The following is a 115,343-nucleotide window of genomic DNA, read 5'->3' on the forward strand; positions in this document are numbered from 1 at the left end:
GAAGGCCGCTGAGGTTAAATCAAAGGGCTTCGGCGAGGCAGCCGCAGGGGTGTTATGCATGTTTTATAATTAGCGAGTAGCAGAGAGGGGCGGAGTGTACGCCGTCAGCTAAAAAAAAACAGTGGGCGCGGTCAATGATGCCACGAAAAATCAAAATGGCATTTCATCTTACAACCACATCGGCTGACCTTAGCTGAAACTGACTTGCTGAATTTCAGCAAAATTCAGCTGAACGAAGAAGAAATGTGCTGTATCTCTAAATTCTGACATCAGAAAGACGAGTTTACTTGCAAGGTATTGCAGAAAGCGCAAGACTTTTTGAAACGTTTCAGCGCTATCTTGTTTAAACAAACGGAGCAGGCTAGCGCATTTTTTCTCATTAAAGCTGAAACGATTCAATTTCAGCAGGAGTGGAGAACCATGTTCCAGTTATCTGTTCAGGATATCCACCCGGGCGCTCAGGCCGGGGATAAAGAAGAGGCTATTCGCCAGGTTGCCGCTGCGCTTGTGCAGGCGGGTAACGTCGCGGACGGCTATGTCAACGGCATGCTGGCCCGCGAGCAGCAGACCTCAACCTTCCTCGGCAATGGCATTGCCATTCCGCACGGCACAACCGACACCCGCGATCAGGTGTTGAAAACCGGCGTTAAGGTTTATCAGTTCCCGCAGGGCGTGCTTTGGGGCGACGGTCAGGTGGCCTATGTGGCTATCGGTATCGCGGCCAGCAGCGATGAACACTTAGGTCTGCTGCGTCAGCTGACGCATGTCCTGAGTGATGACGCGGTGGCTGAACAGCTTAAGTCCGCCACCACAGCGGAAGAGCTGCGCGCCTTGCTGATGGGCGAAAAACAGAGCGAAGCGCTGAAACTGGATAATGAAACGCTGACGCTGGACGTGGTTGCTTCCGATCTGGTGACGCTGCAGGCGCTGAACGCCGGTCGTCTGAAAGAAGCCGGCGCGGCGGATGCCACCTTTGTGACGCGCGTGATTAACGATAAGCCGTTGAATCTGGGTCAGGGTATCTGGCTGAACGACAGTGCTGAAGGCAACCTGCGCAGCGCTATCGCCGTGAGCCGCGCGGCCAACGCGTTTGACGTAGAAGGCGAGCGCGCGGCCATGCTGGTGACCGTGGCGATGGCTGATGAACAGCCGGTTTCCGTGCTGAAGCGTCTGGGCGACCTGTTGCTGAACAACAAAGCTGAAAAACTGCTGAACGCTGATGCCTCCACCGTGCTGGCACTGCTGACCAGTGATGATGTGCTGACGGATGACGTGCAAACTGCGGAGTTCGTGGTGCGTAACGAACACGGCCTGCATGCCCGTCCGGGTACCATGCTGGTGAATACCATTAAACAATTCGAGAGTGAGATCACCGTGGCGAATCTTGACGGCACGGGCAAACCGGCCAACGGCCGTAGTCTGATGAAAGTTGTCGCGCTGGGCGTGAAGAAAGGTCACCGTCTGCGTTTCACCGCGCAGGGTGCTGATGCTGAACAGGCGCTGAAAGCGATTGGCGACGCCATCGCGGCGGGTCTGGGGGAGGGCGCATAATGAGCAGACGTGTTGCGACTATTACGCTGAACCCGGCTTATGACCTGGTAGGATTTTGCCCGGAAATTGAGCGCGGCGAAGTCAACCTCGTGCGTACCACTGGCCTGCATGCTGCGGGCAAAGGGATTAACGTCGCGAAAGTGCTCAAGGATCTCGGTATCGACGTCACCGTGGGGGGATTCCTCGGTAAAGATAACCAGGACGGTTTCCAGCAGCTGTTCAGCGAGCTGGGCATTGCCAACCGTTTTCAGGTTGTTCAGGGCCGTACCCGTATCAACGTTAAGCTGACTGAGAAAGACGGTGAAGTGACCGATCTGAACTTCTCTGGCTTCGAAGTGACGCCGTCAGACTGGGAGCGTTTTGTTAACGATTCTCTGACCTGGCTGGGTCAGTTTGACATGGTCTGCGTCAGCGGTAGCCTGCCGTCCGGCGTGAGCCCTGAAGCGTTTACCGACTGGATGACGCGCCTTCGCAGCCAGTGCCCGTGCATTATTTTTGACAGCAGCCGCGACGCGCTGGTCGCGGGTCTCAAAGCCTCGCCGTGGCTGGTGAAGCCGAATCGCCGCGAGCTGGAAATCTGGGCGGGTCGTAAGCTGCCAGAACTAAAAGATGTGATTGACGCTGCCCATGCGCTGCGCGAGCAAGGTATCGCTCACGTGGTTATCTCGCTTGGTGCAGAAGGCGCGTTGTGGGTTAACGCGTCTGGCGAATGGATCGCCAAACCGCCGTCAATGGAAGTTGTGAGTACCGTTGGCGCAGGGGATTCAATGGTTGGCGGCCTGATTTACGGCCTGCTGATGCGTGAATCCAGTGAACATACTTTACGTCTTGCCACTGCCGTTGCTGCCCTGGCCGTAAGCCAGAGCAATGTCGGTATTACCGATCGTACCCAGTTAGCCGCGATGATGGCGCGCGTTGACTTAAAACCTTTTAACTAACAGCAGGAGAGGAATAATGAAAACGCTGCTGATCATTGACTCCGGTCTCGGACAGGCTCGCGCCTATATGGCGAAGACCTTGCTGGGAGCGGCGGCGAACAAAGCACATCTCGAGATGACTGATAACCCTGGCGATGCCGAACTGGCCATTGTCCTGGGCGACAAAATCCCGGCTGACAGTGCGCTGAACGGCAAAAAAGTGTGGCTGGGCGATATAAATCGCGCGGTGGCTCATCCGGAACTGTTCCTGAGCGAAGCGAAAGGTCACGCGTCTGTTTACAGCGCGCCCGTCGCGACGGCACCGGCTGCGGCCACGGGCCCGAAACGCATTGTTGCGGTGACGGCCTGTCCGACGGGCGTGGCTCACACCTTTATGGCAGCTGAAGCCATTGAAACCGAAGCGAAAAAACGCGGCTGGTGGGTTAAAGTTGAAACGCGCGGCTCCGTCGGTGCTGGCAACGCTATCACCCCTGAAGAAGTGGCTGAAGCCGATCTGGTGATTGTGGCGGCGGATATCGAAGTGGACCTGGCGAAATTTGCCGGTAAGCCAATGTACCGCACGTCTACCGGCCTGGCGCTGAAAAAGACTGCGCAGGAGTTTGATAAAGCGCTGGTGGAAGCGAAGCCGTATCAGGCAACTGGCGCGCGTCAAACCGCGACGGAAGGTAAGAAAGAGTCCGCAGGCGCCTATCGTCACCTGCTGACCGGCGTGTCTTACATGCTGCCGATGGTGGTTGCGGGTGGTCTGTGTATCGCGCTCTCGTTCGCATTTGGTATTACCGCGTTTAAAGAGCAAGGCACGCTGGCCGCTGCGTTAATGCAGATTGGTGGCGGTTCCGCATTTGCATTGATGGTACCCGTTCTGGCAGGCTTTATTGCTTTCTCCATCGCCGATCGTCCTGGCCTCACGCCGGGTCTTATCGGCGGTATGCTGGCCGTAAGCACCGGTTCCGGCTTTATCGGCGGTATTATCGCGGGCTTCCTGGCCGGTTACGTCGCGAAGCTCATCAGCTCGAAGCTCAAGCTGCCGCAGAGTATGGAAGCGCTGAAGCCGATTCTGATCATCCCGCTGATTTCCAGCCTGGTGGTCGGTCTGGCGATGATTTACCTGATTGGTAAGCCGGTTGCAGGCATCCTGGCGGGTCTGACCCACTGGCTGCAAACCATGGGTACCGCGAACGCGGTTCTGCTGGGGGCAATTCTCGGCGGCATGATGTGTACCGACATGGGTGGTCCGGTAAACAAAGCGGCGTACGCCTTTGGTGTTGGCCTGCTGAGTACCCAGACCTACGCGCCAATGGCAGCGATCATGGCGGCAGGTATGGTGCCACCTCTGGCGCTCGGCCTGGCGACGATTATTGCCCGTCGTAAGTTCGATAAAGCGCAGCAGGAAGGCGGTAAAGCTGCGCTGGTGCTGGGTCTGTGCTTCATCACCGAAGGCGCGATTCCGTTCGCGGCCCGTGACCCAATGCGTGTACTGCCGTGCTGTATCGCGGGTGGTGCAGTGACCGGGGCGATCTCCATGGCGATTGGCGCGAAGCTGATGGCACCACACGGCGGTCTGTTTGTTCTGCTGATCCCTGGCGCCATCACGCCGGTACTGGGCTACCTGCTGGCCATCGTCGCCGGTACGCTGGTGGCGGGTCTCTCTTACGCGGTGCTGAAACGTCCGGAAGCGGAAGTTGTGGCAAAAGCAGCGTAAGCGATAAATAATAAAAAAGCCGGGTCGCATTATGCACCCGGCTTTTTTTATGCCGCCTGTTCAGCAGTTTGCTGAGCCTTCAGCCAGGCAATCTCTTCTGCCCAGATATCCGGATTAATGGTTTCAAGCACCATCGGAATACCGTCGAAGCGGGCGTCCTGCATGATAAAGCGAAACGCATCGTGGCCAATGTTGCCTTCGCCCAGGCTGTGGTGGCGGTCAACGCGGCTGCCAAAGGCGCTTTTCGCATCGTTGAGGTGCATTCCGCGCAGGTACTTAAAGCCAACAATGCGCTCGAACTCATCAAACGTGTTTTTCGTTGCCTCGGTGGTGCGCAGGTCATAGCCGGCGGCAAACGCGTGGCAGGTATCAATGCACACGCCAACGCGGGATTTATCCTCCACGCAGTCGATAATCGCCGCCAGATGTTCGAACTTAAAGCCGAGGTTGCTGCCCTGACCGGCGGTATTCTCAATCACCGCGGTGACGCCTTTGGTCTTGTCCAAGGTGATGTTGATGGATTCGGCAATGCGCGCCAGGCAGGCATCTTCATCGATCTGCATAAGATGGCTGCCAGGATGGAAGTTCAGCAGCGTCAGCCCAAGCTGCTCACAGCGCTGAACTTCATCAAGAAACGCCTCGCGGGATTTTTCCAGCGCCTCTTCAACCGGGTGCCCGAGGTTAATAAGATAGCTGTCGTGAGGGAGGATCTGACCTGGCCCGTAGTGGTACTTCTCACAGGCAGCTTTGAAATCGTCAATCACCTCGGCGGTGAGCGGGGCGGCGCGCCACTGGCGCTGATTTTTGGTGAACAGGGCGAAAGCGGTCGCCTCAATTTCGGCGGCACGAATGGCGGCATTCGCAAGGCCACCTGCAGCGCTGACGTGCGCTCCAACATATTTCATAAAGGGACTCCTGTTAACCCGAAATGCCTATGATAGCGGGTTAACAGGAGAAGGATGTAGTGGTTTATGCCATCAGGCTATGGACCGCGAGGTTAATCGCGCCGCCGCCGACAATCAGCCAGATGAAGAGTACCAGCGCCATCAGCAGCGGTTTCGCACCGGCTTTTTTCAGCGCGCTGACGTGTGTGGTCACCCCCAGGGCCGCCATGGCCATCGCCAGCAGTACGGTATCCAGCGTCACCAGCATATCCACTACCGATTTGGGCAGCAGGTGGAAGGAGTTAAAGATAGCGACCACGATAAACAGGATCGCAAACCATGGAATGGTGATTTTACTTTTCTGATTACTGTCCGCCGGTGCCAGCTGTTTAACCCGTGCTGCAAGGAAAATCAGGAACGGCGCCAGCATCATCACGCGCAGCATTTTGGCAATCACAGCCGCGTTTTCGGCTTCAGGGTTAATAGCATGTCCTGCCGCCACCACCTGGGCCACTTCGTGCATGGTCGAACCGATATAGATGCCGTAGGTTTCCGGGCTAAACCAGTGGGCAACCAGCGGATACATGGCCGGGTAGAGGAAAATCGCCAGCGTACCGAAGATCACCACCGTCGCTACCGCCACCGTCACCTTGCTGGCTTCGGCTTTAACGACGGGTTCCGTTGCCAGCACCGCCGCGGCCCCACAGATACTGCTCCCGGCACCGATCAGCCAGCTGGTTTGTCTGTCCAGGCCAAAGACTTTCTGCCCGATAAAGCAGGCCAGTAAAAAGGTGCTGGTCAGGGTCAGGACGTCGATGGCGATCCCGCTCACGCCCACATCCGCAATCTGCGAAAAGGTGAGACGGAAGCCGTAAAGAATGATCCCAAGACGCAGCAGATGCTGCTTGGCAAAGATCACGCCGCCGTCGCAGGATTTCCAGATATGCGGGTAAATGGTATTACCCACGACCATGCCCAGCAGAATGGCCAGCGTCAGCGCGCTGAAACCTGCGCCTGCGATGGCCGGGATGCTGCCGCCCCATAGCGCGACGGCGGTTACTGCGGCGCTGAGCGCTAGACCCGGCACGAAGTGCCACACTGTACGATGATGTTGTAAGGTGATTTCTGACATAACCTTCTCCTTTGTCTGGCTAAAGGTTACGGCGCCCTGGCTTAAAAATAAAATTGATTATATACTTATAATCAATCTGTATAAGTGGTAAGCAACCATGCACATTACTCTGCGTCAGCTGGAAGTATTTGCCGAGGTGCTGAAAAGCGGCTCGACGACCCAGGCGTCACAAATGCTGGCGCTCTCGCAGTCTGCGGTCAGCGCGGCGTTGACCGATCTTGAAGGACAGCTGGGCGTTCAGCTTTTTGACAGGGTAGGGAAGCGTCTGGTGGTCAACGAGCACGGTCGTCTTCTTTATCCACGCGCGCTGGCGCTGCTGGAGCAGGCTATCGAAATCGAGCAGCTGTTCCGCGAAGATAACGGTGCGATCCGCGTCTACGCCAGCAGCACCATCGGGAACTACATCCTGCCGGAAGTGATTGCCCGCTACCGCCGGGATTTCCCGACCCTGCCGCTGGAGATGAGCGTGGGGAACAGCCAGGACGTCATCAACGCGGTGATCGACTTCCGCGTGGATATCGGCCTCATCGAAGGACCCTGCCATAACGTCGATATTATTGCCGAGCCCTGGCTGGAAGATGAGCTGGTGGTGTTTGCCTCCCCGGCCTCGTCGTTATTGCAGGGCGAGGTGACGCTGGAGCGCCTGGCGCAGGCGCAGTGGATCCTGCGCGAGCAGGGCTCCGGCACGCGTGAAATTGTCGATTATCTGCTGCTTTCTCATCTGCCGCATTTCCAGTTAGGGATGGAGCTTGGGAACTCTGAGGCCATCAAGCACGCGGTGCGCCACGGGCTCGGCATCAGCTGTCTTTCCCGGCGCGTTATTGCCGAACAGCTGGAGACCGGATCGCTGGTTGAAATCCCCATCCCGCTCCCGAAACTGGTGCGCACGCTGTGGTGCATTCATCATCGTCAGAAACACCTTTCCAGTTCTTTGCAGCGTTTTCTGCGGTATTGCGAGATGTAATCTTCCCCTCACCCCAAAGGGGAGAGGGAAAAATTATGCTTTACTTATAATCCTGGCCGAGTCATGAAGCTCTCTTATAACTGAGTATTTCTGCCGGAAGGAACGCGGATCGTCTGCTACAATCGCGCCTCATTTATTAAATGGACAGCATTTTCATATGGTTTCAGAAATTAAAACCACAGAAGCGCCCACGCTACGTCGTGAACTCAAGGCGCGTCACCTGACGATGATCGCCATTGGCGGCTCCATCGGTACAGGTCTTTTCGTTGCCTCTGGCGCAACGATTTCGGCAGCAGGCCCGGGTGGGGCACTTTTCTCTTATATCCTGATTGGCCTGATGGTGTACTTCCTGATGACCAGTCTTGGCGAACTGGCCGCGTACATGCCGGTATCCGGTTCGTTCTCGACCTACGGTCAAAAATACGTTGAAGAAGGCTTTGGCTTCGCGCTGGGCTGGAACTACTGGTACAACTGGGCGGTCACTATCGCCGTTGACCTCGTTGCCGCACAGCTGGTGATGAACTGGTGGTTCCCGGATACGCCGGGCTGGATCTGGAGCGCCCTGTTCCTGGCCGTTATTTTCCTGCTGAACTACATCTCCGTGCGCGGTTTCGGCGAAGCGGAATACTGGTTCTCTTTGATCAAAGTGGCAACCGTCATCATCTTTATCGTCGTCGGTGTGGCGATGATCGTTGGTATTTTCAAAGGCGCAGAACCTGCGGGCTGGAGTAACTGGACAACAGGCGATGCGCCGTTTGCCGGTGGACTGTCGGCAATGATTGGCGTGGCGATGATTGTCGGCTTCTCCTTCCAGGGGACCGAGCTGATTGGTATCGCTGCCGGTGAGTCAGAGAACCCGGAGAAGAATATTCCGCGCGCGGTTCGTCAGGTCTTCTGGCGTATCCTGCTGTTCTATGTGTTCGCGATCCTGATTATCAGCCTGATCATTCCGTACACCGATCCAAGCCTGCTGCGTAATGACGTTAAAGACATTAGCGTCAGTCCGTTCACGCTGGTCTTCCAGCACGCCGGTCTGCTTTCAGCCGCGGCAGTGATGAACGCCGTTATCCTGACCGCTGTGCTTTCAGCCGGTAACTCCGGGATGTACGCGTCCACCCGTATGCTCTACACGCTGGCATGCGACGGTAAAGCGCCGCGTATTTTCGCGAAGCTGTCCCGTGGCGGCGTACCGCGTAACGCGCTGTACGCCACTACGGTGATCGCCGGTCTGTGCTTCCTGACCTCTATGTTTGGCAACCAGACGGTGTACCTGTGGCTGCTTAACACCTCCGGGATGACGGGCTTTATTGCCTGGCTGGGGATTGCCATTAGCCACTATCGTTTCCGCCGTGGCTACGTCAAACAGGGTTATGACGTTAACCAGCTGCCGTATCGCTCAGGGTTCTTCCCGCTGGGTCCCATTTTCGCCTTCATTCTGTGCCTGATCATTACCCTGGGACAGAACTATGAAGCGTTCCTGGCGGACACCATTGACTGGGGCGCCGTCACGGCGACCTACATTGGTATTCCGCTGTTCCTCGTTATCTGGTTTGGCTACAAGCTGACGAAAGGAACAAAATTCGTTCGCTACAGTGAAATGGAATTCCCGGAACGATTTAAACAATAACCGCACTTCCTCTCTTTTAACCCGCTCATTCGAGCGGGTTTTTTTATTCCCGTATCCTGAAACAAAGATATATTTCTTAACAATTTAATTGATAATAATTATCGTTTGCTTTATTGTTATCACAAATAAGCGTGTCACCGACCCACCGCAGATGTGGGCGGCAGGGAAGACGCTGTGAGCAATGATGATTTGATTTAGTTGTATTTACCTCATGGAGATATGGAATGTTTAGGTTGAATCCCTTCGTCAGGGGAGGACTTTGTGCGTCCGCAATGTCCCTGGCCCTGCCTGTTATCGCAGCGGAATCCGGCGACACAATGGTTGTCACGGCCTCCGCGACCGAGCAAAACCTGAAAGACGCACCGGCAAGCATCAGCGTGATTACCCAGGAAGATTTGCAGCGCAAACCCGTTCAGAACCTGAAAGATGTGTTACGGGAGGTGCCGGGCGTTCAGCTCACGAGCGAAGGGGACAACCGTAAAGGGGTAAGTATCCGTGGACTGGACAGCAGCTACACGCTGATCCTGATCGACGGCAAGCGCGTCAATTCCCGTAACGCGGTGTTCCGCCATAATGATTTCGACCTCAACTGGGTGCCGGTTGACGCCATCGAACGAATCGAAGTGGTGCGCGGACCGATGTCTTCTCTGTACGGTTCCGATGCGCTGGGCGGCGTGGTGAACATTATCACCAAAAAAATCGGCCAGAAATGGACGGGCACCCTGAGCGCCGATTCCACAATTCAGGAACATCGCGACCGTGGCGACACGTATAACGGTCAGTTCTATACCAGCGGTCCGCTGGTGGACGGTCTGCTGGGGCTGAAAGCCTACGGTAGCCTCGCGAAGCGTGAGAAAGACGGTCAGCAGAAGTCCTCTACCACGGCGAGCGGTGAAACGCCGCGCATTGAGGGCTTCACCAGCCGCGATGCGAATGTGGAGTTCGCCTGGACACCGTCTGAAAACCACGACTTTACGGCGGGCTACGGCTTCGACCGTCAGGATCGTGACTCGGATTCCCTCGACAAAAACCGCCTTGAGCGGCAGAACTACTCGCTCAGCCACAACGGCCGCTGGGGCGTCGGCAACAGCGAGCTGAAGGTTTACGGCGAAAAGGTAGATAACAAGAACCCGGGCAACAGCAATCCGATCACCTCCGAGAGCAACGCGGTGGACGGGAAATACGTGCTGCCGCTGGGCGAAATCAACCAGCTGCTGACCTTCGGCGGCGAATGGCGTCACGATAAGCTGAAGGATCCTGTCAACCTGACGGGCGGTTCCAGCAGCAGTACGTCGACAAGCCAGTATGCCCTGTTCCTTGAAGATGAGTGGCGTATCTTTGAACCTCTGGCGCTGACCACCGGCATCCGTATGGATGACCATGATACCTACGGCGACCACTGGAGCCCGCGCGCCTATCTGGTCTACAACGCGACCGATACCGTAACGGTGAAAGGGGGCTGGGCGACCGCGTTTAAAGCGCCGTCACTGCTGCAGCTGAGCCCGGACTGGGTCACCGGCTCGTGCCGCGGTGCCTGTGAGATTGTTGGTAACCCCGACCTGAAACCGGAAACCAGCGAGAGCTTCGAATTCGGTCTCTACTACAGCGGGGAAGAGGGCTGGTTAGAGGGCGTGCAGGCCAGCGTCACCACCTTCCAGAATAACGTCGATGACCGCATCAGCATCAGCCGTACGGCCAATGCGAAACAGGCCCAGGGCTACCCTAACTACGTTGGCCTGAATGCGGACGGTGAACCGATTTTCCGCTACTACAACGTTAACAAGGCGCGCATCCGCGGGGTGGAAACAGAGGTTAAGTTCCCGGTTGCTGAAGACTGGAAGGTGACGCTGAACTACACCTACAACGACGGTCGTGATATCAGCAACGGCGGCAACAAGCCGCTGTCCGATCTGCCGTTCCACACCGCCAACGGGACCGTTGACTGGAAGGCAACGCAGGACTGGTCGTTCTATGTTCAGGGTAACTACACCGGTGAGAAACGCGCGCTGACCAGCAGCGCTCCAACGCCGGGTGGCTATGTCATCTGGAATACCGGCGCCGCGTGGCAGGCGACGAAAAGCGTGAAGCTGCGTGCGGGCGTGCAGAACCTGCTGGACAAAGATCTGAGCCGCGACGATTACAGCTACACGGAAGATGGCCGTCGCTACTTTGTCGGCGTGGATTATAAGTTCTGATGTAGCCTGGATGCCCGGTGGCGCCTCGCTTACCGGGCCTACAAAATCCACGAATGTAGGCCGGGTAAGGCGAGGCCGCCACCCGGCAATCGGCTGCACTTAGCCGAATAAATGCTCCGCATGGAAGCGGAGATGATCCTCAATAAAGGACGCGATAAAATAATAGCTGTGGTCGTATCCCGGCTGGATGCGCAGCGTCAGCGGCCAGTCCTTCTGACGTGCCGCTTCTGCCAGCACCGCAGGCTGCAGCTGTCCGGCGAGGAACTGATCCGCATCGCCCTGATCGATAAGCATCGGAATCGCATTTACTGAGTTACTGGCCAGCATCAGCGCACTGCTATCCCATTCCAGCCATTTCGCTTCATCTTCACCCAGATAGTTCGTGAAGGCTTTCTGCCCCCACGGCACCTGCGTTGGGTTCACAATTGGCGCAAATGCCGACGCGCTGACGTATTTTCCCGGATTTTTCAGCGCCATGATGAGCGCCCCGTGTCCGCCCATGGAGTGGCCGCTGATCGCGCAGCGCTCGCCAACCGCAAACTGCGACTGCACCAGCGCAGGAAGTTCATCGCGAATGTAATCATACATGCGGTAATGGCGCGCCCAGGGCTGCTCGGTCGCATTGACATAAAACCCGGCGCCTTTGCCCAGATCGTATCCCGCATCGTCGGCCACATCATCGCCGCGCGGGCTGGTGTCAGGCATCACCAGCGCAATACCCAGCTCGGCAGCAATACGCTGCGCCCCCGCTTTGGTGGTGAAGTTTTCGTCATTGCAGGTCAAGCCTGAAAGCCAGAACAGAACCGGCGGATTTTCCGTCAGCGGCAGGAAAATGCTGAACGTCATCGCACAGTTCAGGACGGTGGAGTCATGCCGCCAGCGCTGCTGTCGACCTTCAAAACAACGGTGCTCTTCGAGCAGTTCCATGCAGGGCTCCTTAATGAGAATGCGTATTCATAAAAACCATAATACAGCCTTTTCATTGACCTGTGAGCAACTTTCACTTTCGCCTGACGGCCAGATGCTGCATCATAAATTTACTTTTCTTTAACAATTGGAGCGGTCATGGCGCTGCGTATTGCGCTCAGTGGGTTTGTCGTTCTGGTGGTGGCGATGGGGATAGGGCGCTTTGCCTTTACGCCTCAGGTGCCGCTGATGATTGCTGCCGGGCAGCTTACGCTGACCAGCGCGGGTCTGGTCGCGGCGATGAACTATCTGGGCTATCTGGTGGGCGCATGGGATGCCATGCGCGCGCACCGCTTTGTGGAAACGCGCCTCTGGCTTGGCATCACCGGAGCGGTGGCGCTGACGCTGCTCTCCGCGGCGGCGGATAACGCCGTCGTACACGGCCTGCTGCGTTTTGTGATTGGCTGCATGAGCGGCTGGTCGATGGTACTGATTGCCGCCTGGACTAACGAACGGCTTGGGCAGTTGGGTAAACCGGGCCTGAGCGCTGCCGTATTTGCCGGACCGGGGGCGGGCATTGCCCTGAGCGGGCTGCTCGCCGTCTACATCCAGGCGAAATCCCTTTCGGCCGGGGCGGCATGGCAAATCTACGGCGTGCTGGCGCTGGTGCTGATTGCGCTGGTGGCGCGCTACCTGCCGCGATCCGGGCAGCTCCATCGACCGGGCACCGCACCAGAGCCGCTGGTGCTGACGGCGGATTTAAAGCGCCTGGTCTGGAGCTACAGCCTGGCCGGGTTTGGCTATATCCTCCCGGCGACATTCCTGTCGCAAATGGCGGCGGTGCGTTTTCCCGGCAGCCTGTTTGCGCAGTTCGTCTGGCCGATTTTTGGTATCGCCGCCGTGGTGGGGATAGCGCTCAGTATTCTTTTACGCCATACCTCAACGGCTAACCGCAGGCTGGCTATCGTACTGTGGTTACAGGGGGCGGGCGTGCTGGCGGCCTGGCTGCTGCCGGGGATTGGCGGGCTGCTGACGGGCGGGCTGCTGGTGGGCGGCGGCTTTTTGTGTGCCGTGCAGCTCTCTCTTTTATACGGCCGCGAGCTGGCACCAAACCACACGCGCTATATGGCAGGCCTGCTCACCACCGGGTATGCAATTGGTCAGTTGATTGGGCCGGTCACCTCGGCGTTATCAACCTGGCTTACCCACCGGCTGGAGCCGGCGCTGGGGCTGGCGGGCATGGCGCTGTTCGTTGGAGGAGCCCTGGTCTGGAATCGTCACGCTGAAAGGCAACAGCAATTGCAATAATTATCGTCGTGAATACTGGATTATGTGCGTCGCCTCACGCACAATGAGCGCATACTTTTGCCACAACGAGGGCAAAAGACGCCACACCTGCAGGAGAACAAAATGTCATCACTCAGTAAAGAAGCTGCCCTGGTCCACGAAGCCCTGGTTGCGCGCGGTCTTGAAACGCCACTGCGTCCGCCCGTACAGGATTTGGACAATGAAACCCGCAAGCGTCTGATTGCCGGTCATATGACCGAAATCATGGAGCTGCTGAATCTCGATCTGAGTGACGACAGTCTGATGGAGACGCCGCACCGCATCGCGAAAATGTACGTCGACGAAATTTTCTCCGGCCTGGATTACGCCAACTTCCCGAAAATCACCGTCATTGAAAACAAGATGAAAGTGGATGAGATGGTGACGGTGCGCGATATCACGCTGACCAGCACCTGCGAACACCATTTTGTGACCATCGACGGTAAAGCGACCGTGGCGTATATCCCCAAAGATACGGTGATTGGCCTGTCGAAGATCAACCGCATCGTGCAGTTCTTTGCCCAGCGTCCGCAGGTGCAGGAGCGTCTGACGCAGCAGATCCTGACCGCGCTGCAAACGCTGCTGGGCACCAATAACGTGGCCGTCTCTATCGACGCGGTTCACTACTGCGTGAAGGCGCGCGGCGTGCGTGATGCGACCAGTGCAACGACCACCACCTCGCTGGGCGGCCTGTTTAAGTCAAGCCAGAATACCCGCCAGGAGTTCCTGCGCGCCGTACGTCATCACAACTAAGTCTTACAGGGCAGGGACCATGGAGCGAAACGTCACGCTCGATTTTGTTCGCGGCGTCGCCATTCTCGGTATCCTGCTGCTTAATATCGCCGCCTTCGGTTTGCCGAAGGCGGCTTATCTCAATCCTGCGTGGTATGGCGACATCACGCGCAGCGATGCCTGGACGTGGGCGATCCTCGATCTCTTTGCGCAGGTCAAATTCCTCACGCTCTTTGCCCTGCTGTTTGGCGCAGGCCTGCAGCTTCTCCTCAAGCGCGGTACGCGCTGGATCCAGTCGCGCCTGACGCTGCTGGTTCTCCTCGGCTTTATCCACGGCCTGTTCTTCTGGGACGGCGATATTCTTCTCGCGTATGGGTTAGTCGGGCTCATCTGCTGGCGTCTCATTCGCGATGCGCACAGCGTAAAAAGCCTGTTTAACACCGGCGTGATGCTGTATGTGATGGGGCTTGGCGTCCTGCTATTGCTGGGGATGATCTCCGGCGAGGCGACAAACCGTTCATGGATCCCGGATGCCGCTAACCTGCAGTACGAACAGTTCTGGAAGCTGAAAGGTGGTACGGAAGCGATAAGCAACCGTGCGGATATGCTGGGGGACAACCTCCTTGCGCTGGGCGCGCAATACGGCTGGCAGCTGGCGGGCATGATGCTGATGGGCGCGTCATTGATGCGCACCGGCTGGCTGAAAGGAGAATTCAGCCTGCGTCACTATCGTCGTACCGGCGCCGGTCTGGTGCTGCTCGGCGTGCTGATTAACCTCCCGGCGGTGATTGTGCAGTGGCATATTCACTGGGATTACCGCTGGTGCGCGTTTCTGCTCCAGGTGCCGCGTGAACTGAGCGCGCCGTTCCAGACCATCGGCTACGCGGCGCTGATCTATGGCTTCTGGCCAACGCTTTCCCGCCTGTGGATTGTCAGCGCTATCGCCTGCGTGGGCCGAATGGCGTTGAGCAATTATCTCCTGCAAACGCTCATATGCACCACGCTTTTCTATCGCTTTGGCCTGTTTATGAAATTCGACCGCCTTACGCTGCTGGCGTTTGTTATTCCGGTCTGGGTGGTAAACCTGGCGTTTTCTGTTCTCTGGCTACGCTATTTCCGCCAGGGACCGCTGGAGTGGGTGTGGCGTCAGTTAACCGCATATGCTTCAGGGGTATCATTGAAAAACACATCCAGATAACGATCTGGATCACAATCATTAACAAAACGGATGTAAGCGTTTTCATGACTGTGAGCTTCTTCACGTAGTCCCCTTTCTCTCGCTGCCAAAATAGCCACCTTGCTAAACACAGGGGGTGTCTGTGAGTTGCTGCAATCCTTTGAAGGATGGTGAATATGATCACCATTCGTGACGTCGCCCGTCAGGCGGGCGTTTCTGTGGCTACCGTCTCACGCGTGCTCAACAATAGCGCGCTGGTCAGCCCTGAAACCCGAGAAACCGTAATGAAAGCCGTGACCCAGCTCGGGTACCGGCCAAATGCCAATGCCCAGGCGCTTGCGACGCAGGTCAGCGACACCATCGGCGTGGTGGTGATGGATGTCTCGGATGCCTTTTTCGGCGCGCTGGTGAAAGCGGTCGACATGGTGGCACAGCAGCATCAGAAATATGTCCTGATCGGTAATAGCTATCATGAGGCGGAAAAAGAGCGCCATGCCATCGAAGTGCTGATCCGCCAGCGCTGTAACGCCCTGATTGTCCATTCAAAAGCCTTGAGCGATGAAGAGCTAACCGGATTGATGGAGCAGATCCCGGGCATGGTGCTGATCAACCGCATTGTCCCCGGCTATGCCCACCGCTGCGTCGGGCTGGATAACGTCAGCGGCGCCATGATGGCCACGAAAATGCTCATCAACAACGGGCATCAGCGGATCGGTTATCTGGCCTCCAGCCATCAAATTGAAGATGACGAACTGCGGCGCGAGGGGTGGCAAAATGCCCTGAAAGAGCACGGCATTACGCCATCCGAGAGCTGGGTGGGGACCGGCACGCCGGACATGCAGGGCGGTGAGGCGGCAATGGTGGAGCTGCTGGGCCGCAATCTGCAGCTGTCTGCGGTGTTTGCCTATAACGACAGCATGGCGGCTGGCGCCCTGACGGCGCTGAAGGATAACGGCATTGCGGTGCCACAGCATTTATCACTCATTGGTTTTGATGATATCCCGATTGCCCGTTACACCGACCCGCAGCTGACAACGGTGCGCTACCCCATTGCCTCTATGGCGAAACTGGCGACTGAGCTGGCATTACAGGGAGCGGCAGGGCTGCTGGATCCGGGCGCAACGCACTGTTTCATGCCGACTTTAGTACGTCGCCACTCCGTCGCGGCCCGGCAAATTGTGGTTCCGATCACTAACTGATTAGATCAGGTGATGTAACCGTTTTCAATCTGTGAGTAAATTCACAGTATCTTAACAAGGCGCTGACTATGATGTCAGCGTTTTAGGGGCTGAAACGCTATGTAACAGTGATTATTCACTTTCACTATAGCCAATGTGCCGCAAACAACGAATAAAACGCATTTCTGGAGCGTTACCGAACACGGAAGAGAGAAATTTTATAAGTGAACTTCGGCTGTCAGTAACGTTTTATTAACACCTGCCCGCCGATCGTTATTCACAAGAACTACCCTGCATAAAAAAACCGGAGATACCATGAATAAGAAGGTGTTGACCCTGTCTGCTGTAATGGCAAGCATGCTTTTTGGTGCAGCAGCGCACGCTGCGGATACCCGTATTGGTGTGACCATATATAAATACGACGACAACTTCATGTCTGTTGTGCGTAAAGCGATTGAGAAAGATGCGAAAGCAGCGCCAGACGTTCAGCTGCTGATGAACGACTCCCAGAATGACCAGTCCAAACAGAACGACCAGATCGACGTTCTGCTGGCGAAAGGCGTGAAAGCCCTGGCCATCAACCTGGTTGACCCGGCTGCAGCAGGCACGGTCATTGAAAAAGCGCGCGGTCAGAACGTGCCGATCGTCTTCTTCAACAAAGAACCTTCCCGTAAGGCGCTGGATAGCTACGACAAAGCGTATTACGTCGGTACTGACTCCAAAGAGTCAGGTATTATTCAGGGCGATTTGATCGCGAAACACTGGGCGGCGAACCCGAACTGGGACCTGAATAAAGACGGTCAGATTCAGTTCGTGCTCCTGAAAGGCGAGCCAGGCCACCCGGATGCTGAAGCGCGTACTACCTACGTTATCAAAGAGCTGAACGACAAGGGCCTGAAAACCCAGCAGCTGGCGTTAGATACCGCGATGTGGGATACCGCTCAGGCGAAAGATAAGATGGACGCATGGCTGTCCGGCCCTAATGCCAACAAAATCGAAGTCGTTATCGCCAACAACGATGCGATGGCAATGGGTGCGGTAGAAGCGCTGAAAGCACACAACAAATCCTCAATCCCGGTATTCGGCGTGGATGCACTGCCAGAAGCGCTGGCGCTGGTTAAATCCGGTGCGATGGCCGGTACCGTGCTGAACGATGCCAACAACCAGGCGAAAGCCACCTTCGATCTGGCGAAAAACCTCGCCGATGGCAAAGGCGCGGCAGATGGCACCAACTGGAAAATTGACAACAAAATCGTTCGCGTACCTTACGTGGGCGTAGACCAGTCCAACCTGGCTGAGTTTATCGGTAAATAAGTTAGCGGTACTGTCTCCACTGGGCGCAATTCGTTGCGCCCTTTTATAACGCGATATGCGAGGCCAACAAGGTATAATTATGGTCAGCACAACAACTCAGTCATCCGGTGAATACCTGTTGGAAATGAGCGGTATCAACAAGTCATTTCCCGGCGTTAAGGCACTCGATAATGTTAATTTAAAAGTTCGTCCTCACTCTATTCATGCCTTAATGGGGGAGAACGGTGCGGGTAAATCAACATTATTAAAATGTCTTTTTGGGATCTATCAAAAAGATTCTGGCAGCATTCTTTTTCAGGGGAAAGAGATCGATTTCCATTCAGCGAAAGAAGCACTGGAAAACGGTATCTCGATGGTTCACCAGGAATTAAACCTGGTGCTGCAGCGTTCAGTTATGGATAACATGTGGTTGGGACGTTATCCAACCAAAGGTGTCTTTGTCGATCAGGACAAAATGTATCGCGACACCAAAGCGATTTTCGACGAGCTGGATATTGATATCGATCCGCGCGCCCGCGTGGGAACATTATCCGTCTCCCAGATGCAGATGATCGAAATCGCCAAAGCGTTCTCCTATGATGCGAAAATCGTCATCATGGACGAACCGACATCGTCATTAACGGAAAAAGAGGTTAACCACCTTTTTACCATTATTCGTAAGCTAAAAGATCGCGGCTGCGGCATTGTGTACATCTCCCACAAAATGGAAGAGATCTTCCAGCTGTGCGATGAGATCACCATCCTGCGCGACGGTCAGTGGATTGCCACGCAGCCGCTGGAAGGGCTGGACATGGACAAGATCATCGCCATGATGGTCGGCCGTTCCCTGAACCAGCGCTTCCCTGACAAAGAAAACAAGCCGGGTGAAGTGATTCTGGAAGTGCGCAACCTGACCTCGTTACGTCAGCCGTCTATACGCGATGTCTCCTTCGACCTGCATAAAGGTGAAATCCTGGGGATTGCCGGCCTGGTCGGGGCAAAACGTACCGATATCGTGGAAACCCTGTTCGGTATCCGTGAGAAAGCCGAAGGCACTATTACGCTGCACGGTAAGAAAATTAACAACCACAACGCCAACGAAGCTATTAATAATGGTTTCGCGCTGGTGACGGAAGAGCGTCGTTCGACCGGTATTTATGCTTATCTGGATATTAACTTTAACTCGTTAATTTCTAACATTCGCAATTACAAAAACAAAGTCGGGCTGCTGGATAACTCCCGCATGAAAAGCGATACCCAATGGGTGATTGACTCCATGCGCGTGAAAACGCCAGGCCATCGCACCCAAATTGGTTCGCTGTCAGGCGGTAACCAGCAGAAAGTGATTATCGGCCGTTGGTTATTAACCCAGCCAGAAATTCTGATGCTGGATGAACCTACCCGCGGTATTGACGTCGGCGCGAAGTTTGAAATTTATCAGCTGATTGCCGAGCTGGCGAAAAAGAATAAAGGGATCATTATTATTTCTTCCGAAATGCCGGAATTGTTAGGGATCACGGATCGTATTCTGGTTATGAGCAATGGTCTCGTCGCCGGTATTGTTGACACCAAAACGACAACGCAAAACGAAATTTTGCGTCTTGCGTCTTTGCACCTTTAAGATCAGGGGCTCCTCATGAGTGCGTTAAATAAAAAAAGTTTTCTCACTTACCTGAAAGAAGGCGGTATTTACGTTGTTCTTTTAGTCTTGCTGGCAATCATCATTTTCCAGGACCCTACGTTCTTAAGCCTGCTGAACCTGAGTAACATTCTGACCCAGTCCTCCGTGCGTATTATCATTGCGCTGGGCGTGGCGGGCCTGATCGTGACCCAGGGGACGGACCTTTCTGCCGGTCGCCAGGTGGGTCTGGCGGCGGTTATCGCGGCAACTCTGCTGCAGTCGATGGAAAACGCTAACAAGGTCTTCCCGGAAATGGCCACCATGCCGATTTTCGTGGTGATCCTGATTGTCTGCGCCATCGGTGCGGTGATTGGTCTGATCAACGGAATTATCATCGCCTACCTGAACGTGACGCCGTTTATCACCACCCTGGGTACGATGATCATCGTTTACGGTATCAACTCCCTGTACTACGACTTCGTCGGCGCTTCGCCAATCTCAGGCTTTGACAGCGGCTTCTCGACCTTTACGCAAGGGTTTATTGCGCTTGGCAGCTTCCGCCTGTCGTACATCACCTTCTATGCGCTGATTGCGGTGGCCTTCGTCTGGATCCTGTGGAACAAAACGCGCTTCGGCAAAAACATCTTCGCCATCGGCGGTAACCCGGAAGCGGCGAAAGTCTCCGGCGTTAACGTAGCTCTGAACCTGCTCATCATCTATGCCCTTTCCGGCGTGTTCTACGCCTTCGGTGGGATGCTGGAAGCGGGCCGTATCGGCTCTGCAACCAACAACCTCGGCTTCATGTATGAGCTGGATGCGATCGCAGCCTGCGTGGTGGGCGGCGTCTCCTTCAGCGGCGGTGTGGGTACGGTACTGGGCGTGGTGACCGGTGTGATCATTTTCACCGTCATCAACTACGGGTTGACCTATATCGGCGTGAACCCGTACTGGCAGTACATCATCAAGGGCGCCATCATTATCTTCGCGGTTGCGCTGGATTCACTGAAGTACGCCCGTAAGAAGTAATCGTCTCTCTCCATATCCGGCCCGCTCACCGAGCGGGCTTTTTTTATGCTCTATGCCAGATGGGACTCCTCTCTGGTCACAATGCGCTCAAACCAGTCGAGTTCAGAGAGCTTGCAGGCGACCCACTGTTCGGAAAAGGCATCGCCCAGGCTGTCGGTGAGATACTGACAGCGGGCAAAGGCCTCAATCGCCTCCTGCTGGAACAGCGGCAGTTCCGGTTGGTCGTGCTGCGGTTCAGGGAGATCCCCCTCGTCGATATGTTCCAGCCCGTACAGCATGCCGGTCAGGATAGTGGCCGCCACCAGATACGGATTCGCATCGGCCCCGGCCAGCCGGTACTCGATACGACGGTTACTCTCATCCGAGCAGGGAATACGCAGGGCGGCGGAGCGGGTGTTATAGCCCCAGGAGTTAAAGACGGGTTCCGTCAGGCTTTTACGCAGGCGACGAAACGCGTTGACGCCTGGCGCAAGAATGGCGACGGAGGCGGGCATCAGCGCCAGCTGGCCCGCGACGCACAAACGTATCATGCTGTTAAGCGCGTTCACCGGGGAAGCAAAGACGTTTTCGCCGTGACGATTGTTCAGGCTGAAATGGAAGTGCAAACCGCTGCCGGCCAGCTGGCTGAAAGGCTTAGCCATAAAGTTGGCCTGCAGACCGTGCTTTTCAGCAACGTAACGGGTCAGGCGACGAAGCGCCAGCACGTTATCGCAGACCTCAACGACGCGATGGCTGTGCTTCAGGTTTAATTCGTACTGTCCGGACTCGGCTTCCGCCACGACCCCTGACAGCGGGATGCGCTGCAGGTGGGCCAGCTGTTCCAGCTCGTCAAACAGCGCCGCATGCGCCGACGAGGTATCCATGTGAAAACAGCCCTGATTTTGCGGATCGCGTTCGCTCTGTCCCGTCAGATAGAACTCGATTTCCGGGGCAATGACCGGGAAAAGGCCGTGCTGGTGGAAGCGGGCCACGACGTTCTGCAGTATCGCGCGCGGCTCAAGCGGGCAGGGGTTATCGTCGCTGTCCTTCATCGTCAGCATGATCTGCGCGGTGTGCTCCGGATCCTGCGGACAGGGGCGCAGGGAGCCGGCGACCGGGACGCACAGCCGGTCGGGTTCATCATGAAGCGGCGCGGCAATTTTTCCTTTCTGATCCATCGAGTAAACGGAAAGGGGAAAATAACAGCCTTTTTCCAGATTCAGCATGCTCTCTACCGAGAGGCGCTTGCCGCGCATCGTGCCGTTGATATCGTTCAGATAAACGTCAACATGTTTCGTTTGCGGGTAACGTTCCAGATAATCGGCCACTTCCACGGCAACGTTGTGCTGCAGGGCGTCTATTTTTTCATCCAGCCAGAGACCAGAAGTAAGTGCGCCAGGGAGTGATAAACCGGGAAAGTTAAAGTAGGGGCGGAGACTTTTGAGGAAAAACGCATTCATTATCGAGTTCATAGTCATTCTTCAATGAAGCCGTAGCGGCAATGAACTCAGCTTAAAAGAGCAGACGTAAAGGGGAGATAAAAAGCGTCAGGCCGGCCGTAAAGAAAGTATAAAGGCGGCCCTGCTATTTCTCTTTTTTCTGCATATCCAGCAGCTGCTCAGGCGTGACGGCCGGGTAACCCTGCGCGTCTTCCGGCACTTCGTGCATCGCCGGAATCGGCACCAGAGGGCCTAAAAAGCGCGGTTCGCGTTTGAAGATATACAGATCGGCCAGGGCACCAAAGCGGGCGCCGAACTCGCGCACGCGCACGCTCAGCATATCTTTTGGCGAAGGCACCGCGTAGCACTGCGCCTGAATGCCCATATGCAGGGCGATAAACAGCGCGCGCTCGCAGTGGAAGCGCTGGGTGATGATGATGAAGTCGTTGGTGTCGAAGACTTTGCGCGTGCGCACGATGGAGTCCAGGGTGCGGAACCCGGCGTAGTCGAGCACGATATCGGCAGGGTCCACGCCCGCCGCAATCAGGTCCTTACGCATCGTCACCGGTTCATTGTAGCTTTGCAGGGCGTTATCGCCGCTCAGCAGCAGGTAGTTCACCTTGCCGCTGTTGTAGGCGTTCAGCGCGCCCTGAATGCGGTAACGGTAATACTGATTGATTACGCCGGTGCGGTAATACTTGGCGGTGCCAAGCACCACGCCAACCTGACGATACGGCAGGTCCTGCAGGTCATCAAAGATGTAAGGGGCGGTTTTCCAGCTCATCCAGCGGTCAAGACCCAGCACGATCAACAGCAGTATGCCGACCAGGACAGACAGGCTGTAAAAAACGCGCTTTAACATGCAGATGGCTCGTTCGTGGAAGAAATTTAACTCAGGCTACTTTACCCGCCTGGTTAGCGCAAGAAACAGCGACTCAACTGAGGGGTTTTTCAGCAAACGGGCGGGCATTTTTGCCCGCCGGAAGGATTACGCCAGCAGTACGCGGTCAATCGTCGTACAGCCCAGCGCTTTTAGCGTTGCGGCGGTGGCATCCCACTGGATCAGCGGTGCATCGGCAATTTCAGCCAGAATGGCGCGCTGAATGTCAGGATAATCATAGCCGTTCAGGCTCAGCAGGTTAAGCGCGCCCTGAAGCGGCGGCAGCGTTGGGTTAAACGCGGCGTTTTCCGCATAGCTGCCGGTGAAGATTCGGCCATCACGGCACTGCAACGCTACGCCGCTCGGGGACTTGCTGTATGGCGTGTGACTTTTATTCGCCGCGCGAATCGCTGCCTGACTCAGGTCATCGCCGGACAGGGCGTAACCGTGGTCCTGATCGTCCATCAGCAGCGTTTTGATCTCCAGATCTTTCGGACCAAATGCGTCAGGCAGATAATCGCCCAGCGTGTGCGGCGCGCGGCCCGGCAGATTGATGCGCAGCTGCAGCCCGCTGTTCAGCTCGTTCATAAACTGACGGCAGTGGCCGCACGGAGTGTAGTTAACGGTAATGGCGCTCAGCGCTTTTTCACCGCGCAGCCAGGCGTGGCTGATGGCGCTCTGCTCGGCGTGAACCGTTTGCTGCATGGTCGCGCCCAGGAACTCCATGTTGCCGCCGAAGTACCAGGTACCGCTGACGCCGCGCGCAATGGCCCCGACGTTGAAGTGGGAGAGATCGGCCCGCGCGCAGGCGGCAGCCAGGGGTAGCAGTGCGAAAGCCAGCGCGTCTTCGTCCAGTCCCGTTGCCTGTTTCAGCATCGTGACCTGCTCCGCGGTCAGCAGGGCGGGGAAGTGTGCATCTGCCAGAACGGGAGCCAGGGCTGACTGCAAATTCTCTGCAAGCTGGGCGAAAGCAGCTTGAAAACGTGGGTGCATGGCGTTTGCCTCATAAAGGTTAATGGATCGGTAGTTTACGGAGCCGCCAGGGCTTTATATGTGATCCACTTCTCATTATGTATGCAACTTATGAAAGCAAAATGAAATTTGCGCGACGCATCGCAAATTTTAGCCCATCACCGCCAGAATCAGCGGGAAAATGAACGGGGCCAGCAGGGAGGTGATAATTCCGCAGATCACCAGCGCCAGCGAGCTAAACGCCCCTTCCTGATAATCCAGCTCCGCGCAGCGGGCAGTGCCCAGGGCGTGGGAAGCTGTCCCCATCGACAGACCTCGTGCCGCTTTAGTATGAATGCGCATACCGTTCAGCAGGCTGTGGCCAAACACCGCGCCGAGAATACCGACGAAAATAACGCACATTGCGCTAATTGCCGGAATACCGCCGAGGCTACCGCCAACCGCCATCGCGATAGGCGTGGTCACAGATTTAGGCAGAATAGAGGCGGCAATCTGCGGGGAGGCCCCCATCAACAGCGCCACCGACGTACCGGTGATCATCGCCACCAGGCTGCCGACAAAGCAGATGGTAATGATGGATTTCCAGCGGGCGCGGATCTGGTGCAGCTGCTCGTATAAAGGAAAGGCCAGCGCCACAACGGCGGGCTGCAGCAGGTCGTTTAAAATTTTGCTGCCGGCAAAGTAGCGTTCGTAAGGGATGCCGGTGAGCAGCAGGAACGGAATAATCACCACCATTGCCACCAGCAGCGGGTTCAGCAACGGCATTTTGAAACGCGCGGCAAGCTTACGTGCGGCGAAGAATACTGCGAGGGTGAGCGGCAGCGACCACCAGATATTGGCCATCATTTTTTTGTTTTCTCCCCAATCACGTTACGTTCGCCATGCACCAGATGCGAACTCCAGCTCACGACCAGGAAAACCACCAGCGTACTCACCGCGCAGGAGACAACAATCGGGCCGAACTGGGCCTTGAGCAAATCAAAATACTGCATGACCCCGACGCCGATAGGCACGAAAAGCAGCGCCATATAGCGAATGAGGACGAAGCAGCCGGGATTGACCCACTTTGCAGGCAGGATTTGCAGCGCCAGCAACACGAAGAGGATCAGCATGCCGATAATGCTGCCGGGAATGGTGATGGGCAGCAGTGACGCGATGAAAATCCCGGCATACAGGCAGGCGTAAATCAGGACGAATGCGCGCAGATATTGCCAGATAATGTTCAATGTTTTGCTCATGGTTATAGTCCTTGCTGAAACGCATTCATCATACAATTAAACCTAAAAATGTGCCACGGATCACATCATGAATTTTGAGCATACCAGACATTCCGGAATGGAACGTCCGGTATCATCTTACTGGTGCAGGCAATAGTTTAGAGGAAAGGAATTGCACTGGCGAAGTAACGCGCCAGAGAAGGCATCAGCGTCAGGCGGTCAGTTTATCGAGAAAAGAAAACAGCACCTGGTTCATTTCGCGATAATCATGCGAGCGGAGTTTTTCCGCCGTTTCGACAAAACGGAATTCACCCGCGCGGCGGAGGTCATTCTGCGAATGCTCAATCAGCAACTCTACAACCTCCGGCGTCAGCTCCATATGGCACTGAAAACCGTAAACCCGTTCGCCATATTCCACGATCTGACGGGGGCAGCCCTCGCTGTAAGCCAGCACTTTAGCCTGCGGCGTCAACCCTGGCATGTCGTTATGCCAGTGACCGACGTTCAATTCGTGGCCAAAATCCGCAAACAGCGGGTTCGCCTTGCCTGCATCGGTGAGCCTGACGGGAAATTTGCCGATCTCTTTTTCCGGGCTATGGCAAAACGCTGCCCCCAGCGCTTCGCCGATAAGCTGCGAGCCAAGACAAACGCCTATCACCGTTTTACCTGCCTCTATCGCGCGGCTGATGAGTGTCTTTTCCGCCTGTGCATCGAACCAGGGACATTCCTCAGGCGTGGTAGCGGGGGACTGCGGGCCTCCCATGATGATAAGCAGGTCCGTGGTCCCCAGCTCCTCGGGTAAAGGATCGCCCTGATAAACTCTGGTGTAGCTCAGAGTATGGCCGCGGCTTTTCCCCCAGATTTCATAGGCGCCCGGCGCTTCGAAATGTTCATGAATGATAAATTGAATGTGCATTGCGTCTCTCTTCGGTTACATGTACAAGCAGCATCATAAGTGGAAGGGAGGAATGTGAAATGCCAACCGTTATCGATAAAACGCCAATTCATGACGATGACATCGGATGGTCCAGAGGGGCTATTAGCTATACGCGCGGCGAAGTGGATCCGCCTCACCAGCATTCACAGGGACAGCTTTTGTTTGCCATCAAAGGGGTGATGCTGGTCGAAACCGGCAATAAGCGTTGGGTCATACCGCCGCAGCGCGCGCTGTGGATCCCTCCCTTTCAGGAGCATACCTACAGCGTGTTATCCGCAACGGAGCTCCGGGCGGTCTGGTTTAGCCCTGCTCTGATATCGCAATGCGGATCTTTTAAACGGAAAGAAGAGGTTTACGTCATTATGGCGACAGCGTTGTTCAAAGAGCTGATTGCCGGGCTGTTCAGTGCGGAATACCGGCCAGCCACTCAGCGCAGCATGGCCGTTTTGCTGCTCGATATTCTCAGTGAAGCTCAGCAAATCTCGGCCGAATTACCGATGCCCGTGGATGAGCGCTTACATCGCGTTGCCTGTGACATCATTGCCAACAATCTCTGGGATCTTTCTCTGGAAAGGCTGGCGGAACGGGCCGCGATGTCTGAGCGCACATTTTCACGCGCGTTTATCAAAGATACTGGCTTTAGCTTCCGGGCCTGGCGACAGCGCGCAAGGATTTGTGCCTCGCTGGACCTGCTCGCCAACGGATACCCGGTTAAGCAGGTGGCCTGGATGCTGGGGTTTTCAGGGCAGGCGGCATTTGCGGCGGCGTTTCGCGCCGTTGTCGGGGCAACGCCGGCTGACTTTCTCCCTGAACAGAAGCGCTTCCCAGCGATATAGAGAGCGGCTACTATAGCGCGTCTTTTTTCACAGGTACTGCTATGCGTGTTTTACTGGCCCCAATGGAAGGCGTGCTCGACTCCCTCGTGCGCGAGCTTCTGACCGAGGTGAACGACTACGATCTCTGCGTGACGGAATTTCTGCGCGTGGTCGATATGCTGTTGCCGGTAAAATCCTTCTACCGTCTGTGCCCCGAGCTGCACAACCAGAGCCGGACCTCTTCCGGCACGCTGGTGCGTATTCAGCTGCTCGGCCAGTATCCTGAATGGCTGGCGGAAAACGCCGCCCGCGCGGTTGAGCTGGGCTCTTACGGGGTGGATCTCAACTGCGGCTGTCCGTCGAAGCTGGTGAACGGCAGCGGCGGCGGGGCGACCTTGCTGAAAGATCCTGAGCTGATTTATCGCGGCGCGAAAGCCATGCGCGAGGCCGTGCCCGCGCATTTGCCGGTGACGGTTAAGGTGCGCCTGGGATGGGACAGCGACGCGCGGCAGTTTGAAATCGCCGATGCGGTGCAGCAGGCCGGAGCCACCGAGCTGGTGGTGCATGGCCGCACCAAAGAAGACGGCTACAAAGCCGAGCGCATAAACTGGCATGCGATCGGCGAGATCCGCAAACGCCTCTCTATTCCGGTGATCGCTAACGGCGAAATCTGGGACTACGAGAGCGCGCAGGCCTGTCTGCAAGCCACCGGCTGCGATGCGGTAATGATCGGTCGCGGCGCCCTGAATGTGCCCAACCTCAGCCGGGTGGTGAAATATAACGAGCCGCGAATGCCGTGGTCAGACGTCGTCACGCTGCTGCAAAAATACAGCCGTCTGGAAAAGCAGGGCGATACCGGTTTGTATCACGTCGCGCGTGTTAAACAGTGGCTGAGTTATTTACGCAAAGAGTACGATGAAGCGCTGGGGTTATTTCAGGAGATTCGTACTTTACAGACGTCGGCTGATATTGCCCGGGTAATTCAGTCGAAATAATAAGCGTTAAATTGCTCACACTTTTTTAAAACAGAAAACAGTTCAGGTTTTCAACGTGGCGCGACGGTGTTAAGGTGCCACTGTTTTCAACGCAGGATTGTTACTGGTTAACAGGCAAAACCTAAGCGTTTCACAGCATTTTCGCTGTGGAGCGCTTAGGTTTTTTTTTGCCTGTCGTTTACGCAGGAGAGACATTTGGCTTAGCGCTTTTTAATGATTTTAAAAAATGAATTATCGACAGGAAATAGAAAAATTTCCTGGGGCCGGTTACGCACTCAATACTCAATCACAGGTTGTTATCATGGCATATAAAAATAAACTCTATGCGTTCGCCTTATTGGCGATATCCCCGCTGTCGATGGCGCAAGACTGGAACGGTACGGTACTAGGTTTTGAGGCTCCACCGGCGCCGCTTCTCGGCAATATGCTCGGTGTGCGTAAAATTCTCAACGATAACGGCTTTACGTACAATCTCGGCTATTTGAATGAGATCGGCTGGAACGGCGGCGGTGGCTATAACCACGACTCCCACGTGGCCTATATTGACCAGTTCGCGCTGACCTTCAACCAGGACCTGGAGCGCTGGACCGGTATCCCGGACGCGCGTATCGAGGGAAACATCGTTAACCGCAACCACAATGACGATCTCACCACCAAACGCGTGCAGGATCCGCGCGTCAACTTCAACGATCTGACCCAGGAGAGCTGGGGCGGGCAGTCGATTACCCGTCTGGGCTGGCTGACCTTTGCCCGCAGCTTTGACAACCGGCGTCTGACCTGGCGCATAGGGATGATGAACAAGGTGCAAACCTTCGATCAAATTATCCCCTGTGATTTCCAGCTGCTGTCCCAGTGCGGCGGAAAGTCCGCCAACTCGCTGACCTGGAACAACTGGAACGTGCACACCTGGGGCACCACGCTTGCCTATAAACTCACGCCGACGCTGACCTTAAAAGGCGGCGTGATGGAGCAGAATCCGCAGGCCGCCAGCCGCAGCCATGCGTGGAGCTGGTCGACGAAGGGCAGCAAAGGGATCTTACTGCCGGTTGAAATCGAAGCGCGTCCGCTGATTAACGGCCTGCCGGGCGCGTACAACCTGGGCGTGGTGTTTACCAACGCGCCGCAAACCGATCTCTATCGCGGCAAATCGGGTGGGGCGGGGGCGACGGACCCGGACGGATTCGATACGCACAGCCGGACCTGGTTTATGTACGCCGGACTGAACCAGCAGCTAACGCAGCATCAGGACGATCCGAATCGTGGGTTGAGTACCTCGTTCAGCATGAGCCTTGCGGATCAGAGCAGTAACTACATGCACCAGGTTTACGCCGCCTCGCTGCGCTACCGCGGGCTGTTTGATGCGCGACCGGAAGACTGGATTGGCTTTGGCTTAACCTGGATTGATATGAGCAGCCAGTACGCCCGCAACCAGCGTTACCTGAACAGCCTGAGCGGCGTAAGCGATTATGACAATCCGGCGTATCACCCGGTGCCGGGCCATTCCCTGAACGGTGAGTTTTACTACCGTTTTCGTCCGGCGTCATGGCTCGAGCTGCAGCCGGGCATTCAGTACTGGCATCATCCCGGCGGGGTCAGCCGCACCCAGGATGCCTGGGTCACCGAGCTGAAAACGGTGGTGACCTTCTGATATCACCGTAGCAAGTTCGATCCGCGTCACGTTTCTGACGCGTGACGCATTGAGGCTACGAATGAAACTGATAGAGTGCCAGAACTGGATTGTTACTGCTTAGGCAGGCAAAACCTGATTTTCTGGCATCTGCCGGAGGTCAGGTTTTTTTGTTTCTGGGGTTCCGATGAAAATCGCCAAGATACTCAATAATAACGTGGTGGTTGTTCAGGATGAGCGCGGGCGTGAACAGGTGGTGATGGGCCGTGGGCTGGCCTTTCAGAAGCGCGTCGGTGAAGCGCTGGATACCGCGTTGGTTGAAAAGGTGTTTGCATTACAAAGCGATGAACTGGTGCGTCGGCTCGGAGAGCTGCTGAGTCAAATTCCGCTGGAGGTGATGACCACCTGCGATCGCATCATCGGGCTGGCGACGCAGCGGCTGGGCAAGCTGCAGGAGAGCTTGTATATCACCCTCACCGATCACTGCTACTTTGCGATTGAGCGGCAGAAGAACGGGCTGGCCATCAAAAACGTGCTGCTGTGGGATATTAAACGGCTGTATCCGAAGGAGTTCGAGTTAGGGCAGGAGGCGCGGGCCGTTATCGCCACACGCCTGAACGTCGAACTGGAGGAGGATGAGGCCGGTTTTATCGCCCTGCATCTGGTCACCGCGCAGCTGAACAGCGAAATGCCGGAGGTGATGCACGTGACGCGGGTGATGCAGGAGATCCTCCAGCTGGTGAAGTATCAGCTGCAGCTTGAGTATGACGAAGAGTCGCTCAGCTATCAGCGTTTTGTCACCCACTTGAAGTTTTTTGCCCAGCGGATGCTCACCCGCACCGTGGTAGAAGATGACGATGTCTCGCTGCATACGGCAGTAAAAGACAACTACGCGAAAGCGTGGAAATGCGCCGAGAAAATCGCCCAGCACCTGAACAAAAGCTATCAGCGTGAGCTGACAACCGAAGAAATTATGTTCCTCGCCATTCATATCGAGCGGGTGAGAAAAGAGGGGCGTTAAGCCTCAAACAGGATTGTTACTGCACTTCGCAGGCAAAACCTGAGCGCGGCCTTCGTCAGAAGGCCGTTCTCGGGTTTTTTTATTTTTTGTACTCAGTCAACAGGTGCCTGCGGGCATCGGATGTAAGGAAATCGAGATGGAATACCAGGCTTTAGCGAAGGATATTCTCGGCCACGTTGGCGGAAAAGAGAACATCGTCAGTCTTGTGCACTGTGCAACCCGGCTTCGCTTCAAACTGAAAGACAATCAACGGGCGGATGCGGAAGGGCTCAAGAAAAATCCGGGCGTGATCATGGTGGTCGAAAGCGGCGGCCAGTTTCAGGTGGTGATTGGCAACCACGTTCACGACGTCTGGCAGGCGGTGCGCAATGAAGCAGGTCTTACCGATGACGCCCCTGTCGTGGAAGAGAAGGGTGAAAAGGGTAACCTGCTGGGCCGTCTGATTGACATAGTCTCCGGCATCTTTACCCCGTTTATCGGCATTCTGGCCGCGTCCGGTATTCTGAAAGGGCTGCTGGCGCTGGCCGTGGTATGCGGCTGGCTCACGACCGGGAGCGGCACGTATAAAATCTGGTTTGCCGCCAGCGACGCGCTGTTCTTCTTCTTCCCGATGGTGCTGGGCTATACCGCCGGGAAAAAATTCGGCGGCAACCCGTTTATTACCATGGTGATCGGTGGGGCGCTCACCCATCCGGTAATGATTGCGGCGTTTAACGCCAGCCAGCAGCCGGGCGCGGTGTCGGACGCCTTTTTGGGCATCCCTGTCACCTGGTTCAACTATAGCTCGTCGGTGATCCCGATTATTCTCGCCGCTTGGGTGAGCTGCTGGCTTGAAAAACAGAGCACCAGGCTGCTGCCTTCTTCGATGAAAAACTTCTTCGCGCCGCTGATCTGTCTGGGCGTAACCGTGCCGCTGACTTTCCTCGTTATCGGGCCGCTGGCGACCTGGCTGAGCCAGCTGCTGGCGAACGGCTATCAGAGTATTTACGTTCTGGCGCCGTGGCTGGCGGGTGCGGCGATGGGCGCGCTATGGCAGGTCTGCGTTATTTTTGGCCTGCACTGGGGGCTGGTGCCGCTGATGATTAACAACCTGGCGGTGCTGGGGCATGACTCCATGCTGCCCATGCTCTTGCCCGCGGTGTTTGGTCAGGTGGGGGCGGCGCTGGGCATTTTCCTGCGCACCCGCGATGCGCGTCAGAAAATGCTGGCCGGTTCATCCGTGACGGCAGGTATTTTCGGTATCACCGAACCCGCAGTGTATGGCGTAAACCTGCCGATGCGCCGTCCGTTTATTTTTGGCTGCGTGGCGGGGGCTATCGGCGGGGCGATTGTCGGCTTCAGCGACACCCACGTTTACTCTTTCGGCTTCGCCAATATCTTTACTGTCGCCCAGATGATCCCGCCTGGCGGCGTGGACGCCACGCTGTGGGGCGGCATTATCGGCACCGCGGTGGCGCTGGTGCTGAGCTGCGGCCTGACGCTGGCGGCGGGTATGCCAGCACGCTCAGCGCCCGAGGCGGTTGCGCCAGCGGGCGAAAACGATGTGCTGGCACCGATGACCGGCACCGTTCTGGCGCTCGACCAGGTGCCGGATACCACCTTTGCCAGCGGCCTGCTGGGCAGCGGTGCCGCGATTATTCCCTCCGATAACAAAGTGGTTGCCCCGTTTGCCGGCGTGGTGGCCTCTCTTTTCCAGACCAAACACGCCATTGGCCTGCTTAGCAACAGCGGGATTGAAGTGTTAATCCACGTGGGTATCGACACCGTGAAGCTCGACGGCAGGCCGTTTACCGCCCACGTGAAGGTGGGTGACAAAGTGCAGCCCGGCGATCTGCTGCTGGAGTTTGACCGACAGGCGATCATCGATGCCGGATACGACCTGGCGACCCCGATTATTATCAGTAACAGCGATGAGTATCGCGACGTGGTGACCGTGGCGGCAACGTCCGTCAGTGCCGGTGCGCCGTTACTCAGCGTAAGCCATCAATAACAGGAGAACGTGATGAAAACTTTCCCGGACGATTTTTTATGGGGCGGCGCGGTTGCCGCGAATCAGGTAGAGGGCGCGTATCTGGAAGGGGGAAAAGGGCTGTCCACCTCAGACGTTCAGCCGCGCGGTGTCTTTGGCCCGGTGGTTGAGCGCGTGGCGGGTGACAGCGGCATCAAGGATGTTGCCATCGACTTCTATCATCGCTATCCGGAAGACATCAAACTGTTCGCTGAGATGGGCTTTAGCTGCCTGCGCGTCTCCATTGCCTGGACCCGCATTTTTCCGAACGGCGATGAGCAGCAGCCTAACGAGGCGGGGCTGGCGTTTTACGACCGGCTGTTTGACGAGCTTGCTGCGCACAACATTACCCCGCTGGTGACGCTGTCGCATTACGAAATGCCGTGGGGGCTGGTGAAGCAGTACGGCGGGTGGGGCAGCCGCCAGACTATCGGCTTCTTTGAACGCTATGCCCGTACCGTGTTCGCGCGCTACAAAGTGAAGGTGAAGCTCTGGCTTACCTTTAACGAGATCAATATGTCTCTGCACGCGCCGATGACCGGCGTGGGCCTCCCGGAAACCAGCAGCAAAGGTGAAGTGTATCAGGCAATCCACCACCAGCTGGTTGCCAGCGCGCTGGCGGTGAAAGCCTGCCACGAGATCGTTCCTGATGCCAGAATCGGCAACATGCTGCTGGGCGGCCTGATGTATCCGCTGACCTGCAAGCCGGAAGATGTTCTGAAGACGCTGCAGGAAAACCGCACCTGGCAGTTCTTTGGCGACGTGCAGTGCCGCGGCGCCTACCCGGGGTATATGCAGCGCTTCTTCCGCGACAGCGGTATTCAGCTTGAGGTCACGGACCCCGACCGCGAGGCGCTGAAATCGACCGTCGATTTTATCTCCTTCAGCTACTACATGACGGGCTGCGTTACCGCGGATGAAGCTCTCAACCAGCAGGCGCGCGGCAACATCCTGAGCATGGTGCCAAACCCGCATCTGGCAAGTTCCGAATGGGGCTGGCAGATTGACCCCATCGGCCTGCGTACCCTGTTAAACGTGCTCTGGGATCGCTATCAGAAGCCGTTGTTTATCGTGGAAAATGGCCTCGGGGCGAAGGATAAACCGGATGCGGACGGTGTGGTGCAGGATGACTATCGCATCAGCTACCTTAACGACCATCTGGTACAGGTGCGTGAGGCAATTGATGACGGCGTTGAGGTGATGGGATATACCAGCTGGGGGCCAATCGATCTGGTGAGCGCGTCTAAAGCTGAACTCTCTAAGCGCTACGGCTTTATTTACGTCGATCGCGATGACAGTGGAAAAGGCACGCTGGCGCGCAGCCGCAAAAAGAGCTTCTACTGGTATAAAGAGGTTATTGCTACGAAAGGTGCTTCGCTGAAAGCCTGATATCGAGGACGTTGCCCGGCGATGCGCCGGGCAAAGGAATCAGAAAATCATCTTGAATACACCGGTAACCACTAAGAGACCTATCAGAAATATAATCAAAATAACCCACAGTAATATTTTCATTCCCTTCTCCCGCTCATGTATGTCCTGAATAAGTGTAGCAGCGTATTTATGGTTGGCATGAATGTATTAAATTTAATCATTATTTTTAGGAATAAATTTCCGTGTATTAAGATGTATGACAATTTGCGGATTGCCACGCGTTACTAAAAAAATGAACGACACTGAGCGTAACGTGCGCCTTTATTTTTTGAGTTTATGGCGTCATGAAACGTTCTCTTATTTTTTCTCTGAGTGCTCCCTTCGTTTTTATTCTGGCAGCCTGTGCGCCTGAACATGCCACGGTATCTCCCATTAAAACGCAAACCGCTGCGGCGTCGGTGAATGCGCAGCTTCGTCATACCGACTGGCCGAAAAATGAGTGGTGGAAAGAGTATAACAATCCCGAACTTAACGGCCTTATTGCGAAAGCATTAAGCGATGCGCCGGATATGCAGATTGCCCGTCAGCGCATTACGCTTGCCGAAGCCCAGGCCAAAGCCGTAATGGCAGCCGACGGTCCGCAGATTAATTTTTCCGCCGATGCGGAACGTCAGAAAATGTCCTCCGAAGGGCTGATGGGACCGTTTGCCTTTACCGACCCGGCTGCAGGCACCACCGGGCCGTGGTATACCAACGGCACCTTTGGCCTGACCGCAGGCTGGGATCTCGATCTTTGGGGAAAAAATCGCGCCCGGGTCGAGGCCCGGATTGGCAAAGTGAATGCGCAAAAAGCGGAGCTGGAGCAGACGCGTCAGCTGCTGGCCAGCAGCGTGGCGCGGCTCTACTGGGAGTGGCAAACGCAGGCCGCCGTGGGGGAGGTTCTCGCCCAGATCAAACATGAGCAGGACAATATTATCGGGGCCGATCGCGAGCTGTATCAACACGGCATCACCTCCTCCGTGGAGGGCGTTGAAACGGATATCAACGCCAACAAAACCGAAGCGCAGCTGGCAGAAGTCAACGGGAAGATGAAAGCCGTTGAGGCGCGCCTGGTCGCGCTGACGAACGCCTCTTCCGTGACGCTGACGCGGCACGCCTTGCCGACGGTGGAAGCCTCGTTACCGTCGACGCTCGGTTATGAACTGCTGGCACGTCGTCCGGATCTTCAGGAGGCGCACTGGTATATCGAAGCCTCTATGAGCGAAGTGGAGGCTGCCCGAGCGGCTTTCTACCCTGACGTGAACCTGATGGCATTCTTGCAGCAGGATGCCCTGCACCTGAGCGATCTGTTCCGCTCTTCCGCGCAGCAGATGGGCATGACCGCCGGGCTGACGCTGCCGATTTTCGACAGCGGCAGGCTGAACGCCAGCCTGGATATCGCACAGGCGCAGAATAATCTCTCGGTGGCGAACTACAACAAAGCGGTGGTCGAAGCCGTCAATCAGGTGGCACGTACGGCCAGTGAAGTCGAAACGCTGACGGCGAAGAACAGCCACCAGCAGCAGGTTGAAAAAGATGCGGCACGTGTTGTGGCGCTTGCCCAGGCGCGTTTCAGCGCGGGGATCGTTGCGGGCTCTCGGGTCAGTGAAGCCAGAATACCGGCCCTCAAAGAACACCTCGAAGGATTACTGTTAAAGGGGCAGTATGTCGACGCCACGCTGCAGCTGACCTCGGCGCTGGGCGGTGGCTATCATCATGGCTAAAAAAGGTCATTATCTATACTTACCTCTTTGCAGTTTTTCAGGAGGTGAGTATGACCAGAGTAGCGATTGTGACCGCATCGGATTCCGGGATCGGTAAAACCACGGCGCTGATGCTTGCAGAGCGCGGGTTTGATATTGGCGTCACCTGGCATTCGGATGAAAAAGGGGCGCTGGAAACCTGCCGCGAAGTTGAAGCGCAGGGGCAGCGCGCAGAGGCTATCCATCTTAACTTAAGCACACTGCCGGAAGGCGCAGAGGCTATTGAAACGCTGATTGCGCGTTTTGGCCGGCTGGACGTGCTGGTCAATAATGCGGGTGCGATGACCAAAGCGCCGTTCCTTGAAATGCCGTTTGACGACTGGCGGAATATTTTCACCGTCGACGTGGACGGCGCGTTTCTCTGTTCACAAATTGCCGCCCGGCAGATGGTGAAGCAGGGGGAAGGGGGGCGAATTGTGAACATTACCTCGGTGCATGAGCACACGCCGCTGCCGGAGGCGAGCGCCTACACGGCGGCAAAACATGCGCTCGGCGGGTTAACCAAATCCATGGCGATGGAACTGGTTAAGCACAATATTCTGGTGAATGCCGTCGCGCCGGGTGCCATTGCCACGCCGATGAATGACATGGACGACAGCGAAGTGAAGGAAGGCTCAATGCCGGAAATACCGCTGGCAAGGCCGGGCCACACTAAAGAGATTGCCAGCCTGGTGGCGTGGCTTTGCGACAGCGACGCCAGCTATACCACAGGGCAATCGTTTATCGTCGACGGGGGTTTTATGCTGGCGAACCCGCAGTTTAAGCCGGAGGGGTAGTAACCTTTCTCCCTCTCCCTCTCCCTCTCCCTTGAGGGAGAGGGCTGGGGTGAGGGGAGGAGACCGCACTCACTCCTCATCCCGCGTCTTTTCCCGGTGCTTCAGCCACAGTCGAACCCCAATCACCGCCACAACCACCAGAATCAACCACGCCCAGTGCTTCAGGTGCTGGTCGAGATTATGCAGCCATGGCGCAATCACTTCGCCCCCTGCGTAACCGAGCGTCGTAAAGATCAGCGCCCAGGCAACCGCGCCCACAATATTGAGCGGCAGAAAAATTTTTGGCGGCAGATGACTGGCACCAATCAGTATCGGCCCGATAATGCGAAAGCCATACATAAAGCGCGTGCCAATGACGAACAGATAGGGATGACGTTGAATCAGCCGCTGAGCGCGGCGGATTTTCTTTTGATGCTTTGCGAAGCGTTTAAGCAGCGTTGGCCCAAAGCGCAGCCCCAGAAAGTAGAGCAGCTGATCGCCAATCATTCCACCCAGCGCGACCGCGGCAACGACCAGCGGGAACTTCAGTAATCCCTGATGTGCGGCGACGCCCCCTAACAGCGTGATGGTTTCACCTTCTGCTACGCTGCCGATGACCAGCGCGGCATAGCCATATTGTTCAATGAGTGCGTTAATATCCATTACGTAAATGTTATCTCCCTCAGCGTACCTCGTTTAATCATATACCCCATGAATCAACAGCGGGGAAATCAACGGAAATTTCCCACTGTACATAAAATAATCTAAAGCCTGCATTATACTTAAGGTATCGCTGACGGGCCGACAACAAGGGGGCGCTATGAACCATGTCTGGGGACTTTTCTCCCATCCCGATCGTGAAATGCATGTCATTAAAAGTGAGAACGAAACGGTCTCGCATCATTACACGCACCATGTGCTGCTGATGGCTGCGGTGCCGGTAATATGCGCCTTTATCGGAACAACACAAATCGGCTGGAACTTCGGTGACGGCACCGTAGTTCAGCTTTCCTGGTTTACCGGGCTTTATCTGGCCATCGTTTTTTATGGCCTGATGCTGGCGGGTGTGGCGGTTATGGGGCGCGTCATACACTGGATGGCGCGTAACTATCCGCAGCGTCCATCGCTGGCGCACTGTATGGTCTTTGCCGGGTATGTCGCGACCCCGCTGTTCTTAAGCGGTATTGTTGCGCTCTATCCACTGGTCTGGCTGTGCGCGCTGATCGGTACCATTGCCCTCTTTTACACCGGGTATCTGCTGTATCTTGGGGTTCCAACCTTCCTGAATATCAATAAAGAAGAAGGCCTGAGTTTTTCCAGTTCAACACTCGCCATTGGGGTGCTGGTGCTGGAGGCGCTACTGGCGCTGACGGTTATTCTTTGGGGTTACGGATACCGTCTCTTCTGAGTTCACTGCATTGCTGGCGTAAATGCCAGCAATGCAGCATCTGTTCACGATTATCCGCTGGCGACAACGCCCGGTGACCGCTATGATGCCGAAGCCAGCCTGTGTTTATCCGTTGATACAGGCGGTGTACGTCATGACGTGCGTGAATAATTATCAGAAGTCTCACCATGCAGAAATTCCGAGTCTCTTTACTTAGCCTGGCGCTGCTGCTGGGCGCGTCCGCTGCCGTGCCGGCCGTCGCCAAAACGCCCGCGGTGAGCGCCGCCGCTGCTCAACCGCAAATTGCGTCCGGCAGCGCGATGATTGTCGATCTCAACACCAATAAGGTGATCTATGCCAGCCATCCGGACCTGGTGCGCCCGATCGCCTCAATTACCAAATTAATGACCGCGATGGTGGTGCTTGATGCACATCTGCCGCTGGACGAAAAGCTAAAAGTAGATATCAGCCACACGCCGGAGATGAAAGGGATCTACTCTCGCGTGCGGCTGAACAGTGAAATCAGCCGTAAAAATATGCTGCTGCTGGCGCTAATGTCGTCTGAAAACCGCGCGGCGGCGAGCCTGGCGCACCACTATCCGGGCGGCTACGACGCTTTTATCCGCGCGATGAACGCGAAAGCCAAAGCGCTGGGGATGAACAATACGCACTACGTTGAACCGACGGGGCTGTCGATCAACAACGTCTCCACGGCGCGCGATCTGACGAAACTGCTGATTGCCAGCAAACAGTATCCGCTGATTGGTCAGCTCAGTACCACCCGTGAAGAGATGGCGACCTTTGCGAACCCGGCCTATACGCTGCCGTTCCGCAACACTAACCATCTGGTTTACCGCGATAACTGGAATATTCAGCTAACGAAAACCGGCTTTACCAACGCGGCAGGACACTGTCTGGTGATGCGCACCGTGTTTAACGGTAAGCCGGTGGCGCTGGTGGTGATGGATGCCTTCGGCAAATATACCCACTTCGCGGACGCGAGCCGCCTGCGCACCTGGATTGAAACCGGAAAAGTGCAGCCTGTACCGGCCGCGGCATTGACGTATAAAAAGCAGAAAGCCGAGCAGATGGCGACGGCGCAGAACGATTAGGTAAAAGCAAAACGGTAACGCATGTTACCGTTTTTTATGTTTTCTCCCTCTCCCTGTGGGAGAGGGCCGGGGTGAGGGCACCAGACCGCTCTGCGTTTATTCCGGCAGCGTCCAGTCACCATCGTTGAGCGGACGCTGCATAATCACCGTATCCCGCCAGTCGCCTTTCTTATAGCCTACGCTGCGCAGCTGACCGACAATCTCGAAGCCGTGCTTTTTATGCAGCCGCAACGAGCCGGCATTATTATTGCCATCTCCCACCACGGCAATCATCTGCCGCCACGGCCCTTGCTCGCAGCGTTCAATCAACGCATCCATCAGTGCCGAGCCAAAACCGCGCCCGGTAATGCTGGCATCAACGTATATCGACTCTTCCAGGGTATAGCGGTAGGCGTGCCGCGGACGGTAAGGCGTGGCGTAGCAGTAGCCCACCACGATGCCGCGATAAAGCGCGATAAGCCACGGTAAACCGTGCTCAGCCACGCTTTTCATACGATGTCGCATTTCGTCGATGGTGGGGGGGACTTCTTCAAACGACGCGCGCCCGTGAAGCACATGCCAGGCATAGATCGCGGCAATAGCATGCACATCATCGGGAAGGGCGTCGCGCACTTCCAGTTCGGTCTCGGATAAAACATCAACAGCCGACATGATGTGCCTGCTCCTCGTTATAGAAAGCCGGAGAAACGTTTCTCCGGCGATAAGCAGTTACTCTATTACGATTAAGGAGCGCTTAACAATCTCTCAAATTTGGCTGTAGGAATTAATCAGACGTTTGCGTTATGCGCTGCTCCGCGTCTGCGCTCTCTTTCCAGTATTTCTTCCGCGTTGTTTTACCAATGCCGGGATTCATGCTGTTTGTAGGGTCATTCTCGCGATAAAACTGCTTAAGTGCGTCAGGGGCTTCATAAAGATGTCCGACGTTATGTTCCGCAGGATATTGTGCGCCGCGTTCACGCAGAAGGGCGAGCATCTGCTCCTTCAGTTCGTGTGCGTCGACCCCTTTTTTGACAATGTAATCCTGATGGAAGACATAACACATAAAGTGGCCGTAATAGAGCTTGTGCACCAGCTTGCTGTCGATTTCCGGCGGGAGATGCTCGAACCAGTCGGTGTCGTTACGTCGCAGGGCGATATCCAGCGCCAGAATATCTTCCACTTCTTCGGAATGCACCGCCTGGTAACGGATGGCTGCGCCTGCGGCGGCAAAACGGTGCAGGAAGGCTTTGCTGCCCTCTTCAGGCGTACAGGCAAAGAAATCCCCTTCGGCGGTTTTGAAGTATTCGGTCAGCCAGGACTGCGCTTCGGCAATCCCATCCCCGGCCATTTTCAGCAGCAGGTGATGTTCGTACTTGTCGCGCCAGGTTTTCATTCTCTCCGGTAAATGCGCCGGGAAAACGTTGCCCAGCTTCTGCATAAAGCGGTCGGTGAAGTGGGGTTTAAACAGCGACACTTTCTCCAGCATCGCATCGGTGCGGCCCTTCATGGTGAAGAAGAACGGCATTTTGTCGGTGCCGAGCTTGTCGATCATCAGGAAGGTATCTTTGCCGTAACGTTCGGCGATGTCGTAAATGTCCCGGTGCATGTACTCGCCCGCCACCGGAAGATTGCTGAATTCGCCCAGAATATGACGGCGGATTTCCGTCAGAACCTCAGGCTGATTGGTACCGATGTAAAATACCTGCTGCTTTTTCTCTGCCGGGAAGGTATCCAGACGCACAGCAAAAACGGCAAGCTTCCCGGCGCAGCCGGAGGATTCAAACAGGCGGTCCGGGTCGGCGTTGTAGCGCGCCGGCGTATCGGCGTCGATATCCCGGACGCGGGTCACGTAGTCGTGATCGTGCGCATGACGGCCGTCGTGCTGCACGTCTTCGTCCTTCACGCGATCGTCGTCAAGCTTGCTGAGGATCTGTTCTGGCGTCACGCCGAGATCGATTCCCAGATGGTTCACCAGCGTCAGCTTGCCGTTTTCGTCAATACGGGCGAACAGCGACATCTCGGTATACGCCGGGCCACGCTGCACCAGCGAGCCGCCGGAGTTATTGCAGATCCCGCCGACCACCGAGGCGCCAATGCAGGAGGAGCCAATCACCGAGTGCGGTTCGCGGCCCAGCGGCTTAAGCGCTTTTTCGAGGGAGTAAAGCGTGGTGCCGGGAAACGCGAGCACCTGTTCACCTTTATCCAGCAGGTGCAGCTTGTCGAGACGCAGGGTACTGATAATCACGATGTCACGATCGTAATCGTTGCCGTTCGGCGTGGAGCCTTCGGTCAGGCCGGTGTTGGCCGCCTGCATTAAAATAATCTTGTCGGCCGCGACGCAGGCGCTCAGCACGCGCCACAGTTCCAGCAGCGTGCCGGGGAAAACCACCGCCAGCGCCTCGCCCTGACCGGAGCGGAAGCCCTTGCGGTAGCGGGCGGTTTTAGCCGGGTCGGTAAGCAGGTGAGAGGAGCCAACCAGGCGCGACAGTTCGTTAATAAATGCTTTGTTATCGTCAGTTCGAACAGAAGACATCTTCCACTCCTTGTGGTGGGGCAAATTTCTCGCTGTAAAGCATAGCGCGATTAACTGTTAAGCGGTCGAGTATTCACGAGAAAAATCAGAGAATAACCCTGCAACGTTCAGAGGGTTTGTGGCACACTGCGCTTTTCGCACGGTATGGCCGAGATCGTCCGGCGGTTATTGATGAGAGAGTAAAACGACATGAAATGGCTATGTTCTGTAGGTGTCGCCGTCAGCCTGGCGCTGCAACCTGCGCTGGCAGAGGATTTGTTTGGCAATCACCCGCTCACGCCTGAAGCGCGGGATGCGTTTGTCACGGAATTGCTCAAGAAAATGACGGTCGATGAGAAAATCGGCCAGCTGCGTCTGATCAGCGTCGGCCCGGATAACCCGAAAGAGGCCATCCGCGAGATGATCAAAGACGGGCAGGTAGGGGCCATCTTTAATACCGTCACCCGCCAGGATATCCGCAAGATGCAGGACCAGGTGATGGATCTCAGCCGCCTGAAGATTCCGCTGTTCTTCGCCTATGACGTGGTGCACGGCCAGCGTACCGTCTTCCCGATTAGCCTCGGCTTAGCGTCTTCCTTTAACCTCGATGCGGTGAAAACCGTCGGGCGCGTGTCTGCTTATGAAGCGGCGGACGACGGCCTGAACATGACCTGGGCGCCCATGGTGGACGTCTCGCGCGATCCGCGCTGGGGCCGCGGCTCGGAAGGCTTTGGTGAAGATACGTACTTAACCTCCACGATGGGTAAAACCATGGTGGAAGCGATGCAGGGTAAAAGCCCGGCGGACCGCTACTCGGTGATGACCAGTGTCAAACACTTTGCGGCCTATGGCGCGGTTGAAGGTGGGAAAGAGTACAACACCGTCGACATGAGCCCGCAGCGCCTGTTCAACGACTACATGCCGCCGTACAAGGCAGGGCTTGATGCGGGCAGCGGCGCGGTGATGGTAGCGTTGAACTCGCTGAACGGCACGCCTGCGACGTCCGATTCCTGGCTGCTGAAAGACGTGCTGCGCGACCAGTGGGGCTTTAAGGGCATCACCGTATCCGACCACGGCGCGATTAAAGAGCTGATCAAACACGGCACCGCCTCCGATCCGGAAGACGCGGTGCGCGTCGCGCTCAAGTCCGGCATCAACATGAGCATGAGCGACGAGTACTACAGCAAATACCTGCCTGGGCTTGTGAAGAGCGGCAAGGTAACGATGGCGGAGCTGGACGATGCCGCTCGCCACGTGCTGAACGTGAAATACGACATGGGGCTGTTTAACGATCCGTACAGCCATCTGGGCCCGAAAGACTCTGACCCGGCAGATACCAACGCTGAAAGCCGCCTGCACCGCAAAGAGGCGCGTGACGTCGCGCGCGAAAGCCTGGTGCTGCTGAAGAACCGCCTCGACACGCTGCCGCTGAAAAAATCCGGCACCATTGCCGTGGTGGGCCCGCTGGCCGACAGCAAGCGCGACGTGATGGGCAGCTGGTCTGCCGCGGGCGTGGCTGACCAGTCCGTGACCGTGCTGACCGGTATCAAGAGTGCCGTCGGTGAAAACGCCAAAGTGGTCTATGCCAAAGGGGCGAACGTCACCAACGATAAAGACATCGTGACCTTCCTTAACCAGTACGAGGAAGCGGTGAAGGTCGATCCGCGCACGCCGAAGGAGATGATTGACGAGGCGGTGAACGCCGCTAAGCAGTCTGACGTCGTGGTCGCGGTCGTGGGGGAAGCGCAGGGTATGGCGCACGAAGCCTCCAGCCGTACCGATATCACGATTCCACAGAGCCAGCGCGATCTGATCGCTGCTCTGAAAGCGACCGGCAAGCCGCTGGTGCTGGTGCTGATGAACGGTCGCCCGCTGGCGCTGGTGAAAGAAGACCAGCAGGCTGACGCCATTCTGGAAACGTGGTTCGCCGGTACCGAAGGCGGTAACGCCATCGCCGACGTGCTGTTTGGTGATTACAACCCGTCGGGCAAGCTGCCGATGTCCTTCCCGCGCTCCGTCGGGCAGATCCCGGTTTACTACAGCCACCTGAACACCGGTCGTCCGTACAATGCCGACAAGCCGAACAAGTACACGTCTCGTTACTTCGACGAAGCTAACGGCCCGCTGTATCCGTTTGGTTACGGCCTGAGCTACACCACCTTCAAGGTCTCTGACGTGAAAATGTCGGCGCCGACCCTGAAGCGTGACGGCAACGTTACCGCCAGCGTCGAGGTAACCAACACCGGCAAGCGCGAAGGGGCTACGGTGATTCAGATGTACGTGCAGGATGTTACCGCGTCGATGAGCCGTCCGGTGAAGCAGCTGCGCGGCTTCGAGAAGGTCAACCTCAAGCCAGGGGAAACCAAAACCATCAGCTTCCCGATCGACGTGGATGCGCTGAAGTTCTGGAACCAGCAGATGAAATATGATGCGGAACCAGGCAAATTTAACGTCTTTATCGGCGTGGACTCCGCCCGCGTGAATAAAGGCGAGTTCGAGCTGCTGTAACCTTTCCCTCCTTTGCCTCCCCCCGTCCTGCGGGGGAGGCGTCTTACCTTATGCTAAAAAGGCATTTTGACGGTTAATTCCGCCGTTTTAAGCTACGCTTTTCTCTCAAGCCTCTGAAAAAGGCAGCAAAAAAATGAGGATAGCGGAATGACGATTGCAAAGGGGATGTTGGGATCTGCGGTGTTACTGGCGGCGCTGAGCCTGCCGTTACAGGCGGCGGAGCCGGTAAAAGTGGGCTCAAAGATCGATACCGAAGGCGCGCTGCTCGGCAATATTATTTTGCAGGTGCTGGAAAGTCACGGCGTGAAAACGGTCAATAAAGTCCAGCTCGGCACCACGCCCGTCGTGCGCGGCGCGATTACATCCGGCGAGCTGGATATCTACCCGGAATACACCGGCAACGGCGCATTCTTCTTCAAAGATGAAAACGATCCGGCATGGAAAAACGCCAAAGCCGGGTATGAGAAAGTCAAAAAACTCGACGCGGAACAGAACAAGCTGGTCTGGCTGACCCCGGCACCGGCCAACAACACCTGGACTATCGCCGTGCGCAAGGACGTGGCGGAGAAAGGGAAGCTGACTTCTCTGGCGGATCTCAGCCGCTACCTGAAAGAGAAGGGCGACTTTAAGCTGGCTGCGTCCGCGGAGTTTATCGAGCGTCCTGACGCGCTTCCGGCGTTCGAAAAAGCCTACGACTTCAAGCTCGACCAGGCTCAGCTGCTCTCGCTGGCGGGCGGGGATACGGCGGTAACCATCAAAGCGGCGGCGCAGCAAACCTCCGGCGTTAACGCGGCAATGGCCTACGGCACCGACGGCCCGGTGGCGGCGCTCGGCCTGCAAACCCTGACCGATCCTAAAGGCGTACAGCCGATTTACGCTCCGACCCCGGTCGTGCGTGAGGCGGTACTGAAAGCCTATCCGGAGATTGCCGAATGGCTCAAACCGGTTTTCGAAAAGCTTGATGAAAAAACGCTGCAGCAGCTGAATGCCAGCATTGCCGTCGAGGGGCTGGATGCCAAAAAAGTGGCCGCCGACTTCCTGAAACAACAAGGGCTTGTGAAGTAACGGGAAAGGGCTGTGCCAATAAAATGTCATAACCGCGTCCTGCTGCTGCTGGCCTGCGTGGCCATCGCGGCGGTCGCGTTACCGTTTGTCAACGTTGCCCCAAACCGCCTGATGTCGGGGGAGGGCAAAGCGCTCTGGCAGGTCTGGTCGTTTACGCCGGGGTGGCTTGTGGCGTCGCTGAGCGCGTGGGTGATCCTGTCGATCTGGCAGGGACGCCCGGCGCAGTGGCTGACGCTGCTCCTCTCTGAAGGGCTCTTCATCGTGCTGTTCTGGAGCGCCGGACTGGCGGCGACGCATATGGCATCGGCGGAAAGTCCGCTGGCGAGAACCACTATCGGCAGCGGCCTGTGGCTGTGGCTGGCGCTATGTCTGCTGGCCTGCAGCGATGCCATTCGTCGACTCATCGCCAGCGCGGTCTGGCGCTGGGTGCTCAATGCGCAGATATGGTGTATTCCTTTACTCCTGCTGTTCAGCGGGGAACTGAACAACCTCTCGCTGTTAAAAGAGTACGCCAACCGTCAGGAGGTGTTTGATGATGCCCTCGCGCAGCACCTGACGATCCTCTTCGGTACGCTCGTTCCGGCGCTTCTGGTTGGGATCCCCCTTGGCATGTGGTGCTATCGCCATCCTTCACGCCAGGGTGGGGTTTTTGCCGTGCTCAACGTTATCCAGACCATTCCATCCGTTGCGCTGTTTGGCCTGCTGATTGCCCCGCTGGCGGGGCTGGTGAAGTCATTCCCGGTGCTCGGTACGCTCGGTGTCGCCGGGACGGGGTTAACGCCCGCGCTTATCGCGCTGGTGCTGTATGCGCTGCTTCCGCTGGTGCGCGGCGTGGTGGCGGGCTTAGGTCAGGTCGCACCTGACGTGCTGGAAAGCGCCCATGCGATGGGAATGAGCGCGCGGCAGTGTTTCTGGAAGATTCAGCTCCCGCTGGCGCTGCCCCTGCTGCTGCGCAGCCTGCGTGTGGTGGCGGTTCAAACCGTCGGCATGGCGGTGATTGCGGCGCTGATTGGCGCGGGTGGCTTTGGCGCACTGGTGTTCCAGGGGCTGCTGAGCAGCGCTCTGGATCTGGTGCTATTGGGCGTGGTGCCCACGATTGCGCTGGCGGTGGTCGTCGACGCATTGTTTGCCTTATGGCTCGCGCTGCTCGGGAGAAGAGCCAATGATTGAATTTCATGATGTCAGTAAAACCTTTGCCGGTCGCCCGGCGGCGAGCCATCTGAACCTGAACTTTGCCGAGGGGGCGTTCTCCGTGCTGATTGGCACCTCGGGCTCGGGAAAATCCACCACGCTGAAGATGATCAACCGTCTGGTTGAGCATGACAGCGGGCTGATTCGCTTTGCCGGAGAAGAGATCCGCAGCCTGCCGGTGCTGGAGCTGCGCCGTCGGATGGGCTATGCCATTCAGTCTATCGGCCTGTTTCCGCACTGGACGGTGGCGCAGAACATCGCCACCGTGCTGCAGCTGGAAAAATGGTCGCGGGCAAAAATCGCTGACCGGGTGGATGAACTGATGTCCCTGCTGGGGTTAGAGCCCGCGCTGCGCGATCGCTATCCGCACCAGCTTTCCGGCGGGCAGCAGCAGCGCGTGGGCGTGGCGCGCGCGCTGGCGGCCAACCCGCAGGTACTGCTAATGGATGAACCCTTCGGCGCGCTGGACCCGGTCACGCGCGGGGCGCTGCAGGCGGAGATGACCCGCATTCACCGCATTCTCGGACGCACGATCGTTCTCGTGACGCACGATATTGATGAAGCCCTGCGCCTGGCCGACCATCTGGTGCTGATGGATCATGGCGAAGTGGTGCAGCAGGGCTCGCCGCTTGAGCTGTTAACCTGGCCGAAGAACGACTTTGTGCGCGAGTTTTTTGGCCGCAGCGAGCTGGGCGTCAGGCTGCTCTCCCTGCGGACGGTCAGCGACTATATGCGACGGGAAGAGGTGCCGGTGAGCGGCGAACCGCTACAGGCGCAGATGAGCCTGCGGGATGCCCTCTCCGCGTTTGTCGCGCGACAGTGCGAGGTATTGCCCGTCTCGGATGACCGGGGGGCGCCGTGCGGAACCTTACATTTTCGCGATCTGCTGGCCGGGGAGGTGACGCGTGAAGGCTCTGCGTGATCCGCTCCTCTGGCTGGTAGCGCTCTTTATCGCCTTGCTGTTTCTGATGCCCCACAGCGCGGCGCTGTTTAACAGCCTTTTTCCCGGGCTGCCGCGGCCGGTGTATCAGCAGGAGAGCTTTATTAATCTCGCCCTGGCGCATCTCTGGCTGGTTGCGCTCTCAAGTGCTGTCGCGATCGTGCTGGGCGTGGGGGCGGGCATCGCGGTCACGCGGCCTGCGGGTCGGGAGTTTCGCCCGCTGGTGGAGACGATTGCGGCCATTGGTCAGACGTTTCCCCCGGTGGCGGTGCTGGCGATAGCGGTTCCGGTGATGGGCTTTGGTCAGCAGCCCGCCATCATTGCGCTGATTCTATACGGCGTATTGCCGGTGCTGCAGGGCACGCTGGCGGGCCTCGCGGCGGTACCGGCGGCAGTGCTGAGCGTGGCAGAAGGGATGGGGATGAGTCGCGGCCAGCGGCTGCGCAAGGTTGAACTGCCGCTTGCGGCGCCGGTTATTATTGCCGGGATCCGCACGTCGGTCATCGTTAACATCGGGACGGCGACCATTGCGTCGACGGTCGGTGCCAATACGCTGGGAACGCCGATCATTATCGGCCTGAGCGGGTTTAATACGGCTTATATTGTGCAGGGTGCGGTGCTGGTCGCGCTGGCGGCCATCGTCGTCGATCGCCTTTTTGAGCGGCTGGCGCTGTACCTCAGCCGACACCGCCGCGAACAATAAACGAGTACCCTGCCAGCATTACGCCGCCGATACCGCTCACGGCCATCAGGACAAAAAGGGTAATAATGGCCAGTTTGGTTGCCTTCATCATGTGCTCCTGTTGTTAACGGAACAATTATACGGTGAAGCGCAGCTGTTAATGAACCATTAAATGCCGTTATGGCTCATCCGGCCCAAGGGAATAAACCGGGTAACCATTTTCTCGCCATTCCATCAGAAGCTGCTGCTGCGTGGCGGACGGCACTTCGCCACACCAGACCAGCAGGGTCTGGCCGTCGAAAAACTCAGGCTTAAGCTGAGCCAGCGAGTGCGCCAGAACATCCACGCGCCAGCCCTTCTGGGTAGCAATCCACGCTTCCAGCCACAGGCGGGTGGTATCGTGCACGTTCCAGCCCACTACCAGCGCATCTTTTCCGGCTTTGTTCTTCGCTGAGGCAAGGCAGACGGCAATATAGTTGATCAGCACCCCGTCGAGCATGCTGAGCAGCGCCTGCAGGGTGGACTGCTGGCACTGCAGGCGTCGACGGAGCGGGATGAAAAGATGGGAGATCAGCGTCTGTGCCGGATAGTCGCGGCCCTGCTCTTTTATCCATGCGCGCAGGCGCTGAAGATTGCCCGCCTGCAGGAGCCGCAGCAGGGTTTCCTGCTGTTCGCGCCAGAGGTGCTGCGTGTCCGGGTCGTCGTGGCTCAGCAGAGACTTCACTTTGCCGACCTGCACCCCGTTGTCGATCCAGCTCTTAATCTCGCGGATGCGGTCAATATCGGCCTCATTGAAAAGGCGATGCCCGCCGTCGGTCCTTTGCGGTTTGAGCAATCCATACCGTCGCTGCCACGCCCGTAGGGTAACGGGATTGATATCACAAAGGAGTGCCACTTCACCTATCGTGTAAAACGCCATATTCGCCCCCTGGCTTACGCGTTCCCAGCTTAACTGTAGACCCACTTTTGCGAACCAGGAAGGACTGATTGATTTTTGAACAAACAATGCGAAGCATGCACGATATTCAGAAAAAGGTGTGATAACGGACACGATTTTGTGCTTTTTTGGAATGCTTCAAAGAAAGTAACCCCGCATCAGTGTATGTTACGCGTTTTTAGCGTGTGCGGTTTTGAGTATGTACGAGTTTAATCTGGTGCTGTTGTTGCTTCAGCAGATGTGCGTGTTTCTTGTCATTGCCTGGCTGATGAGCAAAACGCGCCTGTTTATCCCGCTGATGCAGGTTACCGTTCGTCTGCCGCACAAGTTCCTCTGTTACGTCGTATTTTCCATATTCTGCATTATGGGGACCTGGTTTGGTCTCCATATCGAAGACTCTATTGCCAATACGCGCGCGATCGGCGCGGTGATGGGCGGGCTGCTGGGCGGTCCCGTCGTCGGTGGCCTTGTCGGTTTAACCGGGGGGCTGCATCGCTATTCCATGGGCGGGATGACGGCCCTGAGCTGTATGATCTCGACGATCGTGGAAGGGCTGCTCGGCGGCCTGGTGCACAGCTATATGATTAAGCGCGGCCGTCCGGATAAAGTCTTCAGCCCGCTCACCGCCGGAGCCATTACCTTTGTGGCCGAAATGGCGCAGATGGCGATCATTCTGCTCATTGCGCGTCCGTTTGAAGATGCGCTGCACCTAGTCAACAGTATTGCCGCCCCGATGATGGTGACTAACACCGTGGGTGCGGCGCTGTTTATGCGCATTCTGCTCGACAAGCGCGCTATGTTTGAGAAGTACACCTCGGCGTTTTCCGCCACGGCGCTGAAGGTCGCCGCCTCGACCGAAGGGATCCTGCGCCAGGGGTTTAACGAAGAAAACAGCATGAAGGTCGCGCAGGTGCTCTACAAGGAGCTGGATATCGGCGCGGTGGCCATAACCGACCGCGAGCGGCTGCTGGCCTTTACCGGCACAGGGGACGATCACCATCTGCCGGGTAAACCGATCTCCTCAGCCTATACGCTGCGCGCCATCGAAACCGGCGAAGTGGTGTATGCCGACGGTAACGAAGTGCCTTATCGCTGTTCGCTGCATCCGCAGTGCAAGCTGGGCTCCACGCTGGTGATTCCGCTGCGCGGGGAAAATCAGCGGGTGATGGGGACTATCAAGCTGTATGAGGCAAAAAACCGTCTTTTCAGCTCGATCAACCGCACGCTGGGGGAGGGGATCGCCCAGCTGCTGTCCGCACAAATCCTCGCCGGACAGTATGAGCGGCAGAAAGCCCTGCTGACGCAGTCTGAAATTAAGCTGCTGCATGCCCAGGTCAACCCGCATTTCCTGTTTAATGCCCTCAACACGCTCAAAGCGGTGATCCGCCGCGACAGCGATCAGGCCGCGCAGCTGGTGCAGTTTCTGTCGACCTTTTTCCGCAAGAACCTGAAGCGGCCGTCTGAGATCGTGACCCTCGCCGACGAGATTGAGCACGTGAACGCCTATCTGCAGATTGAGCAGGCGCGTTTCCAGTCGCGCCTGCAGGTGACGCTCTCCGTGCCGGACGAGCTGGCGTATCAGCACCTCCCGGCTTTTACCCTGCAGCCTATTGTCGAAAACGCCATTAAGCACGGCACGTCACAGCTTCTGGGTACAGGGGAGATAACCATTGCCGCCAGCCGTTTTAACCACCATCTGGTGCTGGATATTGAAGATAATGCCGGGCTTTACCAGCCTTCCGCCTCCGGCGGTTTAGGGATGAGCCTGGTGGATAAACGCCTGCGCGCCCATTTTGGCGATGACTGTGGCATTACCGTCGCCTGCGAGCCCGACCGATTTACCCGTATTACCGTACGACTGCCGCTGGAGGAAAACGCATGTTAAGAGTGCTGATTGTGGATGATGAGCCGCTGGCACGGGAAAACCTGCGCGTTCTGCTGCAGGAGCAGCCGGATATTGAGATTGTGGGTGAGTGCGCCAACGCCATTGAGGCCATCGGCGCGGTGCACAAGCTGCGCCCGGACGTGCTGTTCCTTGATATTCAGATGCCCCGAATCAGCGGCCTGGAGATGGTCGGCATGCTCGACCCGGAACATCGTCCCTACATCGTGTTTCTGACGGCGTTCGACGAATATGCCGTTAAGGCCTTTGAGGAGCACGCGTTTGACTATCTGCTCAAGCCGATCGAAGAGAAGCGCCTTGAAAAAACGCTCACCCGTTTACGCCAGGAAAGAACCGTACAGGACGTCACGCTGCTGCCGGAGAACCAGCAGCCGCTGAAGTTTATCCCCTGCACCGGGCACAGCCGGATCTATCTTCTGCAGATGGATGATGTGGCGTTCGTCAGCAGCCGCCTGAGCGGGGTGTTTGTCACCAGCGCGGAAGGGAACGAAGGATTTACCGAGCTGACCCTGCGCACGCTCGAGAGCCGCACGCCGCTGATCCGCTGCCACCGCCAGTATCTGGTGAACATGGCGCACCTGAAGGAGATCCGCCTGGAAGATAACGGCCAGGCCGAGCTGGTGCTGCGTGCCGGGCAAACGGTACCCGTCAGCCGCCGCTACCTGAAGAGTTTGAAAGAGGCGATTGGGCTGTAAAGCTGGTACACTGCGCGCCATTGCATCATCGACATTCGAAGGCTCTATGCTAAGTAACGATATTCTTCGTAGCCTGCGCTACACCCTGAAAGCGAACAATAACGACATGGTGCGCATTCTTGCGCTGTCCGACATGGAATCCACGTCTGCGAGTTTTGACACGTGGATGACTAAAGAAGACGAAGAGGGCTTTGTCCGCTGCCCTGATATCATTCTGTCCGGTTTCCTGAACGGCCTGATTTACGATAAGCGTGGCAAAGATCCTGCCGCGCCAGAGCTGGCGCTGGAGCGTCGCGTGAACAATAACACGGTGCTGAAAAAGCTGCGTATCGCGTTCTCGCTGAAAACGGACGATATCGTGGCGATCATGACCGAGCAAAAATTCCGCGTATCCGTGCCGGAAGTCACCGCCATGATGCGCGCGCCGGATCATAAAAACTACCGCGAGTGCGGCGACCAGTTCCTGCGTAATTTCCTGCGCGGGCTGACCCACCGGGTGCATCATCCTAAACCATAAAAAAAGCCGGAGATTATCTCCGGCTTTTTTGTTATTTCACCTGCTGGCCAGGCTTCGCGCCTTCGTCAGGGCTTAACAGGAAGATATCTTTCCCGCCAGGGCCTGCAGCCATCACCATCCCCTCAGAGATGCCGAAGCGCATTTTGCGCGGCGCCAGGTTCGCCACCATCACGGTCTGACGACCGATCAGCACCTGCGGGTCCGGGTAGGCTGAACGGATGCCGGAGAAGACGTTACGCTTCTCGCCGCCCAGATCCAGCGTCAGGCGCAGCAGCTTGTCAGAGCCTTCCACGAACTCCGCGTTCTCAATCAGCGCCACGCGCAGGTCGACTTTAGCGAAATCGTCGAAGGTAATGGTTTCCTGAATCGGATCGTCTGCCAGCGGGCCGGTGACCGGTGCCGCAGCCGCTTTAACCTCTTCTTTAGACGCTTCCACCAGGGCTTCAACCTGCTTCATCTCGATGCGGTTGTACAGCGCTTTAAAGGTGTTCACCTTGTGGCCGAGCAGCGGCTGCTGGATGGCATCCCAGGTCAGTTCGGTGTTCAGGAATGCTTCGGCACGGGCCGCCAGCTGTGGCAGAACCGGCTTCAGGTACGTCATCAGCACGCGGAACAGGTTGATGCCCATAGAGCAGATCGCCTGCAGATCGGCATCGCGACCTTCCTGTTTAGCGACAACCCACGGTGCCTGCTCGTCCACATAGCGGTTTGCCAGGTCGGCCAGCGCCATGATTTCGCGCACGGCTTTACCGAACTCACGAGTTTCCCACGCGTCGCCAATGGTAGCTGCCGCGTCGGTAAAGGTTTTGTACAGGGCAGGGTCAGCCAGTTCAGCCGCCATCACGCCGTCAAAGCGTTTGGCGATAAAGCCCGCGTTACGGGAGGCCAGGTTCACCACCTTGTTGACGATGTCCGCGTTCACGCGCTGCACGAAATCTTCCAGGTTCAGGTCGATATCGTCGATGCGGGAAGAGAGCTTCGCGGTGTAGTAGTAGCGCAGGCTGTCCGCATCGAAGTGGTTCAGCCAGGTGCTGGCTTTGATGAACGTACCGCGGGACTTGGACATCTTCGCGCCGTTCACCGTCACGTAGCCGTGTACGAACAGGTTGGTTGGCTTGCGGAAGTTGCTGCCTTCCAGCATGGCCGGCCAGAACAGGCTGTGGAAGTAAACGATGTCTTTACCGATGAAGTGGTACAGCTCTGCCGTGGAATCTTTCTTCCAGTATTCGTCGAAGCTCACGGTGTCGCCACGCTTGTCACACAGGTTCTTGAAGGAGCCCATGTAGCCGATTGGCGCATCCAGCCAGACGTAGAAGTATTTGCCCGGCGCGTTCGGGATTTCAAAGCCGAAGTACGGCGCATCGCGGGAGATATCCCACTGCTGCAGGCCGGATTCGAACCACTCCTGCATTTTGTTCGCCACCTGCTCCTGCAGCGCGCCGCTGCGGGTCCACGCCTGCAGCATTTCGCTGAAGGACGGCAGGTCGAAGAAGAAATGTTCGGAGTCACGCATGACAGGCGTGGCACCAGAAACCACGGATTTCGGCTCGATAAGCTCGGTCGGGCTGTAGGTTGCGCCGCACACTTCGCAGTTATCGCCGTACTGGTCCGGGGATTTACATTTCGGACAGGTGCCTTTGACGAAACGGTCCGGCAGGAACATGCCTTTTTCCGGATCGTACAGCTGAGAGATGGTGCGGTTTTTGATAAAACCATTCTCTTTCAGACGGGTGTAGATCAGCTCCGACAGCTCGCGGTTTTCGTCGCTGTGCGTGGAGTGATAGTTGTCATAGCTGATGTCAAAGCCAGCAAAATCAGTCTGATGCTCCTGACTCATTTCGGCAATCATCTGCTCCGGGGAGATCCCCAGCTGCTGCGCTTTCAGCATGATAGGCGTGCCGTGGGCATCGTCCGCACAGATGAAATTAACCTCGTGGCCGCGCATTCGCTGGTAACGGACCCAGACATCAGCCTGGATATGCTCCAGCATGTGGCCGAGGTGGATTGAGCCGTTGGCGTACGGCAGTGCGCACGTTACCAGAATTTTCTTCGCGACTTGAGTCATAGTAGGCATTACTTCTTTTAACTGTGAAAAGGGTTTTCGATATTACCAAAAGGGGCATTATTAAGTAAGCACAAACCACGGCCTTTCAGGTAAACTTGTTCATCTAAGGTCTTATTCACAAGAACAAAGGAGTCGGGATGAGTTCTCAATCCCAGGCCAAATCACCGGAAGCCTTACGAGCAATGGTCGCCGGGACGCTGGCTAACTTTCAGCATCCAACCCTGAAGCACAATCTCACTACGCTGAAAGCGTTACACCACGTTGCCTGGCTGGACGATACCCTGCACATTGAGCTGCAGATGCCGTTCGTCTGGACCAGCGCCTTTGACGCACTGAAAGAGCAGACCAGCTCTGAGCTGCTGCGCATTACCGGCGCGAAGGCGATTGACTGGAAGCTGAGCCACAGCATCGCCACGCTGAAGCGCGTGAAAAACCAGCCTGGCGTGAACGGCGTGAAAAATATCATTGCCGTCAGCTCGGGTAAGGGTGGGGTAGGGAAATCCTCTACCGCCGTTAACCTGGCGCTCGCGCTGGCGGCGGAAGGGGCAAAGGTCGGCATTCTGGATGCGGATATCTACGGTCCGTCTATTCCGAACATGCTGGGTGCGGAAAACCAGCGTCCAACCTCGCCGGACGGCACCCACATGGCGCCAATCATGGCTCACGGTCTGGCGACCAACTCCATCGGTTATCTGGTGACTGACGATAACGCCATGGTCTGGCGCGGCCCGATGGCCAGCAAAGCGCTGCTGCAGATGCTGCAGGAGACGATGTGGCCGGATCTGGATTATCTGGTACTGGATATGCCGCCGGGCACCGGTGACATTCAGCTGACGCTGGCGCAAAACATTCCGGTCACGGGTGCCGTTGTGGTTACCACGCCGCAGGATATCGCGCTGATCGACGCCAAAAAAGGCATCGTAATGTTCGAGAAGGTGGAAGTGCCGGTGCTCGGTATCGTTGAGAACATGAGCATGCACATCTGCAGCAACTGCGGTCACCACGAAGCTATCTTCGGTACCGGTGGCGCAGAAAAACTGGCCGCGAAGTATCACACCCAACTGCTTGGGCAGATGCCGCTGCACATTACCCTGCGTGAAGATTTGGACAGCGGAAAACCGACGGTCGTCAGCCGTCCGGACAGCGAATTTGCAGATATGTATCGCCAGCTGGCGGGACGCGTTGCGGCGCAGCTTTACTGGCAGGGCGAAGTGATCCCGGGCGAAATCGCGTTCCGCGCGGTGTAATTCCCCAGCGCTGGATTGCCGGGTGGCGGCTTCGCCTTACCCGGCCTACGAAATACGGTTTTGTAGGTCAGGTAAGCGAAGCGCCACCTGACTTACTCTAGCCGATAATGCATCAGATAGTACTCTCCGTCCGGAGAATCACCCGTCGCCTCAATGTGCCAGCCGTGCCGCTGGTAAAACGCAATAGCCCGCGCATTCTTCACCAGACACTTAAGTGAACCCGTACTGGTAAACGTTTTCTGCACGTGTTCAAGCAACTCATGCCCGACGCCCATGCTCTGATACTGCGGATCTACAAACAGGTTGTGCAGGAAATTATCGTTCGTCCAGACAGAAGCAAAACCCAGGCGATGGCCGTTCTGCGTGGCAACCCAAATCACTTCGTCACGCGTTACCGCGTCAAAGTCTTCAAGCTGCCAGTCTGAACCGTCCAGCCATGGCCAGGCTTCACGCCGGGCGTGGAGGAAAAGCGTGCGCAGGAAAGGGCGATCGCTTTCCTGCCAGGGGCGAATCAGGATGGTATTAGCGGTGATAGAAAATATCTCCATTGTAGGCTTTGTAGATTTTGCCATCCGCATCGCCGATCAGCACATAGTTCTCGCCCATGTAGGTCCAGTGGGTTCCGGCATCCGGAGCCGGCAGGTTACGCAGCTGGTACTGTTTGATGGTGTACTCCGGCGTTTGATACTGCGCCGGCGCCGTGTCGCCAATTTTGAATTTCGTGAAGTCAGCGATGAACTCTTGTTCTTCATAGGCCTTGATGCCGGATGCCGCTTGTGGTGCTGCATTCGCCGCGCTTGCCAGAGACATCACGACACCCAGAAGCAGCCATTTACACTTAGCCATTTTTTCTCCAGTTGAACGGTTTTTAAGTTTGATTTTGCCTGTCAACAATACGGCAACCTGCCTATTTTAAATATCAGACTATGGCTTGTTCGAAAAAAAATGTAACAAAAATGAACCTACCTGATAACCGTTTTCCGTTTGGTAAGCCTCATCGATGAAAAGATCTTTACCAGCAAACAGACGCGACACTTCTTTACAGCATAGTGGTGTAATGCCCGCTAAGATGACCTTCGTTAAAACACGAGGTCACAATGGATAACCGCAAAATCAATCGACTGCGCCGCTGGGCGCGGGAAGGGATAATACTCGTTCTGCTGACGCTGGCCGTAGTGTGGGGTGTGGATCAATATCGAAAACCGATGCTCCCCGCCAGTTTTAGCGCAACACCGATGCAGAGCATCGACGGCAACATTCACGATATCGCGGCGCTCAGCCAGGAGCGCCCGCTGCTGATTTATGTTTGGGCCACCTGGTGCAGCATTTGCCGCTACACGACGCCTGCGGTTAATCAGCTGGCAGACGAGGGCGGGAACGTGGTGAGTATCGCCATGCGCTCTGGTGACAATGCAAAGCTTGCGCGCTGGGTTGATAAGAAACAGCTGAAAATGCCGGTGATTAACGATGCAAACGGTGCTTTGTCGCAGCAGTGGCATGTGAGCGTCACGCCAACGCTGGTGGTTGTGTCGAAGGGGAACGTTGTTAGTACCACAACGGGCTGGACGAGCTACTGGGGATTGAAAATCAGAATGTGGTGGGCAGGGCTGTAAAGATAACCCCTCTTCCGGCGGAAGAGGGGTTTTGTGTTACTTAGCCAGAACTTCCTGCGCGGTGCGCTCAACCAGAGACAGCAGGATTTTGATATCTTCCAGCGTCACGGTTGGGTTCAGCAGCGTCAGCTTCAGGCAGGTCACGCCGTTATGCTCGGTCACACCGACGTTCGCACGGCCGGATTCCAGCAGCGCGTCACCAATTTTCTGGTTCAGCAGGGCGATGCCAGCGTCATCCATCTGCACCTGACCGCGGAAGCGGAACAGAACGCTTGCCAGCTGCGGCTGCATAACCAGTTCCAGCGCAGGCTGAGCTTTCACGTAGGCCGCAACCTGCTGTGCCAGGGTCACGCCGTGATCGATGATCGCCGCGTATTGCTCCTGACCCAGCGCTTCCAGGCTCATCCACAGCTTCAGCGCGTCGAAACGACGGGTGGTCTGCAGCGATTTGGAGACCAGGTTAGGCACGCCTGCTTCTTCGTCGAACTCAGAGTTCAGGTAAGCCGCCTGATAGCGCATCAGCTCATAGTGACGCGCTTCTTTCAGCAGGAACGCGCCGCAGCTGATGGTCTGGAAGAACTGTTTATGGAAGTCCAGGGTCACTGAATCCACCAGCTCAATGCCGTCAAGGTAGTGACGATACTGCTCAGACATCAGCAGCGCGCCGCCCCAGGCCGCATCAACGTGTACCCAGATGTTCTGCTTAGCGGCCAGCTCTGCAATTGCACGCAGCGGGTCAATAGCACCGGCATCGGTTGTACCTGCCGTTGCGACGATCGCCAGAATCTGCTCGCCGTTCGCGTTGCACTGCTCAATTTTCGCCGCCAGATCGGTCAGATCCATGCGGGAGAATTCGTCCGTTTTCACCTGCACCACGGACTGGTAGCCCAGGCCCATCAGCGCCATGTTTTTCTGCACGGAGAAGTGCGCGTTCTCGGAGCACAGTACGCGGATCTTACGCAGATCGCCTACCAGGCCGTCCTGCTGAACGGAATGACCCTGACGCGCAAAGAACGCATCGCGCGCCAGCATCAGGCCCATCAGGTTGCTCTGGGTACCGCCGCTGGTGAAGACACCCGCGTCGCCAGCCTGATAACCCACGCGGGTACGCAGCCACTCGATCAGTTTGATCTCAATGATGGTTGCGGACGGGCTTTGATCCCAGGAGTCCATACTCTGGTTAGTGGCGTTGATCAGCACTTCCGCCGCCTGGCTTACGACCAGGCTTGGGCAGTGCAGGTGCGCCACACACTGCGGGTGATGAACGGACAGGCTGTCTTTCAGGAAGAACTCCACGGCGCGTTCAATCGCCGCTTCGTTGCCCAGCCCTTTCGGGTTGAAATCCAGCTTAATACGGTCGCGCAGTTCTGCGACCGTTTTGCCCTGGTACATCTCAGGCTGTTTCAGCCACTGCATCACAGCCTGAGTGCTTTGTTCGATCGCCTGCTGATAAGCTTCAATGCTCTGCGCAGAGGAGAACAAAATTGGGTTTGAATCAGACATCGTAATCAATAACTCCGGTTACGCCGGGCGAACGCCCGCAGCAAGCAGTGCCTGCTCAAATTTATCCAGGAAGATTTTCAGCTCTTCGTCGCTGATCAGCAGAGACGGCAGCAGACGCAGAACGATACCGTTACGGCCACCGCGCTCCAGAATCAGACCGGCTTCGAAGCACTTCTTCTGAATCAGTGCAGACAGCTCGCCGTCGCCCGGGAAGCAGCCCATGTGGTCAGCGGCTTCGTGTGGCTTAACGATCTCAATACCGATCATCATGCCCAGGCCGCGCACGTGGCCGATAACAGGATAGCGTTTCGCCATCTCTTTCAGCTGGCCTTTCAGCCATTCGCCCTGTGCAGCCACTTTGCCTGCGATGTTCTGGTCTTTCAGGATTTTCAGCGTCGTCAGACCGGTTGCCATCGCCAGCTGGTTGCCGCGGAAGGTACCGGTGTGGTGACCTGGCGCCCATGCGTCGAACTGCTTTTTGATACCGAGCACGGCCAGCGGCAGACCGCCACCTACGGCTTTAGACATCACGATAATGTCTGGCTCAATGCCCGCGTGTTCGAAGGCGAAGAATTTACCGGTACGGGCAAAGCCAGCCTGAACTTCGTCGAGGATCAGCAGAATGCCGTGTTCCTGAGTCACTTTACGGATGCGCTGCAGCCACTCAGCCGGAGCCGGGTTCACGCCGCCTTCGCCCTGAACGGCTTCCAGGATCACCGCAGCAGGCTTACGCACGCCGCTTTCAACGTCGTTGATCAGGTTATCAAAGTAGTAAGTCAGCGCTTTCACGCCCGCTTCACCACCGATACCCAGCGGGCAACGGTATTCGTGCGGGTAAGGCATGAACTGGACTTCTGGCATCATACCGTCAACCGCTTCTTTCGGAGACAGGTTGCCGGTCACGGACAGTGCGCCGTGAGTCATGCCGTGGTAACCACCAGAGAAGCTGATGATACCGCTACGACCGGTCACTTTTTTCGCCAGCTTCAGCGCCGCTTCAACGGCGTCAGCACCGGATGGACCGGTGAACTGCAGGCAGTACTCTTTGCCCTGACCAGGCAGCAGAGAGAGCAGGTATTCAGAAAACGCGTCTTTCAGAGGCGTAGTCAGATCCAGGGTATGTAACGGCAAGCCGCTGGTAATGACATTTTGGATGCTTTTCAGCACATCAGGATGGTTATGGCCAAGCGCAAGGGTCCCCGCGCCTGCTAAACAGTCAAGGTATTCTTTATTATCTGCATCGGTGATCCACACGCCTTCTGCTTTAGTGATGGCTAAAGGCAGTTTGCGCGGATAACTCCTGACGTTAGATTCAAACTCGGCCTGACGGGCCAGATAGGTTTCGTTGCTTTTGTGGGCATCTACGGTGTCAATACGGACTTTATCCGTCATCATATCACTCCTACAACCGCCGCTTCGTTATGAGCCACGATTGAATAAAAAGTTAAAAAACAGATGGGGGCCTGAAAAAAACGCCGCCAATATAGAGCCTTTTGCCACGGGGCTCAATGGTTAATTTGTTTACTGTTTTGTGACAGGCGGCTGTGGGGAGAAAATATCCCCATTTTTAAAAAGAAAATTGCATTTTATGCCAAATAAAAACAGCGCGTTACGGCCCGTTTACCCGGTGTGTAAAGACACAGAAAAGAGTGTGACAAAACGTGCCATCGAACGGCAAAAAAGAGGGGGGACGCTCCCTGTTTTTGCGTCATGGGCAAAAAAGCAGGCTTACGTTACATGCGCAACGGAATCACGCAGTAAAAATGGGCTTTCTACGCGCGTGGTTTCCAGATGCTCTTCACCGTTAATAATATGCAGGGCGCTCAGGCGACCAATTTCATAGTGCGGCAGTTGAACCGTCGTGAGTGGCGGCAGGAACAACTCTCCAATGCCCACCATATTGTCATAGCCGATAACGGCGACATCTTCCGGTATGCGAAGCCCTTGCCCCAGCAGCGTCTGATACACCATAAACGCGATACGATCGTTGCCGCAGATAACCGCGTCGAATCGGGGAATGCCATTCAGGATGTGAGCCAGCAATACTGACGGAATGTCGCGATAGTGCTCATCGCCGGGTGCCATATAGCTGTGCGCCAGGCCGTCCGGATCGAGCCCCGCTTCACGGCATGCACGCTCCAGCCCCTGACGACGACGGGTTGTGGCCAGATGCCCCGCAGGCAAATGCAGGCAGAGAGGGCGTCGATAACCCTGCGCGAGTAACGCCCGCACGGCGGTATATTGCCCCTGTTCATCATCGGGAATATAGCTGGCAACCTTTTCGCCGTCACTTTCGCAGTTGGCCAGCACGCAGGGAAGGGTGAGGAGTTTAGCCGGGAGAGGAACCTGACGTAGCCCCATGGTGGTGTAGATAATTCCGTCAGGCCGATGAGAGAGAAGAAGGTCGACAATGGCGTCCGGGTTGTCATCGGTAAACATATTCATCACGAAGCTGTTCCAGCCGTGCATTCTGGCCGTCTCTTCAATTGACAGCGTGATCTCCACCGAAAAAGGTGTCGTCACCGTATCGAGCGCCAGTACGCCTATGGTTTTAGGCGAGGCATGCGCGCCGCGAATTTTCTTGGCGGACAGGTCAGGAACGTAGCTGGTCTGCTCGATAGCCAGCTGAACGCGCGCCAGCGTTTCAGGTTTAAGGCGCTCCGGGCTATTCAGCGCGCGGGAGACCGTCATCAGCGATACGTTAGCCAGCTTTGCGACGTCCTTCAGGGAAGCCATTTTCTTACTCCGTTAATGCTCTGCGGGAAAGGGTATACAACTAAGTCGCTGATGTAAAAGGAAGGCTGATGCACAGGCCAGGCCATATTTAATCCAGTGATGAATATTTGATCGCGATCTCATTCTATCAATGTTAACGTTAACTTTCGTGATTAACATCTTAAATTTCCGCCAAACCGGATGAGAAAGCATAAATGTTAACGTTACCATAATGTCATTACTCCAATATGAGAATGTCATGATGAAAACGCATCACTCTCACAGCTACCCTTTATTAAGCGCATTACTGTTTTTCTTTTTTGTCACATGGTCATCTTCCGGCTCGTTGCTCTCTATCTGGCTCCATCAGGAGGTGGGGTTAAAGGCAGGGGATACGGGAGTCATCTATGCTGTGCTGTCCGTCTCCGCGCTGTGCGCGCAAATCTGCTACGGCTTCATTCAGGACAAGCTCGGCCTGCGCAAAAACCTGCTCTGGTTTCTGACCAGCCTGCTCATTCTTTCTGGCCCGGCCTTCCTGATGTTTGGTTATCTGCTGCAAATTAACGTGTTACTCGGCAGTATTTTCGGTGGGATTTATATCGGGCTGACGTTTAACGGCGGAATAGGGGTACTGGAGTCCTATACCGAGCGCGTGGCCCGCCAGAGCCAGTTTGAGTTCGGCAAGGCGAGGATGTGGGGATCGCTGGGCTGGGCGGCGGCAACCTTTTTTGCGGGGCTCCTGTTTAACATTAACCCGAAGCTGAACTTTGCTGTCGCGAGCTGCGCCGGGCTGGTGTTTTTTGTTTTGCTGGCGCGCCTAAGAGTCTCTTCGGCCCCGCACGCCATGCAGGAGGCGGTATCCGGCGGTAAGGTCACGCTGGAAGATGCCTTGCGCCTGCTGACGCTACCGCGGTTCTGGGCGCTGGTGTTTTTTGTTATCGGCACCTGTATTTATGGCGTCTACGACCAGCAGTTCCCGGTCTATTTCTCCTCACAGTTCCCGACGCTGCAGGAAGGAAACGCCATGTACGGCTATCTCAACTCCTTCCAGGTTTTCCTTGAGGCGGCGGGCATGTTTTGCGCCCCGTGGCTGGTGAATCGTCTCGGTGCGAAAAACGGCCTGATTTTCGCCGGAATGGTGATGGCGATGCGTATGGTGGCATCGGGTCTGGTTGAGGGACCGGTGTTGATCTCCATTACCAAGCTATTGCACGCGGTTGAGCTGCCCGTTTTGCTGGTCTCCATCTTTAAATACAACAGCCTGCATTTTGATAAGCGACTCTCTTCCACCCTCTATCTGGTGGGCTTTGCCTGTACAAGCTCGGTGATTGCCTCGGTGCTGTCGCCGCTGGCAGGTTACAGCTATGAGAAATACGGCTTTGCCCAGTCCTATCTCATCATGGGGCTACTGGTCTTCAGCACCACGTTTATCTCCATCTTCCTGTTGCGCTCGGGTAAGTCCTCTTCTGACCCGCTCATGCCGCAACCTTCCACCATCTGATCAAAGAGTAGAGAAATGACGTATTCCATTACGAAAGCAGAACAGGAACTTCAGTCCAGACGCGAAGGGCTTAACCTGCGCTGGTATCCCCGTTACCACCTCGCTGCGCGAGCTGGCTGGATGAACGACCCTAATGGCCTGGTGTGGTTTGACGGCTGGTATCACGCGTTTTACCAGCATCATCCGTATTCGACCCAGTGGGGGCCGATGCACTGGGGCCATGCGCGCAGCAAGGATTTAGTTCACTGGGAACACCTCCCGGTTGCTCTCGCCCCGGAAGGGCCAGACGACAAGGACGGCTGTTTTTCTGGCTCGGCGGTGGTGGATGGCGACATGCTGGCGCTGATCTACACCGGCCACAAATTCCACGGCGATCCTGGCGATGAGGCTAATCTCTACCAGGTTCAGTGCCTGGCAACCAGCCGTGACGGCATCCAGTTTGTGCGGCACGGGACAGTCATTAATACACCGCCCGGGCTGCATCACTTCCGCGATCCGAAGGTATGGCGTGAAGGGACGTGGTGGTACATGGTCGTGGGTGCGCGCGAAGGAGATACGGGCCAGGTGCGTGTGTACCGGTCTGCCGATCTGCGCGAGTGGCAGGACAGGGGCGTGCTCGCGGTGGCTGAAAAAGAGATGGGTTATATGTGGGAATGCCCGGACTTTTTTACCCTCAACGGTAAACGCGTGCTGATGTTCTCACCTCAGGGACTCACCGCAGACGGATTTAATCATCGCAATCTTTTCCAGAGCGGCTACCTGGTAGGTGAATGGCAGCCTGATCAGCCCTTTGTGCCTGAAGGTGAGTTTGTGGAGATGGATCGCGGGCATGATTTCTATGCGCCGCAAAGTTTCCTGACTCCTGACGGCCGCCGTATTGTTATCGGCTGGCTGGACATGTGGGAATCGCCCCTGCCGGAACAGCAGGATGGCTGGGCGGGTATGCTTTCTTTACCGCGCGAGCTGACGCTGAGTGCGGATAACCATCTGCAAATGCGACCGGCCAGAGAAGTTGAAGCCCTGCGCGGGGCGTGGTTCCCCTGGCCGATAAGTACACTTAATAACCAGCAGATGACGCTGGTGGAACACTGCGATGCGATGGAGGTCATTCTGCAATGGGATTGCACGAATAGCAGCGCGGAGCAATACGGCATTCGTCTCGGCGACGGCCTACGCCTCTATGTTGATGCCCAGATGCAGCGCCTGGTGCTGGAGCGACACTATCCACAGTATGGCCTGTGCGGTACCCGAAGCGTCGCGCTTAACCTGAACGACGCGCTCAGCCTGCGCCTGTTCTTTGACTGCTCTTCGGTGGAAGTGTTTGTTAACGAAGGTGAGGCGTGCCTCAGCAGCCGTATTTATCCTGATGCCGACTGCCGCGAGCTGGCGTTATTTGCCTGGACGGGAGGAGCATCGCTTATTCATGGCGGGGCGTGGCAGTTAGAGTAAATCTGTATTTAGTCATGAGCTAAAATAAAGCCCCATACAAATGGGGCTATGTAAATCTTATCAGGAGGGAGCGTAGTCCTAAGATCACATTTTTGATAATTGTGCGTTTACGACTCTCTCTTTTTCGACAACCAGCTGCATAATATAGCTACCCTTGTGCCATAAACCCTTATTTGGCTTCCAGCCTTTCGAAAGCAGATATTCAGCAGCATCAGATATTGGCTTATTCATAACGCGATCCGCTTCACCTGAAAACTGTTTAACATCGCCGCTTGCTTTGGCAGTCTTGCTGTCACAACGACCAGCAGCATCCATAACCTGAGTGCAGCCTTCAGGAAAATGCTTATGTGCTGATTGTGCAAGTTGAGCAGCATTCTCCAAAGCCTGTTTTTCTGCAGCAGCGTTAATGGCTGATGTGCGGTTTTGCTCTGCAATATAACAAGCGTCTTTACTCACCCCCTTGCTTTGACAATCCGCCATCCGTTGCGCTGGTGAGGAACACGCAGTAAGAGATAATACAGCCGCTATCATCATTAACTTTTTCATTATTGCCTCAGTAATTGCAATTATAAATATAGGTGCCTAACATCAAGCCGATCCATATCCCTAATAAAATAAAAGTGAGATACAAAACAACGGAGATAAAAATGTACTTTGTCATTTTATTTGCGAGCAGCAATGTATTGAGTTATAGCCAGCTGATTAAAACTCATGGGCGATTTTTTTAGCTCACTGGCATTATATTTTAATACTGTAACATTACCATCCGTAAGATGCGGACGCCGCAACAATTTCATTGCCGTTGGATGTACCTGATGTAGAGAGGGTAACAGCTACATTCTCAGCGAACTTATGACGGTAGCCGATTGCATAACCTTGCGCATCTTTGAAGTTGGCAGCACCGACGGCAACCGCGTTATCTGTATCAACGTAATGCAAACCAGCAAGAGAAGCAGCGCCAGCGATACCAGCACGATATTCCTTACGATCCTCATTCTGCTGATTCTCCAGAGAAGAGAACTTAGCGTTATTTTGACTCTCTAACGCAGTAATACGTGATTCATGATTCGCTAATTGTGCGCTGTGATTCTGAATCGTCGCTTCCTGTGTTTGCTGGCGTGACTGAACGGTAGCAACAGCAGCTTTATTCGCTGCGGCTACCGTTTGTGCATCGACAGCTAAAGATTGCGCATATGCGCCCGTATTAAATGCCTGAGTCGCTTTGCCAGAGGCATCCTGAAGTGCTTGATCTTGTCTATCCTGATCGGCGTTGAAAATGCTTTTATCGACCTTACTTGCTAGCGCTTGAGTGTTGGCGTCTGCTTTGTTGTTCGCATTGGTCGCGGTGATGTCAGTTTTATCTACTCTCGTGTTTGTATCAATGATTGCTTGACCGTTAGTAATAACGCCTTGTAAAGCCGCATCTGCTTTATTATTAGTGTTATCAATCAATATATTCTGTTTGTTATCAGTGATTGTCTGATCTGCTTTGTAATCGTCGATTTTCTGATTAAGGATAGCGTTAGCTTGAGTGTTAGCATTTACGCCATCTTGAGCGGTGTTAGCTGTATCTTGTGCTTTATTAATAGCTGTATTTGCTCTGTCAATATCGCCCTGAAGGTTATAGATTTGCCCGTCTTGCTTAATGTTACTCCCCTCGATGTTATCAAGGTTGTAGGCGGTTTTATCGGTACCCTGAATTTGAATGTGAGCACCTGGATTATTGACGTTATCGTCAAGGTTTACGTTTACTTCCGCAGCATTTGCAGTATTCATTGAACCAGCGAACACAAAACCAAAAACAGCGATAGCTGTTGTATTTAAATAGTTCATTTTAAAGCTCTCATCATCACTACAAGAAAAAATAAAGTAAGGGCGCTATCCTGGCGGGAAGATACAACGTCTTGTTATATCTGTATAAATTCGATAATAAGGTTGATGATTTTGGTTTGATAACTTATTTCGTAACGTGCAGTAACTATCTATGAATGTGTAATTTTGATTATTGATCTAAATCATAAATAGCAGGAATAGCTAAACGAGTCGATCCAGAAAGACCTGGCGTAATAATCTTATAATACAATAAGATAGCCATTTCATAATGGATGGGAGTGAAATTAGATATAAAACACCAATACATTAATTGTATTTAAGTGTTTTGATTAAAATGGGTTAATAATACACATAACAGTTTATGTAAATTTATGGGTTTTTGCCGATTATTTATTATCGAACCTTTCGTCAGCTTCGAATGAAAATGAACTCAGCTCATTTTTGTTCCGGGATATACCAGGAAAAAATATTTATGTTGAAGATGCTAGCGAAAAAGTGTTTAGGAAGATTCATAACGCGAACGCTGCCGTGATAAATCAAAACTCCTTGCGCCTGCCCTGTGGCCACGGTTACACTGATTGAGAACAATGATTTTAATAAATCATTGTTTTAAAAGCATTTTGACTCGGGGTGCCCTTCCACGTGAAGGCTGAGAAATACCCGTATTACCTGATCTGGATAATGTCAGCGTAGTCCCGGCGATCATCTAAGATATGAATCAAAGATTTGCATGGTTTTTTCTCTTCATTTTTTATGTTGTCACTCTCAGAGACAAACAAAATGACACACCCCGATCAATCACACCATTATCCGTAACGGGATCTACTACGTCAGCTTTCGCCTGCCGGGTCATAAATATTTCTGTCGGTCGTTAGAGACAGATAGCCACAGCCACGCGCAACTCTTGATGTCATTTGCATTTCCATCCATTCCATTAGTCAAACGTGGAACCATTCACCCGGTTCAGTTTGGTCAACGTCTTTCTGACTTCTGCAACCGCTTAAAGCAACAGAATGAACACTGGCTGGCGCTTGGAATATGTACAAAAAAGAGAAGGCCCTGAACTGGACGAAGGCAATCTCGCAGGCCAATGAGCGCTTTATGGAGATCCTGTTGATTGTCTTGGGTTCATCAACTGATGTAACCACGATTACAAAGCAGGACATTAAGCAGGTGATGGAAGTTGTAGAAAACCTGCCTAGGCGTGTTGTGCAGCCTTATCGGCCGATGACGGTTCATCAACTCATCGGGTGTGATGATGTTCCGTCAGAAGATTTGGTTGGCGCTGAGTTATCCACAAGCATTTGAAAATTTACAAATCGCTGTTTAAAACCTTCCTGACTGACAATAAAGATATTCTGGTTAAATCTCCGACTGATGGAGTAGTCGCCGCACCGTCGAAAGCGAGGTTTGGAACTTGCAGTGCAGCAGAAATGAGAAAGTTTGTGGGATGGGCACGAAAACAGCCTGATGGCTGGCAGAAGTGGATCACCTTGCTGTTGGCGTACACGGGAGCCAGAAGAGGGGAGACCGCCAAGCTGGAGAAATCACAGATCAAACTTGATGAAGATAGCCAGCGGCACTATCTCCTGATCGCTGAAGGAGGACAGGGTAAAACTGAGAACGCTACAAGGCAGGTGGCGATACATCCCAAACTGATCGAGTGGGGGTTCCTCGATTTTGTGAACCGCCAATAGAAAAAGATATTCTTCTCTCCTGTGTCGGGTAAGAACATGCCGAAGATCGGCAAAGTTTTAGGAGATATTAGAGATCAGCTTGGTATTCCGTACCTTGATGATTATGGGCAGCGGCGATTAGTGCATAGTTTCCGGCATACCATGATTTAAACCTTTTTCGCTGGTTGGTTTGGTAACCTGGCGCACTTGCAACAAGTGGTAGGACATGAGAAAAGCGCCTCAGAAATCACTAGGCGCTACCTGCATACGTTCCCCTTGTCCTCAGTTTCTTATGTGATTGACGGCTTGTGTTGGGAATCTTAACGGCTCCGCGCGTTGTCTTACCACCAACGGGCTTTATGCTTCTATTATCTAAAAGTGGGGAAAGGGTAAGGGGAAAAGGCTGGAGACCTCCAGCCTTTGGCGGTCATCTCACCTTCTTGAAGATGAGCAGAATCAGAGGTACGCAAACAGCGAAACCAACAATGGAGGCCAACGCTGAATCAGAGTGATTTTGCGATAGTTCCTTAATAAACCACGTGAATTGAGAAGGCGTAAACTCCCCGCCTTGGCTCATTGTCTCTGAAAAGTTAAGTGCGAAGACCAGATCGAAATACAGCACGATTACATAATACGCTATGCAGATCAGCGCAATGCTAACCCACCTGATCCAGAACTTTTTATTCATCATCGTATGTACTTCCCAACGATCCGCCTACTGTGCCGCCTGAGTATGGAGAAATTGAGCCAGCAACAGCAGCAGAATCAGCCGATACTTGTTGGATTTTTGCACTTCCCCCAATTGGTTGAGGGCTTTTGTTCTCAATGTTTGGATACTGCTGCTTGAACGTACTTGTCATCTCGACGACGAGCATTGAGGAGTAATCTGCACTCTTTTTTTCAAGGTAACTTTGCAGTGATACCGGGATAGTGAAATCTTCTTCTATCTCAATTGGTAGCTGTGTAGTCCTGGTGGTGTAACCGTGTTCGAATACCTTTGAACCAGCAAACTTGATCCCCTCGACTGAGTGAGTAGTACAGTTATTCCCAGTTACGTCATACTTATCAATCGTGCGGCCTCTACGTATTGTGCCGTCCTGCATCTTTGGTGTTTGAATCGGTGATACACCGTTATTCCATAATTTTTCGAAGAACTTACGGATTAATTCAGGATCAGCATCATCAATCCGAAATGCACGAGCACTCATTTCATAAAGTTCGTAACGGTAATACTTCCGTGCATCTTCATCTTGGAAGATGTCTAAAATCCCATCTCCGGTTAGCGTGCTTCTGTCTGTGCGTCCATAGCGTCCATAGGTGTAAAGGTAGATCGAGTTATTCTCATGCACCGAAACGAAAGCATGACCTGCACTTGTTGTTTCAGTCCAGATGTAAACGCCTTTCAATAGCCGGTTATCTGTTGGTTTACAGGTGTCAGCGAAGCTATCAGTTTTAGGAGCGGCAATCGGGCCAGGGAGAACGGGAAATTCAACGATGTGAGATTGGGTGGTTTCGGCTTTTGCTGGTTCTTTAGAAAATTCGTAAGTGTCGAAGATGGACGGAATAAAACGTGATTTGCAGGGGCAAGAGCTACGGCTATGCAGTGTTCCGGCTACTCTTTTACCGTGTATGTCTTGGTTTTCAAGCCCTCCCACTATGCGGAATCTACCCGCATGTTTACCACACGTCACTTTATGCCCTTCACAGGCCATGTCTTTATCGAAAAACTGATGATCGGTACATCCTTCAATAATCCGACCACCGCAAACAGTCTTATCGCCCCTGAATAAGTAGTGACCAATAGCCATTTATTTTTATCCTTGTGTTGCTTTGAAATCCTTAATGAAAGTGTAGGTTTTTGGGGCTGGCGAGTAAATGAGCAGTTGTAACAAAGTGATAGATGGTTACTCGCAACATGCCGCTGATGCAGTGGATCCTAGATGGCAAGGGCGATGATGCGATTATCAACATGTCAGCGCTGGCGCGTCGGCTGGGGTGTAGTCGTTCCAACCTGCTTGACCACATCCATACGCATGGATTCGACAGCACTATTAGGTACTACTTGAGCGAACAGCGACAACGGAAACTGAAAACATGAGAACCGGGTTAATCCCGGCTTTTTTAGCGCTTTTTATTCGATTGAGAAACAACCGAACCAGCTAAGGTTTTAATAACCTCGCTTGAACGTGGGTTTTTCAAAGCTGCTGATGCTTTGGCTTCCATGTTCGCGCCAGTCTGATTTTTTGTTCCTGCTTGTGATAGCACCGAACCCGCTAAACTTTTCTGAATCGCAGAGGCGTTTGGGTTGTTTAGAGTCTCTGCTGCCAGATGAGCTACATCTTTCGAGGATTGCTTATCATTGTTCGCCATTTCAACACCTATTCACGGGATGGATTTTTGGATATATTGTATTTGTTATATCAATAAACACAATATGTAGTAGTTATGATAGAAGCGAAGCGGCAAGCTTAGCAAGCTCGGAAAAAAAAGTTTTTACTGGTTTTATGACCAGTGTCAATTGTTTGATAACTGACCGTTTACGAAGTGGTAGAGAAGTCATATAGGTAGTGTGCAGGCATAAGCTTGTAATACTCAGGACAAACCAAATGGCAGATAACTTACAGCGTCGGCAGCCAGAAGATAAACGTTTCATCAGCTTGAGTGAATCTTGGGAAGTGGCATATTGGACCCAAGCGTTGGATGTTACTGAATCTCAGCTTAGGGCTGCTGTTAGAGCTGTTGGTAATGGCACCGCTAAGGTAAAAGCATATCTAGGTAAATAGGTTTGTGAAGGCATCTTCAATTGTGCTGTTGAGGCTGGAGAAACCCGGCCTTTTTTGTGTTCGGTGTTTGGTACTATGAGCCACAACCTGGGACATAAGCTGGCACACAGAGCATTTTTTAGGGTTGAGTCTTTGGCTTCCCGCTGGCATGATCCAGAACAGCGATTAACGGGACGTTAATCGCAAGCTTTTGATTTTGTTTATTTTGACTCGGGGTGCCCTTCTTCGTGAAGGCTGAGAAATACCCGTATTACCTGATCTGGATAATGCCAGCGTAGGGAAGTCAGATGCCTTCCCGGTCATCGCTTCTTCACGCAAGGCAGGAGCGAAACCATGCAGCCTGACCTGCTCAATTTACGCGTTTTACACCACTTCCGAACCCGTTCTCCGCTGACCCACTGTATGACCAACGATGTCGTACAGACCTTCACGGCCAACGTTTTGCTGGCGCTTGGCGCATCACCCGCGATGGTGATTGAGGCCGAAGAGGCTGAACAGTTTGCCGGCATCGCCGATGCGCTGCTGATTAACGTTGGCACGCTGACCTCGCCGCGTGCCCAGGCGATGCGTCGGGCAATAGAAAGCGCGGTGGCTGCAGGCAAGCCCTGGACGCTGGACCCGGTTGCCGTGGGCGCCCTGACGTTCCGCACCCGGTTTTGCCATCAAATTCTTGCTCTGAAACCGGCTGCCATTCGCGGCAATGCCTCTGAAATCCTTGCTCTTGCCGGGATGAGCCCGGGTGGGCGCGGCGTTGATACGACCGATACCGCCGCCAGCGCGGTGCCCGCTGCACAGGCGCTGGCCCGCCAGACCAATGCCGTTGTGGTCGTCACCGGCGAGGTGGATTACATCACGGACGGGCAACGTACCCGAACGGTTACCGGCGGCGATCCGCTGATGACGCGCGTGGTAGGCACCGGATGCGCGCTTTCTGCCGTTGTGGCGGCGAACTGTTCGCTGCCGGGTGACCGGCTGGATAACATTGCTGCCGTCTGCGGATGGATGAAGCGAGCCGGAACGGTCGCGGTTGCGCAGTCGCGTGGCCCGGGCAGTTTTGCCAGCGCGTTCCTCGACGCGCTCTATACGCTGGAGGAGCAGGCATGAAGCGGATTAACGCCCTGACCATTGCCGGCACCGATCCCTGCGGCGGCGCGGGTATCCAGGCTGACCTCAAAACATTCTCGGCCCTTGGCGCGTACGGCTGCTCGGTCATTACCGCGCTGGTGGCGCAAAACACGCGCGGCGTGCAGTCGGTCTACCGTATCGAGCCAGATTTTGTTGCCGCACAGCTGGATTCTGTGTTCAGCGACGTGCGCATCGATACCACCAAGATCGGCATGCTGGCCGAGACGGATATTGTGGAAGCGGTGGCCGAGCGGCTTAAACGCTATCAGGTGCAAAACGTGGTGCTGGATACCGTCATGCTGGCAAAAAGCGGCGACCCGCTGCTTTCGGCCTCCGCCGTGGAGACGCTGCGTACAAAACTGCTGCCGCAGGTGGCGCTTATCACGCCCAATCTGCCGGAAGCCGCCGCGCTGTTAGGCACATCGCATGCGCAAACTGAACGCGAGATGAAAGCGCAGGGAAACGCGCTGCTGGCGATGGGCTGCGGCGCAGTGCTGATGAAGGGCGGTCATCTTGACGACGCTGAAAGCCCGGACTGGCTCTTTACCCGCGATGGCGAAGTACGTTTTACCGCGCCGCGCGTGCAGACCAAAAACACCCACGGCACGGGCTGCACGCTCTCCGCCGCGCTGGCGGCGCTGCGTCCCCGGCATGAAGGCTGGGCCGATACGGTTAGCGAAGCGAAAGCCTGGCTCTCGGCGGCGCTGGCAAAAGCCGATACTCTGGAAGTCGGTCACGGTATTGGGCCGGTTCATCATTTTCATGCATGGTGGTAACCCAGTATACTGGCAGGAAACACCACGCCTGAGAAAACAGAGATGGAACAAGCGCATACCCGGTTAATCGCTCAACTGAATGAACGGATCGCCGCGCCGGACAACACGCCGCTGTACCTGAAATTTGCCGAAACGGTAAAAAATGCGGTGCGAAGCGGCATGCTGGAGCACGGGAATATTTTGCCCGGCGAGCGCGATCTGAGCCAGTTAACCGGCGTGTCGCGCATTACCGTGCGAAGGGCAATGCAGGCGCTGGAGGAAGAGGGCGTGGTGACGCGTTCCCGTGGATATGGCACGCAAATCAACAACATCTTTGAATATTCGCTGAAAGAGGCGCGCGGGTTCTCGCAGCAGGTGGTGCTGCGCGGCCAAAAGCCCAATACGCTGTGGGTCAACAAGCGTGTGGTGAAATGCCCGGAAGAGGTGGCTAACCACCTGTCGATCTCCCCGGACAGCGAGGTTTTTTTACTTAAGCGCATTCGCTATGTGGATGACGATGCGGTGTCGATTGAAGAGTCCTGGGTCCCGGTCGGGTTAATTCCCGATCCGGATGCAATTGGCATTTCGCTGTACGACTACTTCCGCAGTCAGAACATCTTCCCGCAGCGCACCCGCTCAAGGGTGAGCGCCCGCATGCCGGACAGCGAGTTTCAGGCGCACATAAAGATGGATGAAAAAATACCGGTGCTGGTGATCAAGCAGGTTGCGCTTGACCAGCAGCACCGTCCGATTGAGTACAGCATCAGCTACTGTCGCAGCGATCTATACGTCTTTGTATGCGAGGAGTAATTCCTCACGAGTCGGGGCGCAATCGCCGCCGCGGTGGCTGACCACCCAGGACGCCACGGCATTCCCCAGCAGAACGGCGTCTGCCAGCGACCATCCCGCTGCCAGCCCTGCCAGCGTGCCGCCCGCGTGGCTGTCGCCAGCACCAACGGTGTCCACAACCGTCGCCGGGAACGCCGGAACAACGCCCGAGGCGTCACCGTCATACCACATAGCACCGTCTTTATCATGGCGCACAATTAGCGCGGCGCCGAAGCGTTGCTGCCACACTTCACCCAGGTTTTCAGACTCCACACCTAATCTTTCAGCTGCAAGTTCCGCTTCCTGACGATTGAGCGACACGATTGGCCTGCAGGCCATAATCCGCTCCATCAGCGCGTCGGGAATATCCGCGATGCGGGGGCCGAAATCGATCAATGCCGTCACGTCCTGTAATCCCTCCAGCCAGCGTGTCAGCAGCTCGCCGCACGGCGATGCCAGCTGGTAGCCGGACAAATAAACCAGGCTGTTTTGCGGAACGTAAAGCGCATCCAGCCAGCGCTGCTGCCACTGGTTCTCCACGCCGCTAAAGGACATAAAGGTACGTTCGCCGTCAGGCTCAACCAGCGCCAGGCACCAGCCGTTGTCGCCCGTATCGGCCTCCACGGCGCTGTGCAGATCCTGCTTCGCCATGGCGTTGCGGATAATATCCGCCCAGACGCCGTGACCGACGGGCAGAGCGTTTTGCGCCGTAATGCCGAGCCGCTTCAGGGCGATGGCAATGTTCAGCGCGCAGCCGCCGATATTCACGCCCTGCTGCTTAAGTTCGATATCGCACCCGCGCCAGGGCAGGGCGTAGGCGTCGGCGATGACGTCTATCACCGCTGCGCCCAGCACCGTCACCGGGCTCGTGGCGTGCAGGGTGTCGAGACGTTGGGCAAATGCATTCATACGCCCTCCCTTTGCTCCCGATAGTGCAGCAGTTTTTCGCAATAGTGACCGAAATCGAGCCGGTTAACGGCGTCGAGCTCGGCCTTCAGCGCCGGGTCAATTGCCTGGACGCCGTGGAGCGCGCCGCAGATGGCCGTCGCCATTGCGCCAATGGTGTCCGTATCGCCGCCCAGGTTGGCGCATAAAATGGCGCAGCGGTTCGGATCGGTTTCCGCCAGTTCGACCATCGCAATGGCCGCCGGGACGGACTCAATGGTGCTGGTTCCTGCGCCGACAAGCTGATAAATCTGCTCGCTGGCGGAGTCGATGCCGTTGGCTTCCCGTACGGTCTTAAGCGCCAGCTCAATACGCGCCGCCAGCGACGCGCTGAAGGTGGTGGTTTTCATCTCCTGCGCATAGCGGGCGATACCCGGCAGAGCATCGACGATGTTCTGCCAGCTTTCGCCGTCGACGGCGCGGGAAACCGCCCACGCAATCACCACCGCGCCGGCAATGGCGAGGTCCGATTTATGGGTCGGGCTGGAGGCCAGCGCCACCTGCTCAACAAAGTGTTCCAGACGCGTGGCCGGAAGCAGGCAGCCCAGCGGCGAGGCGCGCATCGCCGCCCCGTTGGTCACGCCGTTGTTTTCCAGCTCGCTGACCGGCTTGCCGTCACGAATTGCGTTAAGCGCGATTTTGGAGGTCGGGCCGAGCACGTTCTTATTAAACGCATCGAAATCGAGCGCCCAGTGCAGAATATGCTTGCCGATAACGTCCGCGTTAATCTCCCCGTCGCACTCAACGATCGCGTCAGCCAGGCACAGCGCCATTGAGGTATCGTCAGTAAACTCTGCCTGTTTGAAATAGCAGGCCGCATTATTCTCTGCCGGGCCGGGTAAAAAGCGGTCGATCCAGCCGAAGTGCGACTTTACGCGCTTTCTCGGCCACAGCTCCGACGGCATGCCCATCGCATCCCCTAAAGCCTGCCCGTAAAGGGCACCGAGAACACGTTCTTGTTTCATTTAACTTCCCCTTGTGTCAGCGCGGCATCGCCATCAACCACCGCAATGGCGGCGATCTCTTTGTCCGATTCGCGGAAAAACAGCATAAACAGCACGGCAATCACGGCAATCATGATTGCACCAAACGTCCACATTCCGGCCCAGTTGTAGGTCAGCCCATTCACCGGCTCTTTGTATGCGAACATTTTTTCCATCATCACGCCGCCCAGGCGGTAACCCAGCAGGCTACCAAAGCCCTGGCAGCACAGCGTAATCAGGCCCTGCGCGGCGGTGCGCATGTGCACCGGCGCTTTTTTGTCCACGTAGATGTACGCGGTGACGTAGTAGAAGTCGTAGCTCACGCCGTGCAGCAGAATCCCGAGGAACAGCAGGGCGTAGGTGAAGTATTGTTCCGCTCCGCCGTAAACGAAGAATCCGTAGCGGATGGCGGCCGTGATCAGACCCAGCAGTAAGACCTTCTTAATACCAAAGCGTTTGGTAAAGAACGGCAGGGCGAGCATAAAGAAGATTTCGGAGAACTGGCCGAGCGTCATCCAGCCGGTGGCGTTTTTCATCCCCACTTCGGTGAGATAGCCGTTGGCGAAGATGTAGTAGAAGGCCAGCGGCATGGCGAACAGGAACGAGCAGAAGAAGAACACGAGGAAGTTTCTGTCACGCAGCAGGATCAGCGCGTCCAGCCCGAGCATCACTTTGAAGTCCAGCTTGCCGGTACTTTTCGGCGGGGTGTTCGGCAGGAACAGGGCAAAGACGCCGAGCAGGGCGGAGCTGGCGGCCGTCATCAGCAGCGGAATATTGGTATCGGAAATATCGCTGTAGCCCAGCATCTGCGGCAGGAACCCGCACGCCAGACCGGAGGCGATCCAGCCGATAGTGCCCATCACGCGGATACGCGGGAAATCGGCTTCGACGTCATCCACGTTCGCGAAGGCAATACTGTTGGTCAGCGCGATGGTGGGCATGTAGGTCAGGGAGTAAACCAGCAGCAGCGGGAAGAAGGTGCTGAACTGGGTTTGCTGTGCGGCGAAGTACATCAGAATCGCGCCGGCAAACATCAGCACCGCCAGCACTTTCTGCGCGGCGAAGAAGCGGTCCGTCAGCGATCCGACAAGAATCGGGGAGAGGATAGCGGCAATGGCGGTACAGGCGTAAGACCAGCCGATTTCCCCGGCGGTAAAACCGTTTTTGCTCAGCCACAGCCACAGCGGCACAAACCACGCGCCCCAGATAAACCATTCAACAAACATCATGAATGACAGTTGGACTTTCGTTTTCATTTTTTAATCCTGCATGTCAGAGAGGGTACGCCTTTAACATACCATTCAATAATACCTTTTAAATACCTTTGTGGCGATTGTTTGATCAATGTAACAGTTTTGTTGTACACGAATCGAGCCAGCAGATTGTGCTGAAAAAAAATGCAATGGGTGGAAAATCTGTTAAGTCGGTACCAGGCTTAGTCTGCCCATAAATAATGGGACTGGATAAACACACACCGACACGACGTCGGACTTACGGGAGTATCACATGACTGATATTGCGCAGTTGCTTGGCAAAGACGCCGACAGCCTTTTACAGCATCGTTGTATGACCATTCCAGCCGACCAGCTTTACCTGCCTGGTCATGATTACGTTGACCGCGTGATGGTCGATAACAACCGTCCCCCTGCCGTGCTGCGAAATATGCAGACGCTCTATAACACCGGGCGGCTCGGCGGCACCGGATATCTCTCGATTCTGCCGGTAGACCAGGGCGTTGAGCACTCGGCGGGCGCCTCCTTTGCGGCGAATCCGCTCTACTTCGATCCGAAGAACATTGTTGAACTGGCGATTGAAGCGGGCTGTAACTGTGTAGCCTCCACCTACGGCGTGCTGGCCTCCGTCTCGCGTCGCTATTCCCACCGCATTCCGTTCCTCGTGAAGCTGAACCACAACGAAACCCTGAGTTACCCTACCGAATATGACCAGACGCTCTACGCCAGCGTCGAGCAGGCGTTCAATATGGGGGCGGTTGCCGTTGGGGCGACGATTTACTTTGGCTCTGAACAGTCCCGTCGTCAGATTGAAGAGATCTCTGCGGCGTTTGAGCGCGCTCATGAGCTCGGCATGGTGACCGTGCTGTGGGCGTACCTGCGTAACTCGGCGTTCAAAAAAGACGGCGTGGATTACCACGTGTCGGCCGACCTGACCGGCCAGGCGAACCATCTGGCGGCGACCATTGGCGCAGACATCGTGAAGCAGAAAATGGCCGAGAATAACGGCGGCTATAAAGCGGTAAACTTTGGCTACACCGATGACCGCGTTTACAGCAAGCTGACCAGCGATAACCCGATCGACCTGGTGCGCTACCAGCTGGCGAACTGCTATATGGGCCGCGCGGGGCTGATCAACTCCGGCGGCGCGGCGGGCGGCGATACTGACCTGTCAGACGCGGTGCGTACGGCGGTTATTAACAAACGCGCGGGCGGCATGGGGCTGATCCTGGGTCGTAAGGCGTTTAAGAAATCGATGGCCGACGGCGTGAAGCTGATCAATGCGGTGCAGGACGTCTATCTGGACAGCAAAGTCACGATTGCCTGACCTGAGGGCGAAGTGTAGGCCGGGTAAGGCGTAGCCGCCACCCGGCAATACCATTAGCGCAAAAGCACACAGTCCGGCGGCAACCGACACTGCAGCGCGCCGGGCAACACCTCAATGCGGAACTGTGTTCCGCTTAACGGCTCTCCGTCGAGGTTAAACGTCATCCCGTGCGGGGCATTTACCTCAAACCACGCCGATTTCCCGTCAATGATATTTGGACTCTCTTCCGGCTGCGTCAGCGTGGTAAACAGCGCGGGCAGCAGGCCGTCGCCCGTGAAAATCCTCAGCTGTAGCTGACCGTCATTGATCAGCGCCTCCGGGCACAGCTGCTGACCGCCGCCCGCCTGACGCCCGTTGCCAATGCCAATGACCAGCGCGTCACCCTGCCACTGAAAATCCTCGCCGCGAATTTCGCAGCGGTCAGGCTTGAGGGTATCCATGCGCATCAGACCGTGGATCAGATACGACACGCCGCCCAGCGCCGCCTTCAGTTTTTCCGGCGTTTCGCTGGTGATGCGCGTGCCAAACCCGCCGGTCGCCATATTGATAAAGCAGGTTTTATCATTCACCTGCGCAATATCCACGGCGGTGGCTTTACCGAGGATCGCCAGCTGGAGCGCCTTCTCTAACTCCTCCGGGATCCCGGCGCTGGTGGCAAAGTCATTGGCGGTGCCGAGCGGTAAAATGCCCATCACCGGGCGGTTTGCCGGGGGCAGGTCTATTAGCGCTGAGGCAATCTCATTGATAGTGCCATCGCCGCCGCCGGAAATGATGGTCTCAACGCCAAGCCCGAGGGCTTCATTGATATAGCGTGCCGCGTCGCCTTTTTCCCACGTCACCCTGACGTGAATGCGCGCGCCGTCGTCGCGCAAGCCGCGAATTGCCTGACGCAACAGATCGTTGCCTGCACTTTTGCCATTGAGAATCAATAAACTGTCTGGATAGGTTGCCATCCGCGCTGCTCCCTTTTTTAGCGTTAGTAAGAGTGTATAGCAGAGAGGAAAAAAGCGGGTAAGAACAGGATGAAAGGAACAAAATATGCCCGAAAGCGCGTTACACTCCAGCGATGATATGGACTAATCACAGGAAAGTGATGATGAATAAAATTTTGGTAAGCGCGTGCCTGATGGGCTTCAGGGTTCGTTATAACGCAAGTGAAAAAGCGAGAATGAACGCGCAACTCGCTCGCTGGCAACAGGAACAACGTCTGGTTATCCACTGTCCTGAATTGGCTGCCGGGCTGCCTGTACCGCGTCCTCCGGCAGAGATTATGTCTGCTGATGGGAAAGACGTAATGCGCGGGCAAGCCAGAATTATTGAAAATACCGGGCAGGATGTGACCGCACATTATCAGCTTGCAGCCTGGCTTGCGCTACGCGCTGCTCAGGAGTCGGGGTGTAGCGCTGCATTGTTAACCGATGGCAGCCCAACGTGCGGCAGCGAGTTTATTTATGACGGATCGTTTCGCGGCATACATAAAGCGGGGAGGGGGGTTGCGGCATCGTTGCTCGCTGAGCATGGGATCGCCGTGTTCTCAGAGAAGCAAATCGACGAACTCATTGCCTGGATTGAGGAGAGAGAAGGCAAAAAATAAGCCCGCGTAAGGGAGATTACGCAGGCTAAGGAGGTGGTTCCTGGTACAGCTAGCATTTATGGGTTATGTTTTTCAGCGGGGGGATAATACCCGTATTGAACGAAGCGGTATGTGATCCGATTCTAAGAATTATCCCAGCGCGAAAAAATTTCCCTGATTGACTATTTGCCGTGTGGGTTTCGGGTGCTTTCACCGTTGAAGTTACGCATCAGCAGCGCGAACTTCAGCTCCACCTCTTCCGGAACCGGCAGCCAGACGGTATGCCCGTCGCCCGGCGCGACCTCAATCGCTTCGCCTTTGCCGTTTTCCAGATGCTCCAGCGTGAAGTTCATGTTGCCCTGCGGGGTCATCAGCTCCAGGCTGTCGCCTTTGGTGAACTTGTTTTTCACCGCGACGGCCGCCAGCGCGCCTTTACGCTCGCCGGTGAAGTCACCGACAAACTGCTGGCGCTCGGAAACGGAGTAGCCGTGCTCGTAGTTCTGGTAGTCGTCATGGGTATGACGGCGCAGGAAGCCTTCGGTATAGCCGCGGTGCGCAAGACCCTCCAGGGTTTCCAGCAGGCTGGTATCGAACGGTTTACCGGCGGCCGCATCGTCGATGGCTTTACGGTACACCTGCGCGGTACGCGCGCAGTAGTAATAGGATTTGGTGCGGCCTTCAATCTTCAGGGAGTGCACGCCCATCTGCGTCAGACGCTCGACGTGGGCGATGGCGCGCAGATCTTTCGAGTTCATGATGTAGGTGCCGTGCTCGTCTTCAAAGGCGGTCATATACTCGCCCGGACGTTTGGCTTCTTCAATCATAAACACGCTGTCGGTTGGCGCGCCGATGCCCAGCGTCGGCTCAACGTTGGTCACCGGAATAGGCTCGTGCTTGTGGACGATGTTGCCGACGTCATCCTCTTTGCCTTCCTGGACGTTATATTCCCAGCGGCAGGCGTTGGTGCAGGTGCCCTGGTTCGGGTCGCGCTTGTTGATGTAGCCAGAAAGCAGGCAGCGGCCGGAGTAGGCCATGCACAGCGCGCCGTGGACGAAGATTTCGATTTCCATATCCGGCACCTGGGTGCGGATCTCTTCGATCTCTTCCAGAGACAGTTCGCGGGACAGGATGACGCGGGTCAGCCCCATCTGCTTCCAGAACTTCACCGTCGCCCAGTTGACGGCGTTAGCCTGTACGGAGAGGTGAATATCCATCTCCGGGAAGTTCTCCCGAACCAGCATGATTAAACCCGGGTCCGACATGATCAGCGCGTCCGGCCCCATATCGACCACCGGCTTCAGGTCACGGATGAACGTTTTCAGCTTGGCGTTGTGCGGCGCGATGTTCACGACCACGTAGAATTTTTTGCCCAGGGCATGCGCTTCGTTGATGCCGAGCTGCAGGTTCTCGTGGTTGAATTCGTTGTTACGCACGCGCAGCGAGTAGCGCGGCTGGCCCGCATACACGGCATCGGCGCCATAGGCGAAAGCGTAACGCATATTTTGCAGCGTTCCCGCCGGGGAAAGGAGTTCCGGTTTAAACATGTTTGTTCTCGTTCTGATGACAGGTCAGATCCGCGTACACCTGGTGCAGCGGTAAGGGGAGATCCCCCACATTAAGGGCGGGCATTGTAGCGCTGCGGGGCAGGGAGGTAAAGTTATTGTGCCGGGCGGCGGCTTCGCCTTACCCGGCCTGGATTGACCCTCTGCTGGCTAGGCAATCCTGCACGCATCCGCTTCCCAGCGATACCCCACGCCATACACCGCGCGGATAAACGACTGCTCGGCGTCCAGCGCTTCCAGCTTGCGGCGCAGGTTTTTGATATGGCTGTCGATGGTGCGGTCGGTCACTACGCGGTAATCGTCGTACAGGTGGTTCAGCAGCTGTTCGCGGGAGAAGACTTTGCCCGGCTCGTGGGAGAGGGTTTTGAGCAGGCGGAACTCCGCAGGGGTCAGGTCCAGCAGCTTGCCGCGCCAGCTTGCCTGGAAGCGGCTTTCATCCACAATCAGCGGGCTTTCAGCGTCCAGCACCTGAAGCTCGCGCTGCGGCCTGCAGCGGCGCAGAATGGTCTTCACGCGGGCTACCACCTCGCGCGGGCTGTAGGGCTTGCAGATGTAGTCGTCCGCGCCGATTTCGAGCCCCAGCAGGCGGTCAATCTCTTCAATTTTAGCGGTGACCATGACGATCGGCACGTCGGAGAAGCGGCGAATTTCCCGGCACAGGGTCAGTCCGTCAACGCCCGGCAGCATTAAATCCAGCAGGATCAGATCCGGCGGAGTCTGGCGCACGTACGGCAGCACCTGGTCGCCGTGGCTTATCAGGGACGGGGCATAGCTGGCCGCGCGTAAGTAGTCGATTAGCAGCTGTCCCAGCTTGGGTTCGTCTTCAACGATCAAAATGCGCGGCGTGTTTTCGTCAATCGGTAACTCGGTCATACTTCTCTCGATAAATCCCGTTCCAGAGGTAACTCTACTGTAATGCTAACCCCGCCAAAAGGCGAATGGGCTGCGCGGATCGTGCCATTATGCGCCTCGACGATGTTAACGCAAATCGCCAGCCCCAGGCCGGAGCCGCCGCTGGCGCGGTTGCGGGAGCCTTCGGTACGGTAGAAACGTTCAAACAGTTTTTCCAGCTGCGCGTCCTGCACGCCGGGGGCGGAATCCGCGAAGGTGAGGGCAAAGCGCCCGTTTTCCTGCCTGCCGGAGATGTGCAGCCCTCCGCCGCTGTCGGTGTAGCGTAGGCTATTTTCCAGCAGGTTATTGAACAGCTGCATCAGTCGGTCTTTGTCGCCAAACACCACCGCGCTGTCCGGCAGGGAGAGGTCGATTTTCAGGTTGCGGCTGGCAAACCGCTCTCGGAACGCGCCGCTGATCACTTCCAGAATATTAATCACGTCCACCGGCGCTTTCTGGTAGGCCAGCGCGCCTTCGTCAGACATGGAGAGCTGATGGAGATCGTCCACCAGCTTGGTGAGCGTACCCACCTCCGCCTGCAGTGATGCCACCGATTCGGCCGTAAACTGGCGCACGCCGTCCTGAATGGCCTCGAGCTCGCCGCGCAGCACCGCCAGCGGGGTGCGCAGCTCGTGCGAGATATCGGCCATAAAGTCGCGGCGCATCTGCTGGTTTTTCTCCAGCGTGCTGGCAAGCTGGTTAAAGTCCTGCGCCAGCTTGCCCAGTTCGTCCTGGCTGCGGGTATCGACGCGGGTGGTGAAATCCCCGGCGGCGAGCTTGTGCGTACCCTCCACCAGCCGTTTTACCGGGGCGAGCAGACCGCGTGCCAGAGGGAAGGTGGCGAGCGCGGCGAGCAGCGTGGAGAGGGCTACAATCAGCCAGCTTGTGCGGCGCTGCTGGCGGTCAAAGTTGATGTCGGTGTTGCGCGTCAGGCGCTCCACCGGGGAGGCGATGACCCAGCCAACGGTGGCGTTATTGACTTTAATCGCCCGCCGGGTGCCGTCCGGCGGTATCGGCGCGCGCGGCCCAACCAGGGGGCGCATATCCTGGTCGATCACCCAGAACTGGGTGCGCCAGCCGTGCGGCGGCATGCCCGGCCCCGGGCGATCGTCACCGGTATCGTGCTCCAGCGAGCGCAGGATCTGGAAAATAAAGCGGTCGTTATTGCGCAGAAAACGCCAGTTGCCGTGTTGGGCGTACTGTTCACTCAGCGCATCGCTTAAGCCCTGTAAACGCTGTTCATTGCCATGCTTGATGTAATCAATAAAGCCGCGCTCAAAGCTTACCCGCACCGCCCAGTGCATGGTGATCAGCAGGACGATACAGGTGGCGAAGATCGCTACAAAGAGCTTGCCGGTAATACCCGGACGCCAGAATTTCATGAGCCACTCCTTTTGCCGCGCCTAATCACGACGTTCTTGCTGGTATCATCCGGCACTCTGGCGAAGATGAAAGCGGGCAGGGCGATGATGACCGCCATGCTGAGGTAGGTATACAAAAAGACCTGATGCGCCACCGGCGTGTCGACGCTGAGATGGTGCTGGCCGTACATGCCGAGCAGCAGGCCGGCAATGGTGACGCCCACGCTCATTGAGAGCTGCATGATCATCGACAGCAGGCTATTGCCGCTGCTCGCCAGATCGTCAGGCAGGTCCTTCAGCGTCAGGGTATTCATCGACGAGAAGCGCATGGAGTTGACGATCCCCTGACAGAACAGCACCAGCGGCAGGACGTAGTACCAGCCCATCAGCGCCACGGCCATAAACAGCAGGCTGACCAGCGCCAGCCCCAGCGTGGCGGCCACCAGCACGTGTCGATAGCCAAAGCGGTTGACCACCTGCACCACAACGCGCTTCATCCCCATGCTGCCGAGCACCATCGGGATCATCATCAGGCCCGCGTGGAACGGCGAAAAGCCCATGCCAATTTGCAGAAAAACGGGCGTCATAAACGGCAGCATCCCGCTGCCGATGCGTCCGGCGAAGCTGCCAGACAGGCCCAGACGGTAGGTAGGGTTTTTAAACAGGTTCAGGCTGAACAGCGCCTTATCGTTACCTCTGGCATGCCGCAGATACCACAGTATGGCGGTAACGCCGAGCGCGATCAGGAGCCCGAGCGTCAGGGGCGAAATCCCCAGCCCTTTTTGCCCGTCGAGCGCCAGGGTAAGCGTAGCCATGCCCGCCGCCAGCAGGATAAAGCCAAAGAAATCAAAGCGCCGGGTCTGCAATTTATAGTTCGGCATCAGCGTCAGGGTGGCGATGGCGCCGATGATGCCAACAGGAAGATTGATTAAGAAGATCCAGTGCCAGGAGGCGTACTCCACCAGAATGCCGCCCAGCGCTGGACCCAGCAGCGGCCCCACCTGACCGGGCAGGGTCACAAAGGTCATCGCCGCCATGTACTGCTCGCGTGGCACAATTTTCATCACCGTTAGCCGCCCGACGGGCACCATCATCGCCCCGCCGATGCCCTGCAGCACGCGCGCCGTCACCAGCTGGTCGAGGGTATTGGCCTGGGCGCAAAACAGCGAGCCGGTGGTAAACAGCACGATGGCGGTAAAGAAGATGTTCCGCACGCCGACCTTATCGGCCAGCCAGCCGCTGGCGGGCAGCATCACGGCCACCGTCAGCACGTAGGAGACAATCACCATGTGCATATGCAGCGGGCTCTCCCCCAGGCTTTTCGCCATGGAGGGGAGGGCGGTGTTGACGATGGTCGTATCCAGCGACTGCATAAAGAAGCCGAAAGCGACTATCCATAGCTGCCAGCGAACGTTAGCGGGGAGATCGGTCATTTACTCGGTCACCGTGGTTCTGTTTTTACGCGAGAAGCGCAGCCGCAGGCGGTCGAAGAACAGATAGACCACCGGCGTGGTGTACAGCGTCAGCAGCTGGCTCATCACCAGGCCGCCGACAATGGTGATCCCCAGCGGCTGGCGCAGCTCTGAGCCGTCGCCGCCCGAGATCACCAGCGGCAGCGCGCCAAACAGCGCCGCCAGGGTGGTCATCATGATCGGACGAAAACGCAGCAGGCAGGCCTGGAAGATGGCCTCTTCCGGCGACAGATTGCCGTTGCGCTGGGCGTCCAGCGCGAAGTCCACCATCATGATGGCGTTTTTCTTCACGATGCCGATCAGCAGCATGATCCCGATGAGCGCGATAAGGCTGAACGGCGCGCCGAACAGCTCCAGCGCCAGCAGTGCCCCCACGCCCGCCGACGGCAGCGTCGAGAGAATGGTCAGCGGGTGAACGTAGCTCTCGTACAGCACGCCCAGCACAATATAAACCGTGGCGATGGCGGCCAGAATCAAAATCACCTGCGAATTCATCGTCTCCTGGAACACCTGCGCGGTGCCGGCAAAGCTGCCGCGCACGGTGGACGGCACGCCAAGCTGGGTCATCGCGCGGTTGATAGCATCGCTGGCCTCAGACAGTGACGAACCGGCGGGCAGGTTAAAGGAGATGGTCGATGCCGCCGAAAGCCCCTGATGGTTCACCGACAGCGGCGCGTTGGCAGGCTGCCAGCTGGCGAAGTAGGAGAGTGGAATCGCCTTGCCGTCGTTGTTAATCACAAACATTTTGTCCAGGGCGCTGATGTCCTGGGTGTAGCGCGGGTCAACTTCCATCACCACCTTGTACTGGTTCATCGGCTGGTAGATGGTGGAGATCTCGCGCTGGCCGAAGGCGTTGTTCAGCAGGCTGTTGGCGGCTTCAACATTAATACCCAGCCGCGACATGGTTTCGCGGTCGTAGGTCAGCGCCATCTCGGCACCGTTGTCCTGCTGATCGGAGTTGACGTCCGCCAGCTCCGGCAGGGCGGCCAGCGCCTTGCGGATCTTCGGCTCCCACTCGCGCAGGGCGGCCAAATCGTCCGAGAGCAACGTGTACTGATAGCTGGCGTTCGCCTGTCGCCCGCCGACGCGGATATCCTGAACGGCCATCAAAAACAGGTTTGCCCCCGGCTCTTTGGCGAGCTTCACCCGCAGGCGGTCAATCACCTGCTGGGCGGTTTCGTTGCGCTCGCCGCGCGGTTTCAGGGTAATAAACATCATCCCGCTGTTGACGCGTGACCCGCCGGTAAAGCCGGTGACGTTATCCACGGCTTTGTCTTCCCGAATGATCTTCATAAAGTCCTGCAGCTTGCCGCGCATCGCCTGGAACGAAATGCTCTGGTCCGCCTGAATGCCGCCCATCAGCACGCCGGTGTCCTGTTCCGGGAAGAAAGTTTTCGGGATGGTGATATACATCCAGACGTTGAGCACAATGGTGCCCATCAGCACCAGGCCGACAAGACGCGTATGGTTCAGCACCCACTTCAGCGATTTACCATAGCCTTCCTGCAGTGCCATCAGGAAACGGCCAAAGCCTTTGCGGCGCGGCTGCGAATGGGGTTTGCTGCGCTTGAGCATCCAGCCGCACATCATTGGCGTCAGCGTTAAGGAGATGACCAGCGAAATGCCGATGGCGACGGAGAGAGTGACGGCAAACTCGCGCAGCAACCGGCCCGGCAGCCCGCCCATCAGCAGCAGTGGCAGGAAAACCGCGACCAGCGACAGGCTCATGGAGAGTACCGTAAAGCCCACCTCGCGCGTGCCCTGCAGCGCGGCCTGCAGCGGCTTCACGCCCGCTTCCAGATGGCGGGAAATGTTCTCCAGCACCACGATGGCGTCATCCACCACGAAGCCCGTCGCAATCGTCAGGGCCATCAGCGACAGATTGTTGAGGCTAAACCCGCACAGGTACATGGCGGCAAAGGTACCAATCAGAGACACCGGCACGGCCACCGCCGGAATAAGCGTCGCGCGGCCGGAGCGCAGGAACAGAAAGACCACCAGGATCACCAGCGCGACGGAGATCACCAGCGTTTGCTCGACCTCTTCCAGCGAGGCGCGAATGGTCGGGGAGCGATCCTGGGCAATTTGCAGATCGATCGCCGCCGGTATGGTCTCCTGCAGGTCCGGAAGACGGGCGCGAATGCTGTTCACCGTCTCGATAATGTTGGCCTCCGGCAGCTTGCGGATCATCAGCAGAATCGCCGGCTTGGCGTTGGTCATCCCGGCGTTACGCACGTCCTGCACCGAATCGGTGACGCTGGCAACGTCGCTTAAGCGCACCGCCGCGCCGTTGTTATAGTGGATGATGAGCGGTTGATATTCCGCCGCGGTTTTCAGCTCGTCGTTGGTGTGGATCTGCCAGCGGTGGCTGCCGTCCTCAATCGCCCCCTGCGGTTTACGCACGTTGGCGTTGCTGATGGCGGAGCGCACGTCGTCCAGCGACACGCCCTGGTTAAACAGCGCCTGCGGGTTTAACCCCACGCGCACCGCGGGCAGGGAACTCCCGCCAACGCTCACGTCGCCGACGCCGTTAATTTGTGAGATTGTCTGCGCCAGCTGGGTGGATGCAAAGTCGTACAGCTGCCCCTGCGAGTACGTATCCGAGGTCAGCGTCAGGATCATGATCGGCGCGTCGGACGGGTTGGCCTTGCGGTAGGTTGGGCGGCTCGGCATCCCGCTCGGCAGTAGGCTTTGCGCGGCGTTGATGGCCGCCTGCACGTCGCGCGCTGCGCCGTTAATATCCCGGTCGAAGCTGAACTCCAGAATGATGCGCGTGCTGCCCAGCGAGCTGCTGGAGGTCATCTCGTTGACCCCCGCAATCCGCCCGAGCGAACGCTCCAGCGGCGTGGCAACCGACGAGGCCATGGTTTCCGGTGAGGCGCCCGGCAGCGAAGCGCTGACCATGATCACCGGGAAATCCACCTGCGGCAGAGGCGCTACCGGCAGCAGCCGGAAGCCCAGCACGCCGCAGAGGGTAATGGCGAGCGAGATTAAAATCGTCGCCACCGGGCGATAAATGAAGAGGGCGAAAAACTTCACTTACGCCTCCTCTTCACGTTTCGGGAAGCGGCTTTTGGTCCACAGCGCCAGGCGGTCAAACAGCAGGTAGATCACCGGCGTGGTGAAGAGGGTCAGCACCTGGCTCACCAGCAGACCGCCGACCATGCCGATACCCAGCGGACGACGGAGCTCCGCGCCGACGCCGGTGCTGAGCATCAGCGGCAGCGCGCCCAGCAGGGCGGCAAGCGTGGTCATCAGGATCGGACGGAAACGCAGCAGGCAGGCCTGGAAAATCGCATCGCGCGGCGACATGCCCTGCTCGCGCTCGGCGGCCAGGGCGAAGTCGATCATCATGATGGCGTTTTTCTTCACGATCCCGATAAGCAGGATGATGCCGATGATGGCAATCACGTCCAGCTCACTGCCCGCCAGCATCAGTGCCAGCAGTGCCCCCACGCCCGCCGTCGGCAGGGTAGAGAGGATGGTGATCGGGTGGATAAAGCTTTCATACAGCACGCCGAGCACGATGTACATCGCCACGACCGCCGCCACGATCAGCCAGATGGTGTTACCCAGCGCGGCCTGAAACGCCAGGGTGCTGCCCTGGAACTGGGTCTGAATATCGGACGGGAAGCTGAGCTCTTTTTCCGCCGCCTGAATGGCCTCCACCGCTTCGCCCAGAGAATAGTTGTCCGGCACGTTAAAGGAGATGGTGGTGGACGGGAACTGATCCAGATGGTTGATCGACAGCGGGGTATAGCGTTCTTCCACCGTGGCGATAGCGCTCAGCGGCACAATGCCGCCGTCTTTGCTGGTCAGGCGCACCGAGTCCAGCCCCGCCAGGCCGGGCGTGTTCTCCGTGTTGTGCTCCAGCACCACGCGGTACTGGTTCGCCTGGGTGTAGATGGTGGAGATCAGGCGCTGACCGAAGGCGTTGTACAGGGCGTTGTCCACGTCCGCCATGGTGATACCCAGACGGCTGGCGGTATCGCGGTTGACGTTAACGTACGCCGCCAGCCCTTTGTCCTGCCAGTCGCTGCTAACATCGGAGAGCTGGGGCAGGGTGTTAAGCTTGTTCACCAGCTGCGGCACCCAGGTGCTGAGGGCATCCAGCGTGGTGGCCTGCAGCGTGAACTGGTACTGCGTGCGGCTGACCTGCGTATCAATGGTCAAATCCTGAATCGGCTGCAGGTAAAGCTCAACGCCCGGCACGCGCGCGACTGCGTTTTGCAGACGCTCAATGACGGCGTTGACGCGATCGTCGCGTTCATCCAGCGGCTTGAGGTTGATCTGCAGACGCGCGCTGTTGAGCGACGGGTTGGTGCCGTCGACGCCCACGTAGGAGGTCAGGCTCTCGACCGCCGGATCCTTCATGATGATTTCAGACACCTGCTGCTGGCGCTGCGCCATATTGGCGAAGGAGACCGACTGCGGGGCCTGAAGCGTGCCCTGGATAATGCCGTTGTCCTGGATCGGGAAGAAGCCTTTCGGAATGAAAATCCACAGCATCACGCTGAGCGCCAGCGTGCCGAGCGCCACGCCGAGCGTTGCCCACGGATGGTTCAGGACTTTCGCCAGCACGCGACCATAGGCGGCAATAATGCGCTCGAACATGCGCTCGGAGGCGCGCGAAAAGCGGTTTTGCTTGCGCAGGGACTCGTGGCTCAGCATGCGGGCGCACATCATCGGCGTCAGAGTCAGCGACACCACGGCGGAGATCAAAATGGCGACCGCCAGCGTCACGGCAAACTCGCGGAACAGCCGCCCGACGATATCGCCCATAAACAGCAGCGGGATCAGCACCGCGATCAGCGAGAAGGTCAGCGAGATAATCGTAAAGCCGATTTCCCCTGCGCCCTTCAGCGCGGCGGCCAGCGGTTTTTCGCCTTTCTCGATATAGCGCGAGATGTTCTCGATGACGACGATGGCGTCATCCACCACGAACCCGGTGGCGATGGTGAGCGCCATCAGCGTCAGGTTATTGATCGAAAAATCGAGGAACACCATCACCGCAAAGGTGCCGACCAGCGAGAGCGGCACGGCGACGGCGGGAATAATGGTTGCCGGAACGTTACGCAGGAACAGATAGATGATCATGACGACCAGCGCAATTGCCAGCATCAGCTCAAACTGGGTGTCGGTGACCGACGCGCGAATATTCGTGGTGCGGTCGGAAAGCACCTTCACGCTGACCGATTTCGGCAGGCTTTCGATCAGCTGCGGCAGCATGGTGCGGATGCTGTCGGCGGTTTCGATGATGTTCGCGCCCGGCTGGCGCTGCACGTTCATCACGATCGCCTGCTGCCTGTTGGCCCAGGCTCCCAGCCAGCTGTTTTCCGCACCTTGTTCTACGGTCGCCACGTCGCCCAGACGCACCGGCGCGCCGTTCTGGTAGGCGATAATCAGCTGACGATATTCGTCGGCGGACTGCATCTGGTCGTTCGCCGAGAGCGTCACGGCGCGGGTTGGGCCGTCCAGCGAGCCCTTCGCCGAGTTGACGTTGGCGTTGCTAATGGCGGTGCGGATGGTTTCACTGGTGAGCCCCAGCGCGGCGATGGCCTGCGCGTTCAGCTTGACGCGCACCGCCGGGCGCTGACCGCCCGCCAGGGTGACGAGGCCGACGCCGGAAACCTGAGAAATTTTTTGCGCCACGCGCGTTTCGACCATGTCCTCTACCTGGGTCATCGGCATCGCGGAGGAGGTGACGGCCAGCGTCATGATCGGCGGATCCGCCGGGTTCACCTTGCTGTAGACCGGCGGGTTAGGCAGATCCGACGGCAGCAGGTTGGTGGCGGCGTTGATGGCCGCCTGCACCTCCTGCTCGGCGACGTCCAGCGACAGCGTCAGCTGGAACTGCAGCGTCACGACGGATGCGCCGCCGGAGCTCTGGGAGGACATCTGTTTTAGCCCCGACATCTGGCCGAACTGGCGCTCAAGCGGGGCGGTGATGGCGGACGTCACGACATCAGGGCTGGCACCGGGATAGAGCGTCACCACCTGAATGGTTGGGTAATCCACTTCCGGCAGCGCCGATACGGGCAGGAAGCGATAGCCGATAATCCCGGCGAGCAGGATCGCCACCATCAGCAGCGTGGTGGCGACAGGACGGAGGATAAACAGGCGTGATGGCCCACCTGTAGAGCCTGGCGGCAGCACCTGCATCAGGATTTCTCTCCCTGTTTCGCAGGTTCAACCACTTCCACTTTGGCCCCTTCGGTCAGACGGTCAATACCGTCGGTGACCACGCGGTCGCCTGCGGAAAGGCCGGCGCTGATGACCACCGTCTGGCTGTCCTGAATACCGGTTTTTACCAGATGCTTGCTGACCTTATTGTCGTTGTTGAGCACCCAGACAAAGTTGCCTTCATTACCCATCTGCAGTGCAGCGGTGGGGATCACCACCGCGTTTTCTTCGGTCGCAACCAGCATGCGCGCATTGACGAACTGGTTCGGGAAGAGGGCATCGTCCTGGTTATTAAAGCGCGCCTTCAGCTTGATGGTGCCGGTGGTGGTGTCGATCTGGTTATCCAGACTGAGCAGGGAGCCTTCGCTCAATTTCTGCTTGTTGGTGCGGTCCCAGGCTTCCACTACCAGGCCTTTACCGGCTTTTTGCGCCTGCATGACGGTCGCGATATCGCTTTCCGGCAGGGTAAAGACTAAATCAATCGGGTGGGTTTGGGTGATCACCACGATGCCCGTGGTGTCGCCGCTGGAGATTTGGTTGCCGATATCGACCTGCTTCAGGCCGACGCGTCCGTCAATCGGCGCGGTGATGCGGCTCCAGTCCAGCTGCAGCTGGGCGCTGGCAACGGCGGCTTCGTCGGCTTTGATGGTGCCCTGCGTTTCGCTGACCAGCGACTGCTGGGTATCAAGCTCCTGACGAGACACAAGGTTGGTTTTCACCAGCTGCTGGTAGCGGGCCAGATCGCGACGGGCGTTGGCGAGAGTGGCTTTGTCTTTCGCGAGCTGTCCCTGCGCCTGGGCGAGGGCGACCTTAAACTGGCTCGGATCGATTTCCGCCAGCAGATCGCCCGCTTTGACCTGCTGACCTTCCTGGAAGTGGATCGCGACGAGCTGGCCGTCGACGCGGCTGCGCACCGTGGCGGTATTGGCGGCGGTAATGGTCCCGAGACCAGTGAGATAGCGAGGAACGGCTTTATTCACCGCCGTCGCCGCCTGAACCGGCGCCAGGGTGCCGCCGCGCATGCCGTGACGCCCTCCGCCCGTGGGGCGCTGAGCCTGACCGGTGGCACCGGCGGGAGCGGCGGAGTTCGCGGATTGACTGTGCCAGTACCATGCGGCGGCAAGGACCACCACAATGATGCCAGCGGCGATTGCCCAGCGGGATTTGTTACTGCCTTTCATCGTTATACGTTCTCATCCTGAAGACTTCGGGGAATGATACTAGTTTAGTCAGCTAACACAGCGGAAAAATGGAGGAAATATGGAAGACTGTCAGGAATGGTCTGAATGGAGGTAAACGCAAAACGGCAACATCCGCTGCCGTTTTTGATGTTTTATTCCTCTCCCTCTAGGAGAGGGCCGGGGTGAGGGCACCAGACCGCACCGCAACAACGCTAGCTAAACATCACCTGCGCCCAGCGCGCCAGACCGGCTGTAACGGAACCAAAATCATCGCCACCTGCAATCGGAATACCCGGCAGCTGTTCGGCCAGCGCTTTCTTAATCAGCGGTGAACGGGCGCTACCGCCGGTCAGGTAGATGACGTCCGGCTTCTCTTTGCCGTTCTCCAGCGCCAGCTGCACCTGTTCCAGAATGCGCTGCAGCGGCTGGGCAAGCGCCGTCTCCAGACCGTCCTGCGAAATGGCGGTGGCCAGTTCGTCGCTGATGAACGGCAGGGAGACCGCATGCTCGGCGCGGTCGGAAAGGGCGATTTTGCTCTCTTCCGCGGTACGCACCACGCGGTAGCTCAGACGCTGGCGCCACACTTTATAGAGGAGGGCGACTTTTTTGGCGTCCTGGGCATCGCGAACCAGATCGTTAAGGAAGCGGCCGTTGGCGGTGCTATAAAAATCACTTTGCGCAGGCACATCGTTGATAGCAATCGCATTCCACCACGGCAGGATCGGCAGGGCGATGCCTTTTTCCGTCTGACCGCCCATGCCGAGCAGCGGCATCAGGCTTTTGAATGCCAGCGCGATATCGAGATCGTTACCGCCTACGCGGCAGCCGCTGTGTCCGAGCAGGCTGTTTTCACGATCGCGACGGTTATGCCATTCGGGGCCCATCAGCAGCAGCGAGCAGTTGTGATACAATGTACGCCAAGAAAAGATACTGGAAGATAGTCATGAAATCATACCTTTACAGCAGGATCAGTACACTCCAACAAACAAAGGGTTTTGGTATTGATCGCCAGGTACAGACAGTAACCGATTTCCTCAAGTACGCAACCATTGATAGCCGTCTTGGATATCAACTTGATGTAGAAGATTTTGAAGTACTTGAATCCGATCTTGGAAAGAGTGCCTACAAAGGAAACAACTGGAAGCCTAATAGCAGTCTTGGACGGTTCTATAAAGATGTAGTTTCAGGACGTATCACAAGTGGTGTTTTAATCTGTGAGAACGTTGACCGCCTGGTTCGTATGTCTAACTACGAAGCGTCAAACAAGCTCAGTACGTTAATTACTAACGGCATTGATATTATCGAAGTTGAATCCGGTATGTGTTTCAGTAACAAGATACCTGAATCCGCTACGATCCTTAACATGAGTATTAGTCGTGCCTACAGTGAATCTAAACGTAAAAGTGATATGGCTACTAAGTCATGGGCTAATCGTACTAACAAGTTGAAAGACTCAGGCAGGGCAGTTAGCAAGGTGTGTCCACGCTGGTTAACGGTTAAAGATGGTCAGTACGTGCTTGATGAAAAGCAAGCTGAAACCCTTTTATACATCCATCAAATGTATCTTGAAGGGCATGGTAATAGTGCCCTTGTACGTCGCCTGAATGCGGCTAAGAGACTCGATAACGGTAAACCGTGGACTACCATCACCTTACATAGAGTGTTGCGTGATGAACGTCTTACGGGGCGTATGGTGATGGGTAAAACACGTAAGCCGATTCCAGTACTTGATGATCAGGGAAATAAGATCATTGAGAACGGAAAAGTTAAAACCTATGTACCCGTTGAAATCATAGATGATGCCTATCCGGTTGTTGTACCTCGTGAGTTGTTCAATCAGGTACAGGCAATGATTTCAGAGAAAGAAGGTTCTAAGGTAAAGAAGACTACAAAATACATGCGTAACATCTTCAATGGTGTTAGCCGTTGTAGTTCTTGTGGTGAAGCACTGGTAGCCGATAAGAACGGGCATGGTAAGTTGTTCTATGTATGCCTCGGTAAACGCCATAAGAAAGCCTGTAACAGCGTGGGTATACCGTATGAAGCATTTGAGCGTACTATGTTAGAAAACCTCTCACAGATGGATTGGCAGCGTATATACACGGGTAATACTGACATGGAAGCTATGAATCAATGTCGTGTTCGTCTGGTAGCTGTTGAGCGTGAGATAGCAGAACTTGAAGGTGAGTTAGAATCAAGTGATGAAGATATGGTACTTGCTCTTGTACGTGCCATTAAGAAGAAGAAAGCAGTACGTGATGAAGTTCAGGGTGAACTGAACAGTTATGTAAAAGCGGGTACTGATAACGTTACTTTCAATCCAGATCTGAAAAGGGTACTGAATCAGGAAGAAGTAGAGTTACGGCAGGATGTGAATGTAGAACTACGTAAAATCATAAAGTATATGAAAGTAGGTCGTATGGATAGAACTATCACCGTACAACTACAGTACTATACAGATGTTGTTTCACATCTGATATTCATTGATTCAAAAACTGGTGAGTTACTTAGCCGTAGCCATCTTACAAATGATCTTATATATGAATCTGATTCTGTAACCATCGATCTAACTGGTGGTACTTGGGATATTAAAGGGGATAAGTTTACAGAGTGGGATCAGTTTGCTCTTGAAGTTTGGAAAGAAATAATAGAACAGGCAGTAGACCAAGCACAAGAGATACTAAAGAATCGTATTTGAGGGTGTTTTTCTCCTGTATCTACTAAATACTACAAATAGTCAGATACAGGAGGAAACATAAATGACTAATTTTCTAATTGAGATACTCGCTACACTAATCTACATGTTCGTACTATTCCCAATGTTCATAGTACTGAATTTCTTTTTTATGATTCTGGTAGTACTTCTACTTCCACTTAAGATACCAGCAGTAGAAAGAAAACTAACTAAGTTTCTGAAACGAGATTGATTATTATGGTATGATCTATAGATTATCTTCATATGGTGCTCTATCAAAGTAATCTAGAACATGAAAAATATTGAAGATTTCTGAAACAGATTATGGTTATGTGCTATAATAGTAGTATATCAACACACTTAAAGTTGACGGTGCGAAGTGGCGAAAAAAGCGTAGCACTGAATCCTATCTAAATGAAGTAATCCCATTCTCCATAACTGATAGTATTGAAAAGAATTTGATAAATAATACGTAAGCAAAAAATGCTTAGTATCACCGTCGGGTGTAAAAACGATTCATGTAATCTCCTCCTATACAAAGTTACCCCTTTTCGTGACATTAAAGGGGTACTTTTATATTTCGGGAATTACTAAAAACGCAATATGAGGCCAAGTGTGAAAAATAAAAACGTAAAAGATAAAACATATTATGTTCGTGTCAATCCTACTACTGAACAATGGATTGAAGCTAAAATAGCAACAGGTGAATTCAAAACAGCATCAGAAGCAATTCAACACTTTCTAACTATCCTAATGATTCAAGGGCGTTAAGTACGCCCTAATTTTAGGCTTAAAAAGTAAACATTTTCGCAATATTTACTAACTAAAGGTCATTACATCATTTGAGTAGTAAATGGTGGTAAAAGGATAAATTATATTATGGTTGTCTACTAACCACACAATGAGTAGGAACGCGGTTACAGGAAGTAACGCCAAGTACAATAGGATGTTATTATGAAATATTCAAAACAACTAACATTGAAATCTGGTGAATTCATCAGTGATTATATAAAAGAGTTTGATTTCAATGGTGGTATCATAGGTCTAAATTCTTCAGTAGGTACTGGTAAAACTACTGGTTTTATCAATATGCCAAATGTAGATATTACAGTACCGTTCATAGCAATCAAACAAAGTGAGATTGATAAAGGTGCTGCCAATATCGATACATGGCAAGCACGAGTAATCAAGGTAAACAGTACGTTTGATAAGTCATACTTTAGTACACGTACCTTAGTTGTTGATGAAGCACACGGTTTATACATGGACTATAACTATAAGGCATCAGCCATCAGGGATCTAGTAAGTATCTTCAAGTACTATCAGTCAGTGATTCTAATGTCTGGAACGTTTGAGCCTGAATACATAACAAGTATCAAAATAGACCGCTTCTATAACGTTTACAAGGCACAGCAAGCGATGAAGGTACTAGATACCTATATCTATGATAAAAACGGTCTAGCAGCGTTTGAAGCGTTTCTACATACACGTAAGGATAATGGACGTAAGAAGCTCGTACTAATCAATGATAAGGCTGTATGTAATCAATTAGCAGAACGCTATGGTGATGATGCTCTTGTAGTCAATGCTGATGAGAAAGCAAATGATGATGTATTAGAACTCTATCGTACTCGTAAGATGGGTAATCAATGGTCTGTAATATTTGGTACTAACTCAATCCGTGAAGGACTAAGTATTGAAGATATACAAAATGAGGTAGATGTATTCATTTTCGGAAATACAGATCCAGATGTTATTGAACAGTTTTCAAACCGATTCCGTAACGTAGGGTATGTGAAGCATGTTCATTACTTCATTCCAAACACAGAAGTACGAGAAATAGCTGATTTTGATATAAGCGGCTTTACTGCTAGTGCTCAAAGATTCGCAGATGTAATCAATACATTTTATAATTCTCAAGATAACTCAGTTCAGTATAAAGAGTACTTGCGTAGTGCCTATCATGAAGAAGTGAAAGGTAGTCATTTGAAATATGATAAAGAATCAGATTCATTCATTGTAAACTCCATTTCAATCGATGCTGAATACTACTCACATAGAGAGAAGCAAGCAGTACTAGATCCTGTACTATTTGCCGAACGTATGATGGGTTATGATTTCAATGTCAATCCACGTATGTTAGTTTCAGGTGATTCTGGAATTGCTGAAGTACTCAAAGAGGGGAAACGAGCAATGAAGGAACAACAACAAGAAGAACGTAATAAACGTATTGCTTCGATTACAGAAAGTTTCCGTACTGGTGTGTTTGAGTATGCTGGGGATGAAGAATATGATTATGTAGTTGAAAGTATCAATACACTACTAAAGAAAGGGTTGAAGCGTGAACAAATAGAACTTGTAGTAAATGGAATGGTTGAAGATAAAGAATTCATTAGAAAACGTGTTTGGCCTGATTTCAACTATGTAGATCATCATACTAACATTAGAAATCAAATGCTACGCTATATAGCAACTGATTGCCCGGATGACACTTTGAATGTAATAGATATGTCAGTACTTGCTGGAATAGCAATCAAAACTACTCTAACTGAATTCTTTCAAGGTGATGAAACCGAAATGAGAAAGAATAAAGAATGGTGTAAAGTTGTAGAATGGCGTGGTGGTCAACTAGTAGCTAAAGATGGTTGTGAAGCACGTATAATCAATCGCTATATCACATTAGATAAAAGGAAAGAAAAGAGAGTAAACAAAGACACAAACGCAGTATTCAAGGCGTACTTAGATTGGAAAGGAACGGATCGCTATCAGGTCTATCCAGTGAAGTATACAAACCTAACTGGTTTTGAAATTGAACAGCCAACCCCTAGTGAAGCATTCAATGCCAGTACTGACAAGACAGTAAATGCGATCCGTGAACGCCTCCTAAGCCTACGTATGGCGGCCTGATGGGTTTTGTACGCAGAAAAATCAATAATTATTCTTTATAATAGTGATCTTTTTCTGCGTACATTTTTCCTCTTCATGTACTTCTAAAGCAAAACGACGTAGGACACGCAAACTAAACTAACGGCAATAAAAAAGGCAGTCCGAAGACCGCCCCATGTTTTGACGAACTATTTATTGCCTCTTCATAGAGGACAAATCATGAATGAACAATTCATTTACATGACACTAGCCCGTAACATTCATACTGGCTTATGTCTAATCAAACTTGGATTCACAACTAATCCAGATAGAAGACTATACGAACTCAGAAGCCGTAACAATCACTTTGAGTACTCAGAAATGATGTTATTCAAACACAAGACTAAACTACTACATTATGAAATGGACGAAAAACTAATTCATACTAAAAACAAGTATTACCGTACTACTATAAGTACAAACTCACTTCCAGAAGGCAACAGTGAACACTATGAATCAGTACTAACTGATGAACTATATGAACAACTATTGGATATGGGTTACAACTTGATCAACGAACCAGAACCAGTAAAAGAAACAGCTATGTTTGAATGGTCGTGATATGGCGGCCTGATGGATTTTGTACGCAGAAAAAACAATAATTATTCTTTATAATAGAGATCTTTTTCTGCGTACATTTTTCCTCTTCATGTACTTCTAAAGGCATACAAAGAGCGAGACATGAACGATATAGGCCGTATGCCTCAGATATGAAGCGTAAATACTGTTATAACCAACAACTAAGGAATAGTTATGGACAACAAACATTTACGCACATGGGAAATCATAGATGAAAACCAAGATACTATTAGATTAGTTGAAATCACACTCTATGATGAAAACGACAGTATCACAAAGATAGCACTGTATGCTGAAAGCGGGATTCTATTCGAATGGACACCGGACATGTACAGAATCAAGGCTGTAGACGGTTCTTATGAGATAACCAATCAAAAAGTGTTCGGACTACGCATAATTGGCGATGCTCCAGAAGGGCGTATTAATGATGCTAAAACATGTTACAGATTCAGGGAACAAATCGAACTCACTAACTTAGATGATGATGATCGCCTTGATTACCATCTTCTATCTGGACGATATTAGTAAATAAGTAAAACAATATAAGAGGTTACTTTATGAATAAGCAAACTATAAACGGTTACAATTATGAAATTATTGGTGATGTAATGGCAGTACAAGAAGAACGCGAAGTAGTATTTATGTACTATCCAACACCGCCAACAGAATCACTACCCATTATGAAACACTACATCATTGATGATTTAATTAAAATGACTGATGATGAACTACACAAACATTCTTTAACGGATGATACTATCTTAAACGCAGTGGAATTAGCCAAAGTACATTATCATAAAGTGTGAGTTTTTAGAGATGTTAGTAAATACATAAAAGGTTAGCAATACTAACCTACTATGAGGATTACAATATGCTTAGAACTGAATTCACACACTACGAAGATGATACTATCTACTTTCTTTATGTAACTAACAACATAAGGATTGAAACAGATGGTAATTCAAACCTTGAGATACAACGCCGTTCATCATTCCATACTGAACCTTTAGATACTAATAGGTACTTAACTATAGAAGATGATGAAGCAGCTATGTTTCAGGAACTACTGATAAACCCAGACTTAGAGGACATGATAAAAGCCGTAAAACTCTTTACAAGGCTCATTGAAGAACTATGCGAATCATAAACAACAATACTAAAAACATAAAGCTGTACTACACGGTTGATGGGGTAGAATGCTACTTACAACTAAGACCTGACTACTCAAGCGTAACCCTTAGCACAGGCGAGGTTCTAACCTTAGCATCTAAGACTCTATTGAATGGCTTACCTACTAAAGTTGACAGTAAACAAAAAGAAATGGCATTCACAATTTTATCATTACATAGGGAAAACAAAGAATTAACTGTATCAATGATATCAGAGTTACTAAAACCAAATAAGAAATCTAAAAAAAATAGATAGATCTTAGTAACTAGATGATCAATAATCATCCTGCTTTCAAAACGGCAGGATCATAAAAATGATCTTCATCTTGAAGAAGTAATTGAAGTTATCAAAAGTTTAACCGATACTCAAAATCGATAATCTAACTCAAATCAATCAACTATCGATCGCATTGACCGAGGACGCACTATGTCAACTATCACAGCCAAAATTTTAAGTAAACTGAACAACTCAGAATTTAATGTGGGTATGCTGAGTTCTAACAATGAAGACCGTGCCGCACTGGTTAAAGTCAAACCGGAAGATGTTGATACCCTGATTGACAACTTACAGCAGTTGAAAACCTATGTTGCGGATCTCCAGGAAAGCAAACAGGCCAACGCTCGCAAGCTGTTAGAATCACTGGTTAAGGAATCAACTGATTTTAGTTCTGTTGATGAACTGCTTTCTGTGCTTGGTGGTAATGTTGCTTCAGCAGCCGCTACAGGCTCTACCACAGCTAAACCAAATGGTAATAAATCCTTTGATGTAACGTTGTTCGACAAGGACAAGGACGAACACAGAACGTACACCATTACCAATAAAGTGATTAAGAAATCCTTACGTGAAGATCCGGTATATCAAGAGATCATCGCTAAAGATAAGTCTATGGAAAACGTTGAAGTGTTCTTACGTGCCTATAGCCCACAGTACGCAGAAGCCTACCCAATCAACGCCAAGTGGAAGAAACACACCTTCCACATGAACCAGAAAGGCCGCTTGAATGCTCAGAGCAGCGAGTATTTCAACGAATGGCTGAAAGAGTACCCTAACGGCGATGAAGCAGATTTTAAAGAGCAAGTAACCAAAGCATACAAAACTGTATAAGACAAGAAGCCCACTAACACAGTGGGCTTTTTTCATTGTATATTCACTCGTTCACGTCACATCTACAATGGGGTTATGGTTTGTTTCCGTAGGTGTGGCGTGAGTATCATTCTAAGCATTAAAGAAATTCCACTTAAGGCCGATACTGTAGTGGCTAAGGTGGATTGCCTTAATTTACTGTCTACCGTTACAGATGGCATTAAAGGACAAATATGAAAAAAATATTATTAGCAGTACTATTCATGGCAGGTTCGTCACAGGCCGCAACTATCACTGAGGGTTTTTACTGCGACAGCTACGGTAATCTTATGAAGATGATTAGTGCCATCTCGACTAATGATCAGGGCGTTATGTTGAAGATGGTTAAAGCTGGTAGTTGCGTTACGGTTGAAGAACCGATGTCAATAAGTAACGTACAGGTTATGGATCATGGATTCGTGTCGTTCGGTCATTCCGGCGAAGTAGGCTATTCGGTACAACAATTCATTAAGGACTGATGATATGGCAATTACAGAAGCCAGCATTAAACGTACATTCACTGGTACAAAAGCATTGGCAGTTCTCTCTATATTGGGTGGTGTTTTAGTGATGTTGACTGTTAGAAGAGAAGACGGATATGTCTCAACATTCACAGGGGATTCTGCTGTATTCATAATCGGGATGATCGCTACAGTACTCTACGGTTGGGTAGGTATGCTGGTTGGCTTACTCACCGTCCCAATCGCTAAAATGTTTAGTATTGAAAGTAATAGCATCAAAAGAATATTAAGTATCATTTACTGGTTTATTTTTTCTTGGGCAGTATATGTTATTGGCTTTATTGTTTCCTACCTTGTTTTTGGTGATGATGAGGCGACATTGATAGAACTCAAACCAGCAATTGCTGTTGCTTCATTAGTAGTAGCCAGTATTCACACAGGACTGTTCCGAGAAATGTTGAACAAAGAATAAGTATCAAATTAAATAAATGCCCCTCAAGAAAGGGGCTTTCTATTAAAACGGTAGTTCTTCTTGTCCACAAAACCAATCATCACCATGTTGTTCAATCACACGTTGTTCAGCATGTAGGTAACTCACAGCGTTCAATACATTTTTAAATGGCGTTTCGCTAATCAGTACAAAGCAATCCCTTTCAACCGTTCCCAGCCAGAACACCCCGCCTACAGAACCTTCAAATATCACCCGATCACCAAACTTGAATTTATCAAGAGCACTCCCCCAATAACAGACAGTGAACCATACCCCAGCGTGTGAGAACTGGTGAACACCTCTACGTATGGATGGATCGTAACCATTCTTATTGCCCATTCCTTAACCCTCCAAACAAAACCAAGAATACTGTAATTATATACAGTACCAAATAAAACACCATAAAATAGATAAAAACGATCATTTTCAATAAGTTAAGTAATCTTCTTTAGTATGGTAAGTCTTTTATTGATATCTAAAAACGATCAATAATTGATCATTAACCAATTTTAGAGATAAACAGGGATGATCAATACAACCTTCATAGCAGAACCAATCATGACAACATCAGGCCAGCTCATAGGCTGTGAACTGTTAACCCGCTTCCATCGTGAAGATCTGCCAGTGCTGAACAGTAAGTACTTCATCATGGCTATGACGGTTGAAGGGAAGAAGGAACTACTGAAACAACAATTAGAGGCCGTAGAAGTTTATGCGGCCTGGTTCAGGGATAACCGGCTTTTCTGTACCGTTAACGTTGATACCGTACAGGCACGGCTATGTGTCTTTGACAGGGATATTATTCAGTTATTGGATAAACTGGAGTTTGTGAGGCTGGAGATCTCAGAAGATTTTGAAGGTCTTGAAAAGGGTATTGAACATCCGATACTCAGAACATTGTTAAACGTTGGCTATCGCTTGTTCCTTGATGATCTTGGTTCCGGTCAGGCTAACGTAGCGGCGTTAACTACTGGATGCTATGAGGCGGTAAAACTCGATAGAGCGTTCTACCGTCAGGAAGTACAGAAACCCACATTCAACGTACTGATGAAGAACATCATGAAGTACTGCCCCTATGTAATCGTAGAGGGAGTAGAGCAACGCCAAGAGCTACCAGTATTACGCGATGCTGGAGTAACGGCGGTTCAAGGCTATCTATACCGTTCAGTTCCTTTCCATAAAGTTAATAGTTTGCTATAGATCTCAGTAAATGAAGCCCTACCAATTCCAAGCTTGGTAGGGCATCAATTAACAATTAATTGAAATTATAAGATAATATTTCTCCAGTTTCGCCATTAAATTTGCATGAATACTGGACATTCTTATACGCACCAAATCCATTCTGAGCTTGAGCCTGATCACCATACATTTCGATCACTCTTGAATCTTTACTAACCCATGCGTAAGTTACAAAAGCAGGGTTGGTAATCGAATCCTTCCATTTAAAATCATACTTAGCTAATTTCTCGATAGCTCGCTGACATTCATAAACAGGATTATGGTGATTTTTTGCGTAGCCAATCGGGTTTTTATCTTCTTCCGCTTTACGTGCTGCCAGTTGAGCATCTTCTTTTGCTTGACCTTCCTGCCCCCAAATACCAAAAATTGCAATAGAGGAAACAAAAAATACAGGTATTGCCAGTAATAAGCCTACAAAAATTATACTACCTTTCTCCCAATTCTTTTTCGTACCTTTATGCTTAACCCATTGATAGGCAGCTATAGCTATTGCTGCGGCTATGAACAGACTTGCTTGTAGATTCATATTCATTCCTTGCGATAAAAAGAACTATAAAATTGTCATTCTGGAATCAATTGCTATCATTTATTTGGTGTTCTTTTCAAGCATTTCTATGATTAGCTTTTTAGTTTCGATAGAGCACAAAGCAACATAAATTTCTTCATCATTAGCATTAATCTTTTCGATGCGAGAACTAAGTTCTTTGATGAATGAATTACTTCTAATTAAATCAACAACTGAGTTAGCAAATTCTTCTTTTTTCTTTTGAGAGTAAAGAGAAGGCATGAGATTACTCACAGCAGCCGCTGTGGTATTCCATTGTTGTGGTGTTACTGCTTCCTCAGTAGCTTTCCGTAAATCTTCTTCTTTTTTCTTTTTAAAAAAACGTTTAAAACCAAATGTCAAAGTAAGAATAATAGCGTTGATGATTTGCTCTTGAACAGACTTTGGCAACTTTGTGAACAACTCAAAGAACTTTAAGATCGCAGCCAGCATAAAACTAACCTCGTATGTGTGTAGATCGAAAAGATTATCATGAAGTACTGAAATATTTCAATCACCAAAAATGGTAAATAAACAAAATAGGTTCTCTTTGGACCTTAAAACACTGCGTAGATTTCGACGCACTTTGTTTTAAATATATGTGAAAAAATAATAAAGAGGCGAAACGTTATACAGATGAATAAGAACATTAGCATGAATCAGCTTGCGAAGCAGTACGGATACAACGAATCCACCGTTCGCGAATGGAAAGCACAGGGTATGCCAATAGGTGAAGGTACTGAAGAAGCTGATACACGAGCATGGATAGTACAGAACGTAATTCTACCATTGCGTAATACCGATACCCGCGAACAAATAGATCAAGAACGCCTACGTAAACTAAAGGCAGAGGCGGCATTATCTGAACTTGAATTACAGATTAAGCATGGAACAGTAGTTAGTACTGAATATCTTGAACAAGTACTAACTGAATATCTATTTCAAGTTAAAACCGCGATGAGGGCAATCCCAAGTAAAACATACTTAGAGCTATTTGCTCAGACAGACGCGAAAGATTTAAGAGATATATTAAAACAACATATTGATAGTACTTTATTTCAGCTAGGAAGCATGGAATTTGAACTACCCACGGATGAAGAAATACTAGAACATGGAAACGAACAAGAAGAAATTAACGAAAGTACTAAAGAGAGTACTCCCGACGATACAGCCACCGAAGATACAGAAAACGAGTGAATGGATTAGTAATGGTGTAGTTAAGTTTGTTGATGGACCGAATATGGGGCTTGATTGGGTTCCATTTAGTTTCCAACGAGAACCAATGGATATAGCTCAACAAAGATCGACAAAAAAAATTGTACTCCAATCATGTTCACAACTACTCAAGACGACCATTCTACAATCAATATCTTTCCACCTCATGGCAAATAACCCATGTAATTTTGCTTTTGGTAGTAGTTCTGAAGCTGAAGTAAAGAAATTCAAGGATGGTAAATTCCTACCAGCTATTGAAACGAGTGAAGTACTCAAGCCTTTAGTAACAGATAAGAACGATAAGAACGCCGCTAATAACGCCAAACAAACACAAATGGTCAACGGTACTTTCGTATACTGGCTTAACTTGAATACTCCAGGGAACCTACGCGGTATTACATGTAGGGTAGTACTACTAGATGAAGTATCAAATGTTGGTATTACAGAGGAGGGCAATCCAATCAAATTAGCCGAAGCACGAACAAGTACTTTCGGTGATGATGCTCTGGTAGTGATTTCAAGTACACCATTATATAAAGATGATCTAATTAACTCAGAATATAATTTATCCGATAAACGCCGTTGGTTTGTTACTCACACTTGCGGTCATGAGTATACTTTTGAATGGGAACAAGTAGCCTTTGAATTTAAGCAACTTGAAAACGGGCGAGCGATACCAGACAGTACTACAACTCGTTTAATTTGCCCCCATTGTCAGGAAGAGATAGACGAACATACACGCCACCAAATGATTGATAACGGTCGATGGATAGCTACAAGTACTGATGGTGATCCGGGTGTAGTTGGCTATCAAATATCACGTATGTATTCCCCATTGAATACTATTTCTGAAATGGTTAGTAAGTTTGCCGATGCTCTTTATAATTTCAATCTTCAAACATTTTATAATAATGAATTGGGATTACCTTATGAAGATGAATACGCAAAAGAACTAGATATACTACGATTGGAATCATTACGTGAAGATGAATTTAATCTACATAAAATACCTGAAAGTACTTTAGGCATAACAATAGCAGTAGACCAACAATTAGATCGCCTGGAAGCTACTGTATTAGGCTTTGATGAAAAGAACATTTATGTACTTGGTCATGAATTCTTCTATGGTCATGACTGTACAAAGATTGAATCTCAAGCATGGAAGGACTTAGATCAGTTTTGTCGTCAAGATTTCCGAAGTATTGACGGTCGAATAGTACCTACACTTGCCGTATTCGTGGATTCATCGAACGGTAACGCTACAGATACAGTTAAAAAGTTTACCGCACGTTGGGCTAAGTTTCATCCAATCAAAGGTTCAAGCAGTACTACAAGTGACTTATTCAAACAGAGTACACAGGCGGGATATAAACTACAGATCCTAAATGTTCATGAACAAAAAAATACTATTCGTAAACTTTTAAACTTGATGCTCAGTACTGAAGCAGAAAACGCACCAATACAATTACGCTTTTCCAGTACTCTACCATCAGATTACTTTGAACAATTATCCTCTGAAGAACTAAAACCTGCTGGTGGTAAGTTAGTATGGCGACTAAAGAAAGGGCAGAAGAGAAACGAGGCTCTAGATTGTCTGGTCTATGGAATGATCGCAATCGTGTATTCCCAATCACAATTAGGTACGCAACCGTTTAGAAAACTACGCGAACATAAAGCCAAATCATTACCACAAAAGATAAATAAACCAGAAGAATCACAACCTACCCAAAGTACCAGACGTTCTAGGCGTACTGGTGTGGGTTCAAACTGGTTTGGAAAAACGTAATATGATAAGGATATCCAATGGCAATTTTACCAGAAAAGATTTATATGGTTTCAAACCCATATGATTATCTTGTAACAATTCCTGCTAAAACACTTTTCGTTATTTCATATATCAGTACTGGTAATTCAATTACATTAGATAACAGCATTAGTGATAGTGAACAATCATTTACTATCACCTTTGAAACTAACGTTGCTTCAGAAAAACTATTCTGTACAACTATTACTAATGGCATTGCCAGTACTTCCCAATGTGAAGTAGTCGATCCAACAAAACATACTGAAGAATACGCACGTATTCGTAAGATGATTGAAGAGATCGAAGCGGTAATTGAAGCAAAAATACAAGGTGGTGCTAACTACAGCATTACAATTAATAATAAAGCTCTAGTTAGTGAGTCATTAGCGAACTTAGAAGCAATCCGTGCTCGTTATATTGAACGTGCTAATTCTCTATGGGCTAAAATGAATGGTCAATCTACATCTGGTTCTAGTAAACCATTTAAGAGTATGACTGTATTCCGAGATCCTAACTATCCAAATCGTTGGGGTACTCGCTAATGTGGTTTAAGAAAAAACAACCTGAACAACCAAAACCAGTACAGAAAACTAATGAAGTCCGTGAACATGTTGGTAAAACATTACAACGTGATTTAAACCAGATTCGTACAACTAGTAATGGTATTAATACTTTCGGCTTTGGTGTCGGTACAAATTCAGTAAGTATTAATAATATCATTAAATGGCATTTATCAGAATGGCGTAATCAATCACGTGATGCAACATTAGTAAACCCAATCGCACGAAAGTATATGATGCTTTCTGTAGATGGTGTTGTAGGCAGTAATGGTATCTATGTAAAACCATCTGTAGATATTGATGTTGATGAAGAAACCAAACATACCATTAACCAACAACTAGAAAAAATATTTGATCGTTGGGCATATGATGCTAGTAAATTCTCTATTGATGGATCAATGACTTTTGATCTATTCGCACAAGTACTAGAAAAACATCGTTGCCGTGATGGTGAAGCGTTTGTACGTATTCATAATTTCAACCGTTCTATCAAAATTGAAATTATTGATTCTGCTAGATTGACTCAGTTGAATAACGCAGTACTGGCAGATGGATATATTAGTAATGGAATTGAATATAACAAGTACCGTCAACCTGTAAACTACTATTTCGCTAAATATAATCCAGTAACATATACATATGATGCTACGAGTTATGAAGTTGTCCCAGCAAGTGAAATCCTACATTACTATGTCATGGATGATGCTACACAGGAACGAGGTATACCGGATCTAATTGCCAGTACTAAAGTATTAGCAGACCTAAAGAACTTCCAGGAAGCGGCATTACTTGCTAAACGAATCTCAGCCAGTGTAACCACATTCATTACCAATAATGGGAACAACAATGAATTAGCACTAACTGAAGGTGAACAAGATACTGCGATTTATAATGAGTACTTAGAACCTGGTGCAATCTTTGAATTAAATGCTAACCAAGATGTTAAATCAGTTGATCCTCGTAATGGTGTCGATGGTATAGCGGAATTCACAGATGTACTATTTGATAATATTTCAATGGGTTTGAATGTAACTAAGCAATCCCTATTGGGTAGTACTGCTGATGCGTCATTTAGTGCTGCGAAACTTGCTGAACGCTTACAAGCTACAACATTCAGTACTCGAACTAATGTACTTATAAATAAAGTACTCAAGCCCATTTATACGGCTTGGTTAAAAAACGAAATGCTAAATAATAGTAAGTTGAAATTAAGTTTTTCTGATTTCGACGATCTTGTATGTGCTCGCTATATTCCTACTAAACCTATTTCACTTGATCCATTGAAGGATATCCAATGTGAAGTAGCTGCAATTGATGCTGGTTTGAAATCCCGTACACAGGTAATTAGTGAAATGGGTGGTGATCCACGTGTTGTAATTCAAGAAATAGAAAATGAGAAAAATATGAACAAGGAAGTTCTAAATGAAAAACAAAAACCAGACGAGGGAACTAACCCTACCAACGGCGATTAATTCTGATAATCGTACCGTTGAAGTTGCTTTTTGTTCTGAAGCTGGCGTACTACGTGAAATTGAAGGAAAGGTATATACCGAAATACTTCTATGTAATCCAGAAAATGTAGACCTATCGCGTTTGAATAATTCAGGGGCAGTACTTTTCAATCATGATCGAGATCATTTGATTGGAAGGGTTCTATCTGCACGTATTGATTCAGATAAAGTAGGTCGTGCTGTATTACAGATTTCAAATGCTTCAGAAAAAGAATGGGAACAAATCAATGAAGGCGTATTAACACATATTAGCTTTGGCTACACAGTTAACGATTACCGTATTGAAGGTAATATTATCTATGTAACTCGTTTCACACCATATGAAATATCTCTGGTAACAGTACCTGCTGATTGTACTGCTGGTGTTGGTCGCTCATTGATAAATAACAATGATGACAACCAGAAGGATACAATCATGGAAGATGATAACGAAATTGAAAGTACTGAACCTGAAATTGAAGAACAATCAGAAGTAATTAGTACTGAACTTGAATCTGAAGAAGAAGTAGAAGAATCCCTAGAAGAAGAAATTACTGAAACTGAAGAAGTGCGTATGAGCGATGAAGAACTATTAGAACAAATTTCAAATCGTCCAGACTTGCTTGAACGAATGATAAATAAAATCGAAGTTGAAGAAACACGCGAAGAAGTACAAGAAAGTACTGTTAATTCTGAATCAGAAGATTCTACCGATGAAGTAGAACGTAAACGTGAATTGGAATCAATCGGCGTAGTTCTAAATATTGATGTGTCTGAAGCAATTGAAAATGGAATTTCAGTTGAGGACTTCAAACGCACACTAAATACAAAAACAAATCCTAATCATGATAAGGAAATCAAAATGGAAAAATCCGTATTAAATGGCCTAATTCGTTCACTAAGTGAAGGTAATTTTGCTGGTAAAACTGAAATCCCTGCGAGCGATTTCGTTCGTACTTCTACTACTGTTGGCGGTGCTGCTCTAGTTAAAGAAGTATATGCTGATTCTTATATTGATGTGCTACGTGCTCAATCAGTATTTGCGAATCTACCTGTACAAATATATTCAAATCTAGAGGGTGAAGGTAATCTAGTTCTACCTAAACTATCTTCTGATTTCACCGATAATTTCGGATATGTTACTGAAGGTGCTCCATCACCATCTTATAACGCTGCTTTTGAGAAGATTACTCTAAAGCCAGAAATCTTTACTGGTTCTGTTGAACTAACTCGTACTCTAATTAAATCTGCTAGTACTGCTGAACAGTATATTCAAGATGCGATGGTGAAGGGTGCTGCTCTAAAACTAGAACGTCTAATTCTTGCTGATGTTGTTGCTAAGGCTCCAGAAGTAACCCTAACTGCTGCTCTAACCAAAACCGATGTTATTAGTGCTCTAGCTACTCTAGCTGCTGCTAACGTCCGTATTGAAAACGTAGTTGCTATTGTACACCCTACTACCGCTGCTGTATTGCGTACTACTCTAGATGGTTCTAACACCTCTGCTAAGTACTTGCTACAAGGCTATATGGGTGATGGTATCCTAGCTGACTCAGTACGTATTGTTGAATCTACTCAAGTTGCCGCAGGTGCTATTGTTTTCGGTGATTGGTCAAATATCGTTATGGCTCAATGGGGTTCAGTAACTATGGATCGTGACGATACAACTCAGCGTAACTCTATGGGTATCGTTCTACGTACCTTTAGCTTCCAGGCTCATGCTCTAGCACACGATGAAGCATTCCTAGTACTTAAGTTAGCTTAATACAAGGGTGACAAATGAGAGCATTTTTTAGTAACTCACAAATAGAGTATCTATTAAATGCTTTTGGTGAAAAGCTCGTCATTGTTCAAGATGGTGTATCAATAACGATTACCGCAATTTTTGAACAAGACGAGCTTTTTTTCGATGATAGTCAAACTACCGTAACATATTTTAGTGCTAAGTCAGGAATTAAACTAAATAGCACCTTCACGATTGATAACACCGAATACGTAGTAAATAGAATAGATGATGATACGAGCGGTATCTCTAACTATCACTATGTTCGCAAGATCGATTTAGAAGAGGAAATATAATATGTTCACGGCAGACTATATAATAAGAAAGTATTTGATTAATAAATTAGCAGTGATTGTTAATTTACAATATCCATCAAAAGCATCAGTAGATAATACTACAATGGTTTACATTGGTGATTCTTCTGTACAACGTACACAGATAGCTAAAGCAAATCAAATTGTAAAAAATCAAATCGTACCTTCAACTATTAGAAATTTATGTGAATTTCGAGTTGAGTTTGTAGCTGTCGGACAATCATTTAAAAGTGCTTCAGATGAAATAGAAAAGATTCTTGAAGCACTTTATACATCTGGTTTCTTTGATGAACTAAACCAGCAACTTCCAATGCCATTATTCAATATCCGTATTGAAGATAGCCTAATGACTACTCAAGCCGAAGCAACGGAAACCGCTTATGTACACACGCAAACTCTATCTTTTAGCTATGGGGAATAATTATGGCTCAAACATTTTTAGGGAATCTAACTACAGTATGGATTAATACCGATACAACAAACGTTGATCCAAATGCCCGTACTTTTGTTCAAGTAGAAAACCTTTCAGCATTTCCAAGTTTTAGTGAATCAACTTCTGTGTCAACTGTAGAAACATATGATAGTACTTACACCTCTAAAGTAGCGGGTGATAGTTCATATGGTGATATGACTATTTCAGTTAACTATATTCTAGGTGAAAACGCCGTACTTGATTCTGTTGTTGATTCTCAGCAATTAGTACAGGTCAAGGTAGAAATGCTTGATGAAGGTTTAAACGATACTACCGTAAACTATGTGCTTTACAACGGTTACTTATCCAGCGTTGCCGATACGTCGGATCTGGATCAGGTCGTTACCCGCTCTTACGTATTCACATCAGAAAGCCAGGTATCAGCAGGTATTCTTGATGAATCAGTAGTTGAACTCTATCGCGGTGATTGGGGTGTTGGTTCGAATGGTAACGAGTTTCCAAGCTATCAAGGCCGTGACGGTAACTCATTCGTTAAGATCGCAGCAGCCAACGCACCAACAGGTGTTGATATGTTGGGTATCACTAACCTTGATGGTTCTAACGGTACTCAACTTGTAATGAGCAAAACCGGTACGCCAGTACTCAACTTTCGTAACTTCTCAACAGCAAGTAATGGGGCATGGTACAAGGTCTACACCAGTGCCGATAAACCTACGCTAACAGAACTTGGTGCGGCAGCCGCTACCGATCTCAGTAACTACGTACCAATCACACGTACTGTCAATGGTAAAGCACTTACAGCTAACATTACTTTGGTAGCAGCAGATATTAGTGATGTTTACTCTAAGACCTACATTGATTCAAACGTAGTACCGAAAGTATTCCAGTTAAACGGACACGCATTATCAGGAACGGCGTTGAACTTAGTAGCAGCAGATATTCTTGATGTGTATTCACAGACTCAGGTTAATAATACCTTTGTAGCTAAAACGGTTACTATTAATGGATTGCCTTTAAGTAGCAATATCACACTAACCGCAGCACAACTTACTGATATGGCATCATTAGCATATAGTAATAGTACTTATGTGCCTAAAACGTTCTTAATCAATAACAAGCCATTATCTGGTACTAACATTCAATTGGTAGCGGCAGATATTAGTGATGTATATTCCCGTACTGAAAGCAACGGATTGTTCGCGTTACGTATCACTACGATTAACGGTTATGCTTTAAACAGTAACGTAACCTTGAACTATAACGATGTTGGAACGTATTCAAAAGCACAAATTGATGCCAAAGATGCCTCACTACAAGCGAACATTGATACCAAAGTAACTATCACTCAAGACCTTCTAACAATAAATAACGTAGAAGATACATTAGAACTTGATATGTCTGATGGTAAACGTGTTTTCAAAGCAACTCTAACAGCACCAGTAACACAACTCAGTGTTATAAATGCGAGTGGAAGTAACTTAAACAGTCAAACTATCACGATGTTGTTAACACAAGGAACAGGGGCAAATAAAATTTCATGGCCTTCTAATGTTAAATGGTCTTATGGGCGTGAACCAGTATTAACCTTTACGAAAGATTCAATTGATGTAATTCAATTCTTGTCAATAGATGGAGGAAGTACCTGGTACGGCTCCTTACTAATGGCGGATCTACAAGAATGATAAGAAAACAAAATATCAGCAATGCCCAACAGATGATTGAAGGGCATTGGAAATTTTTAGAACGTAATACGGGTTTAGTTAATGATAATAAAACAGATCACTATGTACTAAACACACAGAACGTTATATGTAACAACAGGCATTTTATCGCGGAAACTGGATGGGAGGCTCAACCGGATGGCGACGCAACCACAGAAGGGCAATCCTTAGCAATTCTTGGTGCTATCTATGCGTATCAGGCAACCAAAGAACCGTACTACCTACAACGTGCTAAAGACTTTTTCAACGCCTATCATATGGCGTTCTTCCGTGGTGTAGCGTTTCCCGATCCACCTAATGGTTCATTGCGTTGTAACTGGATCTGTAACGGTAAGGCTCCAGTACTGGCACATTACCCATTAGATCCAGAGTATCCAACTCACGGCGGGTTCAAGGGCGTATTGTTCACATGGACGAACGGACAAACACAGATACCTCATGGTTCACCTAACTACGGTGAATACCTCGATGCTGTATGGTTTGCCTTTCCCGAAAGAGCGGGGCTTGGTTGGAATCAGGTAAACGCAACAGCCTACGCATGGTTAGCTAATGAAGATTCCATAGATTGGGATACTAAAGCACCTACGTATGAAGTTGATTGGATTGTTGACCGTACAGGCCGCAAGGTAGATAGCAATGGTGATGTACTGGCAGAAGGACTAACAAGCCAGATCGGTACAGTCCAGCTCAAGGACACGTCTATAAACGGTAATTACCGATTCAACTACGCCACGAAGAACCCTGTATCAGAGGGTGGTTATCTGATGGGGCGTAATGAACGTTGGCACAACAGGCCAGTAAACGTACCCATTGATAACTACGGTTCACTTGATTTCGCTGATAACGCATCAGATGCTGAATTGTGGTTCTGTCAGGCGGCAAAGCTACTATGGGATATCACAGGCGAGCGTATCTATTACTTAGCATGGCAGAACTCACTACTTACATGTATTGGATATTCCGATATTGATAAATTTGATATGTTCTTTCGTAAAAGTACACTTGCTATAACGCCGTTTACTGATGGTATTTCATATGATTATTTCTATCCGAGTAATCAAGTAGCATCATATTCACGTGATTCAGACGGCTATATAGTCATTAATCAAAGTGCCTCAGCACAAACAACACTTGAACAACAATCTATATGGTTCAAATTCAATAATAGTTCAACTTTCCATGTTGAATATAGTGGTGTTGATACTACTGGCAAACCATTAAGCCTTGCTGTAGCAATGACAGTGAATAAAACTAAAACAGAAGATGGTGCTATTAGATACCGTTGTGGTTTACCCATTACCAATACTGACAACAGTATTATATCAATGGATATACCGATGAACCATTTTACACGTATTGCTAAACCAGACGGTGGACAGTACTTAACAGCAGATATGCGTATGATTTCTGATTATGGGGATAATACAGTAACTACCTTACAATATGTTTCCGGTATCGCTGGAACGTACTATGACAACGTGATTTCTACTACTATGGATTCTGACGGTAGTTCTACAGTTGGTTTCTGGATCTTTGATGATGAAACACAGGATTTAAACAGCTTCACATACAGAACATATGCTGATGATTTTAATATCCGTATTGTTGATGATCTTGGTTGGCGTTGGTGGGCTATGCTACCAGCAAGTAACGGGGCATGGGTAACACAAACGTTTAATGTACTGGATTTTAAATTGAGTTCTTATCAACCGGATCATGGAGAAGGTGATGAACAGCCAGGACAACCAACACTAACAGGACGTACAGAGTTTACACTATTACTTGATACCGATCCGGTTGATGGTGTCTCAGGACGTATTGACTGGTATTGTGTTAACGATTTACCAGCACTTTATAACGATGGTGGTACAGGTGATTATTCAGTATTAGTAAGTTTAACATTCAATGATAGTACTGGTAATGGATATACAGCACGTTTAGGTGATTGTGTAATTCGTAATTACATGCTTGATAGCCTTTCATATACACCAGGACTAATACCATTCAGTAACATCACAGATCCATATGCTCAATTGTATTCCGGTTGGCGTGGATTACCATATCCTGGTTATCAATTGCCTGCTATATGGTGTTTCAAAGGAACTACAATTGATCAAACCAGACTAAATAATAGTATTAAGTTCTTATGTGATGCTCAGGACTGGTTTACTAATAAATTCCATCCTACTTTACCTGGTCCGTGTGCTCAGGCTTATGTGTGGAACCGTCAGGACGCTTTAGCATATGCCCCTGATGGTAAACCGGATCAATTCATTATGCAGCACTGGTACGAAGAAGCATGGTCAGGTTATGAACCTCGTGCGTTCTTTGCAGGATGTGACGTAGTGCATGAACTATTTCAACGTGGTGATTATGCGATTCCACAGAACATTATTACGTACTGTAAGAACTGGATGAATTACTTAAAGTGGTTCATGAAAAATAATGATGGTCACGCACCAACACGATTTAAAGATACAGGTGAAGTTATCTATGATGGCTTTACAGGTCATATGTCTGGTTTGTGGCTTGCTGGTGCTTCAATGATGGCAATAGCAGGTTATCCAGATCACGAATTACTTGATTTACTATTCGCGGAAATTCAACAGAACTATAACGTAGTTTCAGCTAATCACGTAATGAATGGTGGCTGGTCATCAGCTATCAGAAGTGGAACACCTACAACACCACAGAACAACTCTATGTTCTTTGGATTCTATACAGGTGAACTACTAAGAGGTTTAGCACTTTACATGAAGTACTACAACCAACATATATAAATAAACAGAAGGGGTATCAAGGACTGATGCCCCAAATATATAAAGGAATATTAAATATGGCTTTTAATTCTATTTTTGTAGGCAATAATGTAAAAGTTGAAATCGCTAATGCTCCAGCGGGTGGCGGTCAGGCAACTACCTTTACTGTTGTTGAAGAAGTTGGTGCTTTTCCATCAGCGGCAGGTGCGGAATCTAACGTTGTTAGTGTGAACACGTTCGGTCAACAGTACGCTAAGAAATTGCTTGGTTCTCGTTCAGTACCGGATCTAACTCTAACTGTTAACTGGAAACCAGGTGCGACAGGTCAAGAAATGCTTGCGGCAGCCGCAGCAGCACAAACCCTAATCCAGGTTAAAGTAACCTACTATCAGAATATTGATGATCAAGATGGTGCGGCTTATTACAGCATCGTCAATGGTTACGTTAGCTCTGACGTTGTGAACGGGGATTTTGACGGCGTGGTTACTCGTGATTTCGTTGTTTCCGTTACTGGTGCTCCAATTGCGGTTGGTGAAGTTACTGGTGCGTAAGTACTAAATACTACAAACCAACTAACAAGGATAAAGCGAAATGGATTTTACTAATCTTATGAATGCTATTGGTGTGAAGTTAACACCAGTAGTACTAACACCAGAATGTACTGTATACATCAAACTACCAACTATTACCCAACATGCAGAAGTTTCAGATCCATATAAAGCGATCTTCTATTGTGTG

The 115,343-nt window shown here is 52.7% G+C and carries 103 protein-coding genes, 3 pseudogenes and 1 riboswitch (2 of these 107 cut by a window edge); of the genes and pseudogenes, 64 read left to right on the forward strand and 42 right to left on the reverse strand.

All coding sequences use genetic code 11. The features are described 5' to 3' along the window. Window positions 1-60, reverse strand: partial view of a sugar efflux transporter SetB gene (gene setB / locus AC4IBF_RS06765; protein ID WP_136195438.1) — the 5' end (the start) only. The gene continues 1,122 nt to the left of window position 1, outside the view; the window shows 60 of its 1,182 coding nt (coding positions 1-60); the start codon lies at window positions 58-60; its stop codon lies beyond the left edge, outside the window. A 360-nt stretch (window positions 61-420) separates the two neighbouring features. Between setB and fruB the strand changes: the two genes are divergently transcribed. The 3 genes from fruB to fruA are packed head-to-tail and all read left to right on the forward strand — an operon-like array spanning window position 421 to window position 4,191. Beyond that, window positions 421-1,551 (forward strand): fused PTS fructose transporter subunit IIA/HPr protein, encoded by a 1,131-nt coding sequence (gene fruB, locus AC4IBF_RS06770; RefSeq protein WP_111965334.1) that lies wholly within the window; start codon window positions 421-423, stop codon window positions 1,549-1,551. After that, on the forward strand, window positions 1,551-2,489 hold the full coding sequence (fruK, locus tag AC4IBF_RS06775) for a 1-phosphofructokinase (RefSeq protein WP_008500936.1): 939 nt from the start codon (window positions 1,551-1,553) through the stop codon (window positions 2,487-2,489). Before fruB ends, fruK begins: the two co-directional genes overlap by 1 nt. A gap of 16 nt (window positions 2,490-2,505) precedes the next feature. Further along, window positions 2,506-4,191 carry a PTS fructose transporter subunit IIBC gene (gene fruA / locus AC4IBF_RS06780; protein ID WP_127731692.1) on the forward strand — a complete coding sequence of 562 codons (1,686 nt, stop codon included), beginning with the start codon at window positions 2,506-2,508 and terminating at the stop codon, window positions 4,189-4,191. 47 nt (window positions 4,192-4,238) lie between these two features. On the opposite strand, the gene nfo is transcribed toward fruA, so the two are convergent. Continuing rightward, on the reverse strand, window positions 4,239-5,096 hold the full coding sequence (gene nfo, locus AC4IBF_RS06785) for a deoxyribonuclease IV (RefSeq protein WP_136195435.1): 858 nt from the start codon (window positions 5,094-5,096) through the stop codon (window positions 4,239-4,241). Window positions 5,097-5,160: 64 nt separating this feature from the next. Then, window positions 5,161-6,207 (reverse strand): YeiH family protein, encoded by a 1,047-nt coding sequence (locus AC4IBF_RS06790; protein WP_133294821.1) that lies wholly within the window; start codon window positions 6,205-6,207, stop codon window positions 5,161-5,163. Window positions 6,208-6,304: 97 nt separating this feature from the next. On the opposite strand from AC4IBF_RS06790, the gene yieE reads away from it, so the two are divergent. The 3 genes from yieE to cirA all read left to right on the forward strand — a co-directional run bounded on the left by yieE (window position 6,305) and on the right by cirA (window position 10,993). Continuing rightward, window positions 6,305-7,171: a DNA-binding transcriptional regulator YeiE gene (gene yieE, locus AC4IBF_RS06795; protein ID WP_047346566.1), complete on the forward strand. Its 867-nt coding sequence runs from the start codon at window positions 6,305-6,307 to the stop codon at window positions 7,169-7,171. 157 nt (window positions 7,172-7,328) lie between these two features. Then, on the forward strand, window positions 7,329-8,798 hold the full coding sequence (locus AC4IBF_RS06800; protein WP_133294820.1) for an amino acid permease: 1,470 nt from the start codon (window positions 7,329-7,331) through the stop codon (window positions 8,796-8,798). A 224-nt stretch (window positions 8,799-9,022) separates the two neighbouring features. Then, complete coding sequence (gene cirA, locus AC4IBF_RS06805; RefSeq protein ID WP_143345327.1) at window positions 9,023-10,993, forward strand: catecholate siderophore receptor CirA; 1,971 nt, start codon at window positions 9,023-9,025, stop codon at window positions 10,991-10,993. 99 nt (window positions 10,994-11,092) lie between these two features. Here cirA and fghA read toward each other — a convergent pair whose 3' ends face one another. After that, window positions 11,093-11,920 carry an S-formylglutathione hydrolase gene (gene fghA, locus AC4IBF_RS06810; RefSeq protein WP_143345326.1) on the reverse strand — a complete coding sequence of 276 codons (828 nt, stop codon included), beginning with the start codon at window positions 11,918-11,920 and terminating at the stop codon, window positions 11,093-11,095. A 138-nt stretch (window positions 11,921-12,058) separates the two neighbouring features. On the opposite strand from fghA, the gene AC4IBF_RS06815 reads away from it, so the two are divergent. From AC4IBF_RS06815 to mglC, 7 genes are all read left to right on the forward strand, one after another. After that, window positions 12,059-13,207, forward strand: a complete 1,149-nt coding sequence (locus tag AC4IBF_RS06815) for a YbfB/YjiJ family MFS transporter (protein ID WP_136195431.1) — start codon at window positions 12,059-12,061, stop codon at window positions 13,205-13,207. A gap of 102 nt (window positions 13,208-13,309) precedes the next feature. Further along, the gene (folE, locus tag AC4IBF_RS06820; RefSeq protein WP_023312471.1) at window positions 13,310-13,978 is read left to right on the forward strand and encodes a GTP cyclohydrolase I FolE; all 669 of its coding nucleotides are present in this window, start codon (window positions 13,310-13,312) and stop codon (window positions 13,976-13,978) included. A 19-nt stretch (window positions 13,979-13,997) separates the two neighbouring features. Beyond that, window positions 13,998-15,155 (forward strand): DUF418 domain-containing protein YeiB, encoded by a 1,158-nt coding sequence (yeiB, locus tag AC4IBF_RS06825; RefSeq protein WP_136195430.1) that lies wholly within the window; start codon window positions 13,998-14,000, stop codon window positions 15,153-15,155. A gap of 155 nt (window positions 15,156-15,310) precedes the next feature. Beyond that, entirely contained in the window at window positions 15,311-16,333 is a 1,023-nt protein-coding gene (gene galS / locus AC4IBF_RS06830) for an HTH-type transcriptional regulator GalS (protein ID WP_115875849.1), read from the forward strand. Window positions 16,334-16,627: 294 nt separating this feature from the next. After that, the gene (gene mglB, locus AC4IBF_RS06835) at window positions 16,628-17,626 is read left to right on the forward strand and encodes a galactose/glucose ABC transporter substrate-binding protein MglB (RefSeq protein ID WP_008500923.1); all 999 of its coding nucleotides are present in this window, start codon (window positions 16,628-16,630) and stop codon (window positions 17,624-17,626) included. Window positions 17,627-17,705: 79 nt separating this feature from the next. Next, window positions 17,706-19,226 carry a galactose/methyl galactoside ABC transporter ATP-binding protein MglA gene (gene mglA / locus AC4IBF_RS06840; protein WP_008500922.1) on the forward strand — a complete coding sequence of 507 codons (1,521 nt, stop codon included), beginning with the start codon at window positions 17,706-17,708 and terminating at the stop codon, window positions 19,224-19,226. Between the two features lie 15 nt (window positions 19,227-19,241). Further along, the gene (gene mglC, locus AC4IBF_RS06845) at window positions 19,242-20,252 is read left to right on the forward strand and encodes a galactose/methyl galactoside ABC transporter permease MglC (RefSeq protein ID WP_008500921.1); all 1,011 of its coding nucleotides are present in this window, start codon (window positions 19,242-19,244) and stop codon (window positions 20,250-20,252) included. 50 nt (window positions 20,253-20,302) lie between these two features. Here mglC and AC4IBF_RS06850 read toward each other — a convergent pair whose 3' ends face one another. From AC4IBF_RS06850 to AC4IBF_RS06875, 6 genes are all read right to left on the reverse strand, one after another. Beyond that, window positions 20,303-21,691 carry a glutamine synthetase family protein gene (locus AC4IBF_RS06850; protein WP_367897311.1) on the reverse strand — a complete coding sequence of 463 codons (1,389 nt, stop codon included), beginning with the start codon at window positions 21,689-21,691 and terminating at the stop codon, window positions 20,303-20,305. A gap of 124 nt (window positions 21,692-21,815) precedes the next feature. After that, window positions 21,816-22,532 (reverse strand): outer membrane permeability protein SanA, encoded by a 717-nt coding sequence (gene sanA / locus AC4IBF_RS06855; RefSeq protein ID WP_008500918.1) that lies wholly within the window; start codon window positions 22,530-22,532, stop codon window positions 21,816-21,818. 126 nt (window positions 22,533-22,658) lie between these two features. After that, a complete protein-coding gene (gene cdd / locus AC4IBF_RS06860; RefSeq protein ID WP_133294814.1) occupies window positions 22,659-23,543 on the reverse strand; it encodes a cytidine deaminase in 885 nt (294 codons plus the stop codon). Window positions 23,544-23,672: 129 nt separating this feature from the next. After that, window positions 23,673-24,368 (reverse strand): CidB/LrgB family autolysis modulator, encoded by a 696-nt coding sequence (locus AC4IBF_RS06865; RefSeq protein WP_111965322.1) that lies wholly within the window; start codon window positions 24,366-24,368, stop codon window positions 23,673-23,675. Then, window positions 24,365-24,760 carry a CidA/LrgA family protein gene (locus tag AC4IBF_RS06870; protein WP_111965323.1) on the reverse strand — a complete coding sequence of 132 codons (396 nt, stop codon included), beginning with the start codon at window positions 24,758-24,760 and terminating at the stop codon, window positions 24,365-24,367. The genes AC4IBF_RS06865 and AC4IBF_RS06870 overlap by 4 nt, the downstream gene beginning before the upstream one ends. 190 nt (window positions 24,761-24,950) lie before the next feature. Continuing rightward, window positions 24,951-25,655 (reverse strand): type 1 glutamine amidotransferase, encoded by a 705-nt coding sequence (locus AC4IBF_RS06875; protein ID WP_133294813.1) that lies wholly within the window; start codon window positions 25,653-25,655, stop codon window positions 24,951-24,953. A 59-nt stretch (window positions 25,656-25,714) separates the two neighbouring features. Between AC4IBF_RS06875 and AC4IBF_RS06880 the strand changes: the two genes are divergently transcribed. From AC4IBF_RS06880 to AC4IBF_RS06905, 6 genes and pseudogenes are all read left to right on the forward strand, one after another. After that, window positions 25,715-26,512, forward strand: a complete 798-nt coding sequence (locus AC4IBF_RS06880; RefSeq protein WP_133294812.1) for an AraC family transcriptional regulator — start codon at window positions 25,715-25,717, stop codon at window positions 26,510-26,512. A gap of 41 nt (window positions 26,513-26,553) precedes the next feature. Beyond that, window positions 26,554-27,486, forward strand: coding sequence for a tRNA dihydrouridine(16) synthase DusC (gene dusC, locus AC4IBF_RS06885; RefSeq protein ID WP_491463215.1), 933 nt, complete (start codon window positions 26,554-26,556; stop codon window positions 27,484-27,486). Between the two features lie 358 nt (window positions 27,487-27,844). After that, a complete protein-coding gene (locus AC4IBF_RS06890; protein ID WP_252093315.1) occupies window positions 27,845-29,134 on the forward strand; it encodes a carbohydrate porin in 1,290 nt (429 codons plus the stop codon). Window positions 29,135-29,300: 166 nt separating this feature from the next. Beyond that, a complete protein-coding gene (gene licT, locus AC4IBF_RS06895) occupies window positions 29,301-30,134 on the forward strand; it encodes a BglG family transcription antiterminator LicT (protein ID WP_491463216.1) in 834 nt (277 codons plus the stop codon). A gap of 29 nt (window positions 30,135-30,163) precedes the next feature. Continuing rightward, window positions 30,164-32,124: pseudogene (gene bglF / locus AC4IBF_RS06900) on the forward strand (PTS beta-glucoside transporter subunit IIABC); the annotation flags it as partial. A gap of 12 nt (window positions 32,125-32,136) precedes the next feature. After that, window positions 32,137-33,531: a glycoside hydrolase family 1 protein gene (locus AC4IBF_RS06905; RefSeq protein WP_136195426.1), complete on the forward strand. Its 1,395-nt coding sequence runs from the start codon at window positions 32,137-32,139 to the stop codon at window positions 33,529-33,531. A gap of 39 nt (window positions 33,532-33,570) precedes the next feature. On the opposite strand, the gene yohP is transcribed toward AC4IBF_RS06905, so the two are convergent. After that, entirely contained in the window at window positions 33,571-33,654 is an 84-nt protein-coding gene (gene yohP, locus AC4IBF_RS06910; protein WP_015572324.1) for a small membrane protein YohP, read from the reverse strand. Window positions 33,655-33,857: 203 nt separating this feature from the next. Here yohP and mdtQ point away from each other — a divergent pair, with 203 nt between their 5' ends. Both mdtQ and AC4IBF_RS06920 read left to right on the forward strand, forming a co-directional pair. Continuing rightward, on the forward strand, window positions 33,858-35,276 hold the full coding sequence (mdtQ, locus tag AC4IBF_RS06915; protein WP_143345321.1) for a multidrug resistance outer membrane protein MdtQ: 1,419 nt from the start codon (window positions 33,858-33,860) through the stop codon (window positions 35,274-35,276). Window positions 35,277-35,326: 50 nt separating this feature from the next. Further along, window positions 35,327-36,091 carry an SDR family oxidoreductase gene (locus tag AC4IBF_RS06920; protein ID WP_491463217.1) on the forward strand — a complete coding sequence of 255 codons (765 nt, stop codon included), beginning with the start codon at window positions 35,327-35,329 and terminating at the stop codon, window positions 36,089-36,091. Between the two features lie 69 nt (window positions 36,092-36,160). Here AC4IBF_RS06920 and AC4IBF_RS06925 read toward each other — a convergent pair whose 3' ends face one another. Next, complete coding sequence (locus AC4IBF_RS06925) at window positions 36,161-36,733, reverse strand: DedA family protein (protein ID WP_133294805.1); 573 nt, start codon at window positions 36,731-36,733, stop codon at window positions 36,161-36,163. Window positions 36,734-36,890: 157 nt separating this feature from the next. On the opposite strand from AC4IBF_RS06925, the gene AC4IBF_RS06930 reads away from it, so the two are divergent. Together AC4IBF_RS06930 and pbpG are read left to right on the forward strand one after the other, a co-directional pair. Continuing rightward, window positions 36,891-37,478: a Yip1 family protein gene (locus tag AC4IBF_RS06930; RefSeq protein WP_023312454.1), complete on the forward strand. Its 588-nt coding sequence runs from the start codon at window positions 36,891-36,893 to the stop codon at window positions 37,476-37,478. Window positions 37,479-37,645: 167 nt separating this feature from the next. Continuing rightward, window positions 37,646-38,569 carry a D-alanyl-D-alanine endopeptidase gene (gene pbpG, locus AC4IBF_RS06935; RefSeq protein WP_111965977.1) on the forward strand — a complete coding sequence of 308 codons (924 nt, stop codon included), beginning with the start codon at window positions 37,646-37,648 and terminating at the stop codon, window positions 38,567-38,569. A 96-nt stretch (window positions 38,570-38,665) separates the two neighbouring features. Here the strand turns inward: pbpG and AC4IBF_RS06940 are convergent, their stop codons facing one another. Together AC4IBF_RS06940 and dld are read right to left on the reverse strand one after the other, a co-directional pair. Beyond that, on the reverse strand, window positions 38,666-39,220 hold the full coding sequence (locus tag AC4IBF_RS06940) for a GNAT family N-acetyltransferase (RefSeq protein ID WP_115875833.1): 555 nt from the start codon (window positions 39,218-39,220) through the stop codon (window positions 38,666-38,668). Window positions 39,221-39,332: 112 nt separating this feature from the next. Further along, window positions 39,333-41,081, reverse strand: coding sequence for a D-lactate dehydrogenase (gene dld, locus AC4IBF_RS06945; RefSeq protein ID WP_133294803.1), 1,749 nt, complete (start codon window positions 41,079-41,081; stop codon window positions 39,333-39,335). Between the two features lie 189 nt (window positions 41,082-41,270). Between dld and bglX the strand changes: the two genes are divergently transcribed. The 5 genes from bglX to AC4IBF_RS06970 all read left to right on the forward strand — a co-directional run bounded on the left by bglX (window position 41,271) and on the right by AC4IBF_RS06970 (window position 47,467). Continuing rightward, window positions 41,271-43,568 (forward strand): beta-glucosidase BglX, encoded by a 2,298-nt coding sequence (gene bglX / locus AC4IBF_RS06950; RefSeq protein WP_248174698.1) that lies wholly within the window; start codon window positions 41,271-41,273, stop codon window positions 43,566-43,568. A gap of 147 nt (window positions 43,569-43,715) precedes the next feature. Then, window positions 43,716-44,633, forward strand: coding sequence for a glycine betaine ABC transporter substrate-binding protein OsmF (gene osmF / locus AC4IBF_RS06955; RefSeq protein WP_115875831.1), 918 nt, complete (start codon window positions 43,716-43,718; stop codon window positions 44,631-44,633). A 12-nt stretch (window positions 44,634-44,645) separates the two neighbouring features. After that, window positions 44,646-45,803 (forward strand): ABC transporter permease, encoded by a 1,158-nt coding sequence (locus AC4IBF_RS06960; protein ID WP_288459765.1) that lies wholly within the window; start codon window positions 44,646-44,648, stop codon window positions 45,801-45,803. Further along, window positions 45,796-46,746 (forward strand): ABC transporter ATP-binding protein, encoded by a 951-nt coding sequence (locus AC4IBF_RS06965; RefSeq protein ID WP_136195421.1) that lies wholly within the window; start codon window positions 45,796-45,798, stop codon window positions 46,744-46,746. The genes AC4IBF_RS06960 and AC4IBF_RS06965 overlap by 8 nt, the downstream gene beginning before the upstream one ends. Further along, complete coding sequence (locus AC4IBF_RS06970) at window positions 46,730-47,467, forward strand: ABC transporter permease (RefSeq protein WP_252093247.1); 738 nt, start codon at window positions 46,730-46,732, stop codon at window positions 47,465-47,467. The genes AC4IBF_RS06965 and AC4IBF_RS06970 overlap by 17 nt, the downstream gene beginning before the upstream one ends. On the opposite strand, the gene AC4IBF_RS06975 is transcribed toward AC4IBF_RS06970, so the two are convergent. Further along, window positions 47,442-47,555, reverse strand: coding sequence for a protein YohO (locus tag AC4IBF_RS06975; protein WP_008500895.1), 114 nt, complete (start codon window positions 47,553-47,555; stop codon window positions 47,442-47,444). The two genes, AC4IBF_RS06970 and AC4IBF_RS06975, sit on opposite strands and share 26 nt — an antisense overlap. 69 nt (window positions 47,556-47,624) lie before the next feature. Then, window positions 47,625-48,365 carry an HTH-type transcriptional regulator MlrA gene (gene mlrA, locus AC4IBF_RS06980; RefSeq protein WP_115875827.1) on the reverse strand — a complete coding sequence of 247 codons (741 nt, stop codon included), beginning with the start codon at window positions 48,363-48,365 and terminating at the stop codon, window positions 47,625-47,627. A 217-nt stretch (window positions 48,366-48,582) separates the two neighbouring features. Between mlrA and AC4IBF_RS06985 the strand changes: the two genes are divergently transcribed. From AC4IBF_RS06985 to AC4IBF_RS06995, 3 genes are read left to right on the forward strand one after another with little or no spacing between them, the layout of a single operon-like run. Beyond that, a complete protein-coding gene (locus AC4IBF_RS06985; RefSeq protein ID WP_248174692.1) occupies window positions 48,583-50,268 on the forward strand; it encodes a sensor histidine kinase in 1,686 nt (561 codons plus the stop codon). Then, the gene (gene btsR, locus AC4IBF_RS06990) at window positions 50,262-50,981 is read left to right on the forward strand and encodes a two-component system response regulator BtsR (RefSeq protein ID WP_024908144.1); all 720 of its coding nucleotides are present in this window, start codon (window positions 50,262-50,264) and stop codon (window positions 50,979-50,981) included. Before AC4IBF_RS06985 ends, btsR begins: the two co-directional genes overlap by 7 nt. A 46-nt stretch (window positions 50,982-51,027) precedes the next feature. After that, complete coding sequence (locus AC4IBF_RS06995) at window positions 51,028-51,498, forward strand: YehS family protein (RefSeq protein WP_115875826.1); 471 nt, start codon at window positions 51,028-51,030, stop codon at window positions 51,496-51,498. A 31-nt stretch (window positions 51,499-51,529) separates the two neighbouring features. Here AC4IBF_RS06995 and metG read toward each other — a convergent pair whose 3' ends face one another. Next, a complete protein-coding gene (gene metG / locus AC4IBF_RS07000; protein WP_047652495.1) occupies window positions 51,530-53,563 on the reverse strand; it encodes a methionine--tRNA ligase in 2,034 nt (677 codons plus the stop codon). Window positions 53,564-53,700: 137 nt separating this feature from the next. Here metG and apbC point away from each other — a divergent pair, with 137 nt between their 5' ends. Then, window positions 53,701-54,810, forward strand: coding sequence for an iron-sulfur cluster carrier protein ApbC (apbC, locus tag AC4IBF_RS07005; protein ID WP_133294798.1), 1,110 nt, complete (start codon window positions 53,701-53,703; stop codon window positions 54,808-54,810). Between the two features lie 92 nt (window positions 54,811-54,902). On the opposite strand, the gene AC4IBF_RS07010 is transcribed toward apbC, so the two are convergent. Further along, window positions 54,903-55,382, reverse strand: a complete 480-nt coding sequence (locus AC4IBF_RS07010) for a GNAT family N-acetyltransferase (protein ID WP_149366493.1) — start codon at window positions 55,380-55,382, stop codon at window positions 54,903-54,905. Further along, window positions 55,333-55,656 carry an RcnB family protein gene (locus AC4IBF_RS07015; RefSeq protein WP_048992494.1) on the reverse strand — a complete coding sequence of 108 codons (324 nt, stop codon included), beginning with the start codon at window positions 55,654-55,656 and terminating at the stop codon, window positions 55,333-55,335. The genes AC4IBF_RS07010 and AC4IBF_RS07015 overlap by 50 nt, the downstream gene beginning before the upstream one ends. Before the next feature lie 251 nt (window positions 55,657-55,907). On the opposite strand from AC4IBF_RS07015, the gene AC4IBF_RS07020 reads away from it, so the two are divergent. Continuing rightward, window positions 55,908-56,423 (forward strand): protein disulfide oxidoreductase, encoded by a 516-nt coding sequence (locus AC4IBF_RS07020; RefSeq protein WP_133294797.1) that lies wholly within the window; start codon window positions 55,908-55,910, stop codon window positions 56,421-56,423. A 36-nt stretch (window positions 56,424-56,459) separates the two neighbouring features. Here the strand turns inward: AC4IBF_RS07020 and AC4IBF_RS07025 are convergent, their stop codons facing one another. The 3 genes from AC4IBF_RS07025 to AC4IBF_RS07035 all read right to left on the reverse strand — a co-directional run bounded on the left by AC4IBF_RS07025 (window position 56,460) and on the right by AC4IBF_RS07035 (window position 60,662). Beyond that, complete coding sequence (locus tag AC4IBF_RS07025) at window positions 56,460-57,926, reverse strand: pyridoxal phosphate-dependent decarboxylase family protein (RefSeq protein WP_126330746.1); 1,467 nt, start codon at window positions 57,924-57,926, stop codon at window positions 56,460-56,462. Between the two features lie 18 nt (window positions 57,927-57,944). Further along, entirely contained in the window at window positions 57,945-59,321 is a 1,377-nt protein-coding gene (locus AC4IBF_RS07030) for a diaminobutyrate--2-oxoglutarate transaminase (protein ID WP_014884533.1), read from the reverse strand. Window positions 59,322-59,654: 333 nt separating this feature from the next. Further along, window positions 59,655-60,662 carry a LacI family DNA-binding transcriptional regulator gene (locus tag AC4IBF_RS07035; RefSeq protein ID WP_136195417.1) on the reverse strand — a complete coding sequence of 336 codons (1,008 nt, stop codon included), beginning with the start codon at window positions 60,660-60,662 and terminating at the stop codon, window positions 59,655-59,657. Between the two features lie 238 nt (window positions 60,663-60,900). Between AC4IBF_RS07035 and AC4IBF_RS07040 the strand changes: the two genes are divergently transcribed. After that, window positions 60,901-62,142: an MFS transporter gene (locus AC4IBF_RS07040; protein WP_045355480.1), complete on the forward strand. Its 1,242-nt coding sequence runs from the start codon at window positions 60,901-60,903 to the stop codon at window positions 62,140-62,142. Window positions 62,143-62,157: 15 nt separating this feature from the next. Continuing rightward, window positions 62,158-63,591 carry a glycoside hydrolase family 32 protein gene (locus AC4IBF_RS07045; protein ID WP_367896813.1) on the forward strand — a complete coding sequence of 478 codons (1,434 nt, stop codon included), beginning with the start codon at window positions 62,158-62,160 and terminating at the stop codon, window positions 63,589-63,591. Window positions 63,592-63,675: 84 nt separating this feature from the next. On the opposite strand, the gene AC4IBF_RS07050 is transcribed toward AC4IBF_RS07045, so the two are convergent. Both AC4IBF_RS07050 and AC4IBF_RS07055 read right to left on the reverse strand, forming a co-directional pair. Next, window positions 63,676-64,137: a hypothetical protein gene (locus AC4IBF_RS07050; RefSeq protein ID WP_143345312.1), complete on the reverse strand. Its 462-nt coding sequence runs from the start codon at window positions 64,135-64,137 to the stop codon at window positions 63,676-63,678. A 213-nt stretch (window positions 64,138-64,350) separates the two neighbouring features. Next, a complete protein-coding gene (locus tag AC4IBF_RS07055; RefSeq protein ID WP_491463218.1) occupies window positions 64,351-65,424 on the reverse strand; it encodes a YadA C-terminal domain-containing protein in 1,074 nt (357 codons plus the stop codon). Window positions 65,425-66,217: 793 nt separating this feature from the next. Here AC4IBF_RS07055 and AC4IBF_RS07060 point away from each other — a divergent pair. Next, a pseudogene (locus AC4IBF_RS07060) lies at window positions 66,218-67,424 on the forward strand (site-specific integrase). A gap of 103 nt (window positions 67,425-67,527) precedes the next feature. Here AC4IBF_RS07060 and AC4IBF_RS07065 read toward each other — a convergent pair. The 3 genes from AC4IBF_RS07065 to AC4IBF_RS07075 all read right to left on the reverse strand — a co-directional run bounded on the left by AC4IBF_RS07065 (window position 67,528) and on the right by AC4IBF_RS07075 (window position 69,470). Next, on the reverse strand, window positions 67,528-67,791 hold the full coding sequence (locus AC4IBF_RS07065; protein ID WP_047074910.1) for a hypothetical protein: 264 nt from the start codon (window positions 67,789-67,791) through the stop codon (window positions 67,528-67,530). Next, the gene (locus tag AC4IBF_RS07070) at window positions 67,781-68,908 is read right to left on the reverse strand and encodes a PAAR domain-containing protein (RefSeq protein WP_045337224.1); all 1,128 of its coding nucleotides are present in this window, start codon (window positions 68,906-68,908) and stop codon (window positions 67,781-67,783) included. Before AC4IBF_RS07070 ends, AC4IBF_RS07065 begins: the two co-directional genes overlap by 11 nt. Before the next feature lie 313 nt (window positions 68,909-69,221). Further along, entirely contained in the window at window positions 69,222-69,470 is a 249-nt protein-coding gene (locus tag AC4IBF_RS07075) for a hypothetical protein (RefSeq protein ID WP_072050951.1), read from the reverse strand. Window positions 69,471-69,706: 236 nt separating this feature from the next. Here AC4IBF_RS07075 and AC4IBF_RS07080 point away from each other — a divergent pair, with 236 nt between their 5' ends. From AC4IBF_RS07080 to AC4IBF_RS07095, 4 genes are all read left to right on the forward strand, one after another. Further along, window positions 69,707-69,883, forward strand: a complete 177-nt coding sequence (locus AC4IBF_RS07080) for a DUF3606 domain-containing protein (protein WP_072050952.1) — start codon at window positions 69,707-69,709, stop codon at window positions 69,881-69,883. A 201-nt stretch (window positions 69,884-70,084) separates the two neighbouring features. After that, a riboswitch (TPP riboswitch) is annotated at window positions 70,085-70,181 on the forward strand. Between the two features lie 35 nt (window positions 70,182-70,216). Beyond that, window positions 70,217-70,987, forward strand: a complete 771-nt coding sequence (thiM, locus tag AC4IBF_RS07085; RefSeq protein WP_491463219.1) for a hydroxyethylthiazole kinase — start codon at window positions 70,217-70,219, stop codon at window positions 70,985-70,987. Beyond that, entirely contained in the window at window positions 70,984-71,784 is an 801-nt protein-coding gene (gene thiD, locus AC4IBF_RS07090) for a bifunctional hydroxymethylpyrimidine kinase/phosphomethylpyrimidine kinase (protein ID WP_325848579.1), read from the forward strand. The genes thiM and thiD overlap by 4 nt, the downstream gene beginning before the upstream one ends. A 42-nt stretch (window positions 71,785-71,826) precedes the next feature. Next, on the forward strand, window positions 71,827-72,573 hold the full coding sequence (locus AC4IBF_RS07095) for a GntR family transcriptional regulator (RefSeq protein WP_491463220.1): 747 nt from the start codon (window positions 71,827-71,829) through the stop codon (window positions 72,571-72,573). Here AC4IBF_RS07095 and AC4IBF_RS07100 read toward each other — a convergent pair. The 3 genes from AC4IBF_RS07100 to AC4IBF_RS07110 are packed head-to-tail and all read right to left on the reverse strand — an operon-like array spanning window position 72,547 to window position 75,775. After that, complete coding sequence (locus tag AC4IBF_RS07100) at window positions 72,547-73,500, reverse strand: PfkB family carbohydrate kinase (RefSeq protein ID WP_491463221.1); 954 nt, start codon at window positions 73,498-73,500, stop codon at window positions 72,547-72,549. The genes AC4IBF_RS07095 and AC4IBF_RS07100 overlap by 27 nt on opposite strands. Then, entirely contained in the window at window positions 73,497-74,501 is a 1,005-nt protein-coding gene (locus AC4IBF_RS07105; RefSeq protein ID WP_491463222.1) for an ADP-ribosylglycohydrolase family protein, read from the reverse strand. The genes AC4IBF_RS07100 and AC4IBF_RS07105 overlap by 4 nt, the downstream gene beginning before the upstream one ends. Then, window positions 74,498-75,775, reverse strand: a complete 1,278-nt coding sequence (locus AC4IBF_RS07110; protein WP_491463223.1) for a nucleoside permease — start codon at window positions 75,773-75,775, stop codon at window positions 74,498-74,500. The genes AC4IBF_RS07105 and AC4IBF_RS07110 overlap by 4 nt, the downstream gene beginning before the upstream one ends. 250 nt (window positions 75,776-76,025) lie before the next feature. Between AC4IBF_RS07110 and fbaB the strand changes: the two genes are divergently transcribed. Continuing rightward, entirely contained in the window at window positions 76,026-77,078 is a 1,053-nt protein-coding gene (gene fbaB, locus AC4IBF_RS07115) for a class I fructose-bisphosphate aldolase (RefSeq protein ID WP_248174632.1), read from the forward strand. Between the two features lie 53 nt (window positions 77,079-77,131). Here the strand turns inward: fbaB and yegS are convergent, their stop codons facing one another. After that, a complete protein-coding gene (gene yegS / locus AC4IBF_RS07120; RefSeq protein WP_136195408.1) occupies window positions 77,132-78,031 on the reverse strand; it encodes a lipid kinase YegS in 900 nt (299 codons plus the stop codon). 140 nt (window positions 78,032-78,171) lie between these two features. Between yegS and AC4IBF_RS07125 the strand changes: the two genes are divergently transcribed. Continuing rightward, complete coding sequence (locus AC4IBF_RS07125; RefSeq protein WP_115875813.1) at window positions 78,172-78,672, forward strand: 2-thiouracil desulfurase family protein; 501 nt, start codon at window positions 78,172-78,174, stop codon at window positions 78,670-78,672. Between the two features lie 161 nt (window positions 78,673-78,833). Here the strand turns inward: AC4IBF_RS07125 and trhP are convergent, their stop codons facing one another. From trhP to yegD, 8 genes and pseudogenes are all read right to left on the reverse strand, one after another. Further along, window positions 78,834-80,195, reverse strand: a complete 1,362-nt coding sequence (trhP, locus tag AC4IBF_RS07130; protein WP_133294786.1) for a prephenate-dependent tRNA uridine(34) hydroxylase TrhP — start codon at window positions 80,193-80,195, stop codon at window positions 78,834-78,836. A 168-nt stretch (window positions 80,196-80,363) separates the two neighbouring features. Next, window positions 80,364-81,086 (reverse strand): envelope stress response regulator BaeR, encoded by a 723-nt coding sequence (gene baeR, locus AC4IBF_RS07135; RefSeq protein ID WP_127731642.1) that lies wholly within the window; start codon window positions 81,084-81,086, stop codon window positions 80,364-80,366. Beyond that, the gene (baeS, locus tag AC4IBF_RS07140; RefSeq protein ID WP_252093243.1) at window positions 81,083-82,486 is read right to left on the reverse strand and encodes an envelope stress sensor histidine kinase BaeS; all 1,404 of its coding nucleotides are present in this window, start codon (window positions 82,484-82,486) and stop codon (window positions 81,083-81,085) included. Before baeS ends, baeR begins: the two co-directional genes overlap by 4 nt. Further along, the gene (locus AC4IBF_RS07145; protein WP_136195406.1) at window positions 82,483-83,898 is read right to left on the reverse strand and encodes an MFS transporter; all 1,416 of its coding nucleotides are present in this window, start codon (window positions 83,896-83,898) and stop codon (window positions 82,483-82,485) included. Before AC4IBF_RS07145 ends, baeS begins: the two co-directional genes overlap by 4 nt. Further along, window positions 83,899-86,976 (reverse strand): multidrug efflux RND transporter permease subunit MdtC, encoded by a 3,078-nt coding sequence (gene mdtC, locus AC4IBF_RS07150; RefSeq protein WP_115875809.1) that lies wholly within the window; start codon window positions 86,974-86,976, stop codon window positions 83,899-83,901. It abuts the gene before it with no gap. Further along, window positions 86,977-90,099, reverse strand: a complete 3,123-nt coding sequence (locus tag AC4IBF_RS07155; protein WP_143345308.1) for an MdtB/MuxB family multidrug efflux RND transporter permease subunit — start codon at window positions 90,097-90,099, stop codon at window positions 86,977-86,979. Continuing rightward, entirely contained in the window at window positions 90,099-91,301 is a 1,203-nt protein-coding gene (locus AC4IBF_RS07160) for an MdtA/MuxA family multidrug efflux RND transporter periplasmic adaptor subunit (protein WP_367896811.1), read from the reverse strand. The genes AC4IBF_RS07155 and AC4IBF_RS07160 overlap by 1 nt, the downstream gene beginning before the upstream one ends. Window positions 91,302-91,513: 212 nt before the next feature. Further along, window positions 91,514-92,203: pseudogene (yegD, locus tag AC4IBF_RS07165) on the reverse strand (molecular chaperone); the annotation flags it as partial. A gap of 41 nt (window positions 92,204-92,244) precedes the next feature. On the opposite strand from yegD, the gene AC4IBF_RS07170 reads away from it, so the two are divergent. The 10 genes from AC4IBF_RS07170 to AC4IBF_RS07215 all read left to right on the forward strand — a co-directional run bounded on the left by AC4IBF_RS07170 (window position 92,245) and on the right by AC4IBF_RS07215 (window position 100,725). Beyond that, window positions 92,245-93,999, forward strand: coding sequence for a recombinase family protein (locus AC4IBF_RS07170; RefSeq protein WP_158679152.1), 1,755 nt, complete (start codon window positions 92,245-92,247; stop codon window positions 93,997-93,999). 612 nt (window positions 94,000-94,611) lie between these two features. Continuing rightward, window positions 94,612-94,767: a hypothetical protein gene (locus tag AC4IBF_RS07175; protein ID WP_155275794.1), complete on the forward strand. Its 156-nt coding sequence runs from the start codon at window positions 94,612-94,614 to the stop codon at window positions 94,765-94,767. Between the two features lie 183 nt (window positions 94,768-94,950). Beyond that, window positions 94,951-96,903, forward strand: a complete 1,953-nt coding sequence (locus tag AC4IBF_RS07180; protein WP_032986881.1) for a hypothetical protein — start codon at window positions 94,951-94,953, stop codon at window positions 96,901-96,903. Window positions 96,904-97,101: 198 nt separating this feature from the next. Continuing rightward, on the forward strand, window positions 97,102-97,482 hold the full coding sequence (locus AC4IBF_RS07185; RefSeq protein ID WP_072009358.1) for a GIY-YIG nuclease family protein: 381 nt from the start codon (window positions 97,102-97,104) through the stop codon (window positions 97,480-97,482). 192 nt (window positions 97,483-97,674) lie between these two features. Further along, on the forward strand, window positions 97,675-98,025 hold the full coding sequence (locus tag AC4IBF_RS07190; protein ID WP_491463224.1) for a hypothetical protein: 351 nt from the start codon (window positions 97,675-97,677) through the stop codon (window positions 98,023-98,025). A 32-nt stretch (window positions 98,026-98,057) separates the two neighbouring features. Beyond that, window positions 98,058-98,306, forward strand: coding sequence for a hypothetical protein (locus AC4IBF_RS07195; RefSeq protein ID WP_133115900.1), 249 nt, complete (start codon window positions 98,058-98,060; stop codon window positions 98,304-98,306). Window positions 98,307-98,371: 65 nt separating this feature from the next. Then, window positions 98,372-98,647 carry a hypothetical protein gene (locus tag AC4IBF_RS07200; protein ID WP_032987045.1) on the forward strand — a complete coding sequence of 92 codons (276 nt, stop codon included), beginning with the start codon at window positions 98,372-98,374 and terminating at the stop codon, window positions 98,645-98,647. A 449-nt stretch (window positions 98,648-99,096) separates the two neighbouring features. Continuing rightward, the gene (locus AC4IBF_RS07205; protein ID WP_032986907.1) at window positions 99,097-99,774 is read left to right on the forward strand and encodes a hypothetical protein; all 678 of its coding nucleotides are present in this window, start codon (window positions 99,097-99,099) and stop codon (window positions 99,772-99,774) included. A gap of 212 nt (window positions 99,775-99,986) precedes the next feature. Continuing rightward, the gene (locus AC4IBF_RS07210) at window positions 99,987-100,271 is read left to right on the forward strand and encodes a hypothetical protein (RefSeq protein ID WP_032986908.1); all 285 of its coding nucleotides are present in this window, start codon (window positions 99,987-99,989) and stop codon (window positions 100,269-100,271) included. A 4-nt stretch (window positions 100,272-100,275) separates the two neighbouring features. Further along, a complete protein-coding gene (locus AC4IBF_RS07215) occupies window positions 100,276-100,725 on the forward strand; it encodes a hypothetical protein (RefSeq protein WP_080865908.1) in 450 nt (149 codons plus the stop codon). A 42-nt stretch (window positions 100,726-100,767) separates the two neighbouring features. Here AC4IBF_RS07215 and AC4IBF_RS07220 read toward each other — a convergent pair whose 3' ends face one another. Beyond that, complete coding sequence (locus AC4IBF_RS07220; RefSeq protein ID WP_072009360.1) at window positions 100,768-101,082, reverse strand: hypothetical protein; 315 nt, start codon at window positions 101,080-101,082, stop codon at window positions 100,768-100,770. A 186-nt stretch (window positions 101,083-101,268) separates the two neighbouring features. Between AC4IBF_RS07220 and AC4IBF_RS07225 the strand changes: the two genes are divergently transcribed. Further along, entirely contained in the window at window positions 101,269-101,943 is a 675-nt protein-coding gene (locus AC4IBF_RS07225) for an EAL domain-containing protein (protein WP_032986960.1), read from the forward strand. A gap of 55 nt (window positions 101,944-101,998) precedes the next feature. On the opposite strand, the gene AC4IBF_RS07230 is transcribed toward AC4IBF_RS07225, so the two are convergent. Continuing rightward, the gene (locus AC4IBF_RS07230) at window positions 101,999-102,508 is read right to left on the reverse strand and encodes a hypothetical protein (RefSeq protein WP_050505971.1); all 510 of its coding nucleotides are present in this window, start codon (window positions 102,506-102,508) and stop codon (window positions 101,999-102,001) included. A 60-nt stretch (window positions 102,509-102,568) separates the two neighbouring features. Beyond that, window positions 102,569-102,979, reverse strand: a complete 411-nt coding sequence (locus tag AC4IBF_RS07235; protein ID WP_032986835.1) for a hypothetical protein — start codon at window positions 102,977-102,979, stop codon at window positions 102,569-102,571. 201 nt (window positions 102,980-103,180) lie between these two features. Between AC4IBF_RS07235 and AC4IBF_RS07240 the strand changes: the two genes are divergently transcribed. The 11 genes in view from AC4IBF_RS07240 to AC4IBF_RS07290 are tightly spaced (at most 56 nt apart) and all read left to right on the forward strand, a layout consistent with a single transcriptional unit that may run on beyond the window. After that, a complete protein-coding gene (locus AC4IBF_RS07240; protein WP_230586661.1) occupies window positions 103,181-103,723 on the forward strand; it encodes a terminase small subunit in 543 nt (180 codons plus the stop codon). Then, the gene (locus tag AC4IBF_RS07245; RefSeq protein ID WP_080733497.1) at window positions 103,638-105,527 is read left to right on the forward strand and encodes a terminase gpA endonuclease subunit; all 1,890 of its coding nucleotides are present in this window, start codon (window positions 103,638-103,640) and stop codon (window positions 105,525-105,527) included. Before AC4IBF_RS07240 ends, AC4IBF_RS07245 begins: the two co-directional genes overlap by 86 nt. A 17-nt stretch (window positions 105,528-105,544) precedes the next feature. Further along, on the forward strand, window positions 105,545-106,087 hold the full coding sequence (locus AC4IBF_RS07250) for a hypothetical protein (protein WP_133051906.1): 543 nt from the start codon (window positions 105,545-105,547) through the stop codon (window positions 106,085-106,087). Continuing rightward, window positions 106,087-107,577: a phage portal protein gene (locus AC4IBF_RS07255; protein ID WP_080865910.1), complete on the forward strand. Its 1,491-nt coding sequence runs from the start codon at window positions 106,087-106,089 to the stop codon at window positions 107,575-107,577. Before AC4IBF_RS07250 ends, AC4IBF_RS07255 begins: the two co-directional genes overlap by 1 nt. Beyond that, entirely contained in the window at window positions 107,528-109,360 is a 1,833-nt protein-coding gene (locus tag AC4IBF_RS07260; RefSeq protein ID WP_032986648.1) for a phage major capsid family protein, read from the forward strand. Before AC4IBF_RS07255 ends, AC4IBF_RS07260 begins: the two co-directional genes overlap by 50 nt. Window positions 109,361-109,374: 14 nt before the next feature. After that, window positions 109,375-109,674, forward strand: coding sequence for a hypothetical protein (locus AC4IBF_RS07265; protein WP_032986646.1), 300 nt, complete (start codon window positions 109,375-109,377; stop codon window positions 109,672-109,674). Between the two features lies 1 nt (window position 109,675). Next, entirely contained in the window at window positions 109,676-110,113 is a 438-nt protein-coding gene (locus AC4IBF_RS07270) for a hypothetical protein (RefSeq protein WP_105536162.1), read from the forward strand. A 2-nt stretch (window positions 110,114-110,115) separates the two neighbouring features. After that, complete coding sequence (locus AC4IBF_RS07275) at window positions 110,116-111,807, forward strand: hypothetical protein (RefSeq protein WP_491463225.1); 1,692 nt, start codon at window positions 110,116-110,118, stop codon at window positions 111,805-111,807. Continuing rightward, window positions 111,804-114,626, forward strand: a complete 2,823-nt coding sequence (locus AC4IBF_RS07280) for a hypothetical protein (RefSeq protein WP_032986644.1) — start codon at window positions 111,804-111,806, stop codon at window positions 114,624-114,626. Before AC4IBF_RS07275 ends, AC4IBF_RS07280 begins: the two co-directional genes overlap by 4 nt. A 56-nt stretch (window positions 114,627-114,682) precedes the next feature. Next, the gene (locus AC4IBF_RS07285; RefSeq protein ID WP_032659437.1) at window positions 114,683-115,156 is read left to right on the forward strand and encodes a phage tail protein; all 474 of its coding nucleotides are present in this window, start codon (window positions 114,683-114,685) and stop codon (window positions 115,154-115,156) included. A 40-nt stretch (window positions 115,157-115,196) separates the two neighbouring features. Continuing rightward, window positions 115,197-115,343, forward strand: partial view of a hypothetical protein gene (locus AC4IBF_RS07290; RefSeq protein ID WP_032659434.1) — the 5' portion only. Its footprint extends 144 nt past the window's final position; the window shows 147 of its 291 coding nt (coding positions 1-147); its start codon is at window positions 115,197-115,199; its stop codon lies beyond the right edge, outside the window.

The sequence above is a fragment of the Enterobacter sp. Taxon_8 genome, assembly GCF_058354585.1.

Coding starts and splice junctions, on each gene's coding strand:
- cdd (WP_133294814.1), bottom strand. CDS start 23,543: ATGCACCCACGTTTTCAAGCTGCTTTCGCCCAGCTTGCAGAGAATTTG.
- yegS (WP_136195408.1), bottom strand. CDS start 78,031: ATGGCAACCTATCCAGACAGTTTATTGATTCTCAATGGCAAAAGTGCA.
- fbaB (WP_248174632.1), top strand. CDS start 76,026: ATGACTGATATTGCGCAGTTGCTTGGCAAAGACGCCGACAGCCTTTTA.
- mglA (WP_008500922.1), top strand. CDS start 17,706: ATGGTCAGCACAACAACTCAGTCATCCGGTGAATACCTGTTGGAAATG.
- AC4IBF_RS07240 (WP_230586661.1), top strand. CDS start 103,181: ATGAATCAGCTTGCGAAGCAGTACGGATACAACGAATCCACCGTTCGC.
- AC4IBF_RS06870 (WP_111965323.1), bottom strand. CDS start 24,760: ATGAGCAAAACATTGAACATTATCTGGCAATATCTGCGCGCATTCGTC.
- osmF (WP_115875831.1), top strand. CDS start 43,716: ATGACGATTGCAAAGGGGATGTTGGGATCTGCGGTGTTACTGGCGGCG.
- AC4IBF_RS06965 (WP_136195421.1), top strand. CDS start 45,796: ATGATTGAATTTCATGATGTCAGTAAAACCTTTGCCGGTCGCCCGGCG.
- AC4IBF_RS07010 (WP_149366493.1), bottom strand. CDS start 55,382: ATGGCAAAATCTACAAAGCCTACAATGGAGATATTTTCTATCACCGCT.
- mglC (WP_008500921.1), top strand. CDS start 19,242: ATGAGTGCGTTAAATAAAAAAAGTTTTCTCACTTACCTGAAAGAAGGC.
- AC4IBF_RS07050 (WP_143345312.1), bottom strand. CDS start 64,137: ATGAAAAAGTTAATGATGATAGCGGCTGTATTATCTCTTACTGCGTGT.
- AC4IBF_RS07270 (WP_105536162.1), top strand. CDS start 109,676: ATGTTCACGGCAGACTATATAATAAGAAAGTATTTGATTAATAAATTA.
- AC4IBF_RS07035 (WP_136195417.1), bottom strand. CDS start 60,662: ATGGCTTCCCTGAAGGACGTCGCAAAGCTGGCTAACGTATCGCTGATG.
- AC4IBF_RS06920 (WP_491463217.1), top strand. CDS start 35,327: ATGACCAGAGTAGCGATTGTGACCGCATCGGATTCCGGGATCGGTAAA.
- AC4IBF_RS07205 (WP_032986907.1), top strand. CDS start 99,097: ATGTCAACTATCACAGCCAAAATTTTAAGTAAACTGAACAACTCAGAA.
- galS (WP_115875849.1), top strand. CDS start 15,311: ATGATCACCATTCGTGACGTCGCCCGTCAGGCGGGCGTTTCTGTGGCT.
- dusC (WP_491463215.1), top strand. CDS start 26,554: ATGCGTGTTTTACTGGCCCCAATGGAAGGCGTGCTCGACTCCCTCGTG.
- AC4IBF_RS07170 (WP_158679152.1), top strand. CDS start 92,245: ATGAAATCATACCTTTACAGCAGGATCAGTACACTCCAACAAACAAAG.
- dld (WP_133294803.1), bottom strand. CDS start 41,081: ATGTCTTCTGTTCGAACTGACGATAACAAAGCATTTATTAACGAACTG.
- AC4IBF_RS06875 (WP_133294813.1), bottom strand. CDS start 25,655: ATGCACATTCAATTTATCATTCATGAACATTTCGAAGCGCCGGGCGCC.
- mglB (WP_008500923.1), top strand. CDS start 16,628: ATGAATAAGAAGGTGTTGACCCTGTCTGCTGTAATGGCAAGCATGCTT.
- apbC (WP_133294798.1), top strand. CDS start 53,701: ATGAGTTCTCAATCCCAGGCCAAATCACCGGAAGCCTTACGAGCAATG.
- AC4IBF_RS06985 (WP_248174692.1), top strand. CDS start 48,583: ATGTACGAGTTTAATCTGGTGCTGTTGTTGCTTCAGCAGATGTGCGTG.
- AC4IBF_RS07160 (WP_367896811.1), bottom strand. CDS start 91,301: ATGAAAGGCAGTAACAAATCCCGCTGGGCAATCGCCGCTGGCATCATT.
- AC4IBF_RS07100 (WP_491463221.1), bottom strand. CDS start 73,500: ATGAATGCATTTGCCCAACGTCTCGACACCCTGCACGCCACGAGCCCG.
- AC4IBF_RS07255 (WP_080865910.1), top strand. CDS start 106,087: ATGTGGTTTAAGAAAAAACAACCTGAACAACCAAAACCAGTACAGAAA.
- AC4IBF_RS07045 (WP_367896813.1), top strand. CDS start 62,158: ATGACGTATTCCATTACGAAAGCAGAACAGGAACTTCAGTCCAGACGC.
- AC4IBF_RS07210 (WP_032986908.1), top strand. CDS start 99,987: ATGAAAAAAATATTATTAGCAGTACTATTCATGGCAGGTTCGTCACAG.
- AC4IBF_RS06925 (WP_133294805.1), bottom strand. CDS start 36,733: ATGGATATTAACGCACTCATTGAACAATATGGCTATGCCGCGCTGGTC.
- thiD (WP_325848579.1), top strand. CDS start 70,984: ATGAAGCGGATTAACGCCCTGACCATTGCCGGCACCGATCCCTGCGGC.
- AC4IBF_RS07275 (WP_491463225.1), top strand. CDS start 110,116: ATGGCTCAAACATTTTTAGGGAATCTAACTACAGTATGGATTAATACC.
- metG (WP_047652495.1), bottom strand. CDS start 53,563: ATGACTCAAGTCGCGAAGAAAATTCTGGTAACGTGCGCACTGCCGTAC.
- AC4IBF_RS07070 (WP_045337224.1), bottom strand. CDS start 68,908: ATGGCTATTGGTCACTACTTATTCAGGGGCGATAAGACTGTTTGCGGT.
- AC4IBF_RS06865 (WP_111965322.1), bottom strand. CDS start 24,368: ATGATGGCCAATATCTGGTGGTCGCTGCCGCTCACCCTCGCAGTATTC.
- pbpG (WP_111965977.1), top strand. CDS start 37,646: ATGCAGAAATTCCGAGTCTCTTTACTTAGCCTGGCGCTGCTGCTGGGC.
- trhP (WP_133294786.1), bottom strand. CDS start 80,195: ATGTTTAAACCGGAACTCCTTTCCCCGGCGGGAACGCTGCAAAATATG.
- AC4IBF_RS07040 (WP_045355480.1), top strand. CDS start 60,901: ATGATGAAAACGCATCACTCTCACAGCTACCCTTTATTAAGCGCATTA.
- AC4IBF_RS07250 (WP_133051906.1), top strand. CDS start 105,545: ATGGCAATTTTACCAGAAAAGATTTATATGGTTTCAAACCCATATGAT.
- AC4IBF_RS07105 (WP_491463222.1), bottom strand. CDS start 74,501: ATGAAACAAGAACGTGTTCTCGGTGCCCTTTACGGGCAGGCTTTAGGG.
- AC4IBF_RS07020 (WP_133294797.1), top strand. CDS start 55,908: ATGGATAACCGCAAAATCAATCGACTGCGCCGCTGGGCGCGGGAAGGG.
- AC4IBF_RS07025 (WP_126330746.1), bottom strand. CDS start 57,926: ATGTCTGATTCAAACCCAATTTTGTTCTCCTCTGCGCAGAGCATTGAA.
- AC4IBF_RS06850 (WP_367897311.1), bottom strand. CDS start 21,691: ATGAATGCGTTTTTCCTCAAAAGTCTCCGCCCCTACTTTAACTTTCCC.
- AC4IBF_RS07030 (WP_014884533.1), bottom strand. CDS start 59,321: ATGATGACGGATAAAGTCCGTATTGACACCGTAGATGCCCACAAAAGC.
- AC4IBF_RS07235 (WP_032986835.1), bottom strand. CDS start 102,979: ATGCTGGCTGCGATCTTAAAGTTCTTTGAGTTGTTCACAAAGTTGCCA.
- AC4IBF_RS07075 (WP_072050951.1), bottom strand. CDS start 69,470: ATGGCGAACAATGATAAGCAATCCTCGAAAGATGTAGCTCATCTGGCA.
- AC4IBF_RS07215 (WP_080865908.1), top strand. CDS start 100,276: ATGGCAATTACAGAAGCCAGCATTAAACGTACATTCACTGGTACAAAA.
- AC4IBF_RS07220 (WP_072009360.1), bottom strand. CDS start 101,082: ATGGGCAATAAGAATGGTTACGATCCATCCATACGTAGAGGTGTTCAC.
- AC4IBF_RS07155 (WP_143345308.1), bottom strand. CDS start 90,099: ATGCAGGTGCTGCCGCCAGGCTCTACAGGTGGGCCATCACGCCTGTTT.
- mlrA (WP_115875827.1), bottom strand. CDS start 48,365: ATGGCGTTTTACACGATAGGTGAAGTGGCACTCCTTTGTGATATCAAT.
- nfo (WP_136195435.1), bottom strand. CDS start 5,096: ATGAAATATGTTGGAGCGCACGTCAGCGCTGCAGGTGGCCTTGCGAAT.
- AC4IBF_RS07225 (WP_032986960.1), top strand. CDS start 101,269: ATGATCAATACAACCTTCATAGCAGAACCAATCATGACAACATCAGGC.
- AC4IBF_RS06995 (WP_115875826.1), top strand. CDS start 51,028: ATGCTAAGTAACGATATTCTTCGTAGCCTGCGCTACACCCTGAAAGCG.
- AC4IBF_RS07245 (WP_080733497.1), top strand. CDS start 103,638: ATGGAAACGAACAAGAAGAAATTAACGAAAGTACTAAAGAGAGTACTC.
- AC4IBF_RS06905 (WP_136195426.1), top strand. CDS start 32,137: ATGAAAACTTTCCCGGACGATTTTTTATGGGGCGGCGCGGTTGCCGCG.
- fruK (WP_008500936.1), top strand. CDS start 1,551: ATGAGCAGACGTGTTGCGACTATTACGCTGAACCCGGCTTATGACCTG.
- AC4IBF_RS07055 (WP_491463218.1), bottom strand. CDS start 65,424: ATGAACTATTTAAATACAACAGCTATCGCTGTTTTTGGTTTTGTGTTC.
- AC4IBF_RS07260 (WP_032986648.1), top strand. CDS start 107,528: ATGAAAAACAAAAACCAGACGAGGGAACTAACCCTACCAACGGCGATT.
- licT (WP_491463216.1), top strand. CDS start 29,301: ATGAAAATCGCCAAGATACTCAATAATAACGTGGTGGTTGTTCAGGAT.
- AC4IBF_RS07285 (WP_032659437.1), top strand. CDS start 114,683: ATGGCTTTTAATTCTATTTTTGTAGGCAATAATGTAAAAGTTGAAATC.
- btsR (WP_024908144.1), top strand. CDS start 50,262: ATGTTAAGAGTGCTGATTGTGGATGATGAGCCGCTGGCACGGGAAAAC.
- AC4IBF_RS06880 (WP_133294812.1), top strand. CDS start 25,715: ATGCCAACCGTTATCGATAAAACGCCAATTCATGACGATGACATCGGA.
- folE (WP_023312471.1), top strand. CDS start 13,310: ATGTCATCACTCAGTAAAGAAGCTGCCCTGGTCCACGAAGCCCTGGTT.
- AC4IBF_RS06940 (WP_115875833.1), bottom strand. CDS start 39,220: ATGTCGGCTGTTGATGTTTTATCCGAGACCGAACTGGAAGTGCGCGAC.
- AC4IBF_RS06930 (WP_023312454.1), top strand. CDS start 36,891: ATGAACCATGTCTGGGGACTTTTCTCCCATCCCGATCGTGAAATGCAT.
- baeR (WP_127731642.1), bottom strand. CDS start 81,086: ATGACCGAGTTACCGATTGACGAAAACACGCCGCGCATTTTGATCGTT.
- fruB (WP_111965334.1), top strand. CDS start 421: ATGTTCCAGTTATCTGTTCAGGATATCCACCCGGGCGCTCAGGCCGGG.
- baeS (WP_252093243.1), bottom strand. CDS start 82,486: ATGAAATTCTGGCGTCCGGGTATTACCGGCAAGCTCTTTGTAGCGATC.
- AC4IBF_RS07125 (WP_115875813.1), top strand. CDS start 78,172: ATGATGAATAAAATTTTGGTAAGCGCGTGCCTGATGGGCTTCAGGGTT.
- AC4IBF_RS06890 (WP_252093315.1), top strand. CDS start 27,845: ATGGCGCAAGACTGGAACGGTACGGTACTAGGTTTTGAGGCTCCACCG.
- cirA (WP_143345327.1), top strand. CDS start 9,023: ATGTTTAGGTTGAATCCCTTCGTCAGGGGAGGACTTTGTGCGTCCGCA.
- AC4IBF_RS06790 (WP_133294821.1), bottom strand. CDS start 6,207: ATGTCAGAAATCACCTTACAACATCATCGTACAGTGTGGCACTTCGTG.
- thiM (WP_491463219.1), top strand. CDS start 70,217: ATGCAGCCTGACCTGCTCAATTTACGCGTTTTACACCACTTCCGAACC.
- bglX (WP_248174698.1), top strand. CDS start 41,271: ATGAAATGGCTATGTTCTGTAGGTGTCGCCGTCAGCCTGGCGCTGCAA.
- AC4IBF_RS07185 (WP_072009358.1), top strand. CDS start 97,102: ATGAATGAACAATTCATTTACATGACACTAGCCCGTAACATTCATACT.
- mdtQ (WP_143345321.1), top strand. CDS start 33,858: ATGAAACGTTCTCTTATTTTTTCTCTGAGTGCTCCCTTCGTTTTTATT.
- yeiB (WP_136195430.1), top strand. CDS start 13,998: ATGGAGCGAAACGTCACGCTCGATTTTGTTCGCGGCGTCGCCATTCTC.
- AC4IBF_RS06800 (WP_133294820.1), top strand. CDS start 7,329: ATGGTTTCAGAAATTAAAACCACAGAAGCGCCCACGCTACGTCGTGAA.
- AC4IBF_RS07065 (WP_047074910.1), bottom strand. CDS start 67,791: ATGATGAATAAAAAGTTCTGGATCAGGTGGGTTAGCATTGCGCTGATC.
- AC4IBF_RS07095 (WP_491463220.1), top strand. CDS start 71,827: ATGGAACAAGCGCATACCCGGTTAATCGCTCAACTGAATGAACGGATC.
- AC4IBF_RS07180 (WP_032986881.1), top strand. CDS start 94,951: ATGAAATATTCAAAACAACTAACATTGAAATCTGGTGAATTCATCAGT.
- AC4IBF_RS07265 (WP_032986646.1), top strand. CDS start 109,375: ATGAGAGCATTTTTTAGTAACTCACAAATAGAGTATCTATTAAATGCT.
- AC4IBF_RS07230 (WP_050505971.1), bottom strand. CDS start 102,508: ATGAATCTACAAGCAAGTCTGTTCATAGCCGCAGCAATAGCTATAGCT.
- AC4IBF_RS07110 (WP_491463223.1), bottom strand. CDS start 75,775: ATGAAAACGAAAGTCCAACTGTCATTCATGATGTTTGTTGAATGGTTT.
- yohP (WP_015572324.1), bottom strand. CDS start 33,654: ATGAAAATATTACTGTGGGTTATTTTGATTATATTTCTGATAGGTCTC.
- AC4IBF_RS07015 (WP_048992494.1), bottom strand. CDS start 55,656: ATGGCTAAGTGTAAATGGCTGCTTCTGGGTGTCGTGATGTCTCTGGCA.
- AC4IBF_RS07195 (WP_133115900.1), top strand. CDS start 98,058: ATGAATAAGCAAACTATAAACGGTTACAATTATGAAATTATTGGTGAT.
- AC4IBF_RS06815 (WP_136195431.1), top strand. CDS start 12,059: ATGGCGCTGCGTATTGCGCTCAGTGGGTTTGTCGTTCTGGTGGTGGCG.
- AC4IBF_RS07080 (WP_072050952.1), top strand. CDS start 69,707: ATGGCAGATAACTTACAGCGTCGGCAGCCAGAAGATAAACGTTTCATC.
- AC4IBF_RS07200 (WP_032987045.1), top strand. CDS start 98,372: ATGCTTAGAACTGAATTCACACACTACGAAGATGATACTATCTACTTT.
- AC4IBF_RS07145 (WP_136195406.1), bottom strand. CDS start 83,898: ATGACCGATCTCCCCGCTAACGTTCGCTGGCAGCTATGGATAGTCGCT.
- fghA (WP_143345326.1), bottom strand. CDS start 11,920: ATGGAACTGCTCGAAGAGCACCGTTGTTTTGAAGGTCGACAGCAGCGC.
- sanA (WP_008500918.1), bottom strand. CDS start 22,532: ATGTTAAAGCGCGTTTTTTACAGCCTGTCTGTCCTGGTCGGCATACTG.
- yieE (WP_047346566.1), top strand. CDS start 6,305: ATGCACATTACTCTGCGTCAGCTGGAAGTATTTGCCGAGGTGCTGAAA.
- AC4IBF_RS07190 (WP_491463224.1), top strand. CDS start 97,675: ATGGACAACAAACATTTACGCACATGGGAAATCATAGATGAAAACCAA.
- AC4IBF_RS06975 (WP_008500895.1), bottom strand. CDS start 47,555: ATGAAGGCAACCAAACTGGCCATTATTACCCTTTTTGTCCTGATGGCC.
- fruA (WP_127731692.1), top strand. CDS start 2,506: ATGAAAACGCTGCTGATCATTGACTCCGGTCTCGGACAGGCTCGCGCC.
- AC4IBF_RS07280 (WP_032986644.1), top strand. CDS start 111,804: ATGATAAGAAAACAAAATATCAGCAATGCCCAACAGATGATTGAAGGG.